Below are 113,596 nucleotides of genomic sequence, written 5' to 3'. Positions count from 1 at the left end.
CGTCAAGCCCGCCACGCTGCTGCGTCTGGCTCAGCGTCTGGGCTATGTCGGCTGGGGAGAGTTCAAAGCCGCCGTTATTCAGGAGCTTGGCCTCAATATTGAAACCCATCAGGCAAGGGCCGAAAAGCTGGTCGATAAGGGCAGCACGGCGTCGCTCTATCAGGAAGTGTTTGACGCCCATGCGGCAAATCTATCCCATACCGAGGCTGAAAATCCGCAGGCAATGGAACAGGCGGTTGATGTCCTGGATGCGGCCGAACATGTTTATGTGTGCGGCTTTCGGGCCAGCTATTCGGTGGCCTACACGCTGTTCTATATCTATCGCCTGTTTAATAAGAACGTGTCGCTTATCGACGGCCAGGCGAGCAATTACGAAATTTTCACCCGCGAGCTGACGCCCAAAGATGTGGTGTTGATGATAGGATTTGCCCCTTACTCGCGTGAGTCGCTGGACGTGCTGGGCGCGGCGCGGCAGGCCGGAAGCAAAATTGTTGCGCTGACAGACTCTCCACTCTCCCCACTCGCGAAACACGCCGCCAGCACGCTTTATTTCTCCGCGCACAGCCCGTCGTTCTTTCCTTCCGTAGTCTCGGCCATGGGCATTGCCGAGTGCTTGCTGGCGATGCTGGTGGCTAAACACGGAGACCGGGCGGTACAGAAAATTGCCAGCGCAGAGCGTTTCCTGCTGGATTCCGGGGCGTGGGTGAAGCCGGTTTGTTGAAAAAAGGGGCAGCTTTGCCCCTTGCATGATTAACGCTGAATAAGATAGCGAATGGTGGGGCCGTCCTGCTGAATATCCAACACCGTGTAGCCGTGGTTTTTGGCGTCCAGCGGGATGTTATTGATGGACTGCGGGCAGTCGCTGATCACTTCCAGGATCTCGCCTTTTTTCAGCTGCGGCATCGCCTCCAGCGTGGCAACAGCCGGGTAAGGGCAAGGCTCACCTACCATGTCCAGGCGGTAATCCGGGACAATGTTCTGACTCATGCGGTTTCTCCTGTTGTGGTGCCGATAGCCTGGTTTTTACGGCGAAAGAAGCGTTTTTCCCAGCCGACAATCAGCAGATAAGCGACGAGCAGCATCAGGTAAGTCACCAGCAGCCCGCCCAGTGGCCCAAAGGTATTCAGCAGGTTGACTTTATCCCAGCTGGTGGCGAGCGCCGGAGAAATATCATCCCAGAACCAGGCCAGCAGCGTAGAGCCAATCACGTTGCCGAGACCAACCCACCAGTAGTGAACCTGACCTTCAACCGCGCGATACATCCAGCCCGTTTCGCAGCCTCCGGCCAGCACGATACCAAAGCCAAACAACAGCCCGCCGATGATGGCGTTTGGCCCTGCCCACATGATTTTGGCTTCTACGCCAAGCTGAACATAGCTAAAGATGCCAATGGCGCTGACCCCCATCCCCAGAATAATTGCTTTGGCCATCTGGGTTCGGCCGGTGATCCACATGTCGCGGAAGGCGGAGGTGAAGCAAATCTGTGCGCGTTCGATAAGCAGGCCAAAGCCGACGCCAAACAGCATGGCGAGGCCGAGTTTTGGCTGGTTTATGGCGGTGAAACCCGCCCAGCCGAGCATGCCGATAAACACCAGCATTCCCATACGGAAACGGCGCTTAGCGCGATCCGGCTGCTGGGTGAGCGGGGAGGCAGCGGAGACTTTTTGCAGTTTGACCGGAATGCGGAACATCGGCAGCAGCGTGAAGCGCGCGCCAAACCAGCAGCCGATGGCGGTGGCAAGGGCGAAGAACCAGGCGTGCAGCGAAAACTGTGGGATCCCGGTAAAGAACGCCGCGAGGTTGCAACCCATTGCCAGTCGTGCGCCGAAGCCAGCAATGATCCCGCCGAGCACGGCCTGAATGATGCGGATGCGGTGCTGGGGCAAACGAAGCTTGACGTTATTGGCCCACAGGGCCGCGGCGAAACAGCCGCCAAACATGCCGATGATCATCATGCCGTCGATACGGGTTAGCGGGCTGCCGTCGAGGTGAATTAGCTTGTAGTAACCCCATTCTTCGGCGTGAATGCCCATCAGCTGCAGGAGCTGGCCGCCCCAGCGGGTGAATTCGCCGGTGACGGCCCAGAAGGTACCGGTGATGCCAAAGTAATAGGTGGAGAGGATCCCGGCCGCGATCACTGCGGGCATTGGTTTCCAGAAGGTTACCAGGTATTGGTGTTTAAAGGAGTGCCAGGTCATTGTTTTCGCCTCTGAACTCAGAAGAACGTGCCGCGAAGGGCAAAAGAAGGCGCCATCATACGCCCATCTTTTGGGCTTAACAGGCTGAAAAGACGAAAAAACAATCTGGATCAATTTTTGTGCCCTAGGCGGAATTGCTGGCAGGCATTGGGCTTTAATGCCAGAATTATTTTTTCTCCGCAGTCAGGATAGACGATGAAGAAGCTTTTAGTATTGGCGGCGCTGGTAGCACTGGGCGGCTGCACCGAGATCAGAGATTATAAGCAGGTCGTTCGTACCGAAGCACCGGCGGGTATGGCGGGCTACTGGCAGTCCAGCGGGCCACAGAGCGAGCTGGTTAGCCCGGAGGCGATTGCTTCGCTGGTGGTCACGCCCCAGGGCGATACGCTGGATTGCCGCCAGTGGCAGCGGGTGATTGGGGTTCCGGGTAAGCTGACGCATTTGTCTGGCGATCTGCGTAATGTCACCGTCAAGCGTGAGATTTACGACATCGGCCTAAACGGCGACACGCTGGAGTACGCCGGGATGACGTTGAAGCGTGTGGATCGTTTGACGCCGGAATGCGCTGATTTCCTGGCTAAAAATCCTTTAGATAGCCAACTGTCGAAAGGCTAAGGGAGAATGCCTCTCACTCCAGAGAGGTGAGAGGGCTGGTGCTCAACGCTGTGGCTGCGATTTCATTCTCTTACTTTTTTGGGGCTGTCTTGTAGTGACCAATAAGTTCTATGGAGGAACGGCTAAGCTTCCGTTCACTTTAATCCTCATTCCTATGTAGCTTCTGAGCTTGTGAACGTCTCAGGGGAGTCACCGTTACTCCCCTGAGAACCCGGAGTCCCGGCGAAATAAATCGACCGCGTGAGCGGCAAACCTCCGTTTTATCTCCCAGTCCTGGGTCGGCTGAGATGCGTTCCCGACGCTCTCAGCCTCCGGCCGTTCCCGACGCCCGGACCCTGGCCAGTCGGAGAGAAAACGGAGGCGATTTAAGCCGGACACGTTCACCGTGCAGTAAACGTGTAGGGAAAACAGGTCTACGGGTGAACGGAACAGCTCCCGGATTAAAGAGATCTCCCAAAAGATGTCAAATTCACAGCACATCCTCCAGCACCCAAACGCTAACGCTGCCGCCGTGACAGGTAAAGGTTGCGCTGCCGCCCGCGTCGGTGTGAATCGTTTCCTCGCGATTGCCGAGATAATCACGCCAGTTTTTCTCAGCGAAATCTTCCCCCAAGGTGACGTGCTTTTCGCCGTCATCGCCGTTGGACATGATGACTACGCAGCCTGGGGCTTCTGCCGTGCCGCTGCGGCTAAAGCCAATGCAGTTAGGGTGATCGAACCATAAAGTCTGCACACCGTGGGCAAAGCGCTCCCGGGCGTGAATCAGGTCATCCAGCTGTTCGATGACCGGCATATCAATGTGGTAGTTCTGCCCGTCGCCGCCTTTATCGTCGTAACTTGCGCCAAAGAGATCCGGGTAGAACACCGACGGTACGCCGTTTTCGCGCAGCAGAATTAGCGCATAGGCCAGCGGTTTAAACCAGGCTTCTACGGGCGCTTCAAGCGCCTGCAGCGGCTGGGTGTCGTGGTTAGCCACCAGCGTGACGGCGTGGAACGGGTCGGCCTCAACCAGCGTGCCGGTGAAAATCTGGCTCATGTCGTAGTCACGCCCAAGCCGGGATGCCTCATGGAATTTCATTTGTAGAGGGGCATCAAACAGCATCGTTTTGCCCTCTACCTGGGCGATGTATTCCAGCAGTTTGTCCACTTCATGGGACCAGTATTCCGCCACGATAAACAGCGGCGTTTCCGTCACGTCCTGGACGTGCTCAATCCACTCTTTATAAAACCAGGCCGGGATGTGTTTGACGGCATCGAGCCGAAAGCCGTTGCACTGCGTCTGGGCCATCACCCAGCGCGCCCAGTATTTAAGCTCTTCGGTCACCGCATGGTTGCGGAAGTCGATATTGGCGCCCATCAGATAATCGAAATTCCCCAGCTCGTCGTCCACCTGGTCGTTCCAGCCGTCGCCGGTGTAGTCATTGACGATTTTGAAGATGCCGTCTTCATCGGGGTTTTCAATATGATCGACGCCGCTGAAGCATTTGTAGTCCCAGATGAACTGTGAGAATTGTCCGGCACGGGCGGGAAAGGTGTAGCGGGTCCAGGCCTCGCAGTCGATAACCTCGGGCGAGATCTCGTTGCGATTATCGGCATTTACCCGGTTGACGCGGATGTGCTCTTTTTCGTCGGCGCCCATTTTATGGTTCACGACAACGTCCAGCAGCACCGAAACTCCGTTTTCCCGCAGGGCTTTTATGGCCGCCAGCAGCTGTGCTTTATCCCCGTACTTGGTGGCGATGCTACCTTTCTGGTCAAACTCACCGAGGTCAAAGAGATCGTAACTGTCGTAGCCAACCGAATAACCGCCCGCGCTGCCTTTATACGCAGGGGGAAGCCAAACCATGTTGATGCCGATGTCGCTGAGGCTGGCCGCACGGTCGGCCACTTCTGACCAGAGCGTTCCGTCGCCGGGGGTGTACCAGTGAAAAAATTGTAACAGGGTGGGGTTCGTCATCTTGTCCGTGCTCCAGAAGTCATTTAGCTGACCTCTGGAGTATGGAATAAGAATCGAAATACGGCAGGTTTACTGGTTCAGATCGCTCGGTGTTAACACGTTGCCGGAGAGAAAACCGTAGGTGTTGTTCAGTGATTTCTGACGGCCGCTCTGGTCAATCAGGTCGCGAAGCTCACTCAGACGGCTGTTAAGCAGCCCTTTAATCTCATTTTCATTGGCGAGAATCAGATCAAGCAGCGCCTTAGCTTCTTCCTGACTTCTTTGGCTTGACTGCGCAATTGGGTTGCTGGCAATCGACTCTACCAGTTGAACATATTTAACCTCATGATCAATCAGCTCATCCCACCTTCCGCTATGGGCAAGGTCAAGCATGGTTTGACTGAGGGCGAGCAGGGCACGCCATCCATTGAGGGATGAGATGAAATCATTCATCAGATAGCATCCTGAAATGTAGGGGAAGTAGGGCCGATTTGCTTCCATGCATCCGCGATGTTTGCAAGTAATCTTTCGACTTCGGCGATGGCCTCTACGTCATTACGCAAATTAGCGTGTAGGAGACGCCTGACCATGTAATCGTAAAGATTCGCGAGGTTAGCGGGCAAATCTCCTCCGACATCCATATTCAGGCCGGCTTTCAGGCCATTATCAATAATGTTAATGGCTTTTGAGAGCGCCTCGCCTTTTTGCGGTATTTGTTCCTGTTCAAGAAACAAGCGTGCACGAACCAGGGCACTGAGTGCCCCATCGAACAACATCACCACGAGCTGGTGTGGACTGGCACTCATAACGGCGCTTTCCAGACCGACCTGTTGATAGGCTTGTACACCAGAACTCTTGTACATACAAAATCCTTAGCTTTTGTTGAATTGCTGCGCCAGATAGTTCCCCATGTTTGTCATCGAGTTAACAAGGCTTGCCAGAGAAGTAAACTGTGCCTTGTAACGCGCCATGGTTTCGTCGATGCTGTCACTCATCGCCTGTTTACGATCGGCCACGGTTTTCAATGTTGAGGTCAGGCCATCCTGCGCATTTTTAATCACGCCAGCGTTAATGGAGCTGGTGCTCAGCATATTGTTCAGTTTGGTATCCAGCTGTGTCGCAAACCCTGTCGTTTTCCCGTCGCCTACAAAGTAGTTAATAACGCCCTGCGGGTTGTCGGATAACGCTTTGGTTAATTGGGTATCATTGACTTTTAGCTGGCTGGAGCCATCCGGGGCCAGTACGGGATCCTGGGTAATGCCCAACTGCGCCATAATGCTGTAATCGCCGCCCTGTACCTGGGTCAGCATGCTACGGATATCAGCCTGGATACCGCGTACGGTACTGTCCCCGACGAGTGCGCCGTTGTTTGGATCCTGGGCGGATCCTGGGTCAACTTTTACATATTTGGTCACGGTAGCAATCGTTGACTGAAGGGTGTTATAGGCTTTAACCCAGTCATTAATCACTTTCTTGCTGGCATCGCTGGTACGCGCCACGCTCAGCGTTTCATCGGCCGTGCTCTTCGCCTTAAGGTTCAACGTTACGCCCGGCATGGCATCAGAGATGGTGTTGCTCTGACGCTCAATCATGACGCCGTTCACTTTCACCTGAGCATTTTGCGAAGCCGTTTGCTCTGTTAAAGCCCCGGTCTTGCTCGTTGAGTTGTACCCAATCACGCCCTGGAGCTGGTCATCACCGGTGACGGTGATGGTCATATCTGACTGCGTGCCGGTGCTCTTGGAAGCAATCATCAGGCGATAGTCGCCGTCGTTAGCTTTAACCACGGATGCCGAGACGTTTCCGCCCGCGGCGTTAATCGCTTTTGCAATACCGTTTAATGAGGTATCGCCGTCGGCAAGCGACACGCTCAGTGGCTTAGTGGTGCCAGGCTGAGTAATCGTTATCGTACGTGTACCGCCGGTGGTCGCACCCTGCTGCGCAGTGTTGCTGCTGATGCTGCCGGTTGAGAGCACCTGAGCCTTCGCCATCTGCTGTACGTTAATTGTATAGTCAGCAAGGATAGCGTCACTGGTCGTGGTCGCGCTAAAAGCGGTATTGGTACTGGTGACGGAGGTAGACACCAGAGAACCCTTCGCTGTTAACGCAGCGGTAGCCGTTTCCAGTCCGGAAATCGCGGTTTTCAACTGACCAAAGGCGCTAAACTGGGCTTGATAAGTCTTTGTTTGTGTATCAAAGATGGTTAATTTTGTTTGTTCAGCCGTGTAAAGCTTATCGTAAGTATCCTGGAGGTTCAGGCTGGTACCTGCCCCGAGGCTTGAAATCGATGCCATTGATGTCTTCCTTTAAGTCGCTGGTAGTTTCATTCACTTATCGGCTGACTCAATGAAAAGTTTACAGCCGGGGAAAAAAAATAATCAGCCGAATAGCAGGCAGTGGATCGGCCTTATATGACGATTGTCGGAAAAGACGGTGACATTAATAGCGTGGTCGATGGCGTAAAGGGAGGCAAAGATATATTTTCTCGAATGCGCTAAGCCGCGTTTAAAAGTGCAGGAAAGGTTAAGTTTAGCGCGGGTTGTAAATTTAATTTCTTTATAATTCAGTAATTTGATTTTTTTTTATCATTAATTCTAAAGTTGGCACAGAGGGCGTCGATAACCTTGTTGACGGTGAGAGACGCCGTGAGTGTTAGGCACCGAACCTAAACCCAATTTTTAAGGAATTAATACTATGTCCGTAATCAATACTAACCTGCTGTCCCTGACTACTCAGAACAACCTGAGCAAAGCTCAGTCTTCCCTGGGTACCGCTATCGAGCGTCTGTCTTCCGGTATGCGTATCAACAGCGCGAAAGACGATGCTGCTGGTCAGGCGATTGCCAACCGTATGACTTCCCAGGTTAAGGGTATGACTCAGGCGGCTCGTAACGCTAACGACGGTATCTCTCTGGTTCAGACCGCTGAAGGTAACCTGAACGAGATCAACACCAACTTACAGCGTATCCGTGAACTGTCCCTGCAGGCCGCGAACGACACCAACGGCACCACTGACCTGGCATCCGTACAGACTGAAATCACCCAGCGTCTGTCTGAAATCGACCGCATCGCAGGCGGCGCTTCTTTCAACGGCAAAAACCTGCTGAACGGTTCCGTAACTACTGGCTTGAACATTCAGGTTGGCGCTAACACCACCTCTAACGATACCATCGTTATCGGCAGCGACTCTCTGATCAACGCATCTTCCGGTAGCCTGAGCAGTGGTCTGAGCACCGCTATTACCGACCACTCTACTGCACAGGCTGTTGTTTCTGCTGCTGATGCTGCTATCGCGAAAATCGATACTGCACGTTCTAACATGGGTGCGATTCAGAACCGTTTCGAATCTACCATCAACAACCTGAACAACTCCATCACCAACCTGTCTGCTGCTCAGTCCCGTATCCAGGACGCTGACTACGCGACCGAAGTATCTAACATGAGCCGCGCGCAGATCCTGCAGCAGGCTGGTACTTCTGTACTGTCTCAGGCAAACCAGGTTCCACAGGCGATGCTGTCCCTGCTGCGTTAATTTCGCAGACCGCTACAAGAAAGGTTGCTGGAAACAGCAGCCTTTTTTTGTTTTTGCCAAAAGGAGAGGCGCAGGGCGTTTTTAATATGAAGGTTAAGCCGTTAATTTCGGTTTTGTTCAGCGCATTATGCTTACTGGGCGGGTGCTAGCATCAGACAATCACCCGTCTGGCAAAATATTGCAACCTAAAGGACAGTTATGAATAGTTTCTCCCGCACTCGGGCAATGCATCAATATTACCGCGATCTGTTTACCCGGGCGATTCACCTGCCGGAAGCCGATGCTTTACCTGCGTGGCTGGTGACCGAAGTCCTTAATTTTGCCAATCCTGATTTTGCTGCCCTCGACGATAAATTAAACCAGGCACAGACGGGGTTGAATCTCGAGCAAGACAGAGCGTTAAAGCTGATGATGAGGGCGATTATTCTGTCAAATGTGGCGCTCTGCGGCCCATCTGGAGAAAAGTCGCAGGCGGTTGACGCGGAGAATGTTGAGAAAATCACGCAATGTATCGTTGAAGCGCTTAAGCTTGACGGGAATAAAAATTATCTGGTTGCCGCCGTTCAGATCCTGTTCCGCATTAATGAAATAAACTCCGCCGTTTTCCTTATTTCCAATAATCTTTCCGAGCTCAGTGAGTCACCCGTTGCGCTAAAAATACTCTTGCTCATCTGCCTGATGGAAGAAGATTTTAATCAGGCCTATGTCATTATTCAGCAGCTTACTGAGAACATGGCGCTTATCGGGGAAGATCCTATGGCGCTGCTGATGGTTGTCACGGCTATCTACAAGCTGGGAGGCCGCCCGGACTCCTTTATCGATTTCAGCCCGTTAGACGTGCCTGACTGGCAGCCTGACGCTGGCCGTTATAGCTGGTTAATTGAGCCGGTAAATAACAATAAAACTACCGTGCTGGTCGCTTGCGATGGCGCCGGCTTTACCGCTCATGGCCTGCCGCTGCTGCTTTCTCTGTTCGACACCAATCGCGACGAGCTTAACGTTCATTTCCATATTTACAACTGTGATGCTGGCCTGGCCCAGCAGATTACTGGGCTTCGCAACGCGATGCCTGAGCTGGCTATTTCGTTAAGCAGCGAGGCAGTGACTCCAGGAACGGCAGCGAATGTGCACTATGCCAGTCGCCGGCTGGTCTTTTTATCTCATGCGCTGGAAAAAATGACCACGCCTGTCCTGCTGCTCGAGGCGAACAGCCTCGTCAGGAAGTCGTGGGCCGGGATGGAAGGGCAGTTAGATGTGAAAGATTTACTGCTGACCTGGGATGAAACCGCGCCGTTCTGGGCGTCGATTCTGGCGGCGTGTCTCTATTGTGAAGGGGGCGAGCTGTCGACGAAATATCTGGCCGCCGTGGCCCGGTTTATCGATCGCAATTTACAGCGCAACAATGCTGAACGGTTTCTCAATCAAGTGGCACTGGCCGCTGTCGAAAATGAGCTTAGTGCACTGGATAAAATGGCAATAGGCCGGGCTCAGCCGCATACGCTGGTGGATGCGGCACACGGCGAGGACGCGTTTAGTTGGATACTGGCTCACTCCGGGGTTGAGAGTGAGGATTACCGTCGATACAAAGCGTCGCTGTTGGAAAAGTACAGCGCGTTAATCGGTTGAGTCTGCATTTATTTCTTCAAAATAATGGATAAGCATAACGTGAGTCAGTATTACCCGGATCATCGTATTTCGCCCGTTGCTATTCAGTCTGCGGCCTGCGTCTACCATCTTTCTACGGTGGAGCCTGCGCACGCTCGCGTGCTGGAAATAGGGTGCGGCGAGGGAGGATGCATTACGGCCCACGCGCTGGCGTACCCGGAAAGCCAGGTGATGGGGATTGATATTGATGAAAGCTTGATTGCCGCAGGGCAGCGCCATACTCAGGCATTAGGGATCAGCAATATTGAGCTGTTCTCCGCCGGACTTGGGGATATTCTCGCCACCGAAGGCGGGCAGTTTGACTACATCGTGATTCGCGGTGTTTTCTCTTTACTCGGCCGCCAGGAGCGAGAGGCACTCTTGCTCTGGTGCCGCCAAAATCTTTCTGCCTCTGGCGTGGTCTGCCTGCACTGGTATCCCTCCACCGGCGAACCTGAGACCACGGCCATTCGCGAGGCGCTTAGCTACCATGCAGCCCGGGGCGCGAATGCCGATCCTGAGTCTCAGGTTAATGCTGCGCGAGGCATGCTGAGCTATCTGGCGATGACGCTACCGGAAGGGACACTTAAAGCCCAGGTTGAAGAGGCTGAGAAAGAGAGCGATCTTGCCCTGACCCTGCGTTATCTCTCTCAGACCACGGCAGCCTTGTCTTTTACTGAGTTTTGCCATCAGGTCAGCGACCTGGGATTGCACTACGCTGGCGATGCCGTGCCTCAGTATGAGCTGCCGCGCGCTTATGGTGAAAAGGTCGCAACGCTACACGCCCTCGTCGCCGGGCAGCAGCGCATTGCCGCCCAACAATATCTTGATTTTGCGGTATCGCGTACCGAACGCTTTAGTCTGCTCAGTGCGACCATAACCGAAGAACACTTCCCGGCATTGCCCGATAGTTCGTGCCTCGAATCACTTTATTGGGCGGGAAACTTTAGCCGCAAAATGAACGAGAATGGGGCTATATACAACGGCCATATTGGCGGGAATGGGCAGCAATCCAGTAGTGAGAATCCGATCACTTTACGCATTCTGGATCTGCTTGGGGCCGCCTGGCCATTCAGCCTGAGCGTTGAACAGTTGGTCATTAACTGCCGCAAGCCGGAAGACAATACCGACGTGCGCGAGGCAGTGCTGAAAGTGCTGGAAGATCTGTATCTCACTCAGCCGGCGGGACTCTACTGGCGCTGTACTCCAGGCGCGTATGATCGGGCTGAAAATGACACGCTACAGCCCATTTTATCGCTGAAAAACGGCGTGCCAGAAGGGAATGCTTCGCAAGTTTATAGAAACCTCTGGGGCGATGAATTTTCTGTCACGCCGGAAGAATGGCGCTATTTGCAACACGGTTTAGCCGGTGTGGATGCCGAGGCGTGGCAGTGTTTTATGTCGCTACGTAAAAAAGGCGCGTTGACGGGGTCTCCGACTGCCTGGAAAAAGCACTACCAGCTTTTTTTACGTACGGGGAAAACACAATTTTTGCTGCCGCTGTTAAACAATTTGCTGCTGCTGAGTGTTTCCATATCGCGAGGTGGCTTGCTTAGCAAAGATGTTAATGACTTACCCCAGCGTGAATCAGAACACGCGGAAGACACTTACGACCGGATTAACCGTTTAATTCGTGAGAAAAAGATCCAGGATGCGAAAACCTGTGCTGAGAAGCTGCTGAAAGAGAACCCGGAGGATATTGCCGCGCTGCGCTGTTATTCGCGAACGCTTGTGCTGTCCAATCGCTGGGATGAAGCAAAAGAAGTGCTTTGTCGGTTGATGGGACACTATTTCTCCAGTCTGGATATTTATTACGATCTGGCGACAGGGCTACAGAAAACAAACCAACATTATTACGCGATTCTTCTTCTGCAGGGGTTGTTAAGGCTGGAAGATAAAAACGTCAATTTCTGGCATAGCCTTGCGTACTCATATTATCAGCTGGGTGAAATGTCCCTGGCGGAAAAATGCTCTCGTGTTTCGTTGCGCTGCGACGAGGTGAAAGCGATTCACTATGCCACGATGGGGGTGATTCTCAGCGATAGCCAAAAACTTGACGAGGCCGCCTGGTTTCTTAACAAAGCGATAGCGCTGGAACCGAGTAATTTTGATTACTTTACCGCACTGCTGTTTGCAATGACCCACGACCATAAGGTCACGGCAGAGCAGCTTTACCAGAAACATCTGCAATACGGTGAGACGGTAGGAGCATGGGCCGCGGCCTGTCATCTGCAACTGCCTTATCGGGGTATAAAGAATCCTGATAAAAAACTGCGCGTGGGCTTTGTTTCCGGAGATTTACGCAAGCATCCCGTGAGCCACTTCCTGGCGCCGTTCTGGGATGGGCTGGACAGAAATCATTTCGAGCTGGTGGGGTACAGCACCTCTTATGTTCATGATGAGGTCACTGAACATTTTGCAGCCGGTTCCGTGCTATGGCGGCAGGTGGACAAGCTAAGCAACCAGCAGCTTGCCGAACAGGTTTATCATGACGGGATTGATATTCTGTTTGATCTCTCGGGCCACACCTCTGACAACCGTCTGCCGGCGTTTGCGCTTCGCCCCGCACCGGTGCAAATCTCCTGGATTGGCTACCCTGGCACAACCGGTTTGAAAACGATGGATTACCGCATTGTGACCGCGACGCTCGCTGAGCCAGCCGATCTTGAACAGCAGCTGACCGAAAGCATTATGTTTATTGAGATGCGTAAGTTCTTTGAGCCCGATCCGCAAAGCCCTGACATCGAAACTCTCCCGGCGCTTAAAAACGGTTACCTCACTTTCGGCAGCTTTAATCGCCCTAAAAAGATCAACGATGAAGTCCTCAGAGTGTGGGCCTCAATTCTGGCACAGTCTCCGGACGCCAAATTTGTTATCGGTTTTATGAACGATGAAAAAATGGTGGCCGAGATGACGAGGAAACTCGAGCTGCTGGGTATTGCACCGTCGCGCCTGATATTCAAGAAAAGAGCGCCGCTGCTTGATTATCTGGCTTACCACAATGAAATCGACATTTTACTGGATGCATTTCCCTACTCTGGCGGCACCACCAGTAACCACGCCTGCTGGATGGGCGTGCCAACGCTGACGCTGTGCGGTGCCACGATGGCTGCCCGACAGGGCGTCGATATTATGCGCATTCATGGGCTGGAAAACTTTATTGCCTACGGCGAAGAGGATTACATCCAGAAGGCGCTGAGCTGGCGCGACCGACTCCCTGAACTGAATGAAATACGCATGACAATGCGTGAAAGAATGCCGGCGGAAACCGCAGATGGCTTTAACGTCGCCGGTACATTTGGACGCGCATTGCGGGAAGCATGGCGAATTTACTGTGCCGGTGAAGCGCACCGTACGTTCACAGTATTGGAATAAGGCGCGGGCCGCGCCAACTGGTTTCACACCGAGGTGTACTATGAAAAATATTTTTGTTACCAGCCCTCTGCTTCCGCCCCTGGAGGAGTTTGTTCCTTATCTCGAGCAAATCTGGGGGAACAAGCACCTGACCAACAACGGGCCATTTCATCAGCAGCTTGAGCAGGCGCTGGCCGATTATCTGGGCGTAAAATATCTTTCGCTGTTCTCTAACGGCACGCTGGCGTTGCTGACCGCTTTCCAGACGCTGCGGCTGAGCGGCGAAGTGATAACCACGCCTTACTCTTTTGTGGCGACATCGCACAGCCTCTTGTGGAATGGCCTGACGCCGGTCTTTGCCGATATTGACCCACAGACGTTCAATATTAACGCCGATGCGATTGAGGCGCTCATCACCCCGCAAACGACGGCCATTATGCCGGTGCACTGTTATGGTATTCCCTGCGACGTGGATAAAATTCAACGTATCGCCGACACCTATGGCCTCAAAGTTATTTACGACGCGGCCCACGCCTTTGGTGTGAAGCAGAACGGCAGCAGCGTCCTGAACTGCGGTGATTTGTCTATCCTGAGTTTCCACGCCACCAAAGTGTTTAATACCATCGAAGGCGGGGCGATTATCTGCCCGGATGCCAGAACCAAAAAACGCATTGATTACCTGAAAAACTTCGGTTTTGCCGACGAAACCACGGTAATTGCGCCGGGCATTAACGCGAAAATGAATGAAGTGCAGGCGGCGTTTGGCCTGCTGCAGCTCCAGCATATTGACGGCGCCTTAAGCGCCCGGGCCGACATTTATCAGCGCTACTGTGAAGGTCTGGCCGATATTCCTGGCCTTGAGTTTTATACCCAGAGAAGCGATTACGAGTGGAACCACGCTTACTATCCCGTGCTGATAGATGAACGGTTCCCGGTGAGCCGCGACGCACTTTATGACGCGTTAAAAGAAGAGGGGATTTATACCCGGCGCTATTTCTATCCGCTCATCAGCTCCTTCGCCATGTACCGGCATTTACCGTCCTCCGCCGCGGAGCATCTGCCGGTAGCCAACGACCTGGCTAACAAGGTGCTGTGTTTGCCGATATTCCCGGATCTCGAGGGAGAAGAGCAACAGCGTATTATTACGGCAGTCAGGCGGATTGCTCAGGGGCAAAGCGTTGCCGCCTGACTGGGTGATTGGCGGGAATAAAAAAGGGCTTTGTCTTGCGACAAGGCCCTTTTTTCTGCTTCGACGGTGTCGTTATAGCTCGGCGATACACATCAAGCGCTCGCTGCGCTCAAGGTAGCGCTGGCCGGACAATTTGAACATGCCGTTAATCAATAGTGGATTATGCAGGCCGTGGCGTATTAGCCAGTCTTCGTGCGTTTTTTTGCCTTTGCCGACCGGGATAATGGTAACTTTGCGGGCGACTTTGCCGAGGATTTCCTGCATCTGTTCGACGGTAAAGAAGCGGATGTTAAACAGCGAGTCGGTCCCTTTTTTCACGTTAAAGTAATCAGCAAATGACTGATTATGGGCGTTATGTACCGTGACGATCATTCTGCCGCGAGTGATACGAGCCTGCTCAAGCGCCATTTTTTGGATATCCTCATCCGCAAATAGCCCCCAAAACCCATTGTGGTAACTGATGTCAAAATGCTTGTCCGGGTACTGCAGCTCGAAGGCATTCATCACGGAAAAACGATCCTGCAGGGAGGGATAAAGCTTTTTCGCAAGACTCACGGATTCCGGCGAAAAGTCTATTCCGTGGCCCTCTGCGCCACGCTTCGTCAACTGGACGATATCGCGAAAGCTACCGGCAGCAATCTCCAGAACCCGCTTTTCACGACTTTTTCTGACCGCATCAATATAGTAGGCGTGGCGAAGATCGTTTTGGTAATGGTCGAAAATACCCTGCCATTTATGGTCCCAGTCCTCGGCCGTGGTGAGCTTTTCAGGCTCTGTTATTTGGCTCATATCTCTATCCTGTGAATGATTTCTCAGCGACGTAGTGGCGCGTAAAGACGGCGTTTTGTACGGCAACTGCGGGTTGAATAGGCTGGCGGGTGAAACAGTGAAGATGATTGGTAATCATGTCGTAGCCTGCCATGACCGAAAATTCGACCCCGGCTGAGAAGCGGGGGTTGATGTCCATCAGGTAATCCCCGGTGGAATGGCGCATAAATTCAATATTGATGCAGCCGTTCAGGTCGAGCAGGCGGGCAACTTCTGCCGCTTTGGCGAGCAGTGCCTCATCCTGGACAATCTCAACGGTTAATCCGGCGCCGTTCGCGGTGCGCAACAGCTCTTTGCGTGCAACGGCCGCCCATTCGCCGGTCTCGCGCTGCCGGACAATATCAATGACGTGAACATCTCCCGGCAGATACGGCTGGACTATCCAGTCGTTGCCGTTCAGCCGCTGACGTAGCTCAATCAGTTCGGCCTGGGTCTCTACGCGGCGAAGCCCTTCGCTGCTGCGGCCATTCCTCTGTTTAAGGATAACCGGGAAACCAAAGGAAAGCGTTTGGGACTCAGAGAGGGCGACAGTAGGCAGCGAGAGAAACGCCTCGTTATGGGAAAATCGTTGGCTCCAGGTTAGCTTATCCCTGGCAACCGCGATAGATTCTGCTGCCATTAGCGCCAGCATGGCGGACGAACACAGTTCACCCCAGGCATCAGAAAGCGTGTCAACTTCAACATCGGTTAGTGGGATGATGGCGTCAATGCGATGCTGGTCGCAAATCGCATTGATACTTTCGATAAAGGCCTGGCTATTCGTTGCACGCGGAACCTGAACAAAATCGTCGACCAGACGAGAGGCATACACCCATTGCTCGGGGTAGATATCACACCCGATGACGGTGTGGGATGCGCGTTTCAGCGCACTTATCACGGCTGGCGCAGACATTGACCCTATAGCCGTAATTAAAATGTTCATGTAAATGACCTGTCTTGTAATCTGCTTCGCCTGACGGCAGGAGGAAGTTTGCCGCAGAGAAACGACGCGTATATTTATCACTGTATGATAATCCCGCCAGAGATCAGGCCTGGAATAACAGATGATTTTATCCTTTTTTTGCAGGATAGATTCTCCGGCTTAATTTCTACGGTTTCGCTATAGTATGTGACGTTAATATTTAACAACCAATTGATACTTTTAAGTAAGCCAGAACATGTTTTGCCTTACATTATGGTTAAAATTCCAGAGGGTTATTTCTTCATAACCTCCAAATAACCCCCCATTTCACCCACTATTCATCCGATTAAAACCCCTGCAGAAACGGATAATCATGCCGATAACTCAACTAACGCAGGGCTGTTTATCGTGAATTCACTGTATACCGCTGAAGGTGTAATGGATAAACACTCGCTGTGGCAGCGTTATGTACCGCTTGTGCGTCACGAAGCATTGCGCCTGCAGGTACGTCTGCCGGCGAGTGTGGAGCTCGACGATCTGCTACAGGCAGGCGGCATCGGGTTGTTGAACGCAGTCGAACGTTACGATGCCCTGCAGGGAACGGCATTTACTACCTACGCGGTGCAGCGCATCCGTGGGGCGATGCTTGATGAGTTGCGCAGCCGTGATTGGGTGCCGCGAAGCGTCAGGCGTAACGCTCGCGGTGTGGCACAGGCGATTGGTCAACTGGAGCAAGAGCTGGGGCGTAACGCTACCGAGACGGAAGTCGCGGAGCGGCTGGACATCCCGCTCGAAGAGTATCGCCAGATGTTGCTCGACACCAATAACAGCCAGCTCTTCTCTTATGACGAGTGGCGGGAAGAGCATGGCGATAGCATTGAACTGGTCACCGAGGAACACCAGCAGGCAAACCCGCTACAGCAATTACTGGACAGCAATCTTCGCCAGCGCGTAATGGAAGCCATTGAGGCTTTACCGGAACGCGAACAACTGGTGCTGACGCTTTATTACCAGGAAGAGCTGAATCTGAAAGAGATTGGTGCGGTGCTTGATGTGGGTGAGTCACGGGTTAGCCAGTTGCATAGCCAGGCGATCAAGCGTTTGCGCACCAAACTGGGTAAGTTGTAGGGAGTGCCGCACAATTATCTGACGACCTGGGAATTATCATGACGGTGCAGCAGTCAAAAAGACGGCCATTAAGCCGCTATCTCAAAGATTTCAAACACACCCAGACACATTGTGCACATTGCAGTAAGCTGCTCGACCGCATCACGCTCACGCGCAGCGGGGTGATTATCAATAAAGCCACCATTGCTCAACTTGATACGCTTATTGATGAGGCCACCTGGCTTATCGAGCAGAAAGAGTGGATGGCGCTATGTCGTTTTTGCGGTGATTTGCACTGCAAAGAACAAAACAACTACTTCGATATTATTGGCTTCAAACAGTATCTGTTTGAGCAAACCGAAATGAGCCACGGCACGATCCGTGAGTACGTGGTTCGTCTGCGCCGCCTGGGTAATCATCTGAGTGAGCATAAAGTCCCGCTTCCCGGCTCGCTGCAAGGCCTGCTGGACGAGACGCTGGACGCCTGGCTGCCCCGCACCAGCACCAATAATTACCGCATTGCGTTACGCAAATATTGGCAATTCCAGGTGCAGGGGCATGCGATCCCGAGTCAGGAAATTAGCGCAACCTCCGATATATACTAAATTTGCATAAGTTGTAGCGGACTGGTTTTGATATATCCCGAAGCCGCCCGCTACACTACAAAAAACGTAAATAATCGGGGTAAACATGAAATTAAAAATGATCGGGCGTCAGGCGCTGATGGGCGTCCTGGCCGTTGCTCTGGTGGCCGGCGCAAGCGTGAAAACCTTCGCGGCAGAAAATCTTCTGAATAAAGTCAAAGAGCGCGGCACGCTGCTGGTGGGGCTGGAAGGCACTTATCCGCCGTTCAGCTTCCAGGGCGATGACGGCAAGCTGACCGGCTTTGAAGTCGAATTTGCCGAGCAACTGGCTCAGCACCTGGGGGTTAAAGCCGCGCTGAAGCCGACCAAATGGGACGGCATGCTGGCGTCTTTAGATTCTAAACGCATTGATGTGGTGATTAATCAGGTCACCATTTCCGACGAACGTAAGAAAAAATACGACTTCTCTACCCCTTACACCATCTCCGGTATTCAGGCACTGGTGAAGAAGGGCAACGAAGGTGGGATTAAAACCGCCGCCGACCTGAAGGGCAAAAAAGTGGGCGTTGGCCTTGGGACTAACTACGAGCAGTGGCTGCGTGAAAACGTACCGGGCGTAGACATCCGTACCTATGATGATGACCCGACCAAATATCAGGATCTGCGCGTGGGCCGTATTGACGCGATTCTGGTCGACCGTCTCGCCGCGCTGGATCTGGTTAAGAAAACCAACAATACGCTGGCGGTAGCGGGCGATGCGTTCTCCCGTCAGGAAGCGGGCGTTGCCGTGCGTAAAGGCAATGAAGATCTGCTGAAAGCCATCGATGCGGCTATCGCTGAAATGCAGAAAGACGGATCTCTGGCTAAGCTGTCCGATAAATGGTTCGGGGCGGACGTCACTAAGTAGCGCGGTATCACAGTGAAAAGGTGCTGATTTCAGCACCTTTTTTTATTTACTCCAGAGAAGGAAACTGTCTCTCTGGTGCATAATAAAACTGGATATCGATATCGGCTCAGGAGGCCCTATGTCACTGCATCACCTAACGCGTTTTCCTCGTCTGGAATTTATTGGCGCACCGACGCCGCTGGAATATTTGCCGCGCTTTTCGGACTATCTTGGCCGTGAAATTTATATTAAACGTGATGACGTGACGCCGATGGCGATGGGCGGCAACAAGCTGCGCAAGCTTGAATTTTTGGCGGCGGATGCGCTGCGGGAAGGGGCCGATACGCTGGTCACTGCAGGCGCTATCCAGTCTAACCACGTTCGCCAGACGGCGGCGGTGGCGGCAAAGCTTGGGCTACATTGCGTGGCGCTGCTTGAAAACCCTATCGGGACAAAAGCCGAAAACTACCTGACCAACGGCAACCGTCTGCTGGTCGATCTTTTCAATGTCGAAGTTGAAATGTGCGAGGCGCTGAACGCCCCGGATAAGCAGCTGGAAGCGGTGGCTACGCGTCTGGAAGCGCAGGGATTCCGGCCTTATGTTATTCCGGTCGGCGGCTCTAATGCGTTAGGTGCGCTAGGGTATGTTGAAAGCGCGCTGGAAATTGCTCAGCAGTGTGAGAACGCCGTGAACCTGTCATCCGTGGTGGTTGCCTCCGGCAGCGCGGGGACGCATGCTGGTCTGGCGGTCGGCCTTGAGCAGTTGATGCCGGACGTGGAGCTGATTGGCGTCACTGTGTCCAGAACCGTGGCGCAGCAAAAACCCAAAGTTGTCGCCCTGCAGCAGGCCGTGGCGAAGTCGCTTGAGGTTAGCGCGACCAGTGAAATTATTCTGTGGGATGACTATTTCGCGCCAGGCTACGGCACGCCGAATGAAGAGGGGATGGAAGCGGTGAAGCTGCTGGCCAGACTTGAAGGCATCCTGCTTGACCCGGTCTACACCGGCAAAGCGATGGCCGGGCTTATTGACGGCGTGGCGCAAAAAAGATTTAAGGATCAGGGGCCCATTGCCTTTATTCATACCGGCGGAGCGCCGGCGCTGTTTGCCTACCATCCGCATCTGTAAGACGCGGGTCTGGTCTTAATCATCAGGAATCACCATGCAAGAAAGTTTGCAACTGGTGCTGGACTCAGCACCGTATCTGCTTAAAGGGGCGGTTTTCACGCTCCAGCTGAGTATCGGCGGGATGTTTTTTGGCCTGATCCTCGGGTTTATGCTGGCGCTGATGCGCCTGTCGGCGTTTTGGCCTTTTTCGCTGCTGTCGCGTTTTTATGTTTCCATTTTCCGCGGGACGCCGCTTATCGCTCAGCTGTTTATGATTTATTACGGGCTGCCGCAGTTTGGCATTGAGCTGGATCCTATCCCGTCGGCGATGATTGGCCTGTCGTTAAACACGGCGGCTTACGCCTCTGAAACCCTTCGGGCGGCCATTGCCTCTATTGATAAAGGCCAGTGGGAAGCGGCGGCCAGTATCGGGATGACTCGCTGGCAAACGCTGCGCCGCGCGATTCTGCCGCAGTCGGCCCGCGTGGCGCTGCCGCCGCTGGGGAACAGCTTTATCAGCCTGGTGAAGGACACCTCGCTGGCGGCCACCATTCAGGTGCCGGAGCTGTTCCGTCAGGCGCAGCTGATCACCTCCCGCACGCTGGAAGTGTTCACCATGTATCTCGCCGCATCCCTGGTCTACTGGGTAATGGCGACGGTGCTCTCCACGCTGCAAAACTATTTTGAAAACCAGCTTAATCGCCAGGACAGGGAGCCGAAATGAGCGCCATTGACGTTAAAAAACTGGTGAAAAAATTCCACGGGCAGACGGTGCTGCACGGCATAGATCTGGACGTTAAACCTGGCGAAGTGGTGGCGATCATTGGCCCAAGTGGCTCAGGAAAAACCACGCTATTGCGCAGTATTAACCTGCTGGAAGAGCCGGACAGCGGCACGATTCAGGTGGGGAATATCACGATTGATGCCGGACAGTCTCTGGCAAAGCAGAAAGAGAAAATTCGTGCGCTGCGCCAGCAGGTGGGGTTTGTGTTCCAGAGTTTCAATCTTTTCCCACACCGCACGGTGCTGGAAAATATTATTGAAGGCCCGGTCATCGTTAAGGGCGAGCCGAAAGCAGAAGCCATTGTCCGGGCGCGCGAGCTGCTGGAGAAGGTGGGCTTAAGCGGGAAAGAGAACAGCTACCCACGTCGCCTGTCAGGCGGGCAGCAGCAGCGGGTGGCGATTGCCCGTGCGTTGGCCATGCGGCCAGAAGTTATTTTGTTTGATGAACCGACTTCGGCGCTCGATCCTGAGCTGGTGGGAGAAGTGCTGAATACTATTCGCCAGCTGGCGAATGAGAAACGCACCATGGTCATTGTGACCCATGAAATGAGCTTCGCCCGGGATGTGGCCGACCGGGCAATATTCATGGATCAGGGCAAGATTGTGGAGCAGGGGCCGGCAAAAGCGCTTTTCGCCAGCCCACAGCAGCCGCGCACGCGGCAATTTCTGGAGAAATTTTTGACCCAGTAACCGCGAGGCAGGCCTGGTTTCACCCCCAGGCGGCTTTCGCGGAGCCGAGTGCCGCCGGTGGTGTGCCCCAGATAACCGGCGTGCCTGCCAGCCTCAGCGGGAACTTCAACCGGTTTCCCAGCCCAAAGGCAGACCACTCCATCGTCGGCTGGTAATCATGCGGGCCGATAGCGGCAAGCGCTGATTGACCTCCTGCCGGGCAAGACATTAATAAAGCGGCCGTTCGGGCGAGCGACAGGCGTGCGCTGTAGCCCTGACGCTGCTCATGTCGGACCTGGAGGCCTTTTAGCACTGCAGCGGCAAGCAGGTAACCCGTGGCGTGATCCAGTGCCTGAACGGGGAGCGGGTGAGGCCGGCCGGTATTTTTCCAGTGCATGCCCGCGTCGGCGATACCGCTGGACATCTGGACCAGGCTGTCGAAACCACGGCGGTTACGCCACGGCCCGTGCCATCCCCAGGCGTTGAGCGACACGTCTATCAGACCGGGAGAGAGCTGCTGTCGGGTTTCGGCATCAAAACCCAGGGCTTCCAGAGCATCCGCCCGGTAGCCATGCACCAGCACATCGGCATCGGCGAGCAGGGCCTTGAACCGCTCTCTGCCTTCGGCAGATCTGAGGTCGAGCCTCGCGCATTTTTTCCCGAGAGTAACTTCCTCAACCAGCGTCGGCTCTTCCCATTCAGGGGGATCAAGGCGCAGCACCTGCGCCCCAAGACCGGCCAAAAATCGGGTGGCAACCGGGCCAGCAATAATACGAGTGAGATCCAGCACGCGGAGGCCTGCCAGCGGGCGGGCTGGTGGCAATGCTAATGCAGGGCGAGGGGCTTCGGCATGGCGTTGCTGCCAGAACAATGGCTCTGCCGCAACGGTTTTCCCATGAGGATGCTTCAGCCATTCGTCGTGGCTTAACATCGCTGCCGCGCATCCACCTGCGGCAACGATCGCCGCTTCAAGCTCAGTTTTTCCCCACGCGGTAACTCGCTGGGCGAGCGCAGATTTATCCTTGCTCACACCCAGGATGCTTTCCATTGCCTGGCGATGATGCGGCGCGTTGGTATGCAGGCGGATCCAGCCGTCCCGAGTGGCATAATCCCCGGCAAATTCATCCCACAGCGCGGCAGGAGCGCGGTTCACGGGGAAATGGCTGCTTGAAAACCAGTATGAGGCCAGCCGCTGGTCTATATAAAGCGGCGCATCCGGGCGGGCAAGCAGCGCTCTCAGAGCACAACCCGCCGTCGCCAGGCTGGCGGTGGCGAATTCGGTCACAGGAAAACGGGAACTGAGCTCACCTTGACCCGTCACGGCCACTGACGGCTGAGCGATTTCCAGCCCCAGATCCCGGACCATTGATCCGAAGAGGAGGGAAAACGAAGATTTAACCATACAGAGCTCCAGTAAATTTTTCCTGACATATGTAAAAACCGAAGAATTATGGCGGAAAAACCATAAATCACATTAATTAGTTTAATAAATGTGTTAGCTTATTACATTCTATTAATGAAATACTTTTTAGCGCCAGGAGAGACGCCAGATATAATGCTGGAACGTAACTTTTTTAGCTGGCGACGGGAAGCGCTCGAACTTTTCCTGTCAATTACTGAAGCCAGCGAATTACAAACTTTAGTTCAACAACAAACTCAGCGCCTCGAGTTTGATTATTTTTCGCTGTGTGTTCGGCACCCGGTGCCTTTTACGCGGCCTAAATTATCATTGCAGAGTTCTTATCCGCAAAAATGGCTGGAGTGGTACGTGACTGAAAACTATTTTGCCATTGACCCGGTATTGAAACAGTCTAATTTCATGCGGGGTGAAATAATCTGGAGCGATGCCCTGTTTGCTGAATCTCGTGAGCTTTGGGATGCCGCGCGCGATCACGGTCTGGCGACCGGGCGCACACATTGCGTGATGGCCCCTAATCGTACGGCGGGTTTTCTCTCTGTTTCACGCTCTGGCGTTCGCAAGGAACTTGTGTCGGAAGATGAACTTGGGCTGCGGCTGAGCTACCTTGCGGAGCTGAGTATGGCGACGTTAAATCGGCTGGACGATCCGTCGGTCGAGATGATTGACATGAAGCTCAGCAAGCGCGAAAGAGAGATTCTTCAGTGGACCGGCGAAGGGAAAACGTCGGCAGAAATTGCGATTATCCTGTCCATTTCTGAGAACACGGTGAACTTCCATCAGAAGAATATGCAGAAGAAATTCAACGCGCCAAACAAGACGCAGATAGCCTGCTATGCGGCGGCGATGGGGATTATCTGAACCTGGAGGGCAAGTGTTGCGTCAGGTGCTGACGGCTGGCGAACCCGGATTCTGCCAGCCGCCCCGGCTTATTGACGGTAAGCCTGTTTAATTTGCTTAACGGTATTGCTGAATACTTCAGCCTGAGTTGGGTCTTCCAGTTGAGCGATCTGCTTTTCCATTTTCAGGATAACGCGGCCCGCATCGGCCTGGCCCATAGCCTGCAGCATCAGGGTTAACAGCGTCTTCAGACAGGTGACTTCTTGTGCCAGTTCACGGGTGTTTTCGGCGGTGGAAAAATCTGGAGTGCTCATTTACTTTCCTCAATGCTTAGTTTGTACGCTGCCATTATGCACAGTGATATTCATAAGGCGGCGGAGTATACCATAACATTCATCAGAATTATTCATGTTCGACGAATGAGAATGCATCTGAATGTTTATGGTAATAAACAACCCTTGCTCAGGGTTATTCCCGCAGGAAGCGATGAGAATTAAAAAAAATTGTTTCGCTCTCGTTTAACTAACGTTAAATAAAGAGAGAGAAGAAGGATTTTATTCTTGATGATGGTCGCATTTTGATAATTAGCTGTTTTTTAATCAGAGAATAATCGCCTGAACACGGTGTTTAGAATGTTGAGGTGTGCCGCAGAAACAGATCTGAAAGTAAAGATATATTCTTCTTAAGTGTTAACAGAATGTGCTGACCGCAATTTGGATTTTAATGTTGCCGGAAAAACGTTAATATATGGCCAATTAGCTATCAGCAGCGTTATCCCTTTCTGGAGAATAGCCCTTTGATCAACGTTCTTCTTGTTGATGACCACGAACTGGTGCGCGCAGGGATACGACGCATTCTGGAAGAGATTAAAGGCATCAAAGTCTCGGGTGAAGTGAACTGCGGTGAGGATGCCATCAAATGGTGCCGCAGTAACCCGGTCGATGTCGTGTTAATGGATATGAATATGCCGGGGATAGGTGGCCTGGAAGCCACCCGTAAAATTGCCCGCTACTCTTCAGATATCAAAGTTATCATGTTGACTATCCACACTGAGAACCCGCTGCCTGCCAAAGTCATGCAGGCCGGTGCAGCAGGGTATCTAAGTAAAGGCGCAGCGCCTCAGGACGTGGTAAATGCCATTCGTTCCGTTAATGCGGGCCAGCGTTACATCGCCTCCGACATTGCCCAACAGATGGCCTTAAGCCAGATTGCACCCGAGGCAGAATCCCCCTTTGCCAGTTTGTCTGAGCGTGAATTACAGATTATGCTGATGATCACTAAAGGCCAGAAGGTCAATGAGATCTCTGAGCAGCTTAATCTCAGCCCTAAAACGGTGAACAGTTACCGCTACCGCATGTTTAGTAAACTGAATATCAGCGGGGACGTGGAGCTGACGCACCTGGCGATTCGCCACGGGTTATTCAATGCGGAGACGTTAATCAGCAGTGAGTGAACCTTTTGATTCCCGGGCTTTTCTCAAGACGGTAACCAGCCAGCCCGGCGTCTACCGCATGTACGATGCCGGCGGCACGGTTATCTATGTCGGCAAAGCTAAAGACCTGAAGAAACGCCTCTCCAGCTATTTCCGCACGAATCTTGCCAGCCGTAAAACTGAGGCGCTGGTGGCGTTGATCCAGCACATTGATGTCACGGTGACCCACACGGAAACCGAGGCTTTGCTGCTGGAGCACAACTACATCAAGCTCTATCAGCCGCGCTACAACGTGCTGCTGCGAGACGATAAATCTTATCCCTTTATCTTCCTGAGCGCCGACAGCCATCCGCGGCTGGCGATGCACCGCGGCGCGAAGCACGCGAAGGGAGAATACTTTGGCCCGTTTCCTAACGGCTATGCGGTGCGGGAAACGCTGGCGCTGCTGCAAAAAGTCTTTCCGGTTCGCCAGTGTGAAAACAGCGTGTACCGCAACCGCTCGCGGCCTTGTCTTCAGTATCAAATCGGCCGCTGTCTTGGCCCCTGTGTTTCAGGCCTGGTCACAGAAGAAGACTATGCCCGGCAGGTGGACTATGTTCGCCTGTTTTTAGCCGGGAAGGACGACCAGGTGCTGACGCAGCTTATTTCCCGCATGGAAGCGGCGAGCAAAAATCTTGAATTTGAAGAGGCCGCGAGGATCCGCGATCAGATTCAGGCGGTCCGACGTATTACCGAAAAACAGTTTGTCTCCAACACCGGCGACGATCTGGACGTGATTGGTGTCTCCTTTGATGCGGGTATGGCCTGCGTACACGTCTTGTTCATTCGCCAGGGCAAAGTATTGGGCAGCCGCAGCTACTTCCCGAAAGTCCCGGCAGGCACCGAACTTAGCGAAGTGGTGGAGACGTTTGTCGGGCAGTTCTATCTCCAGGGCAGCCAGATGCGCACGCTGCCGTCTGAAATCCTGCTCGACTTTGCGCTGGCGGACAAATCTCTGCTGGCGGATTCGTTGAGCGAGCTGGCCGGGCGTAAAGTGAATGTGCAGACTAAACCTCGCGGCGATCGGGCGCGTTACCTGAAGCTTGCCCGCACCAACGCGGCAACGGCGCTGGTGACAAAACTTTCACAGCAATCCACCATCCAGCAGCGCCTGAAAGCGCTGGCCGAAGTGCTAAAACTTCCTGAAGTGAAGCGGATGGAGTGTTTTGATATCAGCCATACGATGGGGGAGCAAACCGTCGCTTCCTGCGTGGTGTTCGACAGTAACGGCCCGCTTCGGGCGGAATACCGCCGCTACAATATTACCGGTATTACGCCGGGGGACGACTACGCCGCCATGAATCAGGTGCTGCGCCGCCGCTACGGTAAAGCAATAGAAGAGAGCAAAATCCCGGACGTGATCCTGATCGACGGCGGGAAGGGGCAGTTGGGGCAGGCGAAGGCGGTGTTTGCCGAGCTGGACGTGCCCTGGGATAAACACCATCCTTTATTGTTGGGCGTGGCCAAAGGCAGCGACCGCAAAGCCGGGCTGGAAACATTGTTCTTTGAGCCGGAAGGTGAGGGGTTCTCTTTACCACCGGATTCTCCGGCGCTGCATGTGATCCAACACATTCGCGATGATTCACACGATCATGCGATCTCCGGCCACCGTAAAAAACGAGCGAAGGTGAAAAGCACCAGTTCGCTGGAGACGATTGAAGGCATCGGGCCAAAGCGCCGTCAGATGCTGCTGAAGTATATGGGCGGATTGCAACCGTTAATCAACGCCTCCATCGAGGAGATAGCAAAAGTGCCGGGCATCTCGCAGGCATTGGCAGAAAAGATCTACTACTCGTTGAAACATTAAGGGCTCTGTAGCAACATAGAGACAATTTCCACTTATGACAGATAGTTAACTGGCACTATGCGATTCAATATCCCAACACTGCTCACGCTGTTTCGTGTCATCCTTATCCCGTTCTTTGTGCTGGCGTTTTATCTGCCGTTCAACTGGGCACCTTTCCTTTGCGCTTTCATTTTTTGGCTGGCGGCTATCACCGATTGGTTTGACGGTTTTCTCGCGCGTCGCTGGAATCAAAGCACCCGCTTCGGCGCATTCCTCGATCCCGTTGCCGATAAGGTGATGGTGGTGGTGGCGCTGGTGCTGGTGGTAGAGCATTATCACGCCTGGTGGGTGACCTTGCCTGCGGCCACGATGATCGCCCGCGAGATCATTATTTCCGCGCTGCGTGAATGGATGGCGGAGATTGGTAAGCGCAGCCGTGTGGCGGTTTCCTGGATCGGTAAAACCAAAACAATGGCGCAAATGTTGGCGCTGATTGGCATGCTTTGGCGGCCAAACATGTGGATTGAGTACACCGGTATCGCGCTTTTCTTCGTTGCGGCGGTGCTAACGTTCTGGTCAATGTTCCAATATTTGGCCGCGGCACGCGGTGATTTGCTCGAACCGTGATCTATCCGACGCAAAATTCAGCAAACGATTCGTGGTGTTAGAAAATTTCATTGACTCATTGCGTCAGGTAAGTAGAATGCAACGCATCGAAAGGCAGCAAGGTTTGCCGGAAGATAATAAAATCAAGTGATTAGCTTAATAGCCACCAACAGTCACTTGTACAAAAAGCGGGAATAGCTCAGTTGGTAGAGCACGACCTTGCCAAGGTCGGGGTCGCGAGTTCGAGTCTCGTTTCCCGCTCCAAATTCAGGTAATAGACTTTCTGTTGCCGCCTGCAAAGGCAAAAGATTTTGGCGCGTTAGCAAAGCGGTTATGTAGCGGATTGCAAATCCGTCTAGTCCGGTTCGACTCCGGAACGCGCCTCCAATTTCTTCCCGAGCCCGGATGGTGAAATCGGTAGACACAAGGGATTTAAAATCCCTCGGCTTATGGCTGTGCGGGTTCAAGTCCCGCTCCGGGTACCATGGGAATAAAAAGAATAAAATCAATGATAAGCAGTGTCGTGTAAACCACCTTCGGGTGGTTTTTTATTGCCTGCGATTTGCCATTCTGAAAATTATCCTGCCTGTTCCGCTAAAAGCATGCCATGCTAAACCCTTCCCTGGCATTCCATCTGGTAACGATGAACATTTTCTCCCGACACCCATTTGATGTCGCTTTCCAGGGCCGCGCGCTCAAGGCTGACAGCATTTTCGCCAGTAAAGGCCACGTCCTGATGATCCACGGAGGTTCAAAAGACCGCGAGGCGAGCCTTCGGTACCGGCACTTAATGGCTGAGCTGGGTTTTGGCAGCACGGCTTTTGATTGTATCGGGCATGGGGAAACTGGCGGCGATCTCTCTCAATCTTCTTTAATCAGCCGCACAGACCAGGCCCTTGCGGTTGCCGAACATTTAGGTTCTCAACTGACCGGCTGCATGGGCGTCAGCATGGGGGCATACAACGCTTTGCAACTGAGCCAATCCGTATCTCTGCGTTCCCTTATCCTGATGGTGCCGGGCGTGTATCACCCTTCGGCTTACCGGGTAAACTTCGGGCCTGAATTTTCCGCCATTATCCGCCAGCCGCGAAGCTGGGCCGACAGTGACGCCTGGCAGGCCGTGACTGAGTTTGGCGGTAATGTTCTGGTCATCGCTGCGGCTGAAGACCGGGTGATCCCGGCGGAGATCCCGCCCCGGCTTTATGATTCGACGTCGGGGCAGGGCAAACATGCTTTGCTGACTGTGCCGGGCGCCGACCACAACAGCGTCTGGCAGGCGCTGCAGCACACTCCCTCGCTCTACGACAAAACCTGTCAATTATTGGTGGAATGCCTGACGAAAGCGGAATGACAATGACTCGTCGCGCGTAGAACGGGTACACTACGCCAAATTTTATTCAAAACGCGAGACGAGGAAGCCAAAAATGACCCAGGGCCCGCTGAACGAAGACGAAATTATCTGGCTGGATGACATTCTGCTGAAGTATGGCACCGCGCATTCGGTGATTGATGTAGCCGAGCTGGATGGGCTGCTCACGGCGCTGCTGTCAGGGCCAACTGTGACCGAACCTGCTACCGTGCTGCGGGCGGTATGGGGCGGCGATGTCGAGCCGGAATGGGAAAGCAAAGAAGAGCTGACGCGCTTTAGCGTACTGGTGTTCCAGCATATGAACGACATTGCCGAACGCCTGGCGGAGTATCCGGGGCAGTTTGAGCCTCTGTTTGGTACCAGCGAAGTGGATAACCGCGAAATCACCATCGTGGAAGAGTGGTGCTACGGCTACATGCGCGGTGTGTCACTGGAAAGCTGGCCTGCGCTGCCGGCAGAACTTCAGCCAGAGCTGGAGGCGATTGCCCTGCATGGGCTGGAAGAGAATGAAGCGAAGTTTGAAAGCCTGACGCCGGAAGCATTTCTGGCGAGCATTGAGGCGATTAAACCTGCGGCACTGGCGTTATACGGATACTGGCACAGCCAGCGAAACGGCGGGGCGCTGCACTAAAATGAAAATAGCAGGCCGCAATGGCCTGCTACTTAACGGCAATTAAGCCTGAGCGTCCAGCGTGGCCAGCTCTTTATCGACAAAGTAAAGGCCTTCGCCGCTTTTGCCCACCAGGCTGAGTTTATCCAGCACGGATTTAAACAGTTTCTCTTCTTCATGCTGCTCGGCAACATACCACTGCAGGAAATTAAAGGTTGGATAATCCTGAGAGGTCATTGCGGAATGGACCAGAGCATTAATCTGACGCGTAATTAACTGCTCGTGCTCGTAGGTCGCTTTAAATAATTCGTCCAGTGAAGCGTATTCTAAATACGGGGACTGAATGGCGTTAATACGCGGCATGCTCCCGGTATCACTTAAATATGCAAACAGACGCTGCATGTGCTCCATCTCTTCCTGAGCGTGGCGGCGCAGGAACGCGGCAGCCCCTTCGAAGCTGTGATAGCTGCACCAGGCGCTCATCTGCTGGTAAAGCAGGGAGGAGTAGAGTTCAAGGTTCATCTGCTCGTTCAGTTTTTCAATCATTTCCGTCTTCAGCATCACAGGCTCCATATTTTTTGAGGGGCGTTAATATGGCGCTACTTTAATTATTAATTTTCCATAATGCAAAGAAATTGTTAATTATATTAGTGTAATGAGAATGGTTGTTACTATTATTTTATTTGTGACAAAATGAATTAATAATGAGAATTAATCTTGTTCCGCTTCGCTATTTTATTGCCAAATAACGTATCATGAATTAGTCATATTTAGCCGCGCAAAATGGTAACCATGCTAAGAGTAAGCCTATATTGTCATTGGAAAAACTTATGGCTAAATATTCTTATGCCCGCCATTTACCTGACGCGGGAGCTGTGGCTAAATACGTTTCTTTCAAAATTAGACTGCACATGAATATTCTTCATTTTCTTCTCGCACTTTTTGTCATCATGGGACTGGCGTGGCTGGTGAGCTTCGATCGTAAAACCATCCGCATCCGCTATTTGTTACAACTTGTCGTCATTGAAGGCCTGCTGGCGTTCTTCTTCCTGCACTCCGACAGCGGCTTGTGGGTGATTAACGGCGTGTCCGGTTTCTTTGGCCACCTTCTGACCTTCGCCGGGCAGGGCAGCGACTTCGTCTTTGGCGGCATGAGCAAAGCGGGCCTGGCCTTTATCTTCCTCGGCGTGCTGTGCCCGATCATCTTTATCTCGGCGCTGATCGGGATCCTGCAGCACTTCCGCATTCTGCCTATTATTATTCGCATTGTCGGTACGCTGCTTTCTAAAGTGAACGGCATGGGCAAGCTGGAATCATTCAACGCCGTGAGCTCGCTGATTCTGGGACAGTCCGAAAACTTTATCGCCTACAAAGGCGTGCTGGGCGACCTTAGTTCTCGCCGCCTGTTCACCATGGCCGCAACGGCGATGTCCACGGTTTCGCTGTCCATCGTCGGGGCCTACATGACGATGCTGGAGCCGAAGTATGTGGTTGCGGCGCTGATCCTGAATATGTTCAGCACGTTCATTATCCTGTCGATCATTAACCCGACCCGCCCGGGCGCTGAGCCAGAAATCAAGCTTGAGAAGCTGCACGAATCCCAAAGCTTCTTTGAAATGCTGGGGGAATACATCCTCGCAGGTTTCAAAGTGGCGATGATTATTCTGGCGATGCTGATTGGTTTTATCGCGCTTATCAGCGCCATTAATGCGCTGTTCGCGACCGTCTTCGGTCTGAGCTTCCAGCAAATTCTGGGCTACGTTTTCTATCCGTTTGCCTGGCTGGTGGGGATTCCTCAGGCGGATGCGCTGAAAGCGGCCGGCATTATGGCGACCAAACTGGTGGCGAACGAATTTGTGGCGATGATTGAGCTGCAGAAGATCATGGCGACGCTGTCGCCGCGCGGGCTGGGGATCCTGTCGGTCTTCCTGGTGTCCTTCGCTAACTTTGCTTCCATCGGGATTGTGGCCGGGGCTATTAAAGGGCTGAACGAAAAGCAGGGGAACGTGGTGTCTCGCTTTGGCCTGCGCCTGGTGTACGGCGCGACGCTGGTCAGCCTGCTGTCCGCGGCGTTTGCCGGGCTGGTTCTGTAAAAATAAAAACGGCGGGTTTCCCCGCCGTTTCTTTAACGCAAAATCATCAGAACGCGGCGCAGACCGGCTGGTCAACGCGCATCACGGATTCCTGCGCAAAGCGAGTTTTATAGATAGAGCGCAGTTCGTCTACCTTTTTGCTGCTCTCCGCATCGCTGCCGCGAATCAGCATGATCGCCTTGCTCGGTTCGTGGGTCACTTCACCCTTAGCATTCAGCCACTGGCCTTTGGCGTCATATTCGGTCAGCCCTTCGCGGAAACGCGGGGTCACGTCTTTATCCACGAAGCTGCGCCATTCATTGGCGGTAATTTCCGCGCCGGATGGGCGGCTGATGCCGAAATAGAGCGTGGTTTGCGTCATCTGATCGCCTGCCTGGCACTGTTTAGCCGGGGCGGTAACCGCCGATGTGGTTTTCGCTGGCGTGACGCAGCCCGTCAGAGCCAGAGCTAATGCCCCGGCCAGTGTTGCTTTATAAAATACCATTATCCACCTGTCTTGCTGTCATCATCATTATTAAAATTAAATGCGGAATGATTCCGCCGCGATATAAAATTACAATTCCGCACTTTTCGCAAGTCGCCGAGCATCAATAGGGCAATAATAATCCCGCAGATGCCGCTGCCGGGCAGCACCCACTGCGCCGGGAAGTATCCGGCAATCGTTCCCGTGACCAGCGGGACGACTAACGTAATGCCGAGCTGCAGTCGCCAGGTTGCCGCCATAGCGGCGCCGACCTGTGGGCCAGGGAAACTGTCCATCACGTTGAGCGTGGCGACCAGATAGAACCAGTTACTGAACAAATGAGCGATAACGATCAGCGGCACCGCCAGCCACAAAGTGCCCGAGTAACCCACGGCGAAATAACACAAAGTAAAAAGCAGCAGCGCCAGCATTAGCGGGAAGCTTTTACCCGCCCGGTTGCGCACCTGTTTTTCGCTGAGCAGGAGCGGGGCGAGCAGTTGCCCAGCGCTACGGGCAAACAGCAGCGCCAGGCCATTGGCCGCGTTATCACCCGGCAACGCAGGAGCCAGCGCCGGGAGCAAAGCCATTACGGGGGCGCCGACCAGCGCAAGGCTGGGCAACAGCAACAGGCTGCGCTTTTGCACCGGGGTAACGTTCTGCCAGCTAAACTCCTCGCTTTCGTCTGGGGCGCTGTCTTCTTTTGCCTTCATAACAAAGGCCGCCGAGGCGTACCAGAGCAGCCCTATGGCAACGATGAAACTGATTGCATCCAGCAGCAGCATCAGCCAGAGGCTGACGTGGCCATATAATAATGTCCCAAGCCCCACGCCGAAGATAACGTTGGCGGCAAACACCAGCGTTTCAACGCCTGCGGCGGCGGGCATTAGCGCTTTAGATAAACCTTGTTTGAAAAGCTGACTTAAGGCCGGCACCGTCAGGCCGGTGCTAAAAGCGGCGGCGGCCTGGCTTAACAACAGCAAGCCTGGGTGTTCATTCCACAGCGCAAGGCACGGCAGAAGCAGACCTGTAAGACCGAAAACTTCGCCGAGAAGCAGCACAGAAAACGCCGGCCAGCGCTTTAATAACCACACGCCAGCAAAGCTGGCAGGTAAGCCGGGCGCAAGGGCGAGGACGTAAGCAAGAGAAAGCCAGGAGGGGGTAGCGTGACTGTTTAACAGCTGACTGAAGACCAGAACGTAAGTCAGGCCGTTACCCACAGAAGAAAACAGCAGCGCCAGCCCGAGCAGCGTGAACCAGCGGTGCTGGCGCAGGGCGCGTAGCAATAGAAGAAGCATGTTAAGTTCCTGATGAAAAAATAGAGTCAAGCCGCCGTGGGAAAACGGCAGCGCGAGATATTTATCGTCAGGAACGGGTTACATTGGCGTCAGGCTTCTCTTTGTACAGTTGTCTCTAAAAATAGAGGAGTATCGGTAGATTACCAGTTGCTGGTGACGCCCGCATACTGTGGGCCGGTCACGCCGCGGCACTGGTATTCCAGCACCACCTGGGTGTTCAGGCAAAGGGTGCCGCTGTAGGTGGTACAGGTCTTGATATCGCTGCCGTAAGGGAGTGCGCTGGCATAGCCCCATTGCTGGCACTGACGCGATGCCGTGGACTGGGCGAGGAATTTATCCACTTTGGCCGTTTGCAGCGGCGGCAGGCTATAGGCGAGGCGAACAACACCGGCAGGCTCATTGGCATTAAGCGGAACAGGTGTTTTGCTTACGGTGCATCCGCTCAGTAACAGGGCGGTAACGGCCAGAAAAATGCGCTTCATCGTTGATTCATACCTCATACTTAACCGCCTTCATGGTAGCACGCGTGGCGGGCAGAAAAGCCTGTTCGATTAGGCGGGCCGTAAATTCCATAAATTTCGAATTTTAAATAACCCTTAATTCAAATTACGAAATAAAAACTTTTTACCTAACGTAAATTCCCCACAAAATACGCGGCGATTTTTTGATCAAAAACGCGTCAAGTTTTGCTGAACCGTGCCGACAATAGCGCTACGGCGCGATTTAATTTCACTTATGCAGGTATACGAGGGAATAAATCAGGACGCGCGTCGCTAAAGCCGCACAGGAAGTGCATTTTATTTTTTACCGGGGAACCAAAAAATGAACATTGTTCGCAATATTAAAATTCGCGCGATGGTGGTGCTGATACAAATCTTTTCCACGCTGGCATGGATCTGCGTGGCGGGCGCGACGCTATGGCTATTACATAACCTCAAGCAACAGCTTGCGCTGAGCCCGGATCAGCTCACGTGGATTAACACGGCCCAACGGATGCTGATTATCTCCATTGCTATCAGCATTGCGATCGTCATTTTTACAGAACGCTACCTGTGGTTTTGCCTGGTAAAGCCGGTTAATACGATCCGCCACCACATGCACGTCCTGGCGCAGGGAGAACTGGCTGCCACGCTGCCGGATTTGGGGCGCAACTGTATTGGCCTGATGGTGCCGCCGATTCAAAAAATGCAGGAAAACTGGCAAAGGGCGGTGAGCCGCATCCGGGACAGCGCCGAGGCTATTCGCACCAACGCCACCGAAGTGTCCGGGGTTAACACTGACCTGTCATCCCGTTCGGAGCAACAGGCCGCCGCGCTGGAGCAGACCAGCGCCAGCATGGCGCAGCTGAACAGCACGGTGAAGCTGAACGCCGACAATGCAAATCACGCCAGCCACCTCGCGCAGAATGCCACCAACACTGCGGTAAACGGCGGGGATTCGGTGAAGCAGGTAGTGAAGACCATGGATGTGATTGCCAGCAGCGCGAACAAAATTGTCGATATCACCACGGTGATTAACAGCATTGCGTTCCAGACCAACATTCTGGCGCTAAATGCCGCGGTGGAGGCGGCAAGAGCGGGAGAGCAGGGCAAAGGCTTTGCGGTCGTCGCCAGCGAGGTACGTAATCTGGCCAGCAGAAGCGCCGGGGCCGCAAAAGAGATTGAAACCCTGCTCAACGATTCGGTCAGTAATATTCACACCGGGTCGCAGCAGGTGCGTAAAGCGGGGGAGGCAATGGATGAGATCCTCCGCGCCGTGAAGCAGGTGAATGACATCATGGGGGAGATTGCCAGCGCGTCCCTCGAGCAAAGTCAGGGCATCGGGCAGGTCGGGATCGCCGTTCGGGAAATGGACAGCGTGACGCAGCAGAACGTGAATCTGGTCCAGAAGTCGGTGCTCTCTTCCGTTGAACTGGAGAAACAGGCGCACCACCTGCATGACGCGGTGGCAATGTTCCGGCTTAACGCAGTCTGAGAACCACGCATGTGACAAAGCAGCCTCCGGGCTGCTTTTTTTACGTCTTAAACAGGCGCGGAAACAAAAATATGTGACGCAGATGGGGGAAATAATATTCCCCGCAGGCATTGGCGTCAGGCACCGTGCGGATAGTTAAAAATCGGCTAAGCTTATGCTTTTTAGGAACATTTACAAGCGATCGCGAGTGTCGCACTATGCGGGCTCTTATTGAGCAAGGAGTTTCTGAAGCAATGCGTAAACCTCTGGTATTGTCGGCGCTGGTCGCCGCGCTGGCCCTGGCCTTAAGCGGCTGTGATGACGCTAAAAAAGAGACCGCGGCGGCCCCCGCCCCGGCAAAAGAAGCGCAGCAGGGCGGCAGCCTGATAATCGGCATCACCTCCGGCGATCCGCTGGCCATGAACCCGCTGTACGCCAGCGATCGGACTACGTTAACCATCATGCAGGCGCTTTACTCGCCGCTGTACAGCTACAACGGCGACAAGATCGAATGGGGCCTGGCGGAAAGCCTGACGCCGTCAGCCGACAACCTCACCTGGACGCTGAAACTCAAGCCTGACCTGAAATGGCAGGATGGGCAGCCGATTACCGCCGATGACGTGGTGTTCACCTTTAATAAACTGCTGGATGAAAAGCAGCATAGCTTCTTCCGCAGCATGTTTGTTTATGGCAACCAGCCCCTGAGCGTGAGCAAAGTGGATCCGCTCACGGTTAAATTTACGCTGCCTCAGGTCAGCGCCGCCTTTGCCGGTACGCTGGTGCAAATCTTCCCGATCCCACAGCATATCTTCGGCAGCGAAGCAGGCGATCTGGAAAAGAGCACCCGCAATGATGCGCCCGTCGGCTCCGGTCCGTTCAAGTTCAAAGAGTACCGGGCGGGTCAGTACTACGCCCTGACGCGGTTTGATGATTACTGGAACGGTAAACCGAAACTCGACTCGGTCACCTACCGCTTTGCAAAGGACGCCAACTCTGCCAACCTCGCGCTGCAGAACGGTGAGATCAATCTCAAGATGGTCGATCCGCAGGATGTTTCGCGCCTGAAAGCCACCGGCAAGTTTGATTTTGTTATTTACCCGGAAGGCCGCCTGGCCTACATGACTTTCAACCAGAACGTTGACAGCATGAAGAGCAAAGATCTTCGTCAGGCCATCGCCTACGCGCTGAATAAAGATGACCTTGTGCAAACGGCGTTCACCTCTCTCGATTACGCCAAACCTGCGGCTTCTATTCTGACCCCGGATACCCTCTACCAGACCAGCGATGTGGAACCGTACAAGTTCGATCTCGATAAAGCCAAAGCGTTGTTCAAAGCGTCCGGGCAGCCGGAGGGCGTGAAGCTGCGCCTGGCCTACATCAACAGCAATAAAACCCAGGAAAGCATGGGGCTGTACATTCAGCAGCAGCTGAAGGCGATAGGCATCAACGTTGAACTGCTGCCGCTGGATGCGAACGCGATGTCCCAGCGCAGTCAGGACATGAAAAACACGGCCTATGAACTAAGCCTGGGCGGTTACATCATGGGCGCTGAGCCGGACGGCTATAAGTCGCTGTATATGAGCAACGAAGCCTATAACTACGCGCACTATAAAAACCCGGCGTTTGATGCGCTGTGGGAGCAGGGCGCAACGGAAACGGATGCGGCGAAGCGCGCGGCTATCTACAAGCAGATCCAGCAAACCGTCGCCAGCGATATGGCCTGGTACCCGATTGCCTACACCAACGCGGTTGTGGCGGTGGACAAACGTTTTGGCGGCACGCAAGAAGCCGAGCCTAAGCCCGTGTATATGTTCCAGGATCTGTCGAAAATCTATCAACAATAACAATAAGTAATCCTCCGCCCGGCCGGTTTGTGCCGGGCGGGCGGAGGAAGGCGAAACTATGAATAACCTTCTTTTCCGGCGCTTACTGCAGCTGCTCCCGATGCTGCTTTTTATCTCGCTGGTCTCTTTTTTACTGGTGAAGCTGGCCCCCGGCGATCCTGTGCAGGCGTATATCACCCCGCGCATGAGCCCGGAGGATATCGAACGCATCCGCCAGAGCATGGGGCTGGATAAGCCGCTGCCGGTGCAGTACCTGCTGTGGCTGAAAAATCTGCTGCAGGGCGATCTCGGCTACTCCCTGATTTACCACCGTCCGGTGCTGACGATGATCGGTGAGCGTATCCCGGCCACGCTTGGCCTGATGGGCGCGTCCTTGTTGTTAGCTATCCTGCTGGCGATCCCGCTGGGGCTGCTGGCGGGGGCGTACAAACACCGCTGGCTCGACCATGTTCTGAACCTGTTCGCTTACGTCGGGATCTCGGTGCCGATCTTCTGGTTTGGCATCCTGCTGATTACCGTGTTTTCGGTGCAGCTGAACTGGCTGCCGAGCATGGGGATGCGAACCATCGGCGCGGAGGACTCCTGGCTCGATGTGATTCGTCACGGCATTCTGCCCTGCATCGCGCTGACGTTTTATAACCTCTCCAGCTATGTGCGCTACATCCGCTCGAACACCATTAGCCAGCTGTCCGCCGACTATGTGCAAACCCAGCTGGCCTACGGGGCAACCCGGCGCACTGTTCTGTTCCGGCATGTGCTGAAGAACGTGCTGCTGCCGGTGATCACGCTGTTTGGCCTCTCTTTTGGCGAGCTGGTGGTGGGCGCCTACGTGACGGAAAGCGTCTTTTCCTGGCCGGGGATGGGGCTGCTGGGGATCCAGGCCATCACCTCCCTCGACTACCCGCTGATCATGGCCATTATTCTGCTCTCAGCGTTGATGCTGATTGTGGGGAATCTGCTGGCCGATCTTCTGTATCGCGTGGCGGACCCGCGCATTAAGGCGCTGAGGTAACCATGAGCAGAAGATGGAATCAGGTTAAACAGGGCCTGAAACGCAGCCGCCCCGCGCAGCTTTCTCTGGCGGTACTGGTGATTTTTGCGCTGGCTTCATTATCGGCTTTTTTAAGTCCGTGGGACCCTAATCAAATGTCGCTTCAGGGAAGGATGCTGCCGCCGGATGTCAGCCACTGGTTTGGCACGGATGAATATGGCCGGGACTACTTCACCCGCGCACTTTATGGCGGGCAAATCTCCCTGATGGTCGGGTTTTTAGCCATGCTGTTTTCCACGCTGATTGGCACGCTGGTGGGCACCGTCAGCGGCTACTTTGGCGGCAAAGTTGATAACCTGCTGATGAGACTGGTGGACATTTTAATGGCGATCCCGGCTTTTTTCCTGCTGCTGGTGCTCAATGCTTACCTGAAGCCCGGCATCGCTAACATCATTCTGATTATCAGCGCGCTGACCTGGATGAATATGTCGCGACTGGTGCGGGCAGAAACGTTGACGCTGAAAGAGCGGGAATACGTGATTTATGCCCGGGCCTCCGGGGAGCATCCGCTGAGGATTATCGCCCGGCACATTATTCCGAATATTTTGCCGACGATTATTGTGGCGGCCACTTTGAATATCGCTTCGGCGATTTTAATGGAGTCAACATTGAGTTTTCTTGGTCTCGGCGTGCAGCAGCCGGATGCCTCCTGGGGCAGCATGCTGAATAACGCTCAGTCCTACATCGGCGAAGCCTCCTGGCTTGCCATGTTCCCGGGGGCGCTGATCCTGCTGACGGTGCTGAGTTTTAACGTGCTCGGCGATGTGTTCCGTACCGCTTTTGAGCCGGGGGCAAATCGCGATGCGTAATTTGCTGGAAATTGAAAACCTGAAAACCTCTTTCTTTACCCGCGAGGGTGAAGTACAGGCGGTACGCGGCGTCACCTTCAGCGTGCAGCGGGGGGAAGTGGTGGGTATTGTGGGCGAGTCCGGCTGCGGCAAAAGCGTTACCTGTAAATCGGTGATCAATTTGCTGGGCAGCCATGGCAAAGTGGTGGGAGGCCATATCCGTTTTCAGGGAGAAGACCTGGCGCGTAAAACGGCGGAGCAAATGCGCCACCTGCGCGGCAGCGAAATCGCGATGATTTTCCAGGATCCGATGACGGCGTTAAATCCGGTGCTGACCATCGGGCGACAAATGAGCGAGATCCTTATTCGCCACCAGAGTTTGAGTAAGAAGGCGGCGAAAGAGAAGGCCATAGCGATGCTAGGGCAGGTGGGCATCAGCCAGCCGGAAAAACGCTATGACCAGTATCCACACGAGTTTAGCGGCGGAATGCGCCAGCGGGTGATGATCGCGATCGCGCTGTCGTGCCATCCGTCATTGCTGATTGCCGACGAGCCGACGACCGCGCTGGACGTGACCATTCAGGCGCAAATTCTGCGCCTGCTGAAACACCTTCAGCAGCAGACGGACACCGCTATCTTACTGATCACTCACGACCTGGGCGTGGTGGCGCAAGTCTGTTCCCGGGTGGTGGTGATGTACGGCGGGCTGGTGATGGAGCAGGGCAGCGTTGAGGCGATTTTTTATCGGCCCGCCCATCCCTACACGCGTGGTTTGCTGGCTTCGTTGCCTCGCCCTGACGGCAGCGAAGCGCGCTTGTCCCCGATTGAGGGTAGCCCGCCGGGTCTGCTCAATCCGCCGCCCGGCTGTCCTTTCGCCGCTCGTTGCCCGCAGCGCATGGCCATTTGCGACACGGCAGCACCCAAACACACGCTCGCCGACGGCCATGAAGTCAACTGCTGGCTGTGGAAAAAAGAGGCCGCTCATGCCTGACATCACTCCTTTGATTCGCGTGCGTAATCTGCACAAACATTTTACCGCTAATCGGGGCTGGTTCGGGCCGGGGACCACGGTAAAAGCCGTGGATGGCGTGAGCTTCGAGGTTTTTCCGGGGGAAACTTATGGCCTGGTGGGGGAGTCCGGCTGTGGGAAGTCGACGCTAGGGCGAAGCTTATTGCGGCTGTTCGAGGTGACCGACGGCGAAATTGAGTTCGACGGGCAAAATATTGCGGCGCTTAACGAACGTCAGCTAAAGCCTATCCGCCGCCGGATACAGGCCGTTTTCCAGGATCCCTATTCGTCGCTAAACCCCGGCATGACGGTGGCGCAGCTGATCGCTGAGCCAATGCGTATTCACGGTTATGATGCGGCACGGCGGAAAGCCCGCACTCTGGAGCTGCTCGGGCAGGTGGGATTAAATCAGGAGCACCTGGACCGCTTTCCCCATGAGTTCAGCGGCGGCCAGCGGCAGCGAATCAGCATTGCCCGGGCGCTGGCGGTGAATCCCGAATTTATTCTTTGCGATGAGCCGCTGTCGGCCCTCGATGTCTCTGTGCAGGCACAGGTGGTGAATATTTTGCAGGATCTGCAGCAGACATTTGGGCTGACGTATTTGTTTATCGCCCACGATTTGTCTATGGTTCGCCACATTTCTGACCGCATCGGGGTAATGTATCTTGGTTCTCTGGTGGAGGAGGCGCCTGCGGAAACGCTGTATAGCCAGCCTGCTCATCCCTACACTCGCGCGCTGCTCGCGTCTATTCCCATTGCAGACCCGCATGTTCAGATGCTGGAACAGGGTGGACTAAAAGGCGAAATCGGCGGTGATACGGGGGAAAGCGTTGGCTGCAAGTTTGCCACCCGCTGCTCGCGAGCAATGGGCCAATGTCACCAGCAACCTCCCCGAATGCAGGAGATCTCGCCGGGTCACCGCGTGGCCTGCTGGCAGTTCGAAAAATGAGTCAGCGGGGGCATTTTGCTCCCGCTTCACCGCTCTTCCAGCGAATGGGCTGTTGCCTCGTGCAGAGGCGCGCAGGTAGACTGTCGCGCAAATAAAACAGGAGATTAAAATGGCCGAACAACTCTCTGCCGATCAGGAACTGGTTTCCGACGTCGTGGCGTGCCAGTTAGTGATTAAACAAATTCTCGACGTGATTGATGTGATTGCGCCCGTTGAAGTCCGCGACAAGATGGCGGAACAGCTGAAAACCATCGATTTTACTACCCATCCTGCGGCCGTTGATCCGGTCACGCGCCGGGCGATTCAAAAAGCCATCGCACTGATTGAGCTGAAATTTACGCAGCAAAAAGAAGCGCACTGAAGTTTTTATCCGCTGCCAGAAAGCAAAAGCACCGCCCAGCTGCGGTGCTTTTTATCTGAGTCGGGGCCGATCAGTGATAGTCTCGTTCGACAAAACTGAGTACGCGCCTGTCGGTCTGGCTCATGCACAGGCCTGCCTTGTTGGCATCCCGGACCTCTTCGAGAATCGTTTTCAGCCGCTCTCCCTCCCGATCCTGTTCTAAGCCTAGCGCCATTAAAAAACTGACGACTCTACCGGCATTGACGGCTTTAGCTTCTTCCTTAAGCGCGGTCAGCGTTTCATGCCGGAGATGGTAATCATCCAGCGTTTGTTGAAAAAGCTCTTCCAGCGTCAGGCAGTGGCAGTCAGGCGGGGACATTGTGCCGACGCTGGGCATACCGCCGGACTGCTTCATAAAATTGAAGACCCGCATCATGTGGGTCACATTGTTTTGTGCCTGGCTACGTAAAAAATTCGCACTTCCCGTCAGGCTGTGTTTGGCGCACCAGGCGCTCAGGTGCAGACACAGATGGGAGGCATAGAATTCACGATTAATTTGCGCATTAAGTTTCTGGATCATGCTGGCAGTGGGCATATAAATATCCTTATTTCATGAGCACTTTTATGAAGAGGTGAAATAAACATACGCCGCTATCACGGATGAGAAAAGTCCTAATTCAGGCTATTTTTATTTTTTTTGATTTTCTTTAAGATAAAAAGATCATGAAGTTATCCATCTTTTTATTTTTCGTAACATACTGTATTTCATATAAAATATATTTATCGGTTTTTTCTTTTTATCCCTGTTTTGCTTTATATCAGAAATGAGGTTTGTTCAGTCCGTGAATTGTTTTTAATGTGTATCATTTTTGATTTTTGGGGTGGTTTTAATGTTGTCTGTTTGTATGTGTTGAGGTCATGTTTGCGGTTTCTGTCCCCTGGGTGGGAATGTTGTCATCTGGGTTTAAAACAAAATTTGCGCTCGCAGAGTTCGAGAGGCGTTCTGTGAGCCAGGCCGCTGTTGTGCAAGAAAAACACTTCGGTATAAAAAATAATCAAATCCAGGAGGGGAAATGCAGCAGGATCCGCTGATACGGCTAATGAATTGATTTTTTTACCTGACGCAGCCAAAGATGGCGCTGTTGGCAATAATGTACGGTTAACAGCCGTCTGCATCCTTCCGTTGAGGCATCTCCAGCCAGAAACCACGCAGCCGCAGATCCGGCGCAATCCAAAAATCCTGCCGCGCGCATGAGCGTCTTCCTTGTTAATGAAGGCAGTCGCTAAAATGCAGGATAAAAAGTTAATTTTTCAGAAAAAAGCGTGATTAGTCGCTATGGAATAATCAAAACGGTGGTTGAGTTGAGGCCGAAAAAGCGGAGCTGGCTCCGCTTTCTGTCGGAGGAGGCGATTAAAGCGGGACCAGCAGTACATCAACCTGGCTTGACGCCACCACGGCCTTGGCTGAGCACATAACCTTGCCAAAGAAACTCTGATTGTGATTACCGCAAAGCACCAAATCAACGTCCTGTTTTTCACAGATATCCAGAATGTGCTCGCTTAGTTCCCCTGTGGAAATAATTACCTTTTCAACAGGATATTGCGCTTTCTCTTTCAGCTCAGCGAGAAAAAGATGGGTTTCTTCCAGCATCAGATCGCGGAGGTTTTCCAGCATTGGGGCGGCAAGCTGGTTATACAGTTCGGGATCGGACGCGAGCGTGACCAGCGTAATTTTGCCGTTGACGGGTTTGACGATGGAGACGGCCTTTTGCACCAGACGATGGCTTTCAGGCGTGATAGCAACGGCAACCAGCACATGACGATAGCTCATATAACCCCTCCACATTTAGTGTGAATTGTTAACATTTTCTTACACCACTTGTGACTCAGGCGCAACGCGTACAGCGGTACGAAATGTGAAGCCACTCATAGAAATTGTTTAGTTATTCTTATGAAACGAATTTGCAACATTGTTTCGTAGACGAAATGTGAAAATTTTCCATCAGACGAACGGATTAATTTGAGAACCTGGATCGAGTGATAACTTTCGGTAGCTGACGCTTTTGAAATCATAACGCTCGGTTAAAATGCCGCTATAATTTCACTTAAGTCTATGAATAACAGCAGATTACTCTTAACGGCTTTCATAAAGTGTGATCGCTCAGGCATTCCTGGCCGCCAGTATCAGATAAAAAGCAATGACAACTCATGGAGTTGTGATCTTTCAGTGTCACTATTCGTCTGCCGGCTTCGGTAAAATTCTTAATCAGATGAAAAAGTAAGCAAATGAAAAGCGATTCTGATGCTTTTCACTCCGAAGGATGATGTATTTATGTGATCTGCGTCACATAAATTCCAAAATCGCAGGTGGCCGCATTGTATGTGCCAGGGGCTGCGAGTAGAGTTTGCCCGAATTAGGAAAAATCTTAGTTTTTTGTAATAAAATGATGAACGACAACAGGCGTTCGGGCTCTGTCAGGGAAATGGCTTCTACGTGGGATGCGGAGGGGCTGAGTCAGGGCTGAAGATTTATCCGTGCATTTTGGCCGTAACGATTGTTTTAATTTAACCGGGGCAACCCGGCGACATCGCGGGGTGCGGTAACAACCCCCTAATAGTTCAGAAAACAGTAATGGCGCGACAGATGCGCTTCGGCTTCTTACAACCGTAAGTTTCTGGAGAATTTACTCGCGCTGACACGTTACTGTCATCCGACATATTTAGGCTGGGCCGCATACAATAATAGTTGGTTATTCGGGATGGAAAAAATGCATACTTCCGAGTTGCTAAAACATATTTACGACATCAATTTGTCGTACTTATTGCTTGCACAGCGTCTTATTAGTCAGGACAAAGCTTCGGCTATGTTTCGCTTAGGTATCGCTGAAGATATGGCAAATACGTTAGGGGAACTCACGTTGCCCCAGATGGTGAAATTGGCAGAAACTAACCAATTAGTTTGTCAGTTCCGTTTTAGCGAAAGTCAGGCAATTACGCGCTTAACACAAGACTCCCGTGTGGATGATTTACAGCAAATTCATACCGGTATTTTGTTATCGACCCGTTTATTGAGTGAGGTGTCGTCGCCTGCCGAGGCACCTAAGAAAAAAAGGGCATAACAAATGAGCGAGAAAAGTATTGTCCAGGAAGCTCGCGACATTCAGCTCGCTATGGAGCTGATAACACTGGGTGCCCGATTGCAAATGCTGGAAAGCGAAACGCAGTTGAGCCGTGGTCGCCTGATCAAACTCTACAAAGAACTCCGTGGAAGTCCTCCTCCAAAAGGGATGCTGCCTTTCTCTACTGATTGGTTTATGACCTGGGAGCAAAATATTCATGCTTCCATGTTCTGTAATGCCTGGCAGTTTTTACTTCGTAGTGGGCTCTGCACCGGCGTTGATGCGGTGATTAAGGCCTATCGGCTCTACCTTGAACAATGTCCTTCCCAGTCAGACGGCCCGCTATTGGCGCTGACTCGCGCCTGGACGCTGGTGCGTTTTGTTGAGAGCGGCATGCTCCAGCTGAGCCAGTGCAACTGCTGTGGGGGCAATTTTATTACCCACGCACATCAGCCGGTCGGCAGCTTTGCCTGCAGTCTGTGCCAGCCGCCATCGAGGGCGGTAAAAAGACGTAAACTTTCCCAGAATGCTGCCGATATTATTCCACAACTGCTGGATGACCAGGTGGAACAGGCTGTGTAACAGATTCTGTGTTTGCGTATTCCAGCAGCGGTGAGTGATTACCGCTGCTTTTTTTATGCCCAAACACGACGCTGCACCTGCCTCCTGGGCATCCTCGCTACACTCAACGGCGTAAGGATGATCTCGTGCTGATTTTAATAGGTTACCTGGTTGTTTTAGGGACAGTGTTCGGCGGTTACATGTTGACCGGCGGCCACCTTGGCGCACTTTATCAACCTGCTGAATTTGTGATCATTGGTGGGGCGGGTATTGGGGCGTTCATTGTAGGGAATAACGGCAAGGCGATTAAGGGCACCTTAAAAGCGCTGCCGCTGCTCTTCCGACGCTCAAAATATACCAAAAGCATGTATATGGATTTGATGGCATTGCTTTATCGTCTGATGGCTAAGTCGCGTCAGCAGGGTATGTTTTCACTCGAAAGAGACATCGAAAACCCTAAAGAAAGCGAAATCTTTGCCAGCTATCCGCGTATTTTAGCGGACACCATGATGCTTGATTTTATTGTCGATTATTTGCGTTTAATCATCAGCGGAAATATGAATACATTCGAAATTGAAGCGCTGATGGATGAAGAAATCGAGACCCATGAAAGCGAAGCGGAAATACCGGCCAACAGCCTTGCGTTAATGGGGGATTCATTACCAGCCTTCGGTATCGTTGCTGCGGTAATGGGGGTTGTGCACGCTTTGGCATCCGCCGACCGTCCCGCTGCGGAATTAGGCGCATTAATTGCGCACGCTATGGTGGGTACTTTCCTCGGTATTTTACTGGCCTATGGTTTTATTTCCCCATTAGCGAGCGTGCTGCGCCAAAAAAGTGCTGAAACCACCAAAATGATGCAGTGCGTGAAGGTCACTTTACTCTCCAGCCTCAACGGTTATGCCCCGCCAATCGCGGTGGAATTTGGCCGTAAAACGCTTTACTCCAGCGAGCGCCCATCGTTCATTGAACTGGAAGAGCACGTCAGAGCGGTACGTTCCCCGAACGCGCAGCGCGCGACGGAAGAAGAAGTATGAAGAATCAGGCCCATCCCATCGTTGTCGTAAAGCGCCGCAAGCACAAGGGACACGGCGGGGCGGCCCACGGCTCCTGGAAAATTGCCTACGCGGACTTCATGACCGCGATGATGGCTTTCTTCCTGGTCATGTGGCTGATTTCCATCTCCAGCCCGAAAGAGCTGGCGCAAATTGCTGACTACTTCCGCACCCCGCTGGCGCAGGCCATTACCGGGGGCCAGCGTATCGCCGACAGCGAAAGTCCTATTCCGGGCGGGGGCGATGACGTCACCCAGCAGCAGGGCGAAGTGAAAAAACAGCCCAACATTGAAGAGCTGCGCAAGCGCATGGAAGCCAACCGCCTGAAGCGCATCAAAGGGGATCTGGACCAGCTTATTGAGTCTGACCCGAAGCTGCGTGCGCTACGCCCGCACCTGCAAATCGACCTGGTTCAGGAAGGGTTGCGTATTCAGATTATCGACAGCCAGAACCGCCCGATGTTTAAAAACGGCAGTGCGGAAGTGGAGCCTTACATGCGCGACATCCTGCGCAAAATCGCCCCGGTGCTGAACGGTATTCCTAACAAGATCAGTCTGTCCGGCCATACCGATGACCTGCCTTATGCCAACGGCGAGCGCGGCTACAGCAACTGGGAGCTTTCCGCCGACCGCGCGAATGCTTCCCGCCGTGAGCTGGTCGCCGGTGGCCTCGACGACGGCAAAGTGCTGCGCGTCATCGGGATGTCCTCGCAGATGAGCCTCTCCAAACGTGGAGGCGGGGACGCCATTAACCGTCGCATCAGTTTGCTGGTGCTTAATAAACAGACCGAAGACGCCATCATGCATGAGAACTCCGAGAGCGAGAACCAGCCTCTCAGCGTTCTGCAGCAGGATCCTACGGCGGCTCCGGCGAATAACACAGTTGCGCCACAACCAGGCACGAGGTGATAGCGTGAGCATGGATATTAGCGATTTTTACCAGACATTTTTTGACGAAGCCGACGAGCTGTTGGCCGATATGGAGCAGCATCTCCTGGATTTGGTGCCTGAGGCGCCGGATTCTGAACAGTTGAACGCTATTTTCCGTGCGGCCCACTCCATTAAGGGCGGGGCCGGTACGTTTGGCTTCTCCATCCTGCAGGAAACGACCCACCTGATGGAGAACCTGCTCGACGAAGCGCGGCGCGGTGAGATGCAGCTCAACACCGATATCATCAACCTGTTTTTGGAAACCAAGGATATTATGCAGGAACAGCTGGACGCCTATAAAAATTCTGAAGAGCCGGATGCCGCAAGCTTCGACTATATCTGCAAAGCGCTGCGTCAGCTGGCCCTGGAAGCCAAAGGCGAGGCACCATCGGCGCCGGCCAAACTCTCCGTGGTAGAAACCGAACAGCCTGAGTCCGCGCCTGCCGACAACGGCGGCAGGCTGCGCGTGGTGATTGACGGCCTGAAAGAAGCTGAACGTGACCTGATGCTCGAAGAGCTGGGGAACCTGGGCACACTGAGCGAGGTGGTCAAAGACGCCGCTTCCGTAACGGCCACGCTGGAAACCAGCGTCAGTGAAGACGATATTACGGCCGTACTTTGCTTCGTGATTGAGCCTGAGCAAATCAGCTTTGTGCCGGTTACCGCAGCCAGCGCGCCAGCGGTGGCAGAAACCACTTCGGTGGCGGTGCCTGAGGCACCTGCTCAAACGGCTGTCGCCGTGCAAAAAGCGGGCCTGCCTGAGCCGCTGACCCCTGCGACAGGGCGCGTTGAGCGCGATAAACCTGCCGCTCGCGCATCTGAATCGACCAGTATCCGCGTGGCGGTAGAGAAAGTTGACCAACTGATTAACCTGGTTGGCGAACTGGTGATCACCCAGTCCATGCTGGCCCAGCGTTCCAACGAGCTCGACCCGGTCAACCACGGGGATTTGATCACCAGCATGGGGCAGCTGCAGCGTAACGCGCGCGACCTCCAGGAATCGGTGATGTCTATCCGCATGATGCCGATGGAATACGTCTTCAGCCGCTTCCCGCGTCTGGTCCGCGATCTGGCCGGGAAGCTTAACAAGCAGGTGGAACTGACGCTGATGGGCAGCTCCACCGAGCTGGATAAGAGCCTCATTGAACGCATTATCGACCCGCTAACGCACCTGGTACGCAACAGCCTTGATCACGGTATCGAGTCGCCGGAAAAACGCCGGGCGGCAGGGAAGTCCGAAGTCGGGAACCTGATTCTGTCTGCGGAACATCAGGGCGGCAATATCTGTATCGAAGTGACCGACGACGGGGCAGGGCTCAACCGCGAGCGTATTCTGGCGAAGGCGATTTCCCAGGGGATGCCGGTCAGTGAAAGCATGACCGACGACGAAGTCGGGATGCTGATCTTCGCGCCGGGCTTCTCCACCGCCGAGCAAGTCACCGACGTGTCTGGCCGTGGCGTGGGCATGGACGTGGTGAAACGTAACATCCAGGAGATGGGCGGCCACGTCGAAATCCAGTCGAAAGCCGGAGCAGGGACGACCATTCGCATTCTGCTGCCGCTGACGCTCGCTATCCTCGATGGCATGTCGGTTAAAGTGAGCGACGAAGTCTTTATCCTGCCGCTTAACGCGGTGATGGAATCCCTGCAGCCGCAGGAAGAAGATCTTCACCCGCTGGCGGGCGGCGAACGCGTGCTGGAAGTGCGTGGGGAATATCTGCCGCTGGTTGAGCTGTGGAAAGTCTTTGACGTTCAGGGCGCAAAAACCGAAGCCACGCAGGGCATCGTTGTGATCCTGCAAAGTGCCGGACGCCGCTATGCACTGCTGGTCGACCAGCTGATTGGCCAGCATCAGGTGGTGGTGAAAAACCTGGAAAGCAACTACCGCAAGGTGCCGGGTATTTCTGCAGCCACCATTTTGGGTGACGGCAGCGTGGCGCTGATCGTCGATGTTTCTGCGCTGCAGGGGCTAAACCGTGAACAACGTCTGGCGCTAACCGTCGCCTGATTAACCGCTTAAAAGAATAGGTACGCAAATGACTGCACTAACGAATGTGACAAAACTGACCGGGGAAAACGTAGGCCAGGAGTTTCTGGTGTTCACCCTCGGCGCTGAAGAGTACGGCATTGATATCCTGAAGGTGCAGGAGATCCGCGGTTACGATCAGGTGACGCGCATCGCGAACACGCCTGCTTTTATTAAAGGCGTCACCAACCTGCGCGGCGTGATCGTGCCGATTATCGACCTGCGCCTGAAGTTCGAACAGGATGGCGTGGAATATAACGACAATACCGTGGTTATCGTGCTGAACCTGGAAAAACGCGTGGTCGGGATTGTGGTTGACGGTGTGTCCGACGTGCTGTCGCTGACGGCGGATCAGATTCGTCCTGCGCCAGAGTTCGCTGTCACTCTGTCAACTGAATACCTGACGGGCCTGGGCGCGCTGGGTGAACGTATGCTGATTCTGGTGAACATTGAGAAGCTGCTGAACAGCGAAGAGATGGAGCTGCTGGATTCTGCGGTCGCTTAATCCGGTTTGCTAAAAATAAGAAGGGCTACCCTAGGGTAGCCCTTTTATTGTTTTACACAGAGGGAAAAAGCGTGGTTTTTCCCTCTGCGTGGTTATCAGCCGAAAATCACACAGTGATTTTCCAGCATATTTATTGGTGGAATCTGGTATTGCTTCGTTTGCCAGACATCGCCGGCTTGCGATAAGGGCTACCCGAGGGTAGCCCTTTTTTTATGCCTTAACTTCTTCCACCGGCACGGTGCCGGTTTCTTCCAGCATGCCTTCGTTCTTGGACAGCATCGCGGTTGCCACGCCGTTGCCCAGCACGTTGATCGCCGAGCGGCCCATATCCAGGAAGTGGTCAATCCCCATCAACAGCAGGATGCCCGCTACCGGAATATTGAAGCTTGGAATTGTTGCCGCCAGCACAACCAGCGCGGAGCGCGGCACGCCGGCAATCCCTTTGGACGCCAGCATCAGCGTCAGCATCAGCACGGCAATCTCAGAGAAGGAGAGATGCACGTTATAAGCCTGGGCAATAAACATGGACGCAAAGGAGCAGTAGACCATCGACCCTACCAGGTTAAAGGAGTAACCGATCGGCAGCACAAACGAAGCGATGTTGCGGGAACAGCCAAAGCGGGTCAGTTGGTCCAGCGTTTTCGGATAGGCCGCTTCAGAGCTGCTGGTGGTAAAGGCCACCAGAACGGGATCTTTCAGCATCGCCAGCAGGCGGAACACATCGCGCTTCAGCACCATGTAACCCACGCTAATCAGCACGATGCAGGTGAGCACGATAGCCACATAGTAGCCGCCGATAAACGAAGCGTAGTTGAGCAGAATGCCCAGACCCTGGGTGGCAATCACCGAAGAGATGGCGGCGAAGATAGCCAGCGGCGCGACATACATCACGTAGCCGGTCACTTTCAGCATGATGTGGGAGACAACGTCCAGCGCGCTCACCAACGGGGCGTTAAATTTCTCGCCCAAAGACGCGCCGGCAATACCAAAGAACATCGAGAACACCACAATCTGCAGGATCTCGTTGTCCGACATCGCCCCGGCAATGCTGGTTGGGATGGTATGGGAAATAAAGGCTTTCAGCGTCATTCCGCTGACGGCCAGGCCGGTCTGCACGGCTTCGGCTGGCACTTCCAGGTTCATGCCCGCACCCGGATGCTCCAGGGTGACAATAAACAGGCCGACCAGAATAGACAGCACGGAAGAAGAGACAAACCAGACCATTGCCTTACCGCCTACGCGGCCAATGGTGGAGGTTTCGCCGAGCTTCATGATACCGACCGTCAGGGTGCTGAAGACCAACGGCGCAATCACCATCTTGATCAGGCGCAGGAAGATATCGGTAAACAGCGTGATGTTATCGGCGTAGCCTTTGATGACGTCGGCGGCGGCGTATTCGTGGATGGCCGCACCGGTGAAGATCCCCGCTATCATGAACAAAATGATGAATAGCGTGAGTTTGTTTGAACTTGCCACTGACTTAGTAACCCCGTAGTTGACTGTAGTTAATGTGTGTTTTTTTGTAACTTACTGACCCTTATATAATTATTGTTTCCGGGCCGTAAATGCGCGGAGCATAAATTGAATCAAACTGCGCCGATATACAACTCTTTTTTATAAATTCTGTTAATTGTTAATTAAGCAGCACTTAATCATTATTTGTGATAACTGTCACAAAATGACGGATATATTCTTTTCGCTTTGCAGTGATGTAAGGTGTTTTGCATTTAACGCATTGTTTTTATTGATAATAATGTGTCAATTGTCCTTCTGAATGAATTTTTTGACGTGGTCTGGTTATTTCCCATTCTCTAAACTAAATTTCAACTAAGTGATGGCGTAACGTACTGATTTTTTTCTTACCGACAGGCCCATAAAGGTTGCGGCCAGAAACCGTTTTGCTTGCTTGATAAATGAACGATTGGGGTTATTTGTGGGCAAAATGATTTTTTATGCAGCATGCACAATATCTGATGGGCAGCCATTTGGCTTCATGACGAATTATATAAAAGACAAGTTATGGCGTCCGCCTTCTTTATTAAAGCGGAATATAGACTAGCGTTAAATCATCCCGTGCCGCTTCGTTGTGTATTCACGAAGTATGATTGAGTCATTTGAATGAGGGTAAGGATATGAATTCAGCCACTGCAGCACGCTTAATTCTCTCTTGTACTGCGTTTGCGATTATTCCATCGGCTAATGCGGCGGTGGCAAACGGTACATTTCAGGTCCTCATTACGATTACAAAGTCCTGTACAGTAACGGCGGGGGCAGCCTCGAATATTAACCTCGGGTCGGTTGCCGCCAGCGCAGTAAACACCTCGCAAAGTAATACATTCACCGTGAACTGCTCCAAGGCAACGCCCTATTTTATCGGGCTTGCGCCTTCTGCAGCCAACGGTGGCACCACCACCGGTTCGGGAGCCATGTCGTCCGTGCTTAACTTCGCCACCAACACCGACAAAGTCCCTTATCAGCTGAACCAAACCTCGGCCACCGGGCCAGTTTGGGGTAACACCGCCACCACAACGACGGTGGGTAACGGCGTGGCGGGCCTGGGCACCGGGCTGGCTATCTCGTATACGGTTTATGCCACTGCGGCGAGCGCCAACTACACGCCAGACAGCTATGCGGATACTGTGACCGTCAACGTTAACTACTGATTTCAGGGCAACGGATGAAAATGAAATTAGGCGGACGCCCGGCCTGCGCATGCCTGTTGCTGGCGCTGGCCGTGGGACAAAATGCGCTAGCCGGTGGCCTGCAGATATCGCCGGTTAACCTGACGTTGAGCGCCGCACAAAATGCGGACGGTATCTGGTTAAGTAATGAAGGGACTGCGCCGCTCAACGCGCAGGTACGGGTTTTCAACTGGCAGCAAAGCGGCAATGCCGACAGGCTGTCAACCTCTCAGGGGCTGGTTATTAGCCCTCCCATCGTGACGCTGCCCGCGGGGGAGCGCCAGCTTGTCCGCGTGATCCGCACCACGCCTGCCACCAATCAGGTGGAACAGGCCTATCGCTTGTTTATTGATGAGTTGCCGCCTGCCAAAGTGCAGAAAAATACTATTCAGTATGTTATGCGCTATTCCGTCCCGGTGTTTTTGCAGCCTGTGGGGCAGGCTGAAAACACCGCAAAACTGAAATGGGCATTGGTGCAAACCGATGGCAAAACCTTTGTCGACGTGAGTAATCAGGGAAACAGCCACGCCCAGCTTTCTGCCATGACATTTATTCAGGCTAATGGCGCGCGAAAAACGATTACGCCAGGTCTGTTAGGTTATGTTCTTCCCGGTTCAACTATGCGGTGGATAATATCTTCGTCTGCCAGTGATGCTTATCACAGTGGAAAGGTTGAAGTCACTATCAATGGTCAAAAAACAGAACAAAATCTATGACTGGCCATATTCTTTGGTAAATATTGTATTGCTTAATGGTTTATTTTTCTCAGGCATGACAGCAGCACAAAATACTAATAATGACTTACCTCAGAATGCGGCCAGCAATGATACAGCTCAGCCTGTAGGCGTGGATTTATATCTGGACACGACGGTGAACGGGAATGCCGTGGGTCTGGTTCATCTTGGCTACGCGCAGGGAAAACTCTACGGCGACGCGATGGCCCTGCGTCAGTTGGGATTTCACCTGCCGGAAAAAGCACAGCCGCCGTATTACCTGAATGACATTGCCCAGGTCAAAGTTGACTATAACGTGCAGCAACAAACCCTGGCGTTGACCGCGCCGCTGAGCCTGTTAGATCTGAAAACCACCCAGCTCAATCAGTCCGATATGTCCTCGCCGAAGGCCGACAATGCCCTTGGGGCGTTGCTGAATTACGACCTCTACGGCGACAGCGGCAAGAACAGCAATTTCAACACATTCAGTGAGTTCCGGGCGTTTAATTCGGCAGGCGTCCTGAGCTCGACCCAGCTTACCCGCTACAGCACGGAACAGAATAGCAATCAGTCTTTTAGCCGCCTGGACACCAGCTGGCGCTCCTCTTTTCCCGATAAAATGCTGGCGGTTACACTCGGTGACACGCTCACCAGTTCGCTTTCATGGTCCCGCCAGACCCGCATTGCCGGGGTGAAAATCGGGACGGATTTTGGCCTCAACCCTTATATGCCCACGACCCCGCTGCCGGCGTTTCTGGGGTCGGCCACGCTGCCCTCCAGCGTTGAGCTGTATGTCAACGGGGTTAAATACTATAACGGCGAGGTTCCGGCGGGCAGTTTCCAGTTGAATACGCTGCCAAACATCACCGGCGCAGGGAATGCTCAGGTGATGATGACCGATGCCCTGGGCAGAACCAGCGTGCAGAACTTCTCTTTTTATAACGATCAGCTCCTGCTGAGGGAAGGGCTCACGGACTGGTCCCTTGAGCTGGGCGTGGTCAGAAAAAACTACGGCTATTCCTCCTTCGACTACGCCAGCGAACCCGCGCTCAGCGGCACCTGGCGGCGGGGCTTCAGCAACAGCCTGACCGCAGGGGGCCATATGGAGGCCAGCGACAGCCTGGTCAACGGGGGCGTCAGCAGCGACTGGATCCCCTGGAGCCAGTCCGGGACTATCTCAACCGCGCTGGCGGCAAGCTCGGATGCCGGGGAGAATGGCTATTTGTATGGACTCGGCTATCGCTGGTCCGGCGGGCGATTCAGCTTTAGCTCCAGCGCCACGGCCACCTCCGGCGACTATCACGATGTTGCCACACGCTATGGTGCCCCGCCGCCAGCCTTCAGCGGCAGCGCGGTGGTGGGGTATAACTTTGGCGTGGGGGGGAATCTCAGTCTGAGTTACCTGCAGTTTCGCTACCCTGACCAAAGCGCTATTCGCTACGCCAACGCCAGCTGGTTTAAACCCATCACGGAAAACATCTCCTTAAGCGCCAGCTTTAACCAGAATATTGATGATACCCGCGACCGCAGCGTGTACCTGATGCTGACCGTCAGTACCAGCAATAGCCTGACGGCCGGAGCGACGGTGCAGCGCACCGGGGACAAGATGGGTTACCAGCTCAATGCCAGCCAGAATCCACCGTCCGAGGGCGGGGTCGGCTGGAACGTGGCCGCCAGCCAGCAAAGTTCACAGCAAACCGGGCAGGGTGAAGTGGGTTACCTGGGGCGCTATGGCCGCGTATATACCGGCTTCCGCAGCATTCCAGACAATAATTACGGCTATGCGGGGGCGACGGGGTCGCTGGTGATGATGGGCGGCGGCGTGTTTGCCGCCCGGGAGATCAACAACGGGTTTGCCGTGGTTTCTACGGACGGTATTCCCGATGTACCGGTCAAGCTGCAGCATAACCTGGTGGGTAACAGCGACAGCAGCGGACGGCTACTGGTGACGCCGCTCAACAGCTACCAGAACAACCTGATCAGTATCGATCCAATGAACCTGCCGGCCAACATGCGGATCCGCAGCGTCAGCCTGAACGCTACCCCAGCCGACCGCTCCGGGACGCTGGTGCATTTTGATATCAAGCCGGTTCGCGCCGCCCAGATAAGCCTGGTTGACGCTAAAGGCAAAGCCATCGCCGAAGGCAGCCCGGTCAGATTAATGTCAGGCACCGGACAGGACTCGATTGTCGGGTTTGATGGCATGACCTATTTCGATGCGCTTGAGCTGCACAATCAGCTCCGGGTGACAACAGAGAACGGTATTTGTGTGGCTGCGTTCGACTATCCAGAGAATCAGAAAAGCGTGCCGACTATTGGCCCGGTTGTGTGCCGATAGCGTACGCGTGGACTTTTGAGACAGGAGTGACCCGCATGAGATTAAAACAATTACTGCTGCTGGCGGTGCTCTTGCTGTCCCCCGGGATTAGCCATGCGGTTGTATGCTCGGTGAGCAACGTGCAAACCGTTAACTTTGGCACCATCAACCCGCTGGCGACAGGCACGCCCAACACTTCAATGACCTTCGATTACAGCTGTTCCAAACAACTGGGCGATCTGCTGGCCGGGGTGACGCTCTGCTTTAATATTGACGGGGCCGGCGTTGGGAATCACAAAATGTCTTTTGCCGGTCCGCCTGCCAGTACGCTGTCCTATGAGCTTTATCAGGGAACGTTAAGCGGGGGGGCGTGGGGGAGCCAGTTTCAGTCGGGAACGACCTACCCGATGGTGCCGCTCAATTTACTTAACCTGACGCCCGTCACCGGCAGCCTGACGGTCTACGCCCAAATGACGCTGCCGCAAATATCCGCCGCGCAAGGCGGGTATCAGGATACTTACACCAGCGGCATGACTACCGTCACAATGAATACCGGCCTGCTGGCCCCCCCCTCCAGCTGTGGCACCAGCGTGGTCGCAAACTTTCCCTTCAATGTGGTGGCGACCGTCGGCAAGCAGTGCAACGTCAGCTACGCCAATAACGTTAGCTTCGGGCCGGTGGCGGCTATGCAAAGCAATGTAGCGTCGAATAACACCATCGGCATTGCCTGCACCACCGGCACGGTTTACACCGTGGGCCTGACGCCATCGAACGGCAACACGGGCGGCACCGGGGTGCTGTCAGGCACGGGAAGTAATACCGATCAGGTGCCTTATCAACTAAGACAAGCCACCGGAACATCCGGGGCGGTGTGGGGCAACACGTCGCTGAACATGCCGTCCAGCACCGGTAACGGGGGAGCGCAGCAATACCAGGTCTATGTCACTATTCCGAGCACCAATTACACGCCAGACAACTATGCCGACACGGTGACCATTACCGTAACCTATTGATCGTTCCTCTTGCTGACAGATAGCCGGTTGCCATGGCGCAACCGGTTAATTTCCCTGTGACTTAACGTAAAGTTCCCGCTGACGGTGCCGATAACCTCGGGAACAAGTCGTTAAAAGGGCGTCCTATGTTAAAGCGTATTCGCGTTGTCACCATGCTGATGATGGTGCTGGTGGTGTTCGCGCTGCTGCAAATCATTTCCGGTGGAATGTTCTTTAATTCGTTAAAAAACAACAATGATAACTTCAAAGTCTCCCGCGAACTGCGGGTGCAGCAGGCCGAATTAAATCAGGCATGGATCCTGATGTTGCACACGCGCATTAACCTTAGCCGCTCTGCCGCGCGCATGATGATGGATCCGGCCAATAGCCAGAGCTCAGCCAAAACCGATCTGCTGAACAATGCGAAGAAATCCCTCGCCAGCGCCGAGCAGCACTACAACAACTTTAAACAGGTTGCGCCCATTTCAGCCGAAATGAACACCGTGGTGAAAGATATCGACGGTGATTACCAGACCTACCATCAGGCGCTGGCGGAGCTGATTGGCTACCTGGAAAGCGGCAACATGGATGCCTATTTCGGTCAGTCGACCCAGGGTATGCAGAATGCGCTGGAAAAAGCCTACGACGGCTACCTGGCGCTGAACGATCGCATGTACGAAGCCTCGTACGTCGACAGCCGCGACGGCTACACCTTCGCCATCTGGCAGCTTGGCATTTTAGCCCTGGCGCTGGCCGCAGTCATTCTGCTGGTCTGGGTCGGGATGCGTCAGATACTGCTTAAGCCGCTGAACGTGGTGATCGGGCATATCCGCGAGATTGCGGCCGGTAACCTGACGGAAAAAATTAACGTTGAAGGGAAAAACGAGCTGACCCAGCTAGCCTCCAGCGTGCAGCACATGCAGCAGGAACTGATTACCACCGTCAGCAGCGTGCGCGAAGGGTCGGATGCCATTTACAGCGGCACCACCGAAATTGCCGCAGGCAATAACGATCTTTCATCCCGCACCGAGCAACAGGCGGCGTCCCTGGAAGAAACCGCCGCCAGCATGGAGCAGCTCACCGCCACCGTGAAGCAGAACGCCGAAAACGCACGTCAGGCCTCTCAGCTGGCGCTGAATGCGTCCGAAACCGCGCAGCGCGGCGGCAAGGTTGTCGATGGCGTGGTGAAAACCATGCATGACATCGCGGGTTCCTCCAAAAAAATTGCCGACATCATTAGCGTGATTGACGGGATTGCCTTCCAGACCAACATCCTGGCGCTGAATGCCGCGGTAGAAGCCGCGCGTGCGGGTGAACAAGGACGCGGCTTCGCGGTTGTCGCCGGGGAAGTACGTAACTTAGCCAGCCGCAGCGCCCAGGCGGCAAAAGAAATTAAATTGCTGATTGAAGATTCCGTTTCGCGCGTGGACACGGGATCCGTGCTGGTGGAAAGCGCAGGGGAAACCATGAGCGACATCGTGAACGCGGTGACGCGGGTCACGGACATCATGGGGGAAATCGCCTCCGCCTCTGACGAGCAAAGCCGGGGTATTGACCAGGTCGCCCTGGCCGTGTCTGAGATGGACAGAGTGACACAGCAGAACGCCTCGCTGGTGGAAGAGTCTGCTGCCGCGGCCGCCGCGCTGGAGGAGCAGGCCAGCCGCCTGACTCAGTCTGTCGCGACGTTCCGTTTGCAAGGGAATGCGGGTAGTAAAAAACCTGCAGCGGCTGCGCCGGTAGCGCAAAGCCCTGTGGTTCATGCCCCGCGTACTCCGGCCCGGGCCGGGGATGACGATAACTGGGAAACTTTCTGATCAGATGAATACCGGCCTGCTGGCCGGCAGAGGGAAGCTTTGATGTTAAACCGTATCCGGATCTCGACCACGCTTTTCCTGATTTTGATTGTCTGCGGCGTTTTGCAGATTGGCAGTAATGGCTTGTCTTTTTGGGCTTTTCGTGACGATTTCCAGAACCTGAAAAGGGTCGAGGTTAGCAATCAGCAACGCGATGCGTTAACCCAAAGCCGGGCCGCGTTACTGCAGGCCAGCAATGCCTTAAACCGGGCGGGTACGCTGACCGCACTCAGCTATCCACCGGACGATATCAAACGCCTGATGGCGGATGCCCGCAGCAGCCTGAAGCAGGCGGATATACTGTTTAACCAGTTCCTCGAGATCCCGCCGAAAGAGGGCGAGGCTGAGACAATGCTGGCCTCGACGAAAGAGAGCTATACGGCGTTCAGAGACGATCTCCAGCATCAGGCAACGTGGCTTGAGAACAACCAGCTTTCCGACTTTATGACCGCGCCGGTACAGAAGTCGCAGGGCGTTTTTGATGCGAACTTCAATGCCTGGCAGCAGAGCATTAATCAGATTGTGCAAACCGCGAGCGGCGACAGCCAGAAAAACTACCATATCTCCGCGGTGATTTTCACCGTGGTGACGATCATCGCCGTGGTGCTGTTGCTCGGCTCCCTGGCCTGGTCGCGCAAGATGATTGTGCAGCCGCTGGCGATTGTCCGTAGCCACTTTGACAGCATTGCCGCCGGGGACCTGGCGAAGCCAATTTCGGTCTTCGGGCGCAATGAGATCTCGGAGATATTCGCCAGCCTGAAAAATATGCAGACGGCGTTAAAAGAGACGGTCAGCCAGGTGCGCAGCGGCACCCGCTCCATGCACGCCGGTATCGGTGAGATTGCCGCAGGCAACAGCGACCTGTCGGCTCGAACCGAGCAGCAGGCGGCTTCCCTGGCAGAAACGGCGGCCAGCATGGAGCAGCTCACGGCTACAGTCGGGCAGAACGCCGATAACGCTCGCCAGGCGGCACAGCTTTCCCGCAGCGCGGCTGATACCGCGAAGCAGGGCGGGCAGCAGGCAGCAAACGTGGCAAACACCATGCGCGACATCGCGGGCAGTTCGCAGAAAATTAGTGACATTACCAGCGTGATCGACGGCATTGCGTTCCAGACCAATATCCTCGCGCTGAACGCGGCGGTAGAAGCGGCGCGTGCCGGGGAGCAGGGGCGTGGTTTTGCGGTGGTTGCCGGGGAAGTTCGTAACCTGGCCAGCCGCAGCGCGCAGGCGGCCAAAGAGATCAAAGTATTAATTGAAGAGTCCGTTGACCGCGTGCAGCAGGGATCGAAGCTGGTCGATACGGCGGCGACAACGATGGCTGAAATTGTCCGTTCGGTCACCCAGGTGAACGACATTATGGGCGAAATTGCCTCGGCGTCAGATGAGCAGCGCCGTGGGATTGAGCAAGTCGCTCAGGCGGTCAGCCAGATGGATCAGGTCACGCAGCAAAACGCCGCGCTGGTTGAAGAAGCCGCCAGCGCCACCGATGCGCTGGCGGGGCAGGCTGAATATCTTTCCGGCGTGGTGGCGGTATTTCATCTGAGCGGTGCCGACGCTGAGCCCGCAGCCAGTGAATTCGCCGCGACCGGAGAATGGGTAACATCTTGAAGGGAATAAAGAAGGCGCTATGACATCATCGACGCCCACCGGGCAACAGTCATTAATGCTACAGATGACACAGCGTCTGCCGCTGTCCGACGCGCATTTTCGTCGGATATGCCAGTTGATCTATCAGCGCGCGGGTATCGTGCTGGCCGACCATAAACGGGACATGGTTTATAACCGTCTGGTTCGCCGCCTGCGTCTGCTGGGTCTGGATGATTTTGGCCGCTACTTAGGCATGCTGGAAGCCAACTCCAGCAGCGCCGAATGGCAGGCGTTTATCAACTCGCTGACCACTAACCTGACCGCTTTTTTTCGCGAAGGACACCATTTCCCTATCCTTGCGGAGCACGCCCGCAAACGCAGCGGGGACTATAAAGTCTGGAGCGCGGCGGCTTCGACCGGCGAAGAGCCCTATTCCATCGCCATTACCCTGGCGGATGTGCTGGGGGGCGGCGCGGGACGCTGGAAGGTTTTTGCCAGCGATATCGACACCCAGGTGCTGGAGAAAGCCCAGAGCGGCGTTTATCGCCAGGAAGAGCTGAAAACGCTTTCGCCGGTACAGATGCAGCGCTATTTCATGCGCGGCACGGGGCCGCATGAGGGGCTGGTCCGGGTGCGCAGTGAACTGTCGAATCATATTGATTTTGCACCGATCAACCTGCTGGACAAGCAGGCACCGGTACCGGGGCCATTTGACGCCATTTTTTGCCGCAATGTGATGATTTATTTTGATAAACCTACACAGCAGGCGATTTTGCAGCGCTTTGTTCCGCTGCTGAAACCCGGCGGGCTGCTGTTTGCCGGGCATTCGGAGAACTTCAGTAACCTCAGCCGTGACTTCTGGCTGCGTGGTCAGACGGTCTATGGCCTGAGTAAGGAAAGAACATGACGAAAATACGTGTCTTATCGGTCGATGACTCTGCGCTGATGCGGCAGATAATGACGGAAATTATCAACAGTCATAGCGATATGGAAATGGTTGCTACCGCCCCGGACCCGCTGGTGGCGCGCGATCTGATTAAAAAGTTTAATCCGGATGTGTTAACGCTGGATGTCGAAATGCCGCGAATGGACGGCCTCGACTTCCTGGAGAAGCTGATGCGCCTGCGGCCCATGCCGGTGGTGATGGTGTCTTCGCTGACCGGCAAAGGGTCGGAAGTGACGCTGCGCGCGCTGGAGCTGGGGGCTATCGACTTCGTGACCAAGCCGCAGTTGGGCATTCGCGAAGGGATGCTGGCCTACAGCGAAATGATTGCTGAAAAGGTGAGAACCGCCGCCAGGGCTAAGATTGCCGCACATGCGCCAGCCGCCGTGCCTGCGACGCTGAAGGCCGGGCCGCTGCTTAGCTCGGAAAAATTGATTGCCATTGGGGCTTCAACCGGCGGCACCGAAGCGATTCGCCATGTGCTGCAGCCGCTGCCGCTTTCCAGCCCGGCGCTGTTGATTACCCAGCATATGCCGCCGGGTTTCACCCGTTCATTCGCCGAGCGGCTGAACAAGCTGTGCCAGATCAGCGTTAAAGAGGCCGAAGACGGCGAGCGCGTACTGCCGGGCCATGCCTATATCGCCCCGGGTGATAAGCACATGGAGCTGGCGCGCAGCGGCGCAAACTATCAAATCAAATTACATGACGGCCCACCCGTGAACCGGCATCGCCCGGCCGTGGATGTGCTGTTCCATTCGGTGGCGAAACACGCGGGGCGTAACGCCGTGGGCGTGATCCTCACCGGGATGGGTAATGACGGTGCCGCCGGGATGCTGGCGATGCACCAGGCAGGGGCGTGGACCATCGCCCAAAACGAAGCAAGTTGTGTGGTGTTCGGCATGCCGCGTGAGGCCATCAATTCCGGTGGCGTCAGCGAAGTGGTCGATTTAAGCCAGGTTAGCCAGCAGATGCTGGCGAAAATTAGTGCCGGACAGGCAATACGTATTTAACTGAAGGAGCCCGGATTTTATGGCGGACAAAGAACTCAAGTTTCTGGTCGTAGACGACTTTTCAACCATGCGCCGCATCGTGCGTAACCTGCTTAAAGAGCTGGGTTTTAATAACGTTGAAGAAGCGGAAGACGGCGTAGACGCGCTGAACAAACTGCAGGCCGGTGGTTTCGGCTTTGTGATTTCCGACTGGAACATGCCGAACATGGACGGTCTGGAGCTGCTGAAAACCATTCGTGCCGACGGCGCGATGTCAGCGATGCCGGTGCTGATGGTTACGGCAGAAGCCAAAAAAGAAAACATCATTGCAGCCGCACAGGCCGGGGCAAGCGGCTACGTCGTTAAGCCATTCACTGCGGCAACACTGGAAGAGAAACTGGGCAAAATTTTCGAAAAGCTCGGCATGTAAGGAGGCGCAAATGCACTCATCAACAAACCCGGCAACAGAGATACACGAGCATTCACCAACCGATATCATTGCACGTATCGGCAGCCTGACCCGCATGCTGCGCGACAGCCTGCGTGAGCTGGGGCTCGACCAGGCCATTGCTGAAGCGGCTGAAGCTATTCCTGATGCCCGCGATCGCCTGGACTATGTCGTGCAGATGACCGCGCAGGCCGCCGAGCGCGCCCTGAACTGCGTGGAGCTGTCTCAGCCTCACCAGAACCAGCTGGAAAGCGAAGCGAAAGCGCTGAGCGGCCGCTGGGATGCATGGTTTGAAAATCCGATCGAGCTGAAAGATGCGCGCGAACTGGTGACTGACACCCGCAGCTACCTGTCAGGCGTCCCGGAGCACACCAGCTTCACCAACGCCCAGCTGTTGGAAATCATGATGGCGCAGGATTTCCAGGACCTCACTGGCCAGGTTATCAAGCGTATGATGGACGTTATCCAGGAGATCGAGCGCCAGCTGTTGATGGTGCTGCTGGAAAACATGCCGGAGCCGGACGCTCGCGCCAAGCGCGTGAACGAAGGCTTGCTGAACGGCCCGCAGCTTGATGCTTCCGCCGCCGGCGTGGTGGCAAGTCAGGATCAGGTTGATGATTTGCTGGACAGCTTAGGCTTTTAAAATAGCGGCGGCCGCTCTCGCGTGCGTGGGGGAGGCCGCCCGTTAACGTCAAAATAAACGTACAAAAACGTTTGTAATTCCTCTATTAGCCCAACCGTGCTCTGGCATGCTGTCCTTGAAAATGCGGCCACGAGATTGTTGCGGTGTCTGAAGATAGCGATCAGGAAAAAACAGAAGCCCCCACGGCCCACCGACTTGAAAAGGCGCGTGAAGAGGGGCAGATCCCGCGTTCCCGTGAACTGACTTCCCTGCTGATGTTATTGGTAGGGCTGTGCATTATCTGGATGGGCGGGGCGTCGCTGGGCAAGATGCTCGGCGCCATGCTGTCTGATGGCCTGCACTTCGACCACAAAATCATCAACGACCCCAGCCTGATTGTGAATCAGATCAGCCATTTGATTAAGCTTGCCGTGATGGCGCTGCTGCCGCTGATCTCCGGCCTGGTTATTGTCGCGATAGCCGCGCCGATGCTACTGGGGGGCGTGAACTTTAGCTCCAAGTCGATCAAGTTTAATCTCGGCAAGCTCAACCCGATTGCCGGCATTAAGCGGATGTTTTCTATGCAGACGGCAGCGGAGTTACTCAAGGCGCTGCTGAAAGCGGTGCTGGTGGGCTGCGTGGCTGCCTGGTATTTGTGGCACAACTGGCCGGCGATGATGCGCCTGATGAGTGAGTCCCCGGTTACTGCCCTTGCCAGCGCGCTCAACATGGTGGCGCTTTGTGCCCTGCTGGTGATTCTGGGCCTTATCCCGATGGTGGGATTTGACGTCTTCTTCCAGATTTACAGCCACATTAAAAAGTTACGCATGACTCGCCAGGATATTCGTGACGAGTACAAACAGAACGAGGGCGATCCGCACATTAAAGGGCGTATTCGCCAGCAGCAAAGAGCGATTGCGCGCCGCCGCATGATGGCCGATGTGCCAAAAGCTGACGTTATCGTGACCAACCCGACCCACTATGCGGTGGCTCTGCAGTACGACGAAAACAAAATGAGCGCGCCTAAAGTCCTGGCGAAAGGTGCCGGACTGATCGCTCAGCGCATTAAAGAAATTGGCAATGAAAACCGCATCCCGATGCTGGAAGCCCCCCCGCTGGCGCGTGCGCTGTACCGACATGCGGAAATTGGGCAGCAGATCCCCGGCCAGCTTTATTCTGCCGTGGCGGAAGTGCTGGCCTGGGTCTGGCAGCTGCGCCGCTGGCGCGTGGCGGGCGGCTTAATTCCGAAGAAACCTGAAAATCTGCCGGTGCCTGAGGCGCTGGACTTTGCAAACGAGAAGGACTCCGATGGCTAATCTGGCTGCGATGTTGCGCCTGCCGGGCAACATGAAATCTGGGCAATGGCAAATTCTTGCGGGACCGGTACTGATCCTGCTGATTCTGTCGATGATGGTGCTGCCGCTGCCGCCGTTTGTCCTCGACCTGCTGTTTACCTTTAACATCGCGCTGTCGATCATGGTGCTGCTGGTGGCGATGTTCACCCAGCGCACGCTGGACTTCGCGGCGTTTCCGACCATTCTGCTGTTTACCACTTTGCTGCGCCTCGCGCTAAACGTGGCTTCTACCCGTATCATCCTGCTGGAAGGGCATACCGGTGCGGCGGCAGCGGGTAAAGTGGTTGAAGCCTTCGGCCACTTCCTGGTGGGCGGCAACTTCGCCATCGGTATCGTGGTGTTTATCATCCTCGTTATCATCAACTTTATGGTTATCACCAAGGGTGCGGGACGTATCGCCGAAGTCGGGGCACGTTTTGTGCTGGACGGGATGCCGGGGAAACAGATGGCTATCGATGCCGATCTGAACGCCGGGATCATTGGTGAAGAGGAAGCGAAAAAACGCCGTTCTGAAGTGACCCAGGAAGCTGACTTTTACGGTTCAATGGACGGGGCGAGTAAGTTCGTGCGCGGCGACGCCGTGGCCGGGCTTATCATCATGGTGATTAACGTGGTGGGCGGCCTGATGGTCGGGGTTATCCAGCACGATATGGCGATGGGGGCGGCGGCACAGAGCTATACGCTGTTGACCATCGGTGACGGCCTGGTCGCCCAGATCCCGGCGCTGGTGATTTCCACCGCTGCGGGCGTGATTGTTACCCGCGTGGCGACCGATCAGGATGTCGGTGAACAGATGGTGACCCAGCTGTTCAACAACCCGCGCGTGATGCTGTTGGCCGCTGGCGTGCTGGGGCTGCTCGGGATGGTGCCGGGTATGCCGAACTTTGTGTTCCTGCTGTTTACCGCCGCACTGCTGGGCCTGGCCTGGTGGATGCGTGGCCGCCAGATGGCCGAGCCGGAAGCACCTCAGCCGGTGAAGATGCCGGAAAATAATCAGGCCGTGGAAGCGACCTGGAATGACGTGCAGCTGGAAGATCCGCTGGGCATGGAAGTGGGTTATCGTCTGATTCCGATGGTGGATTTCCAGCAGGACGGCGAGCTGCTGGGCCGTATTCGCAGTATTCGTAAAAAATTCGCCCAGGAGATGGGATTCCTGCCGCCGGTGGTGCATATTCGCGACAATATGGATCTGCCGCCCGCGCGCTACCGTATTTTGATGAAGGGCGTAGAAATTGGCAGCGGGGATGCCTACCCAGGCCGCTGGCTGGCGATTAACCCCGGCACCGCTGCAGGGACGTTACCGGGCGAGGCGACCATTGATCCGGCCTTTGGCCTGGCCGCCATCTGGATTGAGAGCGCGCTGAAAGAGCAGGCGCAAATTCAGGGCTTCACCGTGGTTGAAGCGAGTACCGTGGTGGCAACGCACCTGAACCACCTTATCGGACAGTTTGCGCCAGAGCTGTTTGGCCGCCAGGAAGCGCAGCAGCTGCTTGACCGCGTGACGCAGGAAATGCCTAAGCTGACGGAAGATCTTATCCCGGCGGTGGTGACGCTGACCACGCTGCATAAAGTGCTGCAAAACCTGCTTGAAGAGAAAGTGCCGATCCGCGATATGCGAACCATTCTGGAAACGCTGGCGGAGCATGCGCCTATTCAGAGCGATCCGCATGAGCTCACCGCCGTGGTTCGCGTGGCGCTGGGCAGGGCTATCACCCAGCAATGGTTCCCTGGCACCGGTGAAGTGCAGGTTATCGGCCTGGATGCGTCTCTTGAGCGTCTGCTGCTGCAGGCGCTGCAGGGCGGGGGCGGCCTTGAGCCGGGGCTGGCGGATCGCCTGCTGGAACAGACTCAGGATGCGTTGCAGCGCCAGGAAATGCTGGGTGCACCACCGGTGCTGTTGGTGAACCATGCCCTGCGTCCGCTGCTGGCGCGCTTCTTACGCAGAACGCTGCCGCAGCTGGTTGTGCTCTCGAGCCTGGAGCTGTCCGACAACCGCAATATCCGCATGACGGCAACTATCGGAGCGAAATAAAGAATGAAAGCGTTACTTTTGATGCTGCTGGTGCCGTTTGGTGCCCTGGCGTTAGGTGAGGGCTCCTGGCAGGACAGCGGGATTGGCGTGACTCTCAGTAACCGGGGCGTAACGGCCTCGTCCCGGCCGTTGAAACCGATGCAGCCCGTCAGCGGCAGAATGACGCTGATTGCCTGGACCTATGTGCTGGATGGCCCGACGCCTGCGGGGCTGACCGTCAAACTTTGTTCGCCGACGAATTGCACCCCGCTTGAGGGTGCAAACGGCACCACGCGCGGGCTGACCAACACCGATGCAAATCAGCCGTTGCGCTTTGTCTGGGAAGTACCGGGCGGCGGTTCTATGTACCCGCCACTGCGGGTGCGCAGTAATCAGGTCATCGTTAACTACGTGCAGTAAGTCTCTCTCTTACCGGCCAGCGGGATTCATACGCTGGCCGACCTCTCGTTTTCCGCGTTAAACCCTTTTGTTTTATCAATCAGTGACTCATGCCCGGGGTCCCTTTGTATTTTTGCCATTTTCCGTTTGCCGGTGGCAGAAACGCAGAGGTATCACTGGCGCGATGCTTTTACCTTTAACCGTGTATTTACTCCCGGAGCGAGGAGCAGTCATCAGGGAGTCTCCGAAAAACCATAAGGGCTGACGGCGATGAGAACACGGAAGATTGGATTCACGAATTACCTGGCCTATGGCTCAGGCGACTTTTTAGGGGCAGGGACCACGGCGCTTACGGCGGCATGGTTGCTCTATTTTTACACCACGTTTTGCGGGCTCTCTCCCATTGAGGCCACCTTTATTTTTGCCGCGGCCAGGGTGCTGGATGCGCTGGTCAGCCCATTGATGGGCTTTCTTACCGATAACTTCGGTTCCACCCGGCTCGGCAAGCGATTCGGACGAAGGAAGTTCTTTATCCTGCTCGGCATTCCCTGCGTATTCAGCTATTCGTTGATGTGGGTAGGCAACATGGATTTCTGGTACTACCTGGTCACTTATCTGATCTTTGATGTCGTCTACACCATGATTCTGGTGCCGTATGAAACGCTGGTGCCGGAAATGACCGACGACTTTAAACAGAAAACCAAGTTTTCGGGCGCGCGGATTTCTATGGCGCAAATGTCGGCGATACTTGCCTCTTTCCTGCCGGGCATACTGTTGACCCAGTTTGGTAAAGACAGCGCCATCTCCTTCTTCTATGCAAGCCTGGTGTTTTCCGTACTGTGCGCGCTGATGCTGACGTTTGTCTGGTGTTTTACCTGGGAGCGCCCACGCGAGACGTGGACGGAAGCCGCGCTTCGGGCGGAAGCGGAGAAGCAGCAGCTAAGCCTCGGGCAAAGCCTCAACCGCCTGTTTGTTGAGCTGGGATCTACGCTGCGGATAAAGATTTTTCGCCAGCATCTGGGCATGTATCTTGGCGGCTATATTGCGCAGGATGTCTTTAATGCGGTCTTCACTTACTACGTCGTTTTCGTACTGATGCAGGAGGTCTCTTTTGCCTCGAATCTGCTCGGCACCATGGCGATTTTTCAGTTTATCGCGGTTATAGCGATGATCCCGCTGTGCATCCGCTTTGGGCCCGCACCGTCTTACCGCATGGTTGTGGTGCTGTTTGGCATCAGCTCTCTTGCCTACGCGCTGCTTTACTATGCGGGGCTTAGCGATGTGTATGCACTGCTGCTGTTGGTTTCAGCCGTCGCCGGACTGGGGCGAGGAGGCATCAACTATGTTCCCTGGAATACCTACACCTACATTGCCGATGTGGATGAGGTGATAACCGGCCAGCGCCGCGAGGGGATTTTTGCCGGGATCATGACCCTGACGCGTAAAGCTTCGCAGGCAGGTGCGGTGATGCTGGTGGGCATCGTGATGCAAATGTCTGGCTTTGTCAGCGGGCAAAAAACGCAGCCTGAGGAGGTTAGCCACACCATTCTGATCATCCTGAGCGTGGGCACGCTGCTGGTGCTGACCTGTGGGTTCCTTGTCTCCCTGCGTTTCAGGCTCAACCTACAAACCCACAGTACGCTGCGTGAAGAGACGGCCAAAATGCGTGAGTCTGGCAGCGCAATTCCACAGGCCAGCTCTCCGGAAGCTCGAGCGACGGTAGAAATGCTGGCGGGGATGCCGTTCGAAGCCCTTTGGGGCAATAACAACATTGGCTACCTCAACCGCAACAAGCCGCCTGCGTCAACGCTTCAGACCGATGCATCACCGAATTCAACATACCATGGAGGTTAATATCATGAAGGTTTGGCCCGTTAAGCACAGCCCGTTGTTACGTCAGCCTGAGCGTTTTATTGCCAGGGACGAACTGAAAGCGCTGATAGAGAAGGTGACCGATAATCTGGTCAATATTCAGGATGCAAGCGGTGAGTTTTTGCTGCGGCTGGATGATGGCAGGACGATCGATACCAAGGGCTGGGCCGGCTGGGAATGGACGCACGGGATCGGACTGTACGTGATCTGGCAGTATTACCGCCAGACGGGAGATACCTCGATGCGGGATATCATCGACGACTGGTTTACCGCGCGTTTTGCCGAAGGGGCGACCACCAAAAACGTCAACACAATGGCACCGTTTCTGACGCTGGCGTATCGCTATGAAGAAAGTCTGAATCCAGCGCATCTGCCCTGGCTTGAAAGCTGGGCCGAATGGGCAATGCATGAGATGCCGCGCACGGATTTTGGCGGGATGCAGCACATCACCCTGGCGGAGGAGAACCATCGGCAGATGTGGGATGACACGCTGATGATGACGGTGCTCCCGCTGGCGAAAATCGGCAAGCTGCTTGGGCGCAAAGCGTATGTGGAGGAGGCGACCTACCAGTTTTTACTGCACGTTCAGAACCTGATGGACAGGGAGAGCGGGCTGTGGTTTCACGGCTGGAGCTACGACGGCTGCCACAACTTCGCTCACGCACGTTGGGCACGGGGTAACAGCTGGTTGACTATTGTTATCCCGGACTTCCTTGAGCTGCTTGATTTGCCTGAAACCAGCGCGGTACGCCGTTATCTGCTGCAGGTGCTGAACCGGCAGATAGAGGCGCTGGCGAAATGCCAGCATGAAACGGGCCTCTGGCATACCTTACTTGATGACCCCGATTCTTACCTGGAAGCCTCGGCGACGGCCGGTTTTGCCTACGGCATTCTCAAGGCGGCGCGAAAGCGCTACATCAGCGCAGACTATGCGGCAGTCGGAGAAAAGGCGATGCGCGGTATTGTGGCTAATATCTCGCCGGAAGGGGAGCTGCTGCAAACGTCGTTTGGCACCGGCATGGGCAGTAATCTTGAGTTTTACCGCCAGATACCGCTGACTTCTATGCCGTACGGCCAGGCGATGGCCATTCTGTGTATGACGGAATATCTGCGCGGCTATTACTGAGTCGCTTAAAAAAAGAAAACCCGGCACGGTGGCCGGGTTTTTGTTTGTATAGCTGAAGAATTACATACGTTCTACGGTGTTGATACCCAGCGTATCCAGACCCAGCTTCAGCGTTTTCGCGGTGAGCAACGCCAGCTTCAGGCGGCTGTTGCGGGTCGCTTCATCGGCGGCGCTGAGAATCGGGCAGTGCTCGTAGAAGCCGGAGAACAGGCCGGCAACATCGTACAGATAGGCACACATCACATGCGGCGTACCGTCGCGGGCAACCACATTCAGCGTCTCTTCAAACTGCAGCAGGCGGGCGGCCAGCTGAGCTTCACGGTCTTCGGTAATAACAACCTTCGCTTTCAGCAGTTCGGCTTCGTCGAGGTCGGCCTTACGGAACACGGACAGGACGCGTGTGTAGGCATACTGCATGTACGGCGCGGTGTTCCCCTCGAAGGCGAGCATGTTGTCCCAGTCGAAGATGTAGTCGGTGGTACGGCTCTTGGACAGGTCGGCGTACTTCACCGCACCAATACCTACCGCTTTCGCCAGATTTTCCAGTTCGTCTGCAGGCATATCCGGGTTCTTCGCCGCAACCAGACCGCGGGCGCGTTCCATTGCCTCATCGAGCAGGTCGGTCAGCTTCACGGTGCCGCCGGAGCGGGTTTTGAACGGCTTGCCGTCTTTGCCCAGCATCATGCCGAACATCTGGTGCTCCAGGGTGACGGACTCCGGCACGTAGCCAGCTTTACGCACGATGGTCCATGCCTGCATCAGGTGCTGGTGCTGGCGAGAGTCAATGAAGTAGAGCACGCGGTCGGCGTGCAGGGTTTCATAGCGGTATTTGGCACAGGCGATGTCGGTGGTGGTGTAGAGGTAACCGCCATCTTTCTTCTGGATGATCACGCCCATCGGGTCGCCGTCTTTGTTCTTGAACTCGTCCAGGAACACCACGGTGGCGCCTTCGCTCTCTACCGCCAGACCTTTCTCTTTCAGATCCGCCACAATGCCAGGCAGCATTGGGTTGTAGAGGCTTTCGCCCATCACGTCATCGCGGGTCAGCGTCACGTTGAGGCGTTCGTAGGTTTTCTGGTTCTGCGTCATGGTGATGTCGACCAGCTTGCGCCACATCTCACGGCAGTATTCATCGCCGCCCTGCAGCTTTACCACGTAACCACGGGCGCGCTCGGCAAAAACTTCGTCTTCGTCATAGTGTTTTTTGGCCGCGCGGTAAAACTCTTCCAGGTCGGCCAGCGCCATTTCGCCCGCGTTTTCCTGCTGCTGTTTTTCCAGGAACGCGATGAGCATGCCGAACTGAGTGCCCCAGTCGCCAACGTGGTTGGCACGGATGACCTTGTGGCCAAGGAACTCCAGGGTGCGCACGGCCGCGTCACCGATGATGGTGGAGCGAATGTGGCCCACGTGCATTTCTTTGGCAACGTTTGGCGCAGAGTAGTCGACGACGATAGTTTGCGGTTCAGACACGCTCACGCCAACGCGATCGGACGCCACGGCCTCATCAATGTTTTTCGCCAGAAATGCCGGGTCGAGGAAAATGTTGATAAAGCCAGGGCCGGCAATCTCAACTTTGCTGGCGATCCCGGTCAGATCGAGGTTAGCGATGACCTTCTCTGCAACCTGTCGCGGCGGCATGCCCAGCGTTTTAGCAACGGACATCACGCCATTGGCCTGATAGTCGCCGAACTGGACTTTTGCTGACTGACGAACCTGCGGTTCGCAGTCCGCTGGCGCACCTGCAGCAATCAGCGCCTGGCTGACTTTTTCTGAGAGAAGAGACTGAATATTCACCGGGATACCTTACAATTTGTACTGGGCCGCCACGTCAAGGGCCGCCTAAAAATGAGGAAAGAAACAGGGCGTGAGTATAACGTTATTTACGCTCCGACGTCAGCAAAAGCCTCGCTAGCGGGCGGTGCAATTATTATTAACGGCGCAATGAATAACCATTCATCGGCATTTGGCCCTGGCGGGGAGTTGGCGGCCTGCCAGGAACAGGGTAGATTACGCGGTTTCTAAAAAAGAGGATGGCGGCATGGCACACTGGCAGACGGTAGATGAACTGCATGATATTTCGGCAGATCTGCCGAGATTTACAAAAGCGTTAACAGAACTTGCCACCCGACTTGGGCTGGAGATTGCGCCCCTGGATGCCGATCACATTTCTTTGCGCTGCCACCAGAACGTGACCGCCGAACGCTGGCGTACAGGGCTGGAAAAATGCGGCACGTTGCTGAGTGAAAATATTATCAATGGCCGTCCGATCTGCTTATTCAAGCTCGACGAGCCGGTGTGCGTCGAGCACTGGCGGTTTACGGTTGTGGAACTGCCCTGGCCCGGGGAAAAACGTTACCCGCACGAAGGCTGGGAGCACATTGAGATTGTGCTGCCGGGCGAGCCAGAAACGCTTAACGCGCGGGCGCTGGACTTGTTGTCTGACGCCGGGCTGCGTGAAACGGGAATTTCGGTGAAAACCAGCGCCCCGAAAGGCGAACGCGAAAGATTGCCCAACCCAACGCTTGCGGTCACCGACGGTAAAGTGACCATCAAATTCCACCCCTGGAGCATTGAGCAGATCGTCGCCAGCGAACAGGGTGACTGATTAGCGCTGCTGCACCGCAGTTTGCAGGCGGCTAAGGGCTTCGGCAAGGACAGCGGCCGTACAGCCAAAGTTGATGCGGATAAACTGTTGCTCGCCAAAATCGATGCCGGGAGAAAAGCCCAGCCCGGCGTTGAAAAAGAATGCCGCCGGATTCTCTACGCCTAATCCGCTGGCATCAACCCAGCCGAGATAAGTGGCTTCCGGCGATATCATCGTTAAACCCGGCGTGGCATTCACGGCCTGGGTCAGCCGATCCCGGTTTGCGCGCAGATAAACCAGCAGCGCCTGCAGCCACGCCTCGCCGTCTCGCCATGCAGCTTCCGCCGCCGTCAGGGCAAGAATATCCACTTCCGGCACAATGCCCGCCCGCGAGGCTTTGAATTTGCGCCGCAGGTCAGGGTTGGGAATAACGGCCACCGAGGCGCCAAGCCCGGCAATATTAAAGGTTTTGGACGGGGATAGTAGCGTCACTGAACGCTGCGCTGCATCTTCACTTAAAGTCGCGAAGGGGATGTGCGTTACGCCGGGCTCAAGCAATAAGTCGCAGTGGATTTCGTCGGAACAGACAATTAACTCGTGCCGCTGCGCGAAGGCCAGATGCTGCTCTAGTTCGCGACGGCGGTAAGCCGTGCCGCCAGGGTTCTGCGGGTTACACAGCATCAGCAGTTTTTCATTGCCGGTCATGCCGGCCGTTAATGCCTCAAGCTCAAGAGTCCAGCGCTTTTCTGTGAGCCTGAGCGGTGCGTTAATCTGCATACGCCGGGCAAGTTCGGATGCTTTACGAAACGGCGGGTATATCGGCGTCGGGGCTATCGTCGATTCAGAGGCGGCGGTAAAGGCTCGAACGCAGAGATTCAGGCCGGAAACAACGCCAGGCAAAAAGACCAGCCATTCGGGTTTGATGCGCCACTGATAGCGGCTGGCGAGTCTTTCGGTCAGGACATCTATCAGTTCATGCGGGCGTTTGCCGTAGCCAAATACGCCGTGTCGGACGCGTGCCTGAAGTGCCTCAAGGATGCAGGGCGGGGAGCGAAAATCCATGTCAGCAACCCACATAGGCAGCACGTTTTCAGCAAATTTATTCCACTTCGAACTGTCGCTGTGACGCCTGTCGATCCATTCATCAAAATTGAATGCCATAGTACGCTACCTTTTTGTGGACCTCATTTAAGATTATCATTCAGTGACGGGGACACAACCGGCGAACTGCAGGTTTTATCAGGAGTAATCAATGGCTTTACTTGAAATATGCTGTTATGGAATAGATTGTGCTGTTACTGCAGAACAGGCCGGCGCGGACAGAATTGAACTCTGCTCGGCGCCTAAAGAAGGTGGGCTGACGCCGTCCGCTGGCGTGCTGCGCCAGGTTAGGCAGAAGGTATCGATCCCGGTGCACCCAATTATTCGCCCGCGCGGCGGTGATTTTTGCTACACCGACGGCGAATTTGCCACCATGCTTGAAGATATTGCGTTTGTGCGTGAACTCGGTTTCCCCGGGCTTGTTATCGGGATGCTTGATGTAGACGGCAATATTGATTTACCGCGAATGGAGCAGGTCATGCAGGCCGCTGAGGGCATGGCCGTGACGTTCCACCGGGCTTTTGATATGTGCCAGCATCCGCTGCAGGCGTTTGAGCAACTAGCGGCGTTAGGGGTAGCAAGGATCCTGACTTCAGGGCAGCAGCAAACGGCCGAAACGGGAATCTCACTTCTTCGGGAACTAAAACAGCATTCCCGTGCTCCAATTATTATGGCTGGCGCAGGCGTGCGTCTGAGCAACCTCGATAAGTTTGTTGCCAATGGTATTGAGGAGCTTCACAGCTCGGCAGGGCGTTCGGTGCCTTCTCCAATGCGCTATCGCAAAGCGGGCGTGTCCATGAGCGCCGATGCACAAGCCGATGAGTTTAATCGCTACTGCGTGGATGCAGACGTAGTAGCGGCCATGAAAAACGCGCTGGTGGACGCAAACCCGCCGCGCTGAAAGATTTCTACCGCGCATCATGTCGCCCAATATGATGCTTGCTCGTACCAGGCCCCGGCGTATTGCTGGGGCTTTTTTTATCTTGTAACCAGCGATGCGTCGCGTAACCTTTCCTTCACTTTTTGTACACATTGTTTAACTTCGTTTGCCAGCCACTTACGTTACAAAACACCCTGGGGTGAATAATCCTCTCCGACAACTATCTATGTTAGAGGGAATTAAAAATGAAAAAAATAACTGCAACTGTCATCCTGGCTCTGTCATCCGTCTTCGCATCTGCCGCTTTTGCCGCACCGCTGCCCGAAGTGCTTAACAGCAGCCCGGCAGGACAGGAGCAAATTGGCGTCGTGTCCATTCGTGGCGTATCCGGCAGCACCGATGATGCCATCAACCGACTGCAGGTAAAGGCCGAGAAAATCGGCGGCAGCAAAATTAACATTACTGGCCTGGGCACGCCGGGAGACTCCAGCCTGTGGAGTGGCACCGCACAGGTTTATCGCTAAGCGATGGCGAAGATAAAAAACCCGGCAATCAGCGCCGGGTTTTTTGTTTGTGGGCTATGGCTTGCGGGCCACCAGAACGGCACGAAGCGGGGCGGGGTAACCTTCAATGGTTTTGCCACTGTCATTTGGGTCGAGGAAATCGCCCAGCGATTCGGTGATCATCCACGACGTGCGGCGCTGTTCTTCCTGCGTGGTGACGCAGTGGTCGACAATTTTTACGTCGACAAAACCGCATTTCTCCAGCCAGTTTTTCAATGCCAGCGCGGACGGGATGTAGTAAACGTTGCGCATCTGAGCATAGCGCTCGCCCGGCACTAATACCGTATTTTCATCGCCTTCCACCACCAGCGTTTCCAGCACCAGTTCGCCTTCTTTGACCAGCTGATTCTTCAGCTGCCAGAGGTGATCCAGCGGCGAGCGGCGATGGTAAAGCACGCCCATCGAGAACACGGTATCAAAGGCGTTCAGCTCTGGAAGTTGCTCAATACCAAGCGGCAGAACGTGGGCGCGCTGATCGTTCCCAAGCAGCTTACGCACCGCCTCAAACTGGCAAATAAACAGCTGCATCGGGTCAATGCCAACCGCCAGCTGCGCGCCTGCGCCAATCATGCGCCACAGGTGATAGCCGCTGCCGCAGCCCACGTCGAGAATGGTCCGCCCGGCAAGCGGCGAAATGTGCGGCAAGACGCGATCCCATTTAAGATCTGAGCGCCATTCGGTGTCGATATCTACGCCATACAGCGAGTAGGGCCCTTTGCGCCAGGGCATCAGGTTGCGGAGCAGCTTTTCTATGCCAAGCTGCTGGCCTTCGCTCAGCGGCATGGCGGACTCAGCGGTGACGCTGTGCAGGAGGTCCAGACGATGAGGCGTCATCTCCGGCAGATAGTTCACCGTGTTGTACCAGTGCTTGAACTGGCCGTGCAGGGATTCACGCTGCCAGCTGGCAATTTGCGCGGGCAGGGTTTCCAGCCACGGGGCCAGGTGGTTTTTTGCAATCAGCTGATAAAAATTACCGAAATCAATCACGCGACTTCTCCGGACTTGACGGCTACCAGAGAGCCAAAGTTAAAGCACTGGAACCACAGTTCGGCGTGCTCAAAGCCCGCCTGTTTGAGGCGTTTTTTGTGGGTTTCGACCGAGTCGGTCAGCATCACGTTTTCCAGCATGCTGCGCTTCTGGCTGATTTCCAGTTCGCTGTAGCCGTTGGCGCGCTTAAAGTCGTGGTGCATGTTAAACAGCAGCTCGCCAACTTCGGCATCTTCAAAGCTGAATTTCTCCGAAAGCACCAGTGCACCGCCCGGCCTCAGGCCCTGCCAGATTTTATTCAGCAACAGTTGACGGTCGTCGGGCTCGAGGAATTGTAGCGTGAAGTTCAGCACCACCATCGACGCATTTTCGATGGCGATATGGCGAATATCGCCTTCGATGACTTCGACGGGCGTTTGCGCTTTAAAGGCGTCAAGATGGCGGCGGCAGCGTTCGACCATGGCCGGGGAGTTGTCGACGGCAATGATTTTGCAGCCATCGTGATGAATGTTGCGTCGTACCGATAATGTTGCCGCGCCCAAAGAGCAGCCAAGGTCGTAAACCTGGCTGTGGGGCTGCACGAAGCGCTCCGCCAGCATGCCAATCATGGAGATGATATTGGAGTAACCTGGCACCGAGCGCTGGATCATATCGGGGAAGACTTCGGCTACCCGTTCATCAAAGGTCCAGTCGCCCAGTTTGGCTATCGGGGCGGAAAACAGCGTATCGCGGTCAGACATAACGTTAAATCCGGAAATTCGAAAGGGGCGTATTTTGCGTTAATGGAGCGAGAAAACCAACTCCCACGGCATATACCATAAGTTGGCCAGCACCATTAGCATCAGCGCGCACCAGGTGGCACTCATGCCGGAACGGCGCCAGCGGATCAGGCGATGATGGTATCCGTAGTAGTGCAGCAGGCGTCCGGCCAGCAGCATAATACCGCAAATATGCACCATCCAGGTTTCGGCGCCGTCCATCTCCATCAGCAGTAAAAGCAGCAGGGAAATGGGAATATATTCCACCGCATTACCGTGAATACGGATGGCGCTTTGGAGTTCACTAAAGCCGCCGTCGCCGTAGGAAACCCGGTACTGCATTCGCAGGCGAACAACGTCGAACGAAAACTTAATTAACAGCAGAGCAGCCAGCACCGCATACAGCGCGCTTACCATATTAACTCCATGTCGTAACAGTTACGGCTCACGCTATGATAGCTCGCAAGCGGAGTGCTGTCGCTAGCGCTCAGAAAAGTGTGGCCTGTTGCGGGATGGCGGGTGGAGCCCCTAATTCAGGAAAAACGTGCTGCAGCGCGGGCCATAGGGTATGAACCAGCTCCGGTGCCTGGGCAATGTCCGGGGTGTGGAGAAAAAGGTATGGCGTTGTTTTTGCCGTCCATTCAGGCAACTTTTTTAACCAGACATCAAACAGCTCGGCATTTTGCGTCATGTTGTCGCTGCCGATAAATCGCACCAGAGGATGGCTGGCCGTGACAATGGCATGCACCGGAACTTTGGGCTTTTTACGTTGGGCTTCCCGCACCGCCTCGTTGTGCGGCACGGCACTGTGAATCGGGCGGCTGTCGAGAATGGCTCGATTCACTTTCCTGTCATGCAGGCCGCGATTCAATGCCTGTTCATCCGCACCTTTGTCGAAAAAGGCCGGGTGCCGGACTTCAACGCCATAGGTGAACTCCGCGGGCAATGCATCCAGAAAATGCCACAGCGCCGGGAGGTCGCCAGGCCCGAAAGTGGCCGGCAATTGAAGCCAGTATTGGCCTATTCTGCCCGCTAGCGGCGACATGCGGTCGAAAAACTCGGCGGTGAGGTCGCCGCAGTTGCGAAGGGCGGCGGTATGGGAAATGGTGGCGGGAAATTTAAAACAGAAGCGAAAACTGTCGCCCGTCATTTCCCGCCAGCGCTGTACGATTTCCGCTTTGGGCAGAGCGTACAGCGTGGTGTTGCCTTCCACACAGTTGAAGTGGCGGGCATAATCTTCCAGCGAAGTGATGCCCAGCCGGTTCCATTTCGGGTGCTGCCACTGGGGAAGGCCGATATAAATCATAGCGAAGCAATTATCTCGTCGGTGCTGCGAATGCGGGAGATACGCGGTAAGATGAACTTCAGGCTGTGATTATGCTGCTCGGCGCTGGCGGCGCTGCAGGCATCCTCAGCCAGAACCAACGAGAACCCCATTTCCCAGGCGTTACGTGCGGTGGACTCGACGCCAATATTGGTCGAAATACCGCAAAGGACGAGGGTGTCGATGCCGCGGCGGCGCAGCTGTAGCTCGAGGTCTGTGCCGTAAAACGCTCCCCACTGGCGTTTGGTGACTTCAATGTCACTGTCTTTTTTACCGAGCGCGGCCGGGTAGCTCCACCAGTTTTCAGGCAGGGCATGGCCCGGAGGTGCGGCATCAACAGGTTGTTTCAGGGCTTCTGCGTAATCGGCTGACCAGCCCACGCGCACCATCACCACCGGCGAACCGCTGGCGCGGAATTTCTCTGCCAGACGCGCGGCACGAGCCACGACGTCGCTGGCGCTGTGGGGGCCACCGGCAAACGGTAAAATGCCGTCCTGCAGGTCAATCACCACCAGGGCAGTACGAGATGCGTTGAGTTGTGTCATTGTGACTCCGGTTAACATTGGGGTTAAGGGTCAATACCTTACGCTGGAAGCCAGGTTGCTGAGTTTACAAATTTTGTTAATTTTTGTGAGAATCTGCAATACCGGCGCTGCGATTCGCGCCAGTCGGCGGTTTCGGGGTTATCGCCAGCCATTATTTCCAGTATAATAGCCCCCTTTTTTCATCCAGTTGTGACAGTCGAAATAGCTGCCACCAAAGCGCCTGCCGTCGCAGGTGGCGGGTCGCGTGCAGCTAATTAAGGGATATCTCATGCGTACAGTATATTGCGGGCAGCTCAATCAATCCCATGTGGGACAGCAAGTAACGCTTAGTGGGTGGGTCAATCGTCGCCGTGACCTCGGTAGCCTTATCTTTATTGATATGCGCGATCGTGAAGGCATCTTGCAGGTGTTTTTCGACCCGGACCGTCAGGAAGCGTTCCAGCTCGCCTCTGAACTGCGTAATGAGTTCTGTATTCAGGTTGTTGGCACCGTGCGTGCTCGCGACGAGCGCAACGTTAATAAAGATATGGCGACCGGCGAAGTGGAAGTGTTTGCCACCGAACTGACCATCATTAACCGCTCTGACGTGCTGCCGCTGGACTCCAACCACGTTAATACCGAAGAAGCGCGCCTGAAGTACCGTTACCTGGATCTCCGTCGTCCAGAAATGGCTCAGCGCCTGAAAACTCGCGCAAAAATTACCAGCTTCGTGCGCCGCTTTATGGACGACCACGGTTTCCTCGATATTGAAACCCCAATGCTGACCAAGGCTACGCCAGAAGGTGCACGTGACTATCTGGTGCCTTCCCGCGTCCATAAAGGTAAATTCTACGCTCTGCCGCAGTCTCCTCAGCTGTTCAAACAGCTGCTGATGATGTCCGGCTTTGACCGCTACTATCAGATCGTGAAATGTTTCCGCGACGAAGACCTGCGCGCCGACCGTCAGCCAGAATTTACCCAGATCGACGTTGAAACGTCCTTCATGACCGCGCCACAGGTGCGTGAAGTGATGGAAGACCTGGTGCGCAAACTGTGGATCAACACCATTAACGTTGACCTGGGCGACTTCCCGGTGATGACTTTCGCCGAAGCTGAGCGCCGCTACGGCTCCGACAAGCCGGACCTGCGTAATCCGCTGGAGCTGGTGGATGTGGCTGACCTGGTCAAAGACGTAGAGTTTAAGGTCTTCTCCGGCCCGGCAAACGACGCCAAAGGCCGCGTTGCCGCACTGCGTGTGCCGGGTGGCGCACAGATCAGCCGTAAACAGATTGACGACTACGGCAAGTTCATCGAAATTTACGGCGCTCGCGGCCTGGCGTACATCAAGGTTAACGAACGTGCGAAAGGCATCGAAGGGATCACCAGCCCGGTCGCCAAGTTCCTGAACGCGGATATCGTGGAAGCTATCCTGGCTCGTACCGGCGCAGCCGACGGCGACATGATCTTCTTCGGCGCGGACAGCAAGAAAGTGGTTGCCGACGCGCTGGGCGCACTGCGTCTGAAAATCGGTAAAGATTTGCAGTTAACCGATGAGAAAAAATGGGCGCCGCTGTGGGTGGTTGACTTCCCAATGTTTGAAGACAACGGCGAAGGCGGCCTGACCGCGATGCACCACCCGTTCACCGCGCCAAAAGACATGACGCCGGAAGAACTGGCGGCTCAGCCGGAAACCGCGATTGCCAACGCCTACGACATGGTTATCAACGGCTACGAAGTGGGCGGTGGCTCCGTGCGTATTCACAACGGCCAGATGCAGCAGACCGTGTTCGGCATTCTGGGCATTAACGAGCAGGAACAGCGCGAGAAATTCGGCTTCCTGCTGGACGCGCTGAAGTACGGTACGCCGCCTCATGCGGGCCTGGCGTTTGGTCTGGATCGCCTGACGATGCTGCTGACCGGCACCGACAACATCCGTGACGTTATCGCCTTCCCGAAAACCACGGCTGCCGCCTGTCTGATGACCGAAGCGCCAAGCTTCGCTAACCCGGCTGCGCTTGCCGAGCTGGGGATTGAAGTCATCAAAAAGGCAGAGAAAAACTGATGCCTTATAAGCGTCCCGTTTCGGTTCTGGTTGTCATTTACGCAGAAGATACGAAGCGGGTGCTGATGTTACAGCGGCGCGACGATCCTGATTTTTGGCAGTCGGTCACCGGCAGCCTTGAAGAAGGGGAAAGCGCGCTGCATGCCGCCCGGCGTGAAGTAAAGGAAGAGGTCGCTATCGACGTGCTCAATGAGCCGCTGCCGTTAGTTGACTGCCAGCGCCGGGTGGAGTTTGAGATATTTACTCATTTGCGTCATCGCTATGCGCCGGGGATCACGCGCAATACGGAATCGTGGTTCTGTCTTGCGCTGCCTCATGAACGCCAGATTACGATTACCGAACATCTGGCCTGGAAATGGGTGCCCGCCGAAGAGGCGGCCCTGATGACCAAGTCATGGAGCAACCGGCAGGCGATTGAAGAGTTTGTAATTGATGCCGCCTGATACAGGCGCTTTTGGAGATTGTTATGGCAGGTCATAGTAAGTGGGCCAACACGAAACACCGCAAAGCGGCACAGGATGCCAAGCGCGGTAAGATTTTCACCAAAATTATTCGCGAGCTGGTAACGGCTGCCCGTCTGGGCGGCGGTGATGCAGGGTCTAACCCGCGTCTGCGCGCAGCTATCGATAAAGCGCTGTCGAACAACATGACGCGCGACACCCTGAACCGTGCGATTGCACGCGGCGTGGGCGGCGATGATGATGCGAACATGGAAACCATCATTTATGAAGGTTACGGCCCTGGCGGCTCTGCCGTGATGGTGGAATGCCTGAGCGACAACCGTAACCGTACCGTTGCCGAAGTGCGTCACGCGTTCAACAAATGCGGCGGGAATCTGGGCACCGACGGCTCCGTTGCTTATTTGTTCACCAAGAAAGGGGTTATCTCCTTCGAAGCAGGTGACGAAGATCAGATTATGGAAGCTGCGCTGGAAGCGGGTGCTGAAGACGTCGTAACCTTCGACGACGGCGCTATCGACGTTTACACCGCATGGGAAGAGATGGGCGCGGTGAAAGATGCGTTGGAAGCAGCGGGCCTGAAGGCGGACAACGCAGAAGTTTCCATGATCCCTTCCACCAAAGCAGACATGGATGCGGATACCGCGCCTAAGCTGATGCGTCTGATCGACATGCTGGAAGATTGTGACGACGTGCAGGAGGTTTACCACAACGGTGAGATCTCCGACGAGGTGGCGGCTACCCTTTAATGGCGCAGCCAATATCTGACCTGTACTCAGGAGACGCGTGATGGCGATTATTCTCGGCATCGACCCGGGATCGCGCGTCACCGGTTACGGCGTTATCCGCCAGACCGGGCGGCAGTTGACCTATCTGGGCAGCGGCTGTATCCGAACGCAGGTTGCCGACTTGCCCTCGCGTCTGAAGCTTATCTACGCGGGGGTGAGCGAAATCATTACTCAGTTCCAGCCCGAGTATTTTGCCATCGAGCAGGTATTTATGGCGAAAAATGCGGATTCCGCGCTTAAGCTGGGGCAGGCGCGCGGCGCGGCCATTGTCGCAGCGGTGAATGCTGATCTACCGGTGTTTGAGTACGCGGCACGTCAGGTAAAGCAAACCGTGGTGGGCATAGGCAGCGCGGAGAAAAGCCAGGTGCAGCACATGGTGCGCACGCTGCTTAAGCTCCCGGCCAACCCGCAGGCGGATGCGGCGGATGCGTTGGCTATCGCCATTACGCATTGCCATGTGACGCAAAACTCGGTCCAGATGAGCGAATCGCGGCTTAATTTGGCGCGAGGGCGATTAAAATAATTAAGGCTGGATATCTATCCAGCCTTTTTTATATCATAGCGTTACTTTTTCGCGCATCAACGTAAATATGCAGGAGCACATTGTGATAGGTCGACTCAGAGGCATCGTTCTGGAAAAGCAGCCCCCATTGGTATTGCTGGAAACCAACGGCGTGGGTTACGAAGTGTATATGCCGATGACCTGCTTCTATGAGCTGCCGGACATTGGCAAAGAGGCGGTGGTGTTCACTCAGTTCGTGGTGCGTGAAGACGCTCAGCTGCTTTACGGGTTTAACAATAAGCAGGAACGGACGCTGTTCCGTGAGCTGATTAAAGTGAACGGCGTGGGGCCAAAACTGGCGCTGGCTATTCTCTCCGGGATGTCGGCTCAGCAGTTCGTGAATGCCGTCGAGCGCGAAGAAATTGGCTCCCTTATCAAGCTGCCGGGCGTGGGTAAGAAAACCGCCGAGCGCCTGATTGTGGAGATGAAAGACCGCTTCAAAGGCATGCATGGCGACCTGTTTACCCCTGCAGCCGATCTGGTGCTAACCTCGCCGGATAACGGCCAGGCAGACGATGCCGAGCAGGAAGCCGTTGCTGCCCTCGTTTCTCTGGGCTATAAACCACAGGAAGCCAGCCGCATGGTCAGCAAAGTGGGCCGTGCCGGTGCCGACAGCGAAACCCTGATCCGCGAAGCGCTCCGCGCGGCGCTATGAGGTAGAGGATGATTGAAGCAGACCGCCTGGTATCCCCAGGAAATATCACCCAGGACGAGTTAATCGATCGTGCCATTCGCCCGAAGCTGCTCGAAGAGTATGTCGGGCAGCCGCACGTGCGCTCGCAGATGGAAATCTTCATTCAGGCGGCCAAGCTGCGCGGCGATGCGCTCGATCATCTGCTGATTTTTGGCCCACCGGGGCTGGGGAAAACCACCCTGGCTAACATCGTGGCCAACGAGATGGGCGTGAATTTGCGAACCACCTCCGGCCCGGTGCTGGAGAAAGCTGGCGATCTGGCGGCAATGCTAACCAATCTTGAGCCTCACGACGTACTGTTTATCGATGAGATCCACCGCCTTTCTCCGGTGGTGGAAGAGGTGCTGTATCCGGCGATGGAAGACTATCAGCTGGATATCATGATTGGCGAAGGCCCGGCTGCACGTTCGATTAAAATCGATCTCCCTCCGTTCACCCTGATTGGCGCGACCACCCGCGCGGGCTCCCTGACTTCGCCCCTGCGCGACCGTTTCGGCATTGTGCAGCGCCTGGAGTTTTATCAGGTGGCCGACCTGCAGCATATTGTCGGGCGTAGCGCCAGCGTGCTTGGGCTGGAGATGAGCAATGATGGTGCTCTGGAAGTTGCCCGCCGCGCTCGCGGTACGCCGCGTATTGCCAACCGCTTACTTCGCCGCGTTCGCGACTTTGCTGAAGTAAAGCATGACGGGGCGATTACTGCCGAAGTAGCAGCGCAGGCGCTGGACATGCTGAATGTGGATAGCGAAGGGTTTGATTACATGGACCGCAAGCTGTTGCTGGCGGTGATCGACAAGTTCCTCGGTGGCCCGGTTGGGCTGGATAACCTTGCCGCCGCTATCGGCGAAGAGCGAGAAACCATTGAGGACGTGCTGGAGCCGTTTCTGATTCAGCAGGGCTTTCTGCAGCGAACGCCGCGCGGGCGTATTGCCACGCCGCGGGCCTGGACGCACTTTGGGATTGTGCCTCCGGCTCAGCCGTGAATATTCCGCAATAAAAAAGGCGCCTCAGGGCGCCTTTTTCGTGTCTACGTGAGGTTTAAGCCGGCTGCTTTTTAGCCATGCTAAGAATAAACAGCGCGGCGGCGGCCAGCACTACGGATGGACCTGCCGGAGTATCGTAAAGTGCCGAGAAAGCCAGCCCGCCGGTGACGGCAATCATACCAATGAGAACCGCAAAGCCCGCCATTTGTTCAGGCGTTCGGGCGAAGCGTCGTGCGGTTGCGGCCGGTATAATCAGCAGTGAGGTAATGATGAGCGCCCCGACGAATTTCATTGCAACACCGATGGTGAGGGCGGTCACCAGCATCAACAGCATTTTCACTCGCTGAAGATTGACGCCGTCCACGTGGGCAAGGTCCGGGCTGATGGTCATCGCCAGCAGGCTCCGCCACTGCCAGGCCAGTACGCCAAGCACGACGGCTACGCCAGCGGCAATGGAGATAATGTCCGACGGCGTGACTGACAGTAAATCGCCGAAAAGGTAAGCCATGAGATCGACGCGGACGTTAGACATCAGGCTGACCACCACCAGACCGAGCGACAGGGCGCTGTGCGCCATAATACCCAGCAGAGTATCAATGGCGAGGTGAGGGCGTTTCTCCAGCCAGACCAGGCCAATAGCAAGTAACAACGTCACTGCGATAACGGCATAAAAAGGGTTCACATTGAGCAGCAGACCAAACGCGACGCCCAGCAATGAGGCGTGAGCCAGCGTATCGCCAAAATAAGACATCCGACGCCAGACCACAAAAGAGCCCAGCGGCCCTGCCGCACAGGCGAGCAAAATCCCGGCCAGCCAGCCGGGCAACAACAATTCAAGCATTACTGTCCATTCCCTCTGCGCAGAACGATGCGACCCTGCAGATCGTGACGGTGGTTATGATGGTGGCGATAAATGCCCAGTTGTTCGGCACCGATGGGCCCAAACATCGAGATAAACTCAGGATGGGTGGAGACGACTTCTGGCGTACCGGAGCAGCAAATATGGTGGTTCAGGCACAGCACCTCATCGGTTTTGGCCATGACGAGGTGCAGATCATGAGAAACCATCAGCACCGCGCAGTTCAGCTCATGGCGAAGCTGGTCAATCAGATTATAAAGCGCGAGCTGGCCGTTGACGTCCACGCCCTGGGTGGGTTCATCCAGTACCAGCAGGTGAGGCTCATTCAACAACGCTCGCGCCAGCAGAACGCGTTGGTTTTCACCGCCAGAGAGCTTCTGCATTGGCGCATCTATCAAATGAGCAGCCTGCACGCGTTTAAGTGCCGGGAGAATGTCGGCTTTTTTCACTCCCGGACGCAGGCGCAGGAAACGACTAACCGTGAGCGGCAGCGTGGCGTCCAAATGAAGTTTTTGCGGCACGTAGCCAATGCGCAGATGCTGGTCGCGCTTGATGACACCCTGATCGGGTGTGACCAGCCCAAGCACGACACGCACTAAGGTGGATTTACCGGCACCGTTAGGCCCCAGCAACGTAAGAATACGGCCGGGCTTTAGCGCAAGTGAGATATCAGCCAGCACGCGTCGCTGGCCAAAAGAGACCGAGATATTTTCCAGTTCAACCAAATTTGTCATGACAATTTCAGGGGTTGCATAAGTTAGCGGATGTTATAATATCACAATTATTCTGATTTTCACGATGATAAGTTGCATTATGTTACATAAAAAGACACTTCTTTTCGCTGCATTTTCCGCTGCCCTCTGGGGCTCTGCCGTCACCAACACTAACGCCGCTGTTGTGGCGTCCATCAAGCCTCTGGGCTTTATCGCTTCAGCCATTGCCGACGGGGTGACTGGCACAGAAGTATTACTGCCTGATGGCGCCTCTGAGCACGACTATGCACTTCGTCCGTCCGATGTAAAACGCTTACAGGGCGCGGACTTAGTTGTATGGGTTGGGCCAGAAATGGAAGCTTTCATGCAGAAGTCTGTGCGTCAGCTTCCCGAGCAAAAACAGCTTGAGCTGGCGGCGCTTGCCGGCGTGAAACCGCTGCTCATGAAAGGCGGTGACGACGACGACCATGAGCACGGCGATGAACATGGCCATGGCGCAAAGAGTGACGCAGATCACCATCACGGTGAATACAACTTGCACATTTGGCTCTCCCCAGAAGTAGCGCGGCTGTCGGCGGTTGCAATCCACGATAAATTAGTGGAACTTATGCCCGAAAATCGAGCCAAACTTGACGCCAACCTGAAAGATTTCGAGTCAGGCTTAGCCGACGCCGATAAACAGGTGGGTTCCGTGCTGGCACCGCTGAAAGGAAAAGGGTATTTCGTTTTTCATGACGCCTATGGCTACTTTGAAAAACAGTACGGTTTAACGCCGCTTGGCCACTTTACCGTTAACCCTGAAATACAGCCTGGTGCGCAGCGTTTACATGAAATCAGAACACAGTTGGTTGAGCATAAAGCGGTTTGCGTTTTTGCTGAGCCACAATTCAGGCCAGCGGTAATTAACGCCGTTGCCAGAGGCACTAACGTTCGCTCCGGCACCTTAGATCCTCTGGGAATTGAAGTCGCATTGGGTAAAAACAGCTATATGCAGTTTATGACCGGACTTGCGAACCAGTATGCGAGCTGCCTGAAAGGAGATTAACGAGGAAGTGAATACGTGCAACAGATAGCCCGCTCTGTCGCCATGGCATTTGACAATTTATCACGGCCCCATCGCGTTATGCTGGGGTCGCTTACGGTTCTCACTCTGGCGGTCGCGGTATGGCGACCGTCAATTTACCATCCGCAGTCCAGTCCGATAATCAAGACCATCGAACTTCAAAAAAGCGAAATACATTCGCTGCTGCCGGAAGCCAGCGAACCCCTCGACCAGTCCCCGGACGCCGAAGATGACACCCTGCCTCAGGATGAGCTGGATGATAAAACCTCCGGCGAAGCGGGCGTTCATGAATATGTCGTCTCCACAGGCGATACGCTAAGCAGCATTCTGAATCAGTACGGCATCGATATGGGCGACATCAGCCAGCTCGCTTCCGCTGATAAAGACCTGCGAAACATGAAAATTGGTCAGCAGCTTTCCTGGACGCTTAACGCAGACGGCGATTTGCAGCGTCTGACCTGGGAAATGTCGCGCCGTGAAACGCGCACTTACGATCGCACTGATAACGGTTTCAAAATGAGCAGCGAAACCCAGCAGGGCGATTGGGTTAACAGCGTGCTGAAGGGCACGGTGGGGGCAAGTTTTGTTTCCAGCGCACGTGATGCCGGTTTGACTAGCGCAGAAATTAGTTCTGTTATCAAAGCCATGCAGTGGCAGATGGACTTCCGCAAGCTGAAGAAGGGCGATGAATTCTCCGTGTTGATGTCCCGCGAAATGCTGGACGGCAAGCGTGAGCAGAGCCAACTGGTCGGCGTGCGCCTGCGCAGTGACGGAAAAGATTATTACGCTATCCGCGCGGAAGACGGCAAGTTTTACGACCGTAACGGGTCGGGCCTGGCCAAAGGCTTTATGCGTTTCCCAACCGTGAAGCAGTTCCGCGTTTCCTCTAACTTCAACCCTCGTCGTCTTAACCCGGTGACCGGCCGCGTCGCGCCGCACAAAGGCGTTGATTTTGCGATGCCACAGGGAACACCTGTACTGGCTGTCGGGGATGGTGAAGTGGTAATGGCGAAGCGCAGCGGGGCCGCAGGTTACTTTGTGGCTATCCGCCATGGCCGGACTTATACCACCCGTTACATGCACCTTAAGAAGCTGCTGGTGAAACCTGGACAGAAAGTGAAGCGCGGTGACCGTATTGCATTGTCTGGCAATACCGGGCGTTCTACCGGCCCGCATCTGCATTACGAAGTGTGGATCAACCAGCAGGCGGTTAACCCGCTGACGGCCAAGCTGCCGCGTTCTGAGGGCCTGACCGGCTCCGATCGCAGTGATTACCTGGCGCAGGTTAAAGACGTACTGCCGCAGCTGCGCATCGACTGATTTTTCCCTTCGACGAAAAGCCGGTTCTTGTAACCGGCTTTTTCTTTTGTCTGCTGGCCGCAGCCCCGCTAAAATAACGATAAATTTGTCTCGCCAGACTGCTGGCGAACTACTGAGAGCCGCATGGAAAAAGCAAAAAAAAACCACAGTGAGTTTATCCCTGAATTTCAAAAAGCCTTTTTGCACCCGCGTTACTGGGGCGCATGGCTTGGCGTTGGCGCTTTTGTCGGGCTAGCGCTTCTTCCTCCGGGACTCCGGGATCCTTTGCTGGGGAAAATTGGGCGCTTAGCGGGGCGCCTGGGCAAAAGCGCCAGACGCCGGGCGCAAATTAACCTGCTTTACTGCTTCCCGGATTTACCGGAAGCCGAGCGTGAATCAATCATCGATCGCATGTTCGCCACGGCGCCGCAGGCGATGGTGCTAATGGCGGAATTGGGGCTGCGTGACCCGAAAAAGGTCATGGCTCGAGTGGACTGGCACGGCAAAGAGATAGTGGACGAGATCCGGGCGAAAGGGGAGAACGTGATTTTCCTCGTGCCGCACGGCTGGGCCGTCGATATTCCGGCCATGCTGATGGCCTCTGAAGGCCAGAAAATGGCGGCGATGTTCCACAACCAGGGCAACCAGCTGTTTGACTATGTCTGGAATACGGTGCGCCGTCGCTTTGGCGGTCGGATGCATGCCCGCAACGACGGGATCAAACCGTTTATCAGTTCCGTTCGCCAGGGCTATTGGGGTTACTATCTTCCCGATCAGGATCATGGCCCAGAACACAGCGAATTTGTCGATTTCTTTGCGACCTACAAAGCAACTCTCCCGGCCATTGGGCGCCTGATGAAAGTGTGTCGTGCCCGCGTGATCCCGCTGTTCCCGGTTTATAACAGCGACACTCACCGGCTGGATATTTTTATCCGCCCGCCGATGGATGATCTGCTCGAGGCCGATGACCATACCATCGCCCGCCGGATGAACGAAGAGGTGGAATTGCTGGTGGGCCCGCATCCGGAGCAATATACCTGGATCCTCAAGCTCCTGAAGACCCGTAAAGAGGGCGAGATAGAGCCTTACTGCCGGGATGAGCTGTACCCGAAAAAGAAAAAATAGCGCATATTGCGTAATGGAAAACCGCGCCACTGTCTTTCACGGGCGCGGTTTTTTTCACCCTTTCACCAGCACCGGATCGTTGTTCCACAGCGCCGGGAAGAGCTGTTTAAGCTGTTCGACTTTCGGGATGTCGTTGATCGCGATGTAAGGGTAGCTTGGGTTGTCGTGCAGGAAATTCTGGTGATATTTCTCTGCCGGGTAGAACTGCGCATGTTCTTCAATCGTGGTGACCAGCGGCGCACTAAACCTATGGCTGGCGTTAAGCTGCGTGATATACGCTTTGGCCACCTTCGCCTGTGATTCGCTGAGCGGAAAAACGGTAGAACGGTATTGCGTTCCGTAATCCGGCCCCTGGCGGTTTAGCTCCGTGGGGTTGTGCGCGACGGAAAAGAAGACCTGTAATAGCTGACCATAGGTCACTTTGGCTGGATCAAAGATAACCTGCACGGATTCGGCGTGCCCGGTCATCCCCATGCTGACCGTCTCATAATTCGCCGTCCGTGCTTTACCGCCCGTATAGCCAGATATTGCGCTGGTCACGCCTTTAACATGCTGAAAGACGCCCTGAACGCCCCAGAAACACCCCCCGGCAAAGACGGCGGTTTCAAGATGTTGGCCCGTGGGAGACTCATCCTGCAGTGGTGCAGGGATCGCCACCGCACGTTCGGGTTCGGACCAGGCCGTATTCTGAAAGACAAGTGCAGCAACGATAAGTGCAGGCGCGCTGAACAACGCTACCCGGCGTTTGGTGGATGAAAAGAGTGTCGGTTTCATCGTAATGCTCCCCGGTTAACCGAACGTGAAGGCATAGGCGTTCACGCCCGGATCTTCAAATTCAATACTGAACGTGTGTTCGCCGCTGCCGCTCGACTGGCGAATCAGCTGGTAAAGGCGCTGTTCCGTCACCGTGCCGCTGCCGTCCGGGGCAACATCTGAACCGTGAACGCTGCCGGGCGCCTGGTCGTCGATTGTGACTTTAAAACGCACCGGCTTGCCTGCTGTGCCAGGGCCGAGAACGAGGTGCAGATCGCGAGCATGAAACTGGTAAACAATGTGGCCATTCGGGCGATTAAGCGTGATGTTCTCCCCGCCGATGGTCCAGTTACCTTCGAGTCCCCAGCTGTCCAGCGGCAGTGCGGAAGGCTTTTTGTAGTCTGCCGGTTTATCTCCGGTGACTTCGCCAGAGGCAAAGTTCTGCGCCCGCATATAGCCGAGGTAGGTTTCTGGAGAGATGTCATTCTGGCCGCTGGCCGCCTGCTCTACGCCGCTGGCAGAAACGGTGCTGATGCCGCTGTTAACATTTTTAGCGCCTGCCTGGCGCAGCAGCTCCTGAATAACGCGTTCAGATTGCGCATAGTCGCCTTCGCCAAAGTGCTCGTAGCGAATATGGCCGCTGGCATCAATAAAGTAGTGCGCTGGCCAGTACTGGTTATTGAACGCCCGCCAGATACTGTAATCGTTATCAATGGCGATGGGATAAGTGACGCCCAGTTTCTTCGCTTCTTTGGTCACGTTATTGACGTCACGCTCAAAAGCGAACTCCGGCGCGTGGACGCCAATCACCACCAGGCCCTGGTCGCGGTATTTTTCGGCCCAGGCTTTCACATACGGTAAAGAACGCAGGCAGTTAATGCAGGAGTAAGTCCAGAAATCGACGAGGACGACTTTGCCTTTCAGCGATTCAGCAGTCAGTGGTGGCGAGTTTAGCCACTGCGTCGCACCGCTCAGCGAAGGCATCACGCCAGCATCGGTCAACGTTGGAATGGTGTCGTCATCTGACGTTTTCACCACGGAGGCTGGCGTGGGGGCATTGGCCGTAGTGCTGTCCGGGGAGAGGCGTTTCACCAGCGCTTGTTCGATGCCGCCGGTTGACGCTGTAGAAAGTCGGGCCAGGACGCCGGTATCTAAGCCAAAAGAAATGGCGACGACGCCCAGTAACATCCCTGCGCCCAGAATTCGACGGATCCATTCCCCTACGCCCAGAGAGCGTTTCATGGCGCTGAATACTTTGCCACCGATCAAAAGCGCCAGCGCCAGCGAGGTGGCCGCACCTGCGGCATAAGACAACAGCAACAGCGTAGAGCCTACATTTGCCCCCTGCAGGGCCGCACCGGTCAGCACCAGTCCCAGAATGGGACCTGCGCAAGGCGCCCAAAGCAGCCCGGTTGCAATACCTAGTAAAAATGAAGCGCCTGGACCCGCTGGCTGGCCCGGAGCCACGCGGTTAGACAGCGAGTTACCCGCGTTAACCAGAGGGTGCATGACGCGCTCAGCCAGGCGAGGGAATAGCAGCGTGATACCAAACACTGCCATCAACACTAATGCCACGCCGCGGCCATATTGGTTGGCCGCGACGACCCAGCCGCCGCCGACGGCTGCCAGAGTTGCGAATAACGTGAACGTTATCGCCATGCCCGCCAGAAGCGGCAGCCCTGTGCGGACAAACGGCTGGTCGGATCGTGCAAAAACAAACGGCAGTACCGGCAGGATACAAGGGCTGGCGATGGTTAACAGGCCGCCCAGATAAGCAAGAATAATGACCAGCATCATGATGTTCCTGTATCAGAGTGAGAACGGAGAGCCGGGCGGAAAGACGGGGCTCCTCATGTATTTATGCCTGCACTTTATAAAAAGAATACTTACTAAATCCTCCTCAAGAGTTAACAATTTCGTGATAACTCTCGAGGCGGCGGGAGGGCAAGAGCCTGTTCGTGCGAAACGGCCTGGGGGCGGAGGGGTCAGGGTTGTGGGCGGTGGCGCAGGGCGAGAAGAAACACCGGCACGCCGATCAGCGCCGTGATGACGCCAGGAGGCAGTTCCCTCGGAGCAAATAGCGTGCGCGCAAGCGTGTCGGAAGCCAGCGTCAGCAGCGCGCCGAAGAACACGCTGGCGGGTAAAACCCACTGGTGGCGATGGCCGAACATCAGCTTTGCCAGGTGTGGAACGGTCAGACCGACAAAGCCGATCGCCCCACAAAAGGCGACCATCGTGGCGGTTAATATCGTCATGGAGAGGTAGAGCCACATTTGCAGCGCGGCTACGTTAACGCCCAGCCCCTGAGCGGCAACATTACCCAGCGCCATGACGTTTAGCGTCGGGGATAGCGCCAGACAAAATGTGCCGATAACAAACAGCGCGCCGCTGCAAATCGCGACCTGCTGCCAGGTGGCCTGACCAAACGCGCCAAGCAGCCAGAAGGTAAAGCCACGTGAGGTGGTGGCGTCCGTTTGCCAGAAAACAATCAGCGAGGTGAAGGCGCTCAGTAACTGCCCCACGGCCACGCCCGATAGCATAAATCGCGCTGGCTGCGTCACGGCCCGGCCAGCCATTAGCACAACCAGAGCGAATGCGGTCAGCGCCCCGATAAACGCGCCGGAGGGCATGGCTATGAGCAGCGGCTGGACGCCGAGCGCAATAATGAGCACGGCGCCCAGACCGGCGCCGGAAGAGATGCCGAGCAGCCACGGGTCAGCCAGCGAGTTACGGGTTAATGTCTGTAGCACGGCGCCAGCCAGCGCCAGCCCACCGCCGCAGGCCATCGCCAGCAGCGCCCTGGGCAGTCGCAGCGACCAGACGACTTTCTGATACAGGGCCAGAACGGGATCCTCTGCGGGACGCGGATTCAGGAGCTGAATCACTTCGCTTAAGGATAATGTGACTGCCCCGTAGCGCAGGCTATAAATCAATCCCAGCAAAGTGACGATGGCACACAGCAGCAGGCGCAGCGGCTTCACGCACTTATTTCCAGCCGGCAATCAGGTAATCGTCCATAAGCTGCCACAGCGTGCCTGTTTCGCTGAAACCAGCCTGACTCAGGCTTGCCAGCTGAAAGGCCACCGTTGTCGGCGGGGGAACCGGGCGCCCCGCGAACACCGCTTCCCGGGCCGGAATCAGCCTGGCGATGTCCTCTATCTCTTTAGCGAGGGTAAACCACGCCTCCCAGTCCACGGCACCGTGAGCCCAGGCCCGCTGCTGAGTTTGGGCATCGTGGCGCTCGCTGATCGCTTTCTTGTGGAGGTCCGCGGGGTTAAAACGCTGGTGATCGGCATTCAGGAACACGCCGTTATCGGCCAGCATTCTATGAATTTCACCGTGCAGAGCATGCTGTCTGTCGGGCATTAACCAGTGTAACGCGGTGCTTGAAACAATCGCTTCCGGGCGAGCCCCGACCATTTTTTGCTGCCAGTCAGGCGTGGCCAAATCGGCCGAAAGAATACGCACCCGATCGCCGAAAGGAAGCAGCGTTTCACGGGCGATGGCCAGCATGACCGGATCAACATCCACCGCGGTAACGTGCACAGCAGGGAACCGTTGCAGGATGCGCCTCGTGAGGGAACCCGGCCCACACCCGAGTTCGAGCAGTGAAAAGGCATCGTCAAACTGCAGGGCGAGTATGTCCATCAGGGCGTCGAAGCGCGCTTCCCGGTTGGCGATATAAGCGCTTTGCTGCCGATCCCAGAGCGTGACAAGAGTGTTCCATGTGATGTCAGTCATGTTTTTCCTTGGTAGAAAGTGAGGCAATGAGCCGGTTTAGCGCGTCCAGCGAGCGGATCGAGGGATCCATGTCATAGCCGGACAGGATGATGAATTTCTTTTCCTTCACGGCGCGCAGCCCGGCGGTGAGAGGGAAATGCTCGACAAAGGCTATTTTATCTTTGGCACTATCCCCGGGGCCGCCCCGGGGCAGATCGGCGAGCACCAAAATGTCCGGATCGCGACGGGCTATCTCTTCCCAGGCAACGTTTGGCCACAGCGCAGAGAGATCGGAGAAAATATTTTGACTGCCGCTGGCCATGCTCAGCATATTCGGCGCGCCGCAGCAGCCGGCCACGTAGGGTGAATCCGTGCCGGAATACCACCAGAGGAGACGAGCCGGGGGCAATGTGCCCGCACGCTGGCGCAGGGCTGCCAGGTACTTTCGGTTTTGGTCTACAAGCGTCTTGCCCTGTTTTTCCCGGCGTAAAATTTGCGCTAAATCCTCAATTTCCTGAAACAGCGCATCAAAGCTGATATTTCGCCCTGGGGTACTTTGCTGACCTCCGCAGGCGCCTGATGAAAGCCAGGTCGATATCCCCCACGATGTCATTTGGTCGCGGGTCGCTCCTTCAGATGACCAGAACCAGTACCAGCTTGAGGAGTAGACCATGTCAGGATGTAGCATCAGCAGCGCCTCAGCAGAAATGAGCCCCTTCTTTGCCACGACCGGCAGTGAAAGAGCGTTGCCGTCAGCCAGGTGCTGAGGGTCGTGGGCTGGATCGTAGCCCACGATGCCGACAATCTCTTCCTGCGCCCCTAGCGCCAGAAGATTTTCCAGCGCCGGATTGCCGTAAACCACGATACGCGTCGGTACGGCAGCAAAGCGCTGTGGTTCAGCGCAATTAGAGAGGGTAATAGCCCGTAGAGCTGAGGAAAACAGAAGTCCCGCTGCCACAAGAATTAAAGCCGCTGGTAGGGTCCTCAGAACCATACCGTCACCCAACCTTCCCAGGTGCGTGACGGCGCGATCAGCGCCTGGCCGTCGTAAGTCCGCTGCCAGGTATAAAACGTGTCGGTCAGGTTGCGCACCCGCGTACCCACGGTCACTTTAGGCGTCAGCCGGTATTCTGCGGCCAGATCCAGGGTAATGTAATCGTCCATCGGTCGGGTATTGCGATTGTCATTGAAGCTGCTGCCAACATAGCGCAGGTCACTCCGCAAGCTGAGAGGAGCTATGGGGTGCCAGGTAAGTGCGAGATTGCCGGTCCAGGTCGGGACATAAGCCGGTTGATTCCCGTCCAGATTTTCAGGCGGGTTACCCGCGCTAAAACGGTCAAATCTTGCGTGAGTCCAGGCCAGATTTCCCGCCATCTCCCAGCGCTCGTTGGGCTGAATAGTCGTGGAAAACTCAATTCCCCGAGACGTCTGCTGCCCCACGGCGGTAAGCTCCCCCGGCGTGATAGCTGAAGGGGTGAAGAGGTTATTTTTACGTAGCTGGTAGAGAGCAAGCCGGGTGGCCACTTTGTTATCCCAGAACTGGCTCTTGATCCCTGTTTCCCACTGCTGTGACTGCGTCAGCGGCAGATGAGTCTGGTCGGCGCTTAAGAAAAAGATGTCGCCTCCAGCCTCTTTGCCGTTGGCATAGCTGACGTATAGCGCGGTGTTGTCGGTGATATCCCAGTTCAGGCCGAGACCTGAATTCAGGAAGCTGTAGGTCTGACTTTCACTGCGCGCCGGCGTGTAGTAGCGCCAGTCCATATCCAGCTTCGTAAAGCGCAGCTGGCTTAGCAGGCTGAGGCTGCGGGTCAACTGCAGGCTGTCTTCCAGAAAAGCCGCAGACTGGCGTTGAGTGACCCGACTCCAGGGCGTGCGGGTAACGCCGGTTTCGGCACTGAAAGGCTCACGCGGCGGGTTAAATATGGGCACATCTTGCGAGCCGGGGAAGCCGTTTTTTTGATAATCAAAGCGGCTGGTTTGCAGCTCGATCCCGGCCACCAGGCGGTTATCCAACCCCAGCAGAGGACCGTCCAGGGACAGACTCGACCTGTTAGCCAGCAGGGTATTCTTATGGCTCAGATCGCCCCAGGAGTCGCGATTCACTAAGTCCGGAGCTGCTGCGCTGTAGCGATAGCGTTCCACGTTGTGCCAGGCGCGGTAGCCGGTGTAATACCAGGTATGGTTGTTGAAGCTCAGCCCCGGAGCGAGAGTGCTGTCCAGTACGGCCTGCAAGGCCGTTGCGTGGCTGGCAATCGTGGCATCGGTCAGATTATTGTAGTTCAGGCCGCGCAGTGACTTCAGTGCTTTGCCCTTAATCAATGGGGTCCCGAAGTAAGGATTGTTGCTCCGGTTGTTCATCCGGTCGCCGTAGAGCGTCAGGGTGGTGTCGTCGGTCAGGCGGAAGAGCAGCGAGCCGCTGACCCTCGACTGTCGATTGCGCTCATGCTGGACCTGACTGTTACCGCCGCTGCCTGAAGCATCCAGCCGCCAGGCTATTTTGTCCTGCAACAGCGTACCTCCCGCTCCGCCCTGCAATGCCTGGGTGCTGTAGCTGCCGAACTGATAGTTGAGCATCGCCGGTGTGTCCACGAAGCTGGGCTGACGTGACACAAGATTGACGCTGCCGGCGGTAGCGCTCAAACCGTTCAGGGTGGAACCGGGGCCGTGCAAAATATCCACCTGGCCGTAGTGTGCCGGGTTGCCCAACTGGAGCGTGCTGCCTGGCATTTCCATCCCGTCCAATAGCCAGCTTACCGGCATAAAGCCGCGCAGTGAGAAGCTATTGGAGAGCGTAGGGGAAGCGACGCCGGACATGCCGGTTGCATGGCTGACGGTTTCGGCCAGCGTGCGGTCGCCGCGGACGCGGATCTCTTTTTGTGAAAAGGTTTCCACATAGCGGGGGATTTCTTTATCCGTCAGGCCCAGGCGTGACGCCGTGCCGACTGCGGGCTGAATTTCTGCGGGCGTTCGGCTTTCTACAGTGATGTTTTCTTCACACTCAGCGGAAGGGCAGCTGGCGGCCAAAAGCGGAGAAGAAAAAAACGTCAATGCGACGCAGGCATACGGGAAGGGGCGTTTGATTTTCATTGTGTATGTATCGACTCAGAATGAACGTGCCTGTTCAGAAAGTGGCGCCGTAAGACTCTACCTTGCCATCAATTGTTACGTTATAACATATCATTTCACAATGATGTGGAAATTAAAACGCTGTATTGCGTGTGGGTTTACGGCCAGGGAAGCGGGGCAGATAATAAAAAAGCCGCGAACGTGTGTCGCGGCTCTGTCGGGCTTTATCGCGGGCGAGAATTACTCAACGCAGAGGATACGCGTGGTGTTGGTGGTGCCAATGGTGCTCATTACGTCGCCCTGGGTCACGATGACCAGGTCGCCAGAAATCAGGTAGCCTTTATCCCGCAGGAGATTTACCGCATCGTTAGCGGCGGCGACGCCTTCGCTTGCGCTGTCAAAGTAAACCGGGGTCACGCCGCGATAGAGTGACGTGAGGTTCAGCGTACGCTCATGGCGAGAGAGCGCAAAAATAGGCAAGCCGGAGCTGATACGGGACGTCATCAGCGCGGTACGCCCGGACTCGGTCATCGAAATGATGGCGGTAACCCCTTTGAGGTGGTTAGCGGCATACATCGCGGACATCGCAATGGCTTCTTCCACGTTATCGAACTGCACGTCGAGACGGTGCTTGGAGACGTTAATGCTTGGGATTTTCTCTGCGCCCAGGCAAACCCGTGCCATTGCCGCTACGGTTTCAGCAGGATACTGGCCTGCCGCCGTTTCTGCCGACAGCATCACCGCATCGGTGCCGTCGAGTACGGCGTTTGCCACGTCCATGACTTCCGCACGGGTTGGCATTGGGTTGGTGATCATCGACTCCATCATCTGGGTGGCGGTGATCACGGCACGATTCAGCTTACGTGCACGACGAATCAGGGTTTTCTGGATGCCAACCAGCTCCGGGTCGCCGATTTCTACGCCCAGGTCACCGCGGGCTACCATCACCACGTCAGAGGCGAGAATAATGTCGTCCATTGCGGCTTCGTCGCAAACGGCTTCCGCGCGTTCTACTTTCGCCACAATTTTCGCATCGCAGCCCGCATCACGCGCCAGACGACGGGCATAGTTCAAATCTTCGCCGCAGCGTGGGAAGGAGACGGCCAGGTAATCAACGCCAATTTTTGCCGCGGTAACAATGTCGGCTTTGTCTTTGTCAGTCAGCGCTTCTGCAGACAGCCCCCCGCCCAGCTTGTTGATCCCTTTGTTGTTAGACAGCGGGCCACCTACGGTCACTTCGGTGAACACTTTCAGGCCCTGGACTTCCAGCACTTTGAGCTGCACGCGGCCATCGTCGAGCAGCAGGATGTCGCCTGGGACAACGTCGGCCGGGAGGCCTTTATAGTCGATGCCCACTTTCTCTTTGTCGCCTTCGCCTTTGCCGAGGTTGGCATCCAGCAGGAATTTGTCGCCCAGGTTAAGGAATACTTTGCCTTCTTTGAAGGTAGATACGCGAATTTTAGGGCCTTGTAAATCGCCGAGGATCGCCACGTGGCGCCCCAGTTTTGCGGCAATTTCACGCACTTTATCTGCACGCAGCTGATGGTCTTCAGCTGACCCGTGGGAGAAGTTCATTCGCACCACGTTAGCGCCGGCGGCAATAATTTTTTCTAAATTATTATCGCGGTCGGTTGCCGGGCCTAAGGTGGTAACGATTTTGGTTCTACGTAGCCGTCTGGACATGTATTACTCCGTTGACTGAAACAACTTGGTGTTGCGTGAACAAAAACTCGGTAGGTCAGGGTGTGCTGTGAACACCCATGACAACGTAACCGAACAGCCTAATAAGTTACAACTTTGTTATCAAAAATTAACGTTCATCGCCTGAGAGAAGACGTTCTTTATCAAAGCGCGATTCTTTGAGCGCTTCCTTGACTCGCTTCAAGTTATCCCTGAATTTTGCCCCTCGACGCAAAGTAAAGCCCGTCGCCAGCACATCAATGACGGTCAACTGCGCCAGACGAGACACCATCGGCATATAAATGTCAGTATCTTCTGGCACATCCAGCAGCAGAGAAAGCGTCGCCTCACGGGCAAGCGGGCTGCCTTCCGATGTGATGGCGAGCACAATGGCATCGTTTTCACGGGCTAACTGCGCCAGCTCAACCAGATTTTTAGTCCGGCCGGTGTGAGAGATAAGCACCACCACGTCCTGCTCGGTACAATTCATACAGCTCATACGTTGCATAACAACGTCATCTGAGTAAATCACCGGGACATTAAAGCGGAAAAACTTGTTGGTAGCGTCGTGCGCGACGGCGGCTGATGATCCGAGTCCAAAAAAGGCAATTTTCTTTGCCTGGGTAAGCAAATCCACGGCCCGGTTCACCGCAGACATATCCAGCGACTGACGAACCCGGTCAAGGCTCGCCATGGCGGATTCAAAAATCTTGCCGGTATAGGACTCGACGCTATCATCTTCATCAACATTCCGGTTTACATACGGCGTGCCATTCGCCAGACTCTGAGCTAAATGCAGTTTAAAATCCGGGAAGCCCTTGGTTTCAAGGCGACGGCAAAAGCGGTTCACGGTGGGCTCGCTGACGTCCGCGCTGCGGGCAAGCGTCGCGATGCTGGAGTGAATGGCGTCCTGAGGCGCAGCAAGAATCACTTCTGCGACTTTGCGTTCCGATTTGCTAAGGTGTTCCAGCTGTGACTGGATTTTTTCCAGCATATTCATAAAGGCGGGCACTCATGGGTTTTAGCGATTTCAGCAACAGAAGAAATCGTGGGCCGATTTAGCAAGAATATACTCTTGCTAAAATGTGATAGGGCGAGTCGCCCAGGTAATGTTGTTGTTTTTTTTCATTACATGATCGGTGTCTAACTTTGGCAACGGTTACATCGCACAATAAAACGCCAGTAAATGACGCTTTAGTGCGGCATTGTGGGAAAAGTTAGCAATTGAGGCGGTCAAACCGGGGTTAACGGTTGTCCTCGATTCAGCAAAAGCAGTACATTGCAGCGTAATAAAATTACAAGACGTGCCTGGCTTAATGCTATCCGGGCCCCAAAGGGCCGGTAAAAGCCGGGATATCCGAAACGAGGAGACAAACATGGCGGTAACGCAAACAGCCCAGGCGTGCGACCTGGTCATTTTCGGTGCAAAAGGCGACCTGGCGCGCCGGAAACTGTTGCCATCCCTGTATCAGCTGGAAAAAGCAGGTCAAATCCATCCGGAGACCCGTATTCTGGGTGTTGGCCGCGCAGAGTGGGATAAAGAGGCATACACCAAAGTTGTCCGCGAAGCCCTCGAAACCTTCATGAAAGAGAAGATTGACGAGAGCCTGTGGGACAAACTGAGCGGTCGTCTGGATTTCTGTAACCTGGACGTCAACGACACCTCTGCTTTTACCAAGCTGGGGAAAATGCTCGACCAGCAGAATCGCGTCACCATCAACTATTTCGCTATGCCGCCAAGCACCTTTGGCGCTATCTGCAAAGGGTTAGGTAAAGCGAAGCTTAACGCCAAGCCTGCTCGCGTCGTCATGGAAAAACCGCTGGGGACTTCCCTCGAAACTTCCCAGCAGATCAACGATCAGGTGGGCGAGTTCTTTGAAGAGTGCCAGGTTTACCGCATCGACCACTATCTGGGTAAAGAAACCGTTCTTAACCTGCTGGCACTGCGTTTTGCTAACTCCCTGTTCGCTAACAACTGGGACAACCGCACTATCGATCACGTAGAAATCACCGTGGCCGAAGAAGTGGGTATTGAAGGCCGCTGGGGTTACTTCGATCAGGCCGGGCAGATGCGCGACATGATCCAAAACCACCTGCTGCAGATCCTGTGCATGATTGCCATGTCTCCACCGTCTGATTTGACTGCGGACCATATTCGCGATGAGAAAGTGAAGGTTCTGCAGTCGCTGCGCCGCATTGACCGCACCAACGTGCGTGATAAAACCGTGCGCGGTCAGTACACCGCAGGCTTTGCGCAGGGCAAGAAAGTGCCTGGTTACCTGGAAGAAGAGGGCGCGAACAAATCCAGCGCCACCGAAACCTTCGTGGCTATTCGCGTAGATATCGATAACTGGCGTTGGGCCGGCGTGCCGTTCTACCTGCGTACCGGTAAACGTCTGCCAACCAAATGTTCTGAAGTCGTGGTTTACTTCAAAAACCCTGCGCTGAATCTGTTTAAAGATTCCTGGCAGGAATTGCCGCAGAACAAGCTGACTATCCGTCTGCAGCCGGATGAAGGCGTGGATATTCAGATCCTGAACAAAGTCCCGGGCCTGGAGCACAAACATAACCTGCAAACCACCAAGCTGGATCTGAGCTACTCCGAGACCTTCAATGAATCTCACCTGGCAGATGCCTATGAACGTCTGCTGCTGGAAACCATGCGGGGCATTCAGGCGCTGTTTGTTCGTCGTGATGAAGTGGAAGAGGCGTGGAAATGGGTCGACTCCATTACCGAAGCCTGGGCTGCGGATAACGATGCGCCGAAACCTTATCAGGCCGGTACCTGGGGGCCGGTGGCTTCCGTGGCGATGATTACCCGTGACGGCCACTCCTGGAACGAGTTTGAGTAACAGGCCGTGAACATGGCCGGTAAAAAGTCACTAACAAAGGGACCTTATTTTACCGGTAACATGATCTAACACAGAAGTGGCATAGTTTTTTATGAATAATAGCCCCGCGTGGATTCACCCGCGGGGCTTTTTTATTTACACTAGCTGAAGCGTTTTTGCTCCCGGCATCAAGTCTGATGGGCTACGATGGGCAACAAAGTTACTTTCATCAGCTCTGAACATGACGGTATCAATGCGGGAGAACAGCCACTTTCTGAGGAACTTCTATGCATCCAAATTTGTTACGGGTAACATCGCGTATTATCGAACGCTCCCGCCCAACGCGCGAAGCCTACCTGGCACGCATTGAGAAAGCCCGGAGCAACACGGTTCACCGCTCGGAACTTGCCTGCGGTAACCTCGCGCATGGTTTCGCTGCCTGCCAGCCGGACGATAAGGCGGCGCTGAAAAGCATGCTGCGTAACAATATTGCGATCATCACGTCCTACAACGACATGCTCTCCGCCCATCAGCCGTATGAACATTATCCTGAGCAAATCCGTAAGGCGCTGCATTCCGTGGGCGCGGTGGGGCAGGTTGCAGGCGGTGTCCCGGCGATGTGCGACGGGGTGACTCAGGGCCAGGATGGTATGGAGCTTTCGCTGCTGAGCCGGGAAGTGATTGCCATGTCTACCGCCGTTGGCCTTTCCCATAACATGTTTGACGGGGCGCTCTATCTTGGCGTGTGCGACAAAATCGTGCCGGGGCTGACGATGGCCGCGCTGTCGTTTGGGCATCTCCCTGCAGTCTTTGTGCCATCAGGTCCGATGGCCAGCGGCTTGCCGAACAAAGAAAAAGTCCGCATTCGCCAGCTTTATGCGGAAGGTAAAGTTGACCGCCTCGCGCTGCTGGAAGCGGAAGCTGCCTCTTATCACGCGCCGGGGACCTGTACTTTCTACGGCACGGCGAATACCAACCAGATGGTGGTTGAGTTTATGGGCATGCAGTTGCCGGGGTCGTCGTTTGTTCAGCCTGATGCAGAGTTGCGTCACGCGCTGACGGACGCAGCGGCGCGCCAGGTCACTCGCCTGACCGGCAACGGCAACGAATGGATGCCTCTCGGGAAAATGATTGATGAGAAAGTGGTGGTGAACGGCATTGTTGCACTGCTGGCTACCGGCGGCTCGACGAACCACACCATGCATCTTGTTGCGATGGCTCGCGCGGCCGGGATCATTATTAACTGGGACGACTTCTCCGAGATCTCCGAAATTGTGCCGCTGCTGGCGCGCCTCTACCCGAATGGCCCTGCCGACATTAACCACTTCCAGGCGGCGGGCGGTGTGCCGGTGCTGCTGCGTGAGCTGCTGAAAGGTGGCCTGCTACACGAAGACGTTAACACCGTGGCCGGTTTTGGCCTGCATCACTACACCATGGAGCCATGGCTCGACAACGGTCAGCTTGCCTGGCGTGAAGGCGCGAGCCAGCCGTTGGATAGCGACGTTATTGCCACGATGGAAAAACCATTCTCCCGCCACGGCGGAACCAAAGTGCTGAGCGGGAATCTGGGCCGGGCGGTGATGAAAACCTCAGCGGTGCCGGTAGAAAATCAGGTGATTGAAGCGCCCGCGGTTATTTTTGAAAGTCAGCATGACGTATTGCCTGCTTTTGAAGCCGGCAAACTGGACCGCGATTGCGTTGTCGTCGTCCGCCATCAGGGGCCAAAAGCGAACGGCATGCCAGAATTGCATAAACTTATGCCGCCGCTTGGAGTATTATTGGACCGCTGTTTCAAAATTGCTCTGGTGACAGATGGAAGACTGTCCGGTGCCTCAGGGAAGGTGCCTTCGGCAATCCATGTTACCCCGGAAGCGTATGACGGCGGGCTGCTGGCGAAGGTGCAGGATGGCGACATTATTCGCGTCAACGGCCAAACGGGCGAGCTAACGTTGCTGGTCGATGAAGCCGTACTTGCGGCGCGCACTGCTTATCACCCGGATCTCAGCGCCGAGCGCGTAGGGACTGGTCGGGAGCTATTCGGCGCATTGCGCGAACAGCTTTCTGGCGCTGAACAAGGCGCAACCTGCATTAAATTTTAAGCCCGCGGCAGTAATGCCCGGAACAGATTAAAAGTGGCTAAGAGGCGCTCAGATGAAAAATTGGAAAACTACAGCAGAACAGATCCTGAAAACCGGTCCGGTTGTGCCGGTTATTGTCGTTAACAAGCTGGAGCATGCGGTGCCAATGGCGAAAGCGCTGGTGGCCGGTGGCGTCCGCGTGCTGGAAGTCACGCTGCGTACAGCTTGTGCTATCGATGCCATTCGTGCGATTGCGAAAGAAGTGCCTGAAGCTATTATCGGCGCAGGTACCGTGCTGAACCCACAGCAGCTTGCGGAAGTGACCGAAGCTGGAGCGCAGTTTGCCATCAGCCCGGGTCTGACCGAGCCGCTGCTGAAAGCCGCGACCGAAGGCTCCATTCCGTTGATCCCAGGCATCAGTACAGTGTCAGAACTGATGCTGGGGATGGACTACGGCCTGAAAGAGTTCAAATTCTTCCCGGCTGAAGCCAACGGTGGCACTAAAGCGCTACAGGCCATTGCCGGGCCGTTCTCTCAGGTGCGTTTCTGTCCAACCGGGGGGATCTCTCCGGCTAACTACCGCGATTACCTGGCGCTTAAAAGCGTGCTGTGCATCGGTGGTTCCTGGCTGGTTCCGGCCGATGCGCTGGAAGCGGGCGACTACGACCGAATCACTCAGCTTGCCCGTGAAGCGGTGGAAGGCGCCAAGCAGTAAGCCATAAAAAAGCCCGCAGTATGCGGGCCCACTGACTAAATCGCCCTCATTTGAGGGCGATTTTTTTATCCTTCAACTTTTACCTGAGCGGCTGACGTCACGGCCCTTGTCACTGCCTCATCAACACTGTTACCGGTTGCCAGCGCCACGCCCATGCGGCGTTTACCTGCGATCTCCGGCTTACCGAAAAGACGAACCTGTAAACCGCCGCCCAGCGCTGCTCCCACGTTACTAAATTTAACGTTATCGCTTTGTAACTCAGGCAGGATCACCGCCGATGCGGCAGGGCCATACTGACGAATTTCGCCGACAGGCAGGCCGAGGAAGGCGCGAACGTGCAGCGCAAACTCAGACAGATCCTGTGAAATTAACGTCACCATGCCAGTGTCGTGCGGGCGAGGGGAGACTTCACTGAAAATTACCTCATCGCCGCAGACAAACAGCTCCACGCCGAACAGGCCATGGCCGCCCAGAGCGGTAACCACTTTTTCAGCAATCTCTTTCGATTTTGCCAGCGCGATGTCGCTCATCTGCTGTGGCTGCCAGGATTCACGGTAGTCGCCCTCTTCCTGACGGTGCCCGATAGGCGCGCAGAAATGCACGCCGTCAACGGCGCTGATGGTCAGCAGGGTGATTTCAAAATCAAAATTGACCACGCCTTCAACGATAACGCGGCCTTTACCGGCCCGCCCACCTAGCTGGGCGTATTCCCAGGCTTTTGCCAGTTGGTCGGCTGTGCGGATAAAGCTCTGGCCTTTGCCGGAGGAGCTCATTACCGGTTTCACAATGCACGGCAAACCAATCTCATGCACGGCCTGCTGGAAGGCTTCTTCGCTGTCGGCGAAGCGATAGCTGGAAGTGGGCAACTGAAGTTCTTCTGCGGCCAGGCGGCGGATCCCTTCGCGGTTCATGGTGAGTTTGGTGGCGCGGGCGCACGGCACCACTCGCTGACCCTGGGCTTCAAGCTCCAGCAGGGCATCGGTGGCAATGGCTTCAATTTCAGGAACGATAAAATCGGGCATTTCGGCGGCGACAAGCGCTTTTAGCGCCGCGGCATCCAGCATGTTAATGACGTGGCTGCGGTGTGCGACGTGCATTGCCGGCGCATTTGCGTAGCGATCGACGGCGATAACTTCTACCCCGAGGCGCTGGCATTCAATGGCCACTTCTTTACCCAATTCACCGGAACCCAGCAGCATAACTCGCGTAGCTGCCGGGCGCAGAGCGGTTCCCAACGTTGACATGTGATTTAGCCTTAACAAAGAAAAAGACCGCTGCAGTATAAACGAAAACGTTTGCGTTGGCAGCGGCTTTCCGGCTTGTGTGATAAAATGAATGACGATATACTGGATAAATAAACAGGTAAAGCGGAGCTGCAAAATGGCGGTCGAGATTAAATATGTTGTAGTGAGAGAGGGACAAGAAAAAATGGCCTTTGCCAGTAAAAAGGATGCTGACGCTTACGACAAAATGCTGGATCTGGCTGAAGTCCTCGGCGACTGGCTGCAGCAAAGCCCGATTGCGCTGGATGAAGGGCAGAGCGACACCCTGGCGATGTGGATGGCGGAAAACAAGGATCTGCTGGCGGGCGTATTGAAAAACGGCAAGCTGCCAGAGCCTGAATTAAGTCAGTTTGAGCCAGACGCGGAGTCCTCAGCGCTTGAACAATCGCCAGCGGCTGAAGACAACGTCAGCGAACACCCTGGACGTAAACGCACCAAAGCCGCGTAATACGGTTCTGCTGTAAGCGCCGGGTAGCCGGCGCGATTCTTTTCCCATCTTTAGCGCTGTCCGACGTTTCTTGACGTCCTGTGGCCTACTCTCGACGAGTTAAGTCAACAGAGGATCTCCGTCATGAATAACTGGTTACAGCAGCTTCAGTCGCTCCTGGGGCAATCTACTTCTCCTCAATCTTCACAGCCTGCAGCCGGTAATAGCTCTGAAGGGATCGGTAAACTTCTGGTGCCGGGGGCGCTGGGTGGATTAGCCGGGTTACTGCTGGCGAGTAAATCTTCCCGCAAACTGTTAACAAAATACGGCACCAGTGCGCTTCTGGTCGGCGGCGGCGCCGTGGCCGGAAGCGTGTTATGGAACAAATACAAGGAGCGGGTTCGCCAGAGCCAGCCCGTTTCCATAGGCTGGAGTGAGCCGCACTCGTCGGTTGATGTTCGTACCGAAAGATTAATTACCGCGCTGGTTTTTGCGGCGAAAAGCGACGGCCATATCGATGCAAAAGAGCGTCAGTTTATTGAGCAACAGCTGCGTGAAGTCGGTATCGACGGGGAAGGTAAAGCGCTCGTCGAACGGGCTATCGACAGGCCGTTAGATCCTCACCAGCTTGCACAAGGTGTGAGAAATGAGGAGGAAGCGCTGGAGCTTTATTACCTTAGCTGCACGGCTATCGATATCGATCACTTTATGGAACGTAGCTACCTGAGCGCTCTGGGCGATGCGCTAAACATACCGCCGGATGTCCGCTCCGGTATTGAGCAAGATATTCAGCAGCAAAAACAACCGCTCGCGGTGTAATCCTCCTGCAACCAGCCTGTGCCGGGTTTCTCCCGGCATTTTCTTTTAATCCTTCATGTTCCGCTTGCAAGCCCGGCTGAATTTGCCACCCTTACGGGGTGTTAAACGGAAAATGATGAAAGTGATGCCGCCAAAAGCCAAAAAAATACCTCACGCTATGACGCTGCATGGCGATACCCGCACGGATAACTATTACTGGCTGCGGGATGATGACCGCGCCGATCCCGATGTGCTGAAATACCTTGAGCAGGAAAATGATTACGGGAAAAGGATCATGGAGAGCCAGCGCGCGCTGCAGGATCAGTTGCTCAAAGAGATGATCGCTCGCGTTCCTCCTCGCGATGTTTCCGCCCCGTATGTGAAGAACGGCTATCGCTACCGCCAGGTGTATGACAAAGGGAATGAGTACGCGATTTATCAGCGGCAATCTGCGGTCAGAGAAGAGTGGGGCGAGTGGGACGTTTTGCTGGATGCCAACCAGCGTGCCGCCCATAGCGAGTTCTACACCATGGGTGGATTGGCCATTACGCCGGACAATGCCGTGATGGCCATGGCAGAGGACTATCTCTCCCGCCGTCAGTTCGGCATCCGTCTGCGCAATTTGAAAACCGGAAACTGGTACCCGGAGTTGCTGGAGAATGTCTCGACCGGTTTTGTTTGGGCAAATGACTCCGTCACGCTTTACTACGTGCGCAAGCATCCCAAAACCTTACTGCCTTATCAGGTCTGGCGGCACACGCTGGGCCACCCGGTGGCCGATGACCAACTGGTGTATGAAGAAAAAGATGACGCTTTTTACGTCAGCGTGCATAAAACAACCTCCCAGCATTTTGTTGTCATTCATCTTGCCAGCGCGACGACGAGTGAGGCTTTGTTACTGGATGCCGAACTGGCAGACGCCGAGCCGCAAGTTTTTGCCCCGCGCCGGAAAGATCATGAGTACACGGTCGATCACTACCAGCATGGGTTCTACATTCGTTCCAACAAAGACGGTAAAAACTTCGGACTCTACCGCAGCGCCGTGCGGGACGAAAAACAGTGGGAAACGCTGATTGCCGCGCGGGAACAGGTCATGCTTGAAGACTTTACGCTGTTCCGCGACTGGCTGGTGATTGCCGAGCGACAGCAGGGATTGACCAGCCTGCGCCAGATTAATCGCCATACGCGTGAGTCCACGGGCATCGCTTTTGACGATCCGGCCTATGTCACCTGGCTTGGCTACAATCCTGAGCCTGAGACCTCCCACCTGCGCTACGGTTACTCTTCAATGACAACGCCGGACACCCTATTCGAGCTGGATATGGACAGCGGTGAGCGACGGGTTATCAAGCAAACCCAGGTTGCCGGTTTTGACGCTAGCCATTACCGCAGCGAGCATCTGTGGGTGACGGCGCGGGATGGCGTTCTGGTACCGGTCTCACTGGTTTATCACCGGAAACACTTTCGCCGGGGCAAAAGCCCGCTGCTGGTCTACGGCTATGGATCTTACGGCAGCAGTATGGATGCTGACTTTAGCAGCAGCCGTTTGAGTCTGCTGGACAGGGGGTTTGTCTTCGCCATCGCCCATGTCCGCGGCGGCGGTGAACTGGGCCAGCAATGGTATGAAGACGGTAAATACCTGAAAAAGATGAATACCTTTAACGACTATCTGGACGTGTGCGACGAGCTGCTCAGGCAGGGATATGGCGATCCTAAACTGCTTTATGGGATGGGCGGCAGCGCGGGCGGAATGCTGATGGGGGCAGCTATCAATCTGCGCCCTGAATTATTCCATGGCGTGGTGGCTCAGGTGCCGTTTGTCGACGTTGTAACGACGATGCTGGACGAGTCGATTCCGCTTACCACCGGGGAATTTGAAGAGTGGGGTAACCCCCAGGATGAAGAATATTACCGCTATATGAAGCAATACAGCCCTTACGACCAGGTTCGTGAGCAGGCTTATCCCCATCTGTTAGTGACCACCGGGCTGCATGATTCGCAGGTGCAGTATTGGGAGCCGGCTAAGTGGGTTGCCAAATTACGTGACTATAAGCGCGATGAGACCTTGCTGCTGCTTTGTACCGACATGGATTCCGGGCACGGCGGCAAGTCGGGGCGCTTCAAATCTTACGAAGGCGTGGCACTGGAGTTTGCTTTCCTGATTGCCCTGGCGCAGGGAACGCTGCCAGGGCGCGTGCATTAATCGGCCGCGCTGGCGGCCAGGTAATGTTTTAGCGTCATGCGGAGATCCGGCGTTAGCTCCTTGATGTTGTTGAGCATCCAGCGAAGATAACCCGGGTCGTCTTCGGCTATTTCGGCAATGCGTTTGCCCCGGTATTTGCCAAACATCATGGTGGTTACCAGCGCCGGGCGCCCGGTAATCGTGACCATATCTTCTGCGTTCCAGCCGGACACATCCATAATTCTCAGCAGCAGGGCGGCGGTGATATAACAGTCAAACAGGGCGCGGTGATGATGCAGCCCGGCAGGTGTATCCACATGCAACTTTAGCGATTTGTACAAGCCCATGTTGCTGTATTTGATGCCCGGCCACAGGCGACGCGCCAGCTTCACCGTGCAAATCCAGTCGCCCTGCATTTCCGGCAGCATGCGGCTGTCGAAACTGGCGTTGTGCGCCACGTAATAGGGGCTTCCGATATAGCGGGGGATGACGTCTTCAATCCAGGGTTTATCGGCCACCATCTCTTCGGTAATTTTATGGATGGCCATTGCCTGGTGGCTTATTGGTCGGTCAGGACGGACAAGATCGCTCATCGGGTTTACAATCTTGCCGTCGATGATATCGACCGACGCAACTTCCACTACGCCTCCCTGTAATCCGCAGGTTTCCGTATCAATAATGCGCAGCATCGCAGTCTCCGTAAACAGGCCTCAGGCGACTAGCGTAAAGGAATGACCTCGCCGTGCCAACCTCTCTCATCCCGGCGGCCAATCGCCAGCAATTCTCCCTGGTCGGCCCTGACGACTAGCTGGCCTAAATTATCCCAACATGCGCTGCGCCCAGCGGAGCGAAGTTCTGCCCCGGACCAGGCGTAATTGGCCTGCAAAATGGTGAGTCCATATTTGTGCGCCCAGCGTTGCATATACATCTCATCTTGCTGGTAGCTTAGTTCTGTCATTGCGGCGCCGGTGGCGTAAAGATCGGCGCCGATATCAGCGGCGCTTCGGGGCCAGGCTTCATCATCGCTTTGGGCGCAAACGGCCAGGGCAATATTGCGGGAACGTTGCCCCAAAAGTGGTGCGACGGGGGTTTGAGCATTTACATCGATAGCCGTTGCGGGACGTTTGCAACAGGCGATACGCGACCCATCCGGCAGAAAACCTACCATACCGGCGGCGCTATGCGCCTCGTCACTGAGCGACATGCCGACGATCACGGTCATATGGTAGCTGCGAGCAGCCTCGCTGAGCGGGTCGAACAGCGGATCGGTAAACGCCGGAGGATGGTTGTCGGGGCGTAATCCGGATAAAGAGAGATGAGGGAAAACCAGAAGATCGATGCCTTCTTCGGCGGCACAGCGAATGAAATCGAGATGGTGGTCGATGTTGGCCTGATAACTTCCGGCAACGGCACCGTATTGCGCAGCGGCAACATTCCAGCGTGGCATAGGTTCTTCCTTAATCTTTCATCCAACGATTGCGTCCTGCAATCGTGAGGGATGAGCCAAAGCTTGTGGTCAACTGAACAAGGAAGAGAGTAGCACTAGTTTTGAATCAAAGAGAAAATTCTTAATTTTTTATTTTTGCTTCGGTTCATACGGCAAACGGGAAAGATTCACCGAGGCCAGACGATAGGCAATCAGCTTTTCACGGAACCAGGTCCGCAGATGTTCAGGTTGCTCACGCTCCACCATTTCAGCCACTACGGGCATGTTATAGCGCTCTTTGAACGCCACGCCGGCAGCGGCAAGGTCGACGTTAACTTTATCCATTTCTTCCTGGGGTAAATCGGCGAGATTGTAGCTCATCATATCCTCCTGCAATGTCAGCGCAGAAGTTACTGTTTTGCGCACCGGATGACAAGCAACAATAGCTTTTCCCGTCTCGACTTGGTATTAACGCGGGGGTATCCTTGCCGCCTCGACACATAACAAAAAGGAATAGTTAATATGGCGTTCATCTCCTCCCGCATCGCAACCGTGGCGGCATTTGTCACTGCTATGGCCGTTTCTCCAGCCGTGTTTGCACACGCGCACCTTAAGCAGCAGTCTCCGGCAGCAGATTCCGCCGTTACAGCATCGCCGCAGTCGCTGACCCTGAGCTTTTCTGAAGGGGTGGAGCCTGGCTTCAGCGGCGTGACCGTGACCGGCCCGCAGAAATCTGCCGTGAAGACCGGGAAAGTGAAGGTTGCTGAGACCGACAACAAACAGCTGATTGTGCCGGTTGAAGAAGCCCTGAAACCGGGTGATTACTCCGTGGACTGGCATGTTGTGTCGGTCGACGGGCACAAAACCAAAGGTAACTATCACTTCTCCGTGAAGTAATCGCCATGCTGTCGGCGTTTTACATCGCGCTGCGTTTTATCCATTTCACTGCCTTGATGGTGCTGCTTGGCAGCGCCATCTGCTGTTCGCTCCTTGCCCCGCAGCAGTTTAAACCCGTGCTTGTGCGTCGCCTCAGGGCGCAGTGGCGGCCAGCCGTCTGGCTGTCGCTCATTAGCGCCTGTCTGCTATTCATGGCTCAGGCCGGGCAAATGGGTGACGGCTGGCGCGATACTCTTTCGCCGGATGTCTGGCAGGCGGTGCTGACGACTCGCTTTGGTTCCGTCTGGATATGGCAGCTATTGCTGGGCCTGGCCACGCTGGCCACTGTGCTGCTCGCTCCCCGGGCAATGCCGGGGTTATTGCTGTTTTTAGCCGCGGCGCAGCTAATTATGCTGGCTGGCGTCGGGCATGCCGCAATGCACGACGGCGCGCTCGGTGTCTTTCAGCGGATGAACCATGCGATTCATCTTCTGAGCGCGGCCTGGTGGGTGGGAGGCCTGCTGCCTTTGCTGGTTTGTATGTATATGGCGCATAAGCCGCGCTGGCGTACTCCGGCGATTACGGCAATGATGCGTTTTTCGCGCTACGGGCATCTTGCAGTGGCTGCGGTACTGGTGACCGGCGTGGTGAATAGCTTGCTTATCCTCGGCTGGGCGCTGCCGCTGGAAAGTGGTTATGTTCGATTGCTGGCGCTGAAGGTTGTGCTGGTGCTAGTGATGGTTATGCTGGCGCTGATCAACCGCTATATACTGGTGCCGCGTTTCGACGCTGTTCAAGCCGATGCTCAGCGGAGATTTATTCAGCTTACGTGGCTGGAAGTGATTCTATCGGTAGCGATACTGCTGCTTGTCAGCATCTATGCTACCTGGGAGCCGTTCTGACGGCGCAAACTGGTTATATGAGAGATTCATGAAAAAGAGCATTTTGACTTTACTGCTGCTGGCCTGCGCGAGTTCTGCGCTGGCTGCCCCGCAAATTATCACCGTGAGTCGGTTTGAGGTGGGTAAAGACAAATGGGCGTTCAACCGTGAAGAGGTGATGTTGAGCTGCAGAGCGGGGAATGCGTTGTTTGCCATCAACCCAAGTACGCTGATGCAGTACCCGCTGAACGCCATTGCCGAGCAGCAGATCAAGAGCGGTAAAACGAGCGGGCAGCCCATCAGCGTTATTCAGGTGGACGACCCGCAGCATCCTGGCCAGAAGATGAGTCTCGAACCCTTCATTGAGCGCGCGCAAAAGCTTTGCGGTGAATAAAAAACACGCATTTCCTGGCATAAAAAAACAGCAATAGCCTCAACGGGATATTGCTGTTTTTGCATAAATAGTCACCTTTATTGCGCCTTTTTTCTGACCACTTTTGTTGCGGACTGGAAAACCTGCGCCGGTAATCTATTCTTAAGAGGCAAGGCGATTTAGCCTGCATTAATGCCAACTTTTAGCGCACGGCTCTCTCCCAAGAGCCATTTCCCTGGACCGAATACAGGAATCGTGTTCGGTCTTTTTTTATTCGGGAATCCGCCAGCTTGCTTGCGCGTAAAGCGTTTCCCATAACGCTTCGACCTGGCCTGTGCGCTAAAACCATACCATACCTTGATAGCTTGCCGTCCAGCGTTTTTTGCTCAATTTGTTAATTACTTGTTGCGCAAGCGTGGGGGCCGGGTCGGTGAGTCTTTCGGACTAGTGATGTATGTCACAAAAATTCGCATCACTGCCGCGACAACGCTACACTTTCGGCCTCACTGACTGCATTCCATGAGAAATGCGGCGTTCCTGACAATAAGCCTGCATCCCACTATGACAAATCAAACCGAGCTTGCCGCTCAACATGCGCATGAGAATAGCCTGCGCGCCGTGCTTCGCTCCCCTCGACTCATCCAGCGTGAACTGCTGGCTGGAGTCGTCACCGCGCTGGCCCTGATCCCCGAAGTGATCTCCTTTTCCCTGATCGCGGGCGTGGATCCGAAGGTCAGCCTGATTGCCTCGATCGTGCTTTGTTTTGCTATGTCGATTCTGGGGGGCCGCCCGGCAATGGTCACTGCGGCGGCCGGTTCGGTAGCGCTGGTGATTGCCCCGATGGTTCATCAATATGGGGTGGGTTATATCCTGCCTGCGGTGGTGCTGGCGGGCGGGATCCAGATCCTGTTCGGCCTAAGCGGGCTGGCGCGAATGATGCGCTATATCCCGCTTTCGGTAATGACCGGGTTTGTGAATGCGCTGGGTATTCTTATTTTCTTTGCTCAGGTGCCTCATGTCTGGGGGAAATCGCCGCTGGTTTGGGGCCTGTTCGTCGTGACGCTCGCCGTCGTTTTAATGTTGCCGAGACTGCTTAAATCTGTGCCTTCGCCGCTGGTGGCGATTGTTCTGGTGACCGGCCTGAGTATTGCCCTGGGATGGGTAATGCCCACGGTAGGCGACAGCGGGCCGATGAAGGCCGGTTTGCCCGGGTTAACGGAACTGATAGTGCCGCTTAACGTTGAGACGCTGCGCATTATCTGGCCCTGCGCGCTGAGCATCGCTTTTGTTGGCTTGATGGAGTCCTTGCTAACGGCCAAGCTGGTGGACGATCTCACCGATACACCTTCCAGCAAGCGGCGCGAATGCTGGGGACTGGGCGTGTCGAATATCTTCGCCGGTTTTTATGGCGGCATCGCGGGCTGCGCCATGATTGGGCAAACCATTGTCAACGTTGAGCTGGGAAGAGGGCGTACGCGGCTGTCTACCGTGGCGGCTGCGCTGGTGCTATTGCTGCTGGTCACCGTGCTGAGTGAAGTGATGGCAAAAATTCCGATGGTGGTGCTGGCTGGGATCATGATGATTGTGGCGGTGAAAACGCTGAACTGGCATAGCCTCTCTCCAGTTACGCTTCGCCGAATGCCGGTGCCGGAAACGCTGGTGATGCTCACGACCGTCGCTATAACGGTTTATACCGATAACCTCGCGCTTGGCGTTTTGGGCGGCGTTATCTTCGCTATGATGTTGTTTGCTCGCCGTATTGCACATGTGGTGCGTGCTGAGCGGCAGCTGGCAGCGGACGGGAGCGAAGTGACTTACCGGGTTCGTGGGCCGCTGTTCTTTGCCAGCAGCAACGACCTGGTCGAG

At 55.0% G+C, this 113,596-nt stretch carries 107 protein-coding genes and 3 tRNA genes (2 of these 110 only partly in view); 72 read left to right on the top strand and 38 right to left on the bottom strand.

The window, feature by feature from the left end; genetic code table 11:
- Positions 1-721 carry the 3' portion of an SIS domain-containing protein gene (locus WFK85_RS11520; protein ID WP_166991511.1) on the top strand. 134 nt of this gene lie to the left of the window's left edge, so the window shows 721 of its 855 coding nt (coding positions 135-855); its start codon lies beyond the left edge, outside the window; the stop codon is at positions 719-721.
- Positions 722-750: 29 nt separating this feature from the next.
- Here WFK85_RS11520 and yedF read toward each other — a convergent pair whose 3' ends face one another.
- Both yedF and yedE read right to left on the bottom strand, forming a co-directional pair.
- On the bottom strand, positions 751-987 hold the full coding sequence (gene yedF, locus WFK85_RS11515) for a sulfurtransferase-like selenium metabolism protein YedF (RefSeq protein ID WP_008459977.1): 237 nt from the start codon (positions 985-987) through the stop codon (positions 751-753).
- The gene (gene yedE, locus WFK85_RS11510; protein WP_166991517.1) at positions 984-2,198 is read right to left on the bottom strand and encodes a selenium metabolism membrane protein YedE/FdhT; all 1,215 of its coding nucleotides are present in this window, start codon (positions 2,196-2,198) and stop codon (positions 984-986) included. The genes yedF and yedE overlap by 4 nt, the downstream gene beginning before the upstream one ends.
- A gap of 195 nt (positions 2,199-2,393) precedes the next feature.
- Here yedE and yedD point away from each other — a divergent pair, with 195 nt between their 5' ends.
- Positions 2,394-2,813 carry a lipoprotein YedD gene (gene yedD, locus WFK85_RS11505; RefSeq protein WP_008459981.1) on the top strand — a complete coding sequence of 140 codons (420 nt, stop codon included), beginning with the start codon at positions 2,394-2,396 and terminating at the stop codon, positions 2,811-2,813.
- 469 nt (positions 2,814-3,282) lie between these two features.
- On the opposite strand, the gene amyA is transcribed toward yedD, so the two are convergent.
- From amyA to fliD, 4 genes are all read right to left on the bottom strand, one after another.
- On the bottom strand, positions 3,283-4,770 hold the full coding sequence (gene amyA, locus WFK85_RS11500) for an alpha-amylase (RefSeq protein ID WP_336708261.1): 1,488 nt from the start codon (positions 4,768-4,770) through the stop codon (positions 3,283-3,285).
- 69 nt (positions 4,771-4,839) lie between these two features.
- Positions 4,840-5,202: a flagella biosynthesis regulatory protein FliT gene (gene fliT, locus WFK85_RS11495; protein WP_008453799.1), complete on the bottom strand. Its 363-nt coding sequence runs from the start codon at positions 5,200-5,202 to the stop codon at positions 4,840-4,842.
- Positions 5,202-5,612 (bottom strand): flagellar export chaperone FliS, encoded by a 411-nt coding sequence (fliS, locus tag WFK85_RS11490; RefSeq protein WP_008453801.1) that lies wholly within the window; start codon positions 5,610-5,612, stop codon positions 5,202-5,204. Before fliS ends, fliT begins: the two co-directional genes overlap by 1 nt.
- Before the next feature lie 9 nt (positions 5,613-5,621).
- Positions 5,622-7,043, bottom strand: a complete 1,422-nt coding sequence (fliD, locus tag WFK85_RS11485; RefSeq protein WP_336708258.1) for a flagellar filament capping protein FliD — start codon at positions 7,041-7,043, stop codon at positions 5,622-5,624.
- Between the two features lie 400 nt (positions 7,044-7,443).
- On the opposite strand from fliD, the gene WFK85_RS11480 reads away from it, so the two are divergent.
- The 4 genes from WFK85_RS11480 to WFK85_RS11465 all read left to right on the top strand — a co-directional run bounded on the left by WFK85_RS11480 (position 7,444) and on the right by WFK85_RS11465 (position 14,467).
- Positions 7,444-8,280 (top strand): flagellin N-terminal helical domain-containing protein, encoded by an 837-nt coding sequence (locus WFK85_RS11480; RefSeq protein ID WP_166991523.1) that lies wholly within the window; start codon positions 7,444-7,446, stop codon positions 8,278-8,280.
- A gap of 198 nt (positions 8,281-8,478) precedes the next feature.
- On the top strand, positions 8,479-9,906 hold the full coding sequence (locus tag WFK85_RS11475) for a hypothetical protein (RefSeq protein ID WP_166991526.1): 1,428 nt from the start codon (positions 8,479-8,481) through the stop codon (positions 9,904-9,906).
- 39 nt (positions 9,907-9,945) lie between these two features.
- Positions 9,946-13,299 carry an O-linked N-acetylglucosamine transferase family protein gene (locus WFK85_RS11470; RefSeq protein ID WP_336708256.1) on the top strand — a complete coding sequence of 1,118 codons (3,354 nt, stop codon included), beginning with the start codon at positions 9,946-9,948 and terminating at the stop codon, positions 13,297-13,299.
- Between the two features lie 40 nt (positions 13,300-13,339).
- Positions 13,340-14,467, top strand: a complete 1,128-nt coding sequence (locus WFK85_RS11465; RefSeq protein ID WP_166991532.1) for a DegT/DnrJ/EryC1/StrS family aminotransferase — start codon at positions 13,340-13,342, stop codon at positions 14,465-14,467.
- Positions 14,468-14,539: 72 nt separating this feature from the next.
- Here WFK85_RS11465 and WFK85_RS11460 read toward each other — a convergent pair whose 3' ends face one another.
- Positions 14,540-15,256 carry a methyltransferase domain-containing protein gene (locus WFK85_RS11460; protein WP_166991536.1) on the bottom strand — a complete coding sequence of 239 codons (717 nt, stop codon included), beginning with the start codon at positions 15,254-15,256 and terminating at the stop codon, positions 14,540-14,542.
- A 4-nt stretch (positions 15,257-15,260) separates the two neighbouring features.
- A complete protein-coding gene (locus tag WFK85_RS11455; RefSeq protein WP_286180175.1) occupies positions 15,261-16,217 on the bottom strand; it encodes an ATP-grasp domain-containing protein in 957 nt (318 codons plus the stop codon).
- 387 nt (positions 16,218-16,604) lie between these two features.
- On the opposite strand from WFK85_RS11455, the gene fliA reads away from it, so the two are divergent.
- The 6 genes from fliA (at position 16,605) to tcyN (ending at position 21,351) form a co-directional block, all read left to right on the top strand.
- A complete protein-coding gene (gene fliA / locus WFK85_RS11450) occupies positions 16,605-17,324 on the top strand; it encodes an RNA polymerase sigma factor FliA (protein ID WP_008453816.1) in 720 nt (239 codons plus the stop codon).
- A gap of 38 nt (positions 17,325-17,362) precedes the next feature.
- Positions 17,363-17,908 (top strand): flagella biosynthesis regulatory protein FliZ, encoded by a 546-nt coding sequence (gene fliZ, locus WFK85_RS11445; RefSeq protein ID WP_008453818.1) that lies wholly within the window; start codon positions 17,363-17,365, stop codon positions 17,906-17,908.
- A gap of 85 nt (positions 17,909-17,993) precedes the next feature.
- A complete protein-coding gene (gene tcyJ / locus WFK85_RS11440; protein ID WP_008453821.1) occupies positions 17,994-18,794 on the top strand; it encodes a cystine ABC transporter substrate-binding protein in 801 nt (266 codons plus the stop codon).
- Positions 18,795-18,912: 118 nt separating this feature from the next.
- The gene (gene dcyD, locus WFK85_RS11435; protein ID WP_008453823.1) at positions 18,913-19,899 is read left to right on the top strand and encodes a D-cysteine desulfhydrase; all 987 of its coding nucleotides are present in this window, start codon (positions 18,913-18,915) and stop codon (positions 19,897-19,899) included.
- 34 nt (positions 19,900-19,933) lie between these two features.
- The gene (gene tcyL, locus WFK85_RS11430; RefSeq protein ID WP_008453825.1) at positions 19,934-20,602 is read left to right on the top strand and encodes a cystine ABC transporter permease; all 669 of its coding nucleotides are present in this window, start codon (positions 19,934-19,936) and stop codon (positions 20,600-20,602) included.
- Positions 20,599-21,351 (top strand): L-cystine ABC transporter ATP-binding protein TcyN, encoded by a 753-nt coding sequence (gene tcyN / locus WFK85_RS11425; RefSeq protein ID WP_008453828.1) that lies wholly within the window; start codon positions 20,599-20,601, stop codon positions 21,349-21,351. The genes tcyL and tcyN overlap by 4 nt, the downstream gene beginning before the upstream one ends.
- A gap of 19 nt (positions 21,352-21,370) precedes the next feature.
- On the opposite strand, the gene WFK85_RS11420 is transcribed toward tcyN, so the two are convergent.
- Positions 21,371-22,732, bottom strand: a complete 1,362-nt coding sequence (locus WFK85_RS11420; RefSeq protein WP_336708252.1) for a CoA transferase — start codon at positions 22,730-22,732, stop codon at positions 21,371-21,373.
- A 153-nt stretch (positions 22,733-22,885) separates the two neighbouring features.
- Between WFK85_RS11420 and sdiA the strand changes: the two genes are divergently transcribed.
- Positions 22,886-23,608 carry a transcriptional regulator SdiA gene (gene sdiA / locus WFK85_RS11415; protein WP_008453832.1) on the top strand — a complete coding sequence of 241 codons (723 nt, stop codon included), beginning with the start codon at positions 22,886-22,888 and terminating at the stop codon, positions 23,606-23,608.
- 68 nt (positions 23,609-23,676) lie between these two features.
- On the opposite strand, the gene WFK85_RS11410 is transcribed toward sdiA, so the two are convergent.
- Entirely contained in the window at positions 23,677-23,901 is a 225-nt protein-coding gene (locus WFK85_RS11410) for a DUF2594 family protein (protein WP_008453834.1), read from the bottom strand.
- Between the two features lie 482 nt (positions 23,902-24,383).
- Between WFK85_RS11410 and uvrY the strand changes: the two genes are divergently transcribed.
- The 8 genes from uvrY to WFK85_RS11370 all read left to right on the top strand — a co-directional run bounded on the left by uvrY (position 24,384) and on the right by WFK85_RS11370 (position 29,450).
- Positions 24,384-25,040 carry a UvrY/SirA/GacA family response regulator transcription factor gene (gene uvrY / locus WFK85_RS11405; RefSeq protein ID WP_008453836.1) on the top strand — a complete coding sequence of 219 codons (657 nt, stop codon included), beginning with the start codon at positions 24,384-24,386 and terminating at the stop codon, positions 25,038-25,040.
- A complete protein-coding gene (uvrC, locus tag WFK85_RS11400; RefSeq protein ID WP_008453838.1) occupies positions 25,033-26,865 on the top strand; it encodes an excinuclease ABC subunit UvrC in 1,833 nt (610 codons plus the stop codon). The genes uvrY and uvrC overlap by 8 nt, the downstream gene beginning before the upstream one ends.
- A gap of 57 nt (positions 26,866-26,922) precedes the next feature.
- A complete protein-coding gene (pgsA, locus tag WFK85_RS11395) occupies positions 26,923-27,471 on the top strand; it encodes a CDP-diacylglycerol--glycerol-3-phosphate 3-phosphatidyltransferase (RefSeq protein ID WP_008453839.1) in 549 nt (182 codons plus the stop codon).
- 167 nt (positions 27,472-27,638) lie between these two features.
- Positions 27,639-27,714, top strand: a tRNA-Gly gene (locus tag WFK85_RS11390).
- Positions 27,715-27,763: 49 nt separating this feature from the next.
- Positions 27,764-27,837 (top strand) — tRNA-Cys (locus tag WFK85_RS11385).
- Positions 27,838-27,849: 12 nt separating this feature from the next.
- Positions 27,850-27,935 (top strand) — tRNA-Leu (locus WFK85_RS11380).
- 122 nt (positions 27,936-28,057) lie between these two features.
- Positions 28,058-28,801 carry an alpha/beta hydrolase gene (locus WFK85_RS11375; RefSeq protein WP_336708249.1) on the top strand — a complete coding sequence of 248 codons (744 nt, stop codon included), beginning with the start codon at positions 28,058-28,060 and terminating at the stop codon, positions 28,799-28,801.
- 73 nt (positions 28,802-28,874) lie between these two features.
- Entirely contained in the window at positions 28,875-29,450 is a 576-nt protein-coding gene (locus WFK85_RS11370; RefSeq protein ID WP_008453841.1) for a UPF0149 family protein, read from the top strand.
- A 42-nt stretch (positions 29,451-29,492) separates the two neighbouring features.
- Here the strand turns inward: WFK85_RS11370 and ftnA are convergent, their stop codons facing one another.
- The gene (ftnA, locus tag WFK85_RS11365) at positions 29,493-29,990 is read right to left on the bottom strand and encodes a non-heme ferritin (protein ID WP_166872936.1); all 498 of its coding nucleotides are present in this window, start codon (positions 29,988-29,990) and stop codon (positions 29,493-29,495) included.
- A gap of 350 nt (positions 29,991-30,340) precedes the next feature.
- Between ftnA and WFK85_RS11360 the strand changes: the two genes are divergently transcribed.
- Positions 30,341-31,522 (top strand): NupC/NupG family nucleoside CNT transporter, encoded by a 1,182-nt coding sequence (locus WFK85_RS11360; RefSeq protein WP_008453845.1) that lies wholly within the window; start codon positions 30,341-30,343, stop codon positions 31,520-31,522.
- Positions 31,523-31,568: 46 nt separating this feature from the next.
- Here the strand turns inward: WFK85_RS11360 and WFK85_RS11355 are convergent, their stop codons facing one another.
- The 3 genes from WFK85_RS11355 to yecR form a co-directional block, all read right to left on the bottom strand.
- Entirely contained in the window at positions 31,569-32,006 is a 438-nt protein-coding gene (locus tag WFK85_RS11355) for a DUF3574 domain-containing protein (protein WP_166991550.1), read from the bottom strand.
- Positions 32,006-33,280, bottom strand: a complete 1,275-nt coding sequence (locus tag WFK85_RS11350; RefSeq protein WP_336708246.1) for a hypothetical protein — start codon at positions 33,278-33,280, stop codon at positions 32,006-32,008. Before WFK85_RS11350 ends, WFK85_RS11355 begins: the two co-directional genes overlap by 1 nt.
- A gap of 140 nt (positions 33,281-33,420) precedes the next feature.
- Positions 33,421-33,762, bottom strand: coding sequence for a YecR family lipoprotein (yecR, locus tag WFK85_RS11345; protein ID WP_166991556.1), 342 nt, complete (start codon positions 33,760-33,762; stop codon positions 33,421-33,423).
- A 340-nt stretch (positions 33,763-34,102) separates the two neighbouring features.
- Here yecR and WFK85_RS11340 point away from each other — a divergent pair, with 340 nt between their 5' ends.
- From WFK85_RS11340 to WFK85_RS11310, 7 genes are all read left to right on the top strand, one after another.
- Positions 34,103-35,254, top strand: coding sequence for a methyl-accepting chemotaxis protein (locus WFK85_RS11340; RefSeq protein WP_008453853.1), 1,152 nt, complete (start codon positions 34,103-34,105; stop codon positions 35,252-35,254).
- 233 nt (positions 35,255-35,487) lie between these two features.
- Entirely contained in the window at positions 35,488-37,077 is a 1,590-nt protein-coding gene (locus tag WFK85_RS11335) for an ABC transporter substrate-binding protein (protein WP_336708244.1), read from the top strand.
- 58 nt (positions 37,078-37,135) lie between these two features.
- Positions 37,136-38,089, top strand: coding sequence for an ABC transporter permease subunit (locus tag WFK85_RS11330; RefSeq protein WP_166991564.1), 954 nt, complete (start codon positions 37,136-37,138; stop codon positions 38,087-38,089).
- 2 nt (positions 38,090-38,091) lie between these two features.
- Entirely contained in the window at positions 38,092-38,937 is an 846-nt protein-coding gene (locus tag WFK85_RS11325) for an ABC transporter permease subunit (RefSeq protein WP_166991567.1), read from the top strand.
- The gene (locus WFK85_RS11320) at positions 38,930-39,907 is read left to right on the top strand and encodes an ABC transporter ATP-binding protein (RefSeq protein WP_008453861.1); all 978 of its coding nucleotides are present in this window, start codon (positions 38,930-38,932) and stop codon (positions 39,905-39,907) included. The genes WFK85_RS11325 and WFK85_RS11320 overlap by 8 nt, the downstream gene beginning before the upstream one ends.
- Positions 39,900-40,874: an ABC transporter ATP-binding protein gene (locus WFK85_RS11315; protein ID WP_336708240.1), complete on the top strand. Its 975-nt coding sequence runs from the start codon at positions 39,900-39,902 to the stop codon at positions 40,872-40,874. The genes WFK85_RS11320 and WFK85_RS11315 overlap by 8 nt, the downstream gene beginning before the upstream one ends.
- A 109-nt stretch (positions 40,875-40,983) precedes the next feature.
- A complete protein-coding gene (locus WFK85_RS11310; protein WP_008453864.1) occupies positions 40,984-41,235 on the top strand; it encodes a DUF2766 family protein in 252 nt (83 codons plus the stop codon).
- 70 nt (positions 41,236-41,305) lie between these two features.
- Here WFK85_RS11310 and WFK85_RS11305 read toward each other — a convergent pair whose 3' ends face one another.
- A complete protein-coding gene (locus WFK85_RS11305) occupies positions 41,306-41,809 on the bottom strand; it encodes a non-heme ferritin-like protein (RefSeq protein WP_008453865.1) in 504 nt (167 codons plus the stop codon).
- Positions 41,810-42,625: 816 nt separating this feature from the next.
- Positions 42,626-43,045, bottom strand: coding sequence for a universal stress protein UspC (gene uspC / locus WFK85_RS11300; RefSeq protein ID WP_008453866.1), 420 nt, complete (start codon positions 43,043-43,045; stop codon positions 42,626-42,628).
- Positions 43,046-43,982: 937 nt separating this feature from the next.
- Here uspC and flhD point away from each other — a divergent pair.
- The 6 genes from flhD (at position 43,983) to cheW (ending at position 49,409) form a co-directional block, all read left to right on the top strand.
- The gene (gene flhD / locus WFK85_RS11295) at positions 43,983-44,333 is read left to right on the top strand and encodes a flagellar transcriptional regulator FlhD (protein WP_008453867.1); all 351 of its coding nucleotides are present in this window, start codon (positions 43,983-43,985) and stop codon (positions 44,331-44,333) included.
- A gap of 3 nt (positions 44,334-44,336) precedes the next feature.
- Positions 44,337-44,915, top strand: coding sequence for a flagellar transcriptional regulator FlhC (flhC, locus tag WFK85_RS11290; RefSeq protein WP_039294634.1), 579 nt, complete (start codon positions 44,337-44,339; stop codon positions 44,913-44,915).
- Between the two features lie 125 nt (positions 44,916-45,040).
- The gene (gene motA, locus WFK85_RS11285; protein ID WP_008453872.1) at positions 45,041-45,931 is read left to right on the top strand and encodes a flagellar motor stator protein MotA; all 891 of its coding nucleotides are present in this window, start codon (positions 45,041-45,043) and stop codon (positions 45,929-45,931) included.
- Complete coding sequence (motB, locus tag WFK85_RS11280; protein ID WP_008453876.1) at positions 45,928-46,857, top strand: flagellar motor protein MotB; 930 nt, start codon at positions 45,928-45,930, stop codon at positions 46,855-46,857. Before motA ends, motB begins: the two co-directional genes overlap by 4 nt.
- Positions 46,858-46,867: 10 nt before the next feature.
- Entirely contained in the window at positions 46,868-48,886 is a 2,019-nt protein-coding gene (cheA, locus tag WFK85_RS11275; RefSeq protein ID WP_205246396.1) for a chemotaxis protein CheA, read from the top strand.
- A gap of 28 nt (positions 48,887-48,914) precedes the next feature.
- Positions 48,915-49,409 carry a chemotaxis protein CheW gene (gene cheW, locus WFK85_RS11270; protein WP_008453882.1) on the top strand — a complete coding sequence of 165 codons (495 nt, stop codon included), beginning with the start codon at positions 48,915-48,917 and terminating at the stop codon, positions 49,407-49,409.
- 210 nt (positions 49,410-49,619) lie between these two features.
- Here the strand turns inward: cheW and WFK85_RS11265 are convergent, their stop codons facing one another.
- Positions 49,620-50,885 (bottom strand): dicarboxylate/amino acid:cation symporter, encoded by a 1,266-nt coding sequence (locus WFK85_RS11265; protein WP_008453884.1) that lies wholly within the window; start codon positions 50,883-50,885, stop codon positions 49,620-49,622.
- A 656-nt stretch (positions 50,886-51,541) separates the two neighbouring features.
- Here WFK85_RS11265 and WFK85_RS11260 point away from each other — a divergent pair.
- The 15 genes from WFK85_RS11260 (at position 51,542) to bglB (ending at position 69,317) form a co-directional block, all read left to right on the top strand.
- Positions 51,542-52,072 carry a spore coat protein U domain-containing protein gene (locus WFK85_RS11260; protein WP_166991575.1) on the top strand — a complete coding sequence of 177 codons (531 nt, stop codon included), beginning with the start codon at positions 51,542-51,544 and terminating at the stop codon, positions 52,070-52,072.
- 14 nt (positions 52,073-52,086) lie between these two features.
- On the top strand, positions 52,087-52,806 hold the full coding sequence (locus WFK85_RS11255; RefSeq protein WP_008453888.1) for a fimbrial biogenesis chaperone: 720 nt from the start codon (positions 52,087-52,089) through the stop codon (positions 52,804-52,806).
- Positions 52,807-52,861: 55 nt separating this feature from the next.
- Complete coding sequence (locus tag WFK85_RS11250) at positions 52,862-55,141, top strand: fimbria/pilus outer membrane usher protein (protein ID WP_034807454.1); 2,280 nt, start codon at positions 52,862-52,864, stop codon at positions 55,139-55,141.
- A 35-nt stretch (positions 55,142-55,176) separates the two neighbouring features.
- On the top strand, positions 55,177-56,133 hold the full coding sequence (locus WFK85_RS11245) for a spore coat protein U domain-containing protein (RefSeq protein WP_166991581.1): 957 nt from the start codon (positions 55,177-55,179) through the stop codon (positions 56,131-56,133).
- Positions 56,134-56,258: 125 nt separating this feature from the next.
- A complete protein-coding gene (gene tar, locus WFK85_RS11240) occupies positions 56,259-57,926 on the top strand; it encodes a methyl-accepting chemotaxis protein II (protein ID WP_336708235.1) in 1,668 nt (555 codons plus the stop codon).
- A gap of 42 nt (positions 57,927-57,968) precedes the next feature.
- Positions 57,969-59,573 carry a methyl-accepting chemotaxis protein gene (locus WFK85_RS11235; RefSeq protein ID WP_336708233.1) on the top strand — a complete coding sequence of 535 codons (1,605 nt, stop codon included), beginning with the start codon at positions 57,969-57,971 and terminating at the stop codon, positions 59,571-59,573.
- Between the two features lie 19 nt (positions 59,574-59,592).
- The gene (gene cheR / locus WFK85_RS11230) at positions 59,593-60,459 is read left to right on the top strand and encodes a protein-glutamate O-methyltransferase CheR (RefSeq protein ID WP_008453898.1); all 867 of its coding nucleotides are present in this window, start codon (positions 59,593-59,595) and stop codon (positions 60,457-60,459) included.
- Positions 60,456-61,505 carry a protein-glutamate methylesterase/protein-glutamine glutaminase gene (locus WFK85_RS11225; protein ID WP_039294605.1) on the top strand — a complete coding sequence of 350 codons (1,050 nt, stop codon included), beginning with the start codon at positions 60,456-60,458 and terminating at the stop codon, positions 61,503-61,505. The genes cheR and WFK85_RS11225 overlap by 4 nt, the downstream gene beginning before the upstream one ends.
- Before the next feature lie 19 nt (positions 61,506-61,524).
- Complete coding sequence (gene cheY, locus WFK85_RS11220) at positions 61,525-61,914, top strand: chemotaxis response regulator CheY (protein WP_008453900.1); 390 nt, start codon at positions 61,525-61,527, stop codon at positions 61,912-61,914.
- Positions 61,915-61,924: 10 nt separating this feature from the next.
- On the top strand, positions 61,925-62,575 hold the full coding sequence (gene cheZ / locus WFK85_RS11215) for a protein phosphatase CheZ (RefSeq protein WP_008453901.1): 651 nt from the start codon (positions 61,925-61,927) through the stop codon (positions 62,573-62,575).
- Positions 62,576-62,718: 143 nt separating this feature from the next.
- A complete protein-coding gene (gene flhB / locus WFK85_RS11210) occupies positions 62,719-63,870 on the top strand; it encodes a flagellar biosynthesis protein FlhB (protein ID WP_336708230.1) in 1,152 nt (383 codons plus the stop codon).
- Positions 63,863-65,941: a flagellar biosynthesis protein FlhA gene (flhA, locus tag WFK85_RS11205; protein ID WP_008453903.1), complete on the top strand. Its 2,079-nt coding sequence runs from the start codon at positions 63,863-63,865 to the stop codon at positions 65,939-65,941. Before flhB ends, flhA begins: the two co-directional genes overlap by 8 nt.
- 3 nt (positions 65,942-65,944) lie before the next feature.
- A complete protein-coding gene (flhE, locus tag WFK85_RS11200) occupies positions 65,945-66,340 on the top strand; it encodes a flagellar protein FlhE (protein WP_166991587.1) in 396 nt (131 codons plus the stop codon).
- A 249-nt stretch (positions 66,341-66,589) separates the two neighbouring features.
- A complete protein-coding gene (locus tag WFK85_RS11195; protein WP_166991591.1) occupies positions 66,590-68,173 on the top strand; it encodes an MFS transporter in 1,584 nt (527 codons plus the stop codon).
- 4 nt (positions 68,174-68,177) lie between these two features.
- Positions 68,178-69,317, top strand: coding sequence for a beta-galactosidase BglB (bglB, locus tag WFK85_RS11190; protein ID WP_336708229.1), 1,140 nt, complete (start codon positions 68,178-68,180; stop codon positions 69,315-69,317).
- Between the two features lie 60 nt (positions 69,318-69,377).
- Here bglB and argS read toward each other — a convergent pair whose 3' ends face one another.
- Complete coding sequence (gene argS, locus WFK85_RS11185) at positions 69,378-71,111, bottom strand: arginine--tRNA ligase (protein ID WP_008453907.1); 1,734 nt, start codon at positions 71,109-71,111, stop codon at positions 69,378-69,380.
- Positions 71,112-71,355: 244 nt separating this feature from the next.
- On the opposite strand from argS, the gene WFK85_RS11180 reads away from it, so the two are divergent.
- Positions 71,356-71,922, top strand: coding sequence for a VOC family protein (locus tag WFK85_RS11180; protein WP_166991597.1), 567 nt, complete (start codon positions 71,356-71,358; stop codon positions 71,920-71,922).
- Here WFK85_RS11180 and WFK85_RS11175 read toward each other — a convergent pair whose 3' ends face one another.
- Positions 71,923-73,062, bottom strand: a complete 1,140-nt coding sequence (locus WFK85_RS11175) for a MalY/PatB family protein (RefSeq protein WP_336708227.1) — start codon at positions 73,060-73,062, stop codon at positions 71,923-71,925.
- 91 nt (positions 73,063-73,153) lie between these two features.
- Here WFK85_RS11175 and cutC point away from each other — a divergent pair, with 91 nt between their 5' ends.
- Positions 73,154-73,903: a copper homeostasis protein CutC gene (gene cutC, locus WFK85_RS11170; RefSeq protein ID WP_166872997.1), complete on the top strand. Its 750-nt coding sequence runs from the start codon at positions 73,154-73,156 to the stop codon at positions 73,901-73,903.
- Between the two features lie 224 nt (positions 73,904-74,127).
- The gene (locus tag WFK85_RS11165) at positions 74,128-74,406 is read left to right on the top strand and encodes a DUF1471 domain-containing protein (RefSeq protein WP_008453915.1); all 279 of its coding nucleotides are present in this window, start codon (positions 74,128-74,130) and stop codon (positions 74,404-74,406) included.
- 54 nt (positions 74,407-74,460) lie between these two features.
- Here WFK85_RS11165 and cmoB read toward each other — a convergent pair whose 3' ends face one another.
- The 5 genes from cmoB to WFK85_RS11140 all read right to left on the bottom strand — a co-directional run bounded on the left by cmoB (position 74,461) and on the right by WFK85_RS11140 (position 78,059).
- On the bottom strand, positions 74,461-75,432 hold the full coding sequence (gene cmoB, locus WFK85_RS11160) for a tRNA 5-methoxyuridine(34)/uridine 5-oxyacetic acid(34) synthase CmoB (RefSeq protein WP_166873000.1): 972 nt from the start codon (positions 75,430-75,432) through the stop codon (positions 74,461-74,463).
- A complete protein-coding gene (gene cmoA, locus WFK85_RS11155; protein ID WP_166991795.1) occupies positions 75,429-76,172 on the bottom strand; it encodes a carboxy-S-adenosyl-L-methionine synthase CmoA in 744 nt (247 codons plus the stop codon). The genes cmoB and cmoA overlap by 4 nt, the downstream gene beginning before the upstream one ends.
- 39 nt (positions 76,173-76,211) lie before the next feature.
- Entirely contained in the window at positions 76,212-76,607 is a 396-nt protein-coding gene (locus WFK85_RS11150; RefSeq protein WP_008453920.1) for an MAPEG family protein, read from the bottom strand.
- Between the two features lie 70 nt (positions 76,608-76,677).
- On the bottom strand, positions 76,678-77,496 hold the full coding sequence (locus WFK85_RS11145; RefSeq protein ID WP_166991798.1) for a DUF72 domain-containing protein: 819 nt from the start codon (positions 77,494-77,496) through the stop codon (positions 76,678-76,680).
- The gene (locus tag WFK85_RS11140) at positions 77,493-78,059 is read right to left on the bottom strand and encodes a hydrolase (protein ID WP_336708222.1); all 567 of its coding nucleotides are present in this window, start codon (positions 78,057-78,059) and stop codon (positions 77,493-77,495) included. Before WFK85_RS11140 ends, WFK85_RS11145 begins: the two co-directional genes overlap by 4 nt.
- 268 nt (positions 78,060-78,327) lie before the next feature.
- On the opposite strand from WFK85_RS11140, the gene aspS reads away from it, so the two are divergent.
- The 6 genes from aspS (at position 78,328) to ruvB (ending at position 83,582) form a co-directional block, all read left to right on the top strand.
- Complete coding sequence (gene aspS / locus WFK85_RS11135) at positions 78,328-80,100, top strand: aspartate--tRNA ligase (RefSeq protein ID WP_336708220.1); 1,773 nt, start codon at positions 78,328-78,330, stop codon at positions 80,098-80,100.
- On the top strand, positions 80,100-80,543 hold the full coding sequence (gene nudB / locus WFK85_RS11130; RefSeq protein ID WP_008453929.1) for a dihydroneopterin triphosphate diphosphatase: 444 nt from the start codon (positions 80,100-80,102) through the stop codon (positions 80,541-80,543). Before aspS ends, nudB begins: the two co-directional genes overlap by 1 nt.
- 23 nt (positions 80,544-80,566) lie before the next feature.
- The gene (locus WFK85_RS11125; RefSeq protein ID WP_008453931.1) at positions 80,567-81,307 is read left to right on the top strand and encodes a YebC/PmpR family DNA-binding transcriptional regulator; all 741 of its coding nucleotides are present in this window, start codon (positions 80,567-80,569) and stop codon (positions 81,305-81,307) included.
- A gap of 40 nt (positions 81,308-81,347) precedes the next feature.
- Positions 81,348-81,869, top strand: a complete 522-nt coding sequence (gene ruvC, locus WFK85_RS11120) for a crossover junction endodeoxyribonuclease RuvC (RefSeq protein WP_008453933.1) — start codon at positions 81,348-81,350, stop codon at positions 81,867-81,869.
- An 82-nt stretch (positions 81,870-81,951) separates the two neighbouring features.
- Entirely contained in the window at positions 81,952-82,563 is a 612-nt protein-coding gene (ruvA, locus tag WFK85_RS11115) for a Holliday junction branch migration protein RuvA (RefSeq protein WP_008453936.1), read from the top strand.
- 8 nt (positions 82,564-82,571) lie between these two features.
- Positions 82,572-83,582: a Holliday junction branch migration DNA helicase RuvB gene (gene ruvB / locus WFK85_RS11110; RefSeq protein WP_336708217.1), complete on the top strand. Its 1,011-nt coding sequence runs from the start codon at positions 82,572-82,574 to the stop codon at positions 83,580-83,582.
- Between the two features lie 55 nt (positions 83,583-83,637).
- Here the strand turns inward: ruvB and znuB are convergent, their stop codons facing one another.
- Together znuB and znuC are read right to left on the bottom strand one after the other, a co-directional pair.
- Positions 83,638-84,423, bottom strand: a complete 786-nt coding sequence (gene znuB / locus WFK85_RS11105) for a zinc ABC transporter permease subunit ZnuB (protein ID WP_008453940.1) — start codon at positions 84,421-84,423, stop codon at positions 83,638-83,640.
- A complete protein-coding gene (gene znuC, locus WFK85_RS11100; RefSeq protein ID WP_008453942.1) occupies positions 84,423-85,175 on the bottom strand; it encodes a zinc ABC transporter ATP-binding protein ZnuC in 753 nt (250 codons plus the stop codon). Before znuC ends, znuB begins: the two co-directional genes overlap by 1 nt.
- A 79-nt stretch (positions 85,176-85,254) precedes the next feature.
- Here znuC and znuA point away from each other — a divergent pair, with 79 nt between their 5' ends.
- The 3 genes from znuA (at position 85,255) to lpxM (ending at position 88,641) form a co-directional block, all read left to right on the top strand.
- Positions 85,255-86,199: a zinc ABC transporter substrate-binding protein ZnuA gene (gene znuA / locus WFK85_RS11095; protein ID WP_008453945.1), complete on the top strand. Its 945-nt coding sequence runs from the start codon at positions 85,255-85,257 to the stop codon at positions 86,197-86,199.
- Positions 86,200-86,214: 15 nt separating this feature from the next.
- Positions 86,215-87,537 (top strand): murein DD-endopeptidase MepM, encoded by a 1,323-nt coding sequence (gene mepM, locus WFK85_RS11090; RefSeq protein ID WP_008453947.1) that lies wholly within the window; start codon positions 86,215-86,217, stop codon positions 87,535-87,537.
- A gap of 123 nt (positions 87,538-87,660) precedes the next feature.
- Complete coding sequence (gene lpxM, locus WFK85_RS11085; protein ID WP_166991817.1) at positions 87,661-88,641, top strand: lauroyl-Kdo(2)-lipid IV(A) myristoyltransferase; 981 nt, start codon at positions 87,661-87,663, stop codon at positions 88,639-88,641.
- Positions 88,642-88,695: 54 nt separating this feature from the next.
- Here the strand turns inward: lpxM and msrA are convergent, their stop codons facing one another.
- From msrA to WFK85_RS11045, 8 genes are all read right to left on the bottom strand, one after another.
- A complete protein-coding gene (msrA, locus tag WFK85_RS11080) occupies positions 88,696-89,415 on the bottom strand; it encodes a peptide-methionine (S)-S-oxide reductase MsrA (protein ID WP_008453950.1) in 720 nt (239 codons plus the stop codon).
- A gap of 15 nt (positions 89,416-89,430) precedes the next feature.
- On the bottom strand, positions 89,431-91,191 hold the full coding sequence (locus WFK85_RS11075; RefSeq protein WP_336708214.1) for a cytochrome c biogenesis protein DipZ: 1,761 nt from the start codon (positions 91,189-91,191) through the stop codon (positions 89,431-89,433).
- A gap of 188 nt (positions 91,192-91,379) precedes the next feature.
- The gene (locus WFK85_RS11070) at positions 91,380-92,375 is read right to left on the bottom strand and encodes a FecCD family ABC transporter permease (RefSeq protein ID WP_336708213.1); all 996 of its coding nucleotides are present in this window, start codon (positions 92,373-92,375) and stop codon (positions 91,380-91,382) included.
- A 4-nt stretch (positions 92,376-92,379) separates the two neighbouring features.
- Positions 92,380-93,135: a methyltransferase domain-containing protein gene (locus WFK85_RS11065; RefSeq protein ID WP_166991823.1), complete on the bottom strand. Its 756-nt coding sequence runs from the start codon at positions 93,133-93,135 to the stop codon at positions 92,380-92,382.
- The gene (locus WFK85_RS11060; protein WP_336708211.1) at positions 93,128-94,072 is read right to left on the bottom strand and encodes an ABC transporter substrate-binding protein; all 945 of its coding nucleotides are present in this window, start codon (positions 94,070-94,072) and stop codon (positions 93,128-93,130) included. The genes WFK85_RS11065 and WFK85_RS11060 overlap by 8 nt, the downstream gene beginning before the upstream one ends.
- A gap of 26 nt (positions 94,073-94,098) precedes the next feature.
- A complete protein-coding gene (locus WFK85_RS11055; protein WP_336708209.1) occupies positions 94,099-96,201 on the bottom strand; it encodes a TonB-dependent siderophore receptor in 2,103 nt (700 codons plus the stop codon).
- Between the two features lie 219 nt (positions 96,202-96,420).
- Positions 96,421-97,863 (bottom strand): pyruvate kinase, encoded by a 1,443-nt coding sequence (pyk, locus tag WFK85_RS11050; protein WP_008453961.1) that lies wholly within the window; start codon positions 97,861-97,863, stop codon positions 96,421-96,423.
- Between the two features lie 127 nt (positions 97,864-97,990).
- Positions 97,991-98,860, bottom strand: a complete 870-nt coding sequence (locus WFK85_RS11045) for a MurR/RpiR family transcriptional regulator (protein ID WP_008453963.1) — start codon at positions 98,858-98,860, stop codon at positions 97,991-97,993.
- Between the two features lie 376 nt (positions 98,861-99,236).
- Here WFK85_RS11045 and zwf point away from each other — a divergent pair, with 376 nt between their 5' ends.
- The 3 genes from zwf to kdgA all read left to right on the top strand — a co-directional run bounded on the left by zwf (position 99,237) and on the right by kdgA (position 103,484).
- Complete coding sequence (zwf, locus tag WFK85_RS11040; protein ID WP_008453964.1) at positions 99,237-100,712, top strand: glucose-6-phosphate dehydrogenase; 1,476 nt, start codon at positions 99,237-99,239, stop codon at positions 100,710-100,712.
- A gap of 266 nt (positions 100,713-100,978) precedes the next feature.
- Positions 100,979-102,790 carry a phosphogluconate dehydratase gene (edd, locus tag WFK85_RS11035; protein WP_008453966.1) on the top strand — a complete coding sequence of 604 codons (1,812 nt, stop codon included), beginning with the start codon at positions 100,979-100,981 and terminating at the stop codon, positions 102,788-102,790.
- 52 nt (positions 102,791-102,842) lie between these two features.
- Complete coding sequence (gene kdgA, locus WFK85_RS11030) at positions 102,843-103,484, top strand: bifunctional 4-hydroxy-2-oxoglutarate aldolase/2-dehydro-3-deoxy-phosphogluconate aldolase (RefSeq protein WP_336708205.1); 642 nt, start codon at positions 102,843-102,845, stop codon at positions 103,482-103,484.
- A 65-nt stretch (positions 103,485-103,549) separates the two neighbouring features.
- Here kdgA and purT read toward each other — a convergent pair whose 3' ends face one another.
- Positions 103,550-104,728 (bottom strand): formate-dependent phosphoribosylglycinamide formyltransferase, encoded by a 1,179-nt coding sequence (purT, locus tag WFK85_RS11025; protein WP_166991843.1) that lies wholly within the window; start codon positions 104,726-104,728, stop codon positions 103,550-103,552.
- A gap of 136 nt (positions 104,729-104,864) precedes the next feature.
- Between purT and WFK85_RS11020 the strand changes: the two genes are divergently transcribed.
- The 3 genes from WFK85_RS11020 to ptrB all read left to right on the top strand — a co-directional run bounded on the left by WFK85_RS11020 (position 104,865) and on the right by ptrB (position 108,195).
- On the top strand, positions 104,865-105,215 hold the full coding sequence (locus WFK85_RS11020) for a YebG family protein (RefSeq protein WP_008453972.1): 351 nt from the start codon (positions 104,865-104,867) through the stop codon (positions 105,213-105,215).
- Between the two features lie 123 nt (positions 105,216-105,338).
- Positions 105,339-106,013 (top strand): tellurite resistance TerB family protein, encoded by a 675-nt coding sequence (locus WFK85_RS11015; RefSeq protein ID WP_336708203.1) that lies wholly within the window; start codon positions 105,339-105,341, stop codon positions 106,011-106,013.
- A 124-nt stretch (positions 106,014-106,137) separates the two neighbouring features.
- A complete protein-coding gene (ptrB, locus tag WFK85_RS11010; protein ID WP_336708277.1) occupies positions 106,138-108,195 on the top strand; it encodes an oligopeptidase B in 2,058 nt (685 codons plus the stop codon).
- Here the strand turns inward: ptrB and exoX are convergent.
- The 3 genes from exoX to WFK85_RS10995 all read right to left on the bottom strand — a co-directional run bounded on the left by exoX (position 108,192) and on the right by WFK85_RS10995 (position 109,981).
- Positions 108,192-108,863, bottom strand: a complete 672-nt coding sequence (gene exoX, locus WFK85_RS11005) for an exodeoxyribonuclease X (RefSeq protein ID WP_166991849.1) — start codon at positions 108,861-108,863, stop codon at positions 108,192-108,194. The genes ptrB and exoX overlap by 4 nt on opposite strands.
- A 29-nt stretch (positions 108,864-108,892) precedes the next feature.
- Positions 108,893-109,621 (bottom strand): carbon-nitrogen hydrolase family protein, encoded by a 729-nt coding sequence (locus WFK85_RS11000; protein ID WP_008453978.1) that lies wholly within the window; start codon positions 109,619-109,621, stop codon positions 108,893-108,895.
- Between the two features lie 129 nt (positions 109,622-109,750).
- Positions 109,751-109,981, bottom strand: a complete 231-nt coding sequence (locus WFK85_RS10995; RefSeq protein WP_008453979.1) for a DNA polymerase III subunit theta — start codon at positions 109,979-109,981, stop codon at positions 109,751-109,753.
- Between the two features lie 141 nt (positions 109,982-110,122).
- Here WFK85_RS10995 and yobA point away from each other — a divergent pair, with 141 nt between their 5' ends.
- The 4 genes from yobA to WFK85_RS10975 all read left to right on the top strand — a co-directional run.
- Positions 110,123-110,497, top strand: a complete 375-nt coding sequence (gene yobA, locus WFK85_RS10990; RefSeq protein WP_008453980.1) for a CopC domain-containing protein YobA — start codon at positions 110,123-110,125, stop codon at positions 110,495-110,497.
- Positions 110,498-110,502: 5 nt separating this feature from the next.
- On the top strand, positions 110,503-111,378 hold the full coding sequence (copD, locus tag WFK85_RS10985; protein ID WP_336708200.1) for a copper homeostasis membrane protein CopD: 876 nt from the start codon (positions 110,503-110,505) through the stop codon (positions 111,376-111,378).
- Between the two features lie 28 nt (positions 111,379-111,406).
- Positions 111,407-111,751: a YebY family protein gene (locus WFK85_RS10980; protein ID WP_008453983.1), complete on the top strand. Its 345-nt coding sequence runs from the start codon at positions 111,407-111,409 to the stop codon at positions 111,749-111,751.
- A 540-nt stretch (positions 111,752-112,291) separates the two neighbouring features.
- Positions 112,292-113,596, top strand: the 5' portion of a protein-coding gene (locus tag WFK85_RS10975; protein ID WP_166991854.1) for a SulP family inorganic anion transporter. The gene runs 192 nt beyond the window's last position; only the first 1,305 of its 1,497 coding nucleotides appear in the window; the start codon lies at positions 112,292-112,294; the stop codon falls past the right edge of the window.

The organism is Cedecea sp. VD22 (assembly GCF_037150195.1).
Taxonomy (GTDB): domain Bacteria; phylum Pseudomonadota; class Gammaproteobacteria; order Enterobacterales; family Enterobacteriaceae; genus Cedecea.
Note: the sequence above shows the minus strand (reverse complement) of the source record. Positions and strands in the feature narration are given on the sequence as shown.

Excerpts from the sequence above, each read along its gene's own strand:
- yedF (WP_008459977.1), bottom strand. The coding sequence starts at position 987 with ATGAGTCAGAACATTGTCCCGGATTACCGCCTGGACATGGTAGGTGAG.
- yedE (WP_166991517.1), bottom strand. The coding sequence starts at position 2,198 with ATGACCTGGCACTCCTTTAAACACCAATACCTGGTAACCTTCTGGAAA.
- yedD (WP_008459981.1), top strand. The coding sequence starts at position 2,394 with ATGAAGAAGCTTTTAGTATTGGCGGCGCTGGTAGCACTGGGCGGCTGC.
- amyA (WP_336708261.1), bottom strand. The coding sequence starts at position 4,770 with ATGACGAACCCCACCCTGTTACAATTTTTTCACTGGTACACCCCCGGC.
- fliT (WP_008453799.1), bottom strand. The coding sequence starts at position 5,202 with ATGAATGATTTCATCTCATCCCTCAATGGATGGCGTGCCCTGCTCGCC.
- fliS (WP_008453801.1), bottom strand. The coding sequence starts at position 5,612 with ATGTACAAGAGTTCTGGTGTACAAGCCTATCAACAGGTCGGTCTGGAA.
- fliD (WP_336708258.1), bottom strand. The coding sequence starts at position 7,043 with ATGGCATCGATTTCAAGCCTCGGGGCAGGTACCAGCCTGAACCTCCAG.
- WFK85_RS11480 (WP_166991523.1), top strand. The coding sequence starts at position 7,444 with ATGTCCGTAATCAATACTAACCTGCTGTCCCTGACTACTCAGAACAAC.
- WFK85_RS11475 (WP_166991526.1), top strand. The coding sequence starts at position 8,479 with ATGAATAGTTTCTCCCGCACTCGGGCAATGCATCAATATTACCGCGAT.
- WFK85_RS11465 (WP_166991532.1), top strand. The coding sequence starts at position 13,340 with ATGAAAAATATTTTTGTTACCAGCCCTCTGCTTCCGCCCCTGGAGGAG.
- WFK85_RS11460 (WP_166991536.1), bottom strand. The coding sequence starts at position 15,256 with ATGAGCCAAATAACAGAGCCTGAAAAGCTCACCACGGCCGAGGACTGG.
- WFK85_RS11455 (WP_286180175.1), bottom strand. The coding sequence starts at position 16,217 with ATGAACATTTTAATTACGGCTATAGGGTCAATGTCTGCGCCAGCCGTG.
- fliZ (WP_008453818.1), top strand. The coding sequence starts at position 17,363 with ATGACGGTGCAGCAGTCAAAAAGACGGCCATTAAGCCGCTATCTCAAA.
- tcyJ (WP_008453821.1), top strand. The coding sequence starts at position 17,994 with ATGAAATTAAAAATGATCGGGCGTCAGGCGCTGATGGGCGTCCTGGCC.
- dcyD (WP_008453823.1), top strand. The coding sequence starts at position 18,913 with ATGTCACTGCATCACCTAACGCGTTTTCCTCGTCTGGAATTTATTGGC.
- tcyL (WP_008453825.1), top strand. The coding sequence starts at position 19,934 with ATGCAAGAAAGTTTGCAACTGGTGCTGGACTCAGCACCGTATCTGCTT.
- tcyN (WP_008453828.1), top strand. The coding sequence starts at position 20,599 with ATGAGCGCCATTGACGTTAAAAAACTGGTGAAAAAATTCCACGGGCAG.
- WFK85_RS11420 (WP_336708252.1), bottom strand. The coding sequence starts at position 22,732 with ATGGTTAAATCTTCGTTTTCCCTCCTCTTCGGATCAATGGTCCGGGAT.
- sdiA (WP_008453832.1), top strand. The coding sequence starts at position 22,886 with ATGCTGGAACGTAACTTTTTTAGCTGGCGACGGGAAGCGCTCGAACTT.
- WFK85_RS11410 (WP_008453834.1), bottom strand. The coding sequence starts at position 23,901 with ATGAGCACTCCAGATTTTTCCACCGCCGAAAACACCCGTGAACTGGCA.
- pgsA (WP_008453839.1), top strand. The coding sequence starts at position 26,923 with ATGCGATTCAATATCCCAACACTGCTCACGCTGTTTCGTGTCATCCTT.
- WFK85_RS11375 (WP_336708249.1), top strand. The coding sequence starts at position 28,058 with ATGCTAAACCCTTCCCTGGCATTCCATCTGGTAACGATGAACATTTTC.
- WFK85_RS11370 (WP_008453841.1), top strand. The coding sequence starts at position 28,875 with ATGACCCAGGGCCCGCTGAACGAAGACGAAATTATCTGGCTGGATGAC.
- ftnA (WP_166872936.1), bottom strand. The coding sequence starts at position 29,990 with ATGCTGAAGACGGAAATGATTGAAAAACTGAACGAGCAGATGAACCTT.
- WFK85_RS11360 (WP_008453845.1), top strand. The coding sequence starts at position 30,341 with ATGAATATTCTTCATTTTCTTCTCGCACTTTTTGTCATCATGGGACTG.
- WFK85_RS11355 (WP_166991550.1), bottom strand. The coding sequence starts at position 32,006 with ATGGTATTTTATAAAGCAACACTGGCCGGGGCATTAGCTCTGGCTCTG.
- WFK85_RS11350 (WP_336708246.1), bottom strand. The coding sequence starts at position 33,280 with ATGCTTCTTCTATTGCTACGCGCCCTGCGCCAGCACCGCTGGTTCACG.
- yecR (WP_166991556.1), bottom strand. The coding sequence starts at position 33,762 with ATGAAGCGCATTTTTCTGGCCGTTACCGCCCTGTTACTGAGCGGATGC.
- WFK85_RS11340 (WP_008453853.1), top strand. The coding sequence starts at position 34,103 with ATGAACATTGTTCGCAATATTAAAATTCGCGCGATGGTGGTGCTGATA.
- WFK85_RS11335 (WP_336708244.1), top strand. The coding sequence starts at position 35,488 with ATGCGTAAACCTCTGGTATTGTCGGCGCTGGTCGCCGCGCTGGCCCTG.
- WFK85_RS11330 (WP_166991564.1), top strand. The coding sequence starts at position 37,136 with ATGAATAACCTTCTTTTCCGGCGCTTACTGCAGCTGCTCCCGATGCTG.
- WFK85_RS11325 (WP_166991567.1), top strand. The coding sequence starts at position 38,092 with ATGAGCAGAAGATGGAATCAGGTTAAACAGGGCCTGAAACGCAGCCGC.
- WFK85_RS11320 (WP_008453861.1), top strand. The coding sequence starts at position 38,930 with ATGCGTAATTTGCTGGAAATTGAAAACCTGAAAACCTCTTTCTTTACC.
- WFK85_RS11315 (WP_336708240.1), top strand. The coding sequence starts at position 39,900 with ATGCCTGACATCACTCCTTTGATTCGCGTGCGTAATCTGCACAAACAT.
- WFK85_RS11310 (WP_008453864.1), top strand. The coding sequence starts at position 40,984 with ATGGCCGAACAACTCTCTGCCGATCAGGAACTGGTTTCCGACGTCGTG.
- WFK85_RS11305 (WP_008453865.1), bottom strand. The coding sequence starts at position 41,809 with ATGCCCACTGCCAGCATGATCCAGAAACTTAATGCGCAAATTAATCGT.
- uspC (WP_008453866.1), bottom strand. The coding sequence starts at position 43,045 with ATGAGCTATCGTCATGTGCTGGTTGCCGTTGCTATCACGCCTGAAAGC.
- flhD (WP_008453867.1), top strand. The coding sequence starts at position 43,983 with ATGCATACTTCCGAGTTGCTAAAACATATTTACGACATCAATTTGTCG.
- flhC (WP_039294634.1), top strand. The coding sequence starts at position 44,337 with ATGAGCGAGAAAAGTATTGTCCAGGAAGCTCGCGACATTCAGCTCGCT.
- motB (WP_008453876.1), top strand. The coding sequence starts at position 45,928 with ATGAAGAATCAGGCCCATCCCATCGTTGTCGTAAAGCGCCGCAAGCAC.
- cheA (WP_205246396.1), top strand. The coding sequence starts at position 46,868 with ATGGATATTAGCGATTTTTACCAGACATTTTTTGACGAAGCCGACGAG.
- cheW (WP_008453882.1), top strand. The coding sequence starts at position 48,915 with ATGACTGCACTAACGAATGTGACAAAACTGACCGGGGAAAACGTAGGC.
- WFK85_RS11260 (WP_166991575.1), top strand. The coding sequence starts at position 51,542 with ATGAATTCAGCCACTGCAGCACGCTTAATTCTCTCTTGTACTGCGTTT.
- WFK85_RS11255 (WP_008453888.1), top strand. The coding sequence starts at position 52,087 with ATGAAAATGAAATTAGGCGGACGCCCGGCCTGCGCATGCCTGTTGCTG.
- WFK85_RS11250 (WP_034807454.1), top strand. The coding sequence starts at position 52,862 with ATGACAGCAGCACAAAATACTAATAATGACTTACCTCAGAATGCGGCC.
- WFK85_RS11245 (WP_166991581.1), top strand. The coding sequence starts at position 55,177 with ATGAGATTAAAACAATTACTGCTGCTGGCGGTGCTCTTGCTGTCCCCC.
- tar (WP_336708235.1), top strand. The coding sequence starts at position 56,259 with ATGTTAAAGCGTATTCGCGTTGTCACCATGCTGATGATGGTGCTGGTG.
- WFK85_RS11235 (WP_336708233.1), top strand. The coding sequence starts at position 57,969 with ATGTTAAACCGTATCCGGATCTCGACCACGCTTTTCCTGATTTTGATT.
- cheR (WP_008453898.1), top strand. The coding sequence starts at position 59,593 with ATGACATCATCGACGCCCACCGGGCAACAGTCATTAATGCTACAGATG.
- WFK85_RS11225 (WP_039294605.1), top strand. The coding sequence starts at position 60,456 with ATGACGAAAATACGTGTCTTATCGGTCGATGACTCTGCGCTGATGCGG.
- cheY (WP_008453900.1), top strand. The coding sequence starts at position 61,525 with ATGGCGGACAAAGAACTCAAGTTTCTGGTCGTAGACGACTTTTCAACC.
- cheZ (WP_008453901.1), top strand. The coding sequence starts at position 61,925 with ATGCACTCATCAACAAACCCGGCAACAGAGATACACGAGCATTCACCA.
- flhA (WP_008453903.1), top strand. The coding sequence starts at position 63,863 with ATGGCTAATCTGGCTGCGATGTTGCGCCTGCCGGGCAACATGAAATCT.
- flhE (WP_166991587.1), top strand. The coding sequence starts at position 65,945 with ATGAAAGCGTTACTTTTGATGCTGCTGGTGCCGTTTGGTGCCCTGGCG.
- WFK85_RS11195 (WP_166991591.1), top strand. The coding sequence starts at position 66,590 with ATGAGAACACGGAAGATTGGATTCACGAATTACCTGGCCTATGGCTCA.
- bglB (WP_336708229.1), top strand. The coding sequence starts at position 68,178 with ATGAAGGTTTGGCCCGTTAAGCACAGCCCGTTGTTACGTCAGCCTGAG.
- WFK85_RS11180 (WP_166991597.1), top strand. The coding sequence starts at position 71,356 with ATGGCACACTGGCAGACGGTAGATGAACTGCATGATATTTCGGCAGAT.
- WFK85_RS11175 (WP_336708227.1), bottom strand. The coding sequence starts at position 73,062 with ATGGCATTCAATTTTGATGAATGGATCGACAGGCGTCACAGCGACAGT.
- cutC (WP_166872997.1), top strand. The coding sequence starts at position 73,154 with ATGGCTTTACTTGAAATATGCTGTTATGGAATAGATTGTGCTGTTACT.
- WFK85_RS11165 (WP_008453915.1), top strand. The coding sequence starts at position 74,128 with ATGAAAAAAATAACTGCAACTGTCATCCTGGCTCTGTCATCCGTCTTC.
- cmoA (WP_166991795.1), bottom strand. The coding sequence starts at position 76,172 with ATGTCTGACCGCGATACGCTGTTTTCCGCCCCGATAGCCAAACTGGGC.
- WFK85_RS11150 (WP_008453920.1), bottom strand. The coding sequence starts at position 76,607 with ATGGTAAGCGCGCTGTATGCGGTGCTGGCTGCTCTGCTGTTAATTAAG.
- WFK85_RS11145 (WP_166991798.1), bottom strand. The coding sequence starts at position 77,496 with ATGATTTATATCGGCCTTCCCCAGTGGCAGCACCCGAAATGGAACCGG.
- WFK85_RS11140 (WP_336708222.1), bottom strand. The coding sequence starts at position 78,059 with ATGACACAACTCAACGCATCTCGTACTGCCCTGGTGGTGATTGACCTG.
- aspS (WP_336708220.1), top strand. The coding sequence starts at position 78,328 with ATGCGTACAGTATATTGCGGGCAGCTCAATCAATCCCATGTGGGACAG.
- nudB (WP_008453929.1), top strand. The coding sequence starts at position 80,100 with ATGCCTTATAAGCGTCCCGTTTCGGTTCTGGTTGTCATTTACGCAGAA.
- WFK85_RS11125 (WP_008453931.1), top strand. The coding sequence starts at position 80,567 with ATGGCAGGTCATAGTAAGTGGGCCAACACGAAACACCGCAAAGCGGCA.
- ruvC (WP_008453933.1), top strand. The coding sequence starts at position 81,348 with ATGGCGATTATTCTCGGCATCGACCCGGGATCGCGCGTCACCGGTTAC.
- ruvB (WP_336708217.1), top strand. The coding sequence starts at position 82,572 with ATGATTGAAGCAGACCGCCTGGTATCCCCAGGAAATATCACCCAGGAC.
- znuB (WP_008453940.1), bottom strand. The coding sequence starts at position 84,423 with ATGCTTGAATTGTTGTTGCCCGGCTGGCTGGCCGGGATTTTGCTCGCC.
- znuC (WP_008453942.1), bottom strand. The coding sequence starts at position 85,175 with ATGACAAATTTGGTTGAACTGGAAAATATCTCGGTCTCTTTTGGCCAG.
- znuA (WP_008453945.1), top strand. The coding sequence starts at position 85,255 with ATGTTACATAAAAAGACACTTCTTTTCGCTGCATTTTCCGCTGCCCTC.
- lpxM (WP_166991817.1), top strand. The coding sequence starts at position 87,661 with ATGGAAAAAGCAAAAAAAAACCACAGTGAGTTTATCCCTGAATTTCAA.
- msrA (WP_008453950.1), bottom strand. The coding sequence starts at position 89,415 with ATGAAACCGACACTCTTTTCATCCACCAAACGCCGGGTAGCGTTGTTC.
- WFK85_RS11075 (WP_336708214.1), bottom strand. The coding sequence starts at position 91,191 with ATGATGCTGGTCATTATTCTTGCTTATCTGGGCGGCCTGTTAACCATC.
- WFK85_RS11065 (WP_166991823.1), bottom strand. The coding sequence starts at position 93,135 with ATGACTGACATCACATGGAACACTCTTGTCACGCTCTGGGATCGGCAG.
- WFK85_RS11055 (WP_336708209.1), bottom strand. The coding sequence starts at position 96,201 with ATGAAAATCAAACGCCCCTTCCCGTATGCCTGCGTCGCATTGACGTTT.
- pyk (WP_008453961.1), bottom strand. The coding sequence starts at position 97,863 with ATGTCCAGACGGCTACGTAGAACCAAAATCGTTACCACCTTAGGCCCG.
- WFK85_RS11045 (WP_008453963.1), bottom strand. The coding sequence starts at position 98,860 with ATGAATATGCTGGAAAAAATCCAGTCACAGCTGGAACACCTTAGCAAA.
- zwf (WP_008453964.1), top strand. The coding sequence starts at position 99,237 with ATGGCGGTAACGCAAACAGCCCAGGCGTGCGACCTGGTCATTTTCGGT.
- edd (WP_008453966.1), top strand. The coding sequence starts at position 100,979 with ATGCATCCAAATTTGTTACGGGTAACATCGCGTATTATCGAACGCTCC.
- kdgA (WP_336708205.1), top strand. The coding sequence starts at position 102,843 with ATGAAAAATTGGAAAACTACAGCAGAACAGATCCTGAAAACCGGTCCG.
- purT (WP_166991843.1), bottom strand. The coding sequence starts at position 104,728 with ATGTCAACGTTGGGAACCGCTCTGCGCCCGGCAGCTACGCGAGTTATG.
- WFK85_RS11020 (WP_008453972.1), top strand. The coding sequence starts at position 104,865 with ATGGCGGTCGAGATTAAATATGTTGTAGTGAGAGAGGGACAAGAAAAA.
- WFK85_RS11015 (WP_336708203.1), top strand. The coding sequence starts at position 105,339 with ATGAATAACTGGTTACAGCAGCTTCAGTCGCTCCTGGGGCAATCTACT.
- ptrB (WP_336708277.1), top strand. The coding sequence starts at position 106,138 with ATGCCGCCAAAAGCCAAAAAAATACCTCACGCTATGACGCTGCATGGC.
- exoX (WP_166991849.1), bottom strand. The coding sequence starts at position 108,863 with ATGCTGCGCATTATTGATACGGAAACCTGCGGATTACAGGGAGGCGTA.
- WFK85_RS11000 (WP_008453978.1), bottom strand. The coding sequence starts at position 109,621 with ATGCCACGCTGGAATGTTGCCGCTGCGCAATACGGTGCCGTTGCCGGA.
- WFK85_RS10995 (WP_008453979.1), bottom strand. The coding sequence starts at position 109,981 with ATGAGCTACAATCTCGCCGATTTACCCCAGGAAGAAATGGATAAAGTT.
- yobA (WP_008453980.1), top strand. The coding sequence starts at position 110,123 with ATGGCGTTCATCTCCTCCCGCATCGCAACCGTGGCGGCATTTGTCACT.
- copD (WP_336708200.1), top strand. The coding sequence starts at position 110,503 with ATGCTGTCGGCGTTTTACATCGCGCTGCGTTTTATCCATTTCACTGCC.
- WFK85_RS10980 (WP_008453983.1), top strand. The coding sequence starts at position 111,407 with ATGAAAAAGAGCATTTTGACTTTACTGCTGCTGGCCTGCGCGAGTTCT.